Here is a 111,800-nt window from a genome sequence, read left to right as displayed (position 1 = left end):
CCGCGCGATGCCGCCGGCGACCCAGGCATAGCCGTCGCGCGCCCGGTCGATCTTGCGCGAGATCCAGCCCATGACGCCGCGCTTTGGTCCGTGGTGGGGCTTCAGCACGATGGCGCAAAGCGCGGGCGCAAGGGTGAGCGCATTGATTGCCGACAGCACCATGGAGACCGAGACGGTCACGGCGAACTGCTGGAACAACTGGCCGGAGATGCCGGGGATGAATGCGGTCGGGACGAAGACCGACAGAAGGACGAGGGTGATGGCGAGGATGGCGCCCGTGATCTCGCCCATGGCGGCGCTGGCCGCCTGGGCGGGGGTGAGCGAATGGTCGGCCTCCATCTTGGCTTCGACTGCCTCGACCACGACGATGGCGTCATCGACCACGATGCCGATGGCCAGCACCATAGCCAGAAGCGAGACGGTGTTGATGGTGAAGCCAAGCGCCATCATGACGGCGAAGGTGCCGACAAGGGCCACGGGCACGGCAATGACCGGGATCAGCGTGGCGCGGAGCGAGCCGAGGAAGATGAAGACGACCAGGACGACGAGGGCGAAGGCCTCGATCAGCGTCTTCTGCACCTCGTGGATGCTTTCCTTCACGAAGACCGAGTTGTCCGCGATGATGCGGTAGCCGATGCCGGGCGGCATTTCCGGCGCCATGCGGTCCATCACGGCCTTGATTCCGTCGGCCGCGGAAAGTGCGTTGCCGCCGGGGGCGAGGTAGACGCCGATCAGAGTACCGGGCGCGCCGTTGAACCAGCTTTGCACATCGGAGGATTTGGAGCCGAGTTGGACACTCGCCACATCCCCGACGGTTACGGTGGAGCCATCGGGGTTGGAGCGGATCTTGATCCGGGCGAATTCTTCGGGGTCGGACAGCCGGCCCTGGGTGACGATGGTGAGTTGAAGCGTCGGATCCTTGGTCATCGGCTGGCCACCGATGCGGCCGATGGCGGCCTGCAGGTTCTGCGTCTTGATCGCGTTCGCCACATCGGCGGGGACAAGGTCAAAGGCGGCCAGGCGATCGGTGTCGAGGATGACGCGCATCGCAAATTCGTTTGCCCCGAAAACGGAGGCGTCGCCCACGCCGTTCACACGCTTCAGTTGGTCCAGCAATGTGGTGCGGGCGAAGTTGGTCAGTGTCGGGCCGGTAATGGACGGGTCTTCCGACACCAGCGCCACGCCCAGAAGCAGGGCAGGGGACTTCTTGGCGACCGAGACGCCGGTCTGCTTGACCTCGGCCGGCAGCATCGGTTCGGCCAGGGAGACGCGGTTCTGCACGTTGACGGTGGCGATGTCGGGATCGGTCCCGACCTCGAACGAGACGTTCAGTGTGTAGGAACCGTCGGCATTGGAGGTGGACGACATGTAGATCATGTTGTCCACGCCGATGACCTTGTCCTCGATCACCTGGGCGACGGTGGCTTCCGTGACCTCGGCGCCAGCGCCGGGGTAGGTGGCGGTGACGGACACCACCGGGGGCGTGATGTTCGGATACTGCTCGATGGGCATCCGCGTCAGGGCGATCAAGCCCGCGAGGAACATCACGATCGAGATGACCGCGGCGAGCCGCGGGCGACGGATGAAGGTATCGGCGATCATGTCAGTTCGCCTCGGCCGGTGCAGCGTCAACCTTGGCGCCGGGGCGGGCCTTGTTGACGCCCTCGGTGATGACCATTTCACCTTCGGTCAGTCCTTCGGTGATGACCGCCAGGCCCTGCACGGTGCGCGATACGGTGACGGGCTTGCGTTCGACCGTGCCATCATCGCCGACGGTCAGGACATAGGCGCCGGTCACGTCACGCTGCACGGCCTGCTGCGGCACGGTCAGTTCGGCCCCGCCGATGTTGCCCTTGATGGTAACCGAGACCAACGAGCCGTCGCGCAGCACCCCATCGGGGTTGTCGAACACGGCGCGGGCAAGGATCGTGTCGGTGGATTCCGAAACCTCGACGTCGGCGAAGTTCAGGCGACCCTCGTTCGGGAAGACGCTGCCGTCCGAAAGGGTCAGCGAAATCGCGACCGGCCCTGCACCGGCGGCCTTCACTGCGGCTTCGGTTTCCAGAAGCACCCGTTCGGGGACTGGAAACTCCACATAGATCGGGTTCGACTGGACGATGGTGGCCAGCGGGCCGGTGTCAGGGCCGACCAGTGCGCCGACATCGGCATTGGCAAGACCTATCTGGCCGGCAAAGGGGGCCGTGATGATCGTGTAGGACAGGTTCAGTGCCGCCACGTCTCGTTGTGCCTTCAAGCGGTCGACCTCGGCCTTGGCCTTGTCGGCCTCGGCCTTGGTGCGGTCCACGTTCTGTTGCGTGCCGGTCTTGCGGTTCAGAAGTTCGTTCTGCCGCTCGAACTCCAGGTTGGCGAGCGTCAGCGACGCCTCAGCCGCCGCAACAGATGCATCGGCCTGGGCCAAGGCAGCTGCATATTCGCCATCATCGATCCAGAACAGCGTTTGTCCCTGTTCGACGGCTGCGCCCTCTTTGAAACCCTGCTCAACCAGGAAACCGCTAACGCGCGCGCGCAGGTCGACCTTTTGAACGGCCACGGCCCGACCGTTGAAGCGCGCCGATGCGCCAACCTCTTCCATCGTCGCGGGGGCAACGATCACGGCGGGCAACGGCGCGGAAGCCTGAGAGCCCGAAGTCTGTGCAGCCGCAGGTAGAACCAGACAGGCGACGAGGCAGACGGCAAGGGACTGACGGGCGAGGCGCAACGACGGCATGGAGAACTCCGGGCGGTTGAGCGTCCAGAGTACCGAAGTTTGGCGCAGTGTCACCCGCTCAGGTGAAGAGGAAGTCGGAAGCTGTCAAATCCGTTGCAGAATCCAGTCCTATGATCCTGATGGTGATGTTCGTGCTGCCGTTGCCATCGGTGTCGATGGTCACCGTATCTCCGACAAGGCGCGCTTCGGTGTTGCCGGTGTCGGTATAGCTGCCTGTGCCCAGCCAGGCGAAGGTCCCCGTCAGCAATCCCTGGAACTCGAGCAGGTCGCCTTCGCTGGCGCCGCCGTCGATCTGGTTGAAGTCCGAGATGCTATCGGTCCCGCCAGAACCGGCGTTGAACACGAAGCGGTCGGCACCCGTGCCACCGACAAGCGTGTCGTTTCCGCCTGCCCCGTAAAGCGTATCATCGCCCTCCAGGCCGGACAGCAGGTTGTTGCCACTGTTGCCGTTGATCCGGTTTGCAGTGCTGTTGCCCGTGCCCGACAGGCCCGAACTCCCTTGCAGGTCCAGCGTTTCGACGTTCGCGGTCAGGGTATAGTTGATGGAACTGAGCACGCGGTCGGAACCTGCGCTTGCCGCTTCGACCACGATGTCACCGACGCTTGCCACGATGTACTGGTCGTCTCCAAGCCCGCCGGACATGGAGTCGATGTCGTTCCCGCCGTCGAGGGTGTCGTTGCCGTCTCCGCCGAGAAGCGTGTCGTTCCCGCTCCCGCCCTCCAGAAGATTGGCAGCACTGTTGCCGGTGATCGTGTTGGCTGCGGAGTTTCCCTCGCCGTCTATGGCGACGGTTCCGGTGAGGACCAGGTTCTCGATGTAGTTGCCAAGGCTGTAGGTCACCGCGATTTCCACGGTATCCGTGCCACCGCCCGAGGCTTCGCTGACGCGGTCGGTGGTGGCGCCGAGGATGAAGCGGTCATCGCCAAGCCCGCCAACGAGCGAGTCGACACCTGCTCCGCCGTCCAGCGTGTCGTTGCCTTCGCCGCCGTAGATCGTGTCGTTGCCGTCCATGCCGCTGAGCCGGTTGGCGGCGGCATTCCCGGTGAGAACGTTGGCCAGGCTGGAGCCGGTGCCCGCAATTGCGCCCGCCCCGGTCAGCGTCAGGTTCTCCACTTCACCGCTCAGGGTATAGGCGATGGAGGACTCGACAAGGTCGGTGCCCTCGCCGGCCAGTTCGACAATCACGTCGCTTCCGTGATCCACGACGAACGTGTCACTGCCGAGGCCGCCAATCATCGAATCCGCCCCGGCCCCGCCATTCAGCGTGTCGTTGCCGGCCCCGCCGTCCAGCGTGTCTGCACCCTCAAGGCCGGACAACAGGTTGTTGCCGGTGTTGCCGTTGATCCTGTTTGCAGTGGCGTTCCCGGTGCCCGACAGGCCCGAGGAACCCTGAAGTTCCAGCGTCTCGACATTCACAGTCAGGGTGTAGCTGATGGAACTCAGCACGCGGTCAGACCCGGCGCTCGCCGCCTCGACCACGATGTCACCGACGTTTGCCACGATGTACTGGTCGTCTCCAAGTCCGCCGGACATGGAGTCGATGTCGTTCCCGCCGTCGAGGGTGTCGTTGCCGTCTCCGCCGACAAGCGTGTCGTTGCCGCTTCCGCCGTTCAGCAGGTTGGCGGCGCTGTTGCCGGTGATCGTGTTGGCTGCGGTGTTGCCCTCGCCGTTGATGGCGGCGGTTCCGGTGAGGATGAGGTTCTCGAAATAGGTTACAAGGCTGTAGCTGACCCCGATCTCGATGGTATCCGTGCCGCCGCCTGATGACTCGCTCACGCGGTCGGAGGCAGAGTCGAGGATGAAGCGGTCATCGCCAAGCCCGCCAACGAGCGAATCGGTTCCCGCTCCGCCGTCAAGGGTGTCATTGCCGTCGCCGCCATAGATTGTGTCGTCGCCGTTCATGCCGCTGAGCCGATTGGCGGCGGTGTTCCCGGTGATGATGTTGGCGATGGCAGAGCCGGTGCCGGTGATTGCACCCGCGCCGGTCAGCGTCAAGTTTTCCAGCTCTCCGCTGAGCGTGTAGGCAACGGAGGCTTGAACAAGGTCTGTGCCCTCGCCGGCCAGTTCGACAATCACGTCGCTTCCGTGATCCACGACGAACGTGTCATTGCCAAGGCCGCCGATCATCGAATCCGCCCCGGCCCCGCCATTCAGCGTGTCGTTGCCGGCCCCGCCATCCAGCGTGTCCGCACCCTCAAGGCCTGACAACAGGTTGTTGGCGCCGTTCCCGGTAAGTCGATTGGCCACGGTGTTCCCGGTTCCGCTGAGGCCGCTGGTGCCCATCAGGACAAGGCTTTCCAGGTTCGCGGCCAGCGCGAACGATACAAAGGCCTGAACCACGTCTGTGCCCTGCGCTGCGACTTCGACGATCACGTCAAGGTCCCGCACGATGTAGACGTCATCGCCCTTTCCGCCGACAAGAGAGTCCGTGTCGGTTCCCCCTTCCAGCGTGTCATTGCCATCGCCGCCGAACAGCGTGTCATTGCCCGAACCGCCCGTCAGGGAGTTCGCGCCCACGTTGCCGGTGATCGTGTTCGCAGTCCCATTGCCTATGCCGTTGAAATCGCCCGTTCCAGTGAGGGTCAGGTTTTCAATCGAGCCGGCCATGGCGACCGAAAGATCGTAGGAGAAGCCCGCGATCACGGCATCGGTGCCGTTCCCGCCCAATTCGGTAATGCTGTCGTCGATCTGGCTGACGTAGTAGGTGTCGTTGCCGGCGCCACCCACCATGTTGTCCTTGCCGGCCCCGCCGTCCAGGGTGTCATCGCCGAGACCGCCGTTCAGCGTGTCGTTGCCCGCAAGGCCATAAAGGGCATTGTTGCCGTCATTGCCCTGGATCGAATTGTTCGCCACGTTTCCGGTGCCGGAGAGCGAGTCTGTCCCGGTGAGATACAGGTGTTCGACAAAGGCTTCGAGTGTGCGTGAAACGGAAGAGTAGACCCGGTCCACGCCCTCGCCGGATTTCTCGATGACAACATCTCCAGCGTCATCCACATAGTAGGTGTCGCCGTCCTTGCCGCCGGACATCCTGTCTGCTCCGGTGCCTCCGTCGATGGTATCCGTGCCGCCGAGACCGTTGATCGTATCGTTCCCGCCAAAGCCGCGCAGCAGGTTCATCCCCTTGGCGACGAAGATGCCGGTGCCGGAATTGCCGTTGATGAGGTTGGCGAGGTCATTGCCATCACCTGTAATGTCCCCGTCGCCGATAAGGGTCAGGTTCTCGAAGTTGGCGCCAAGCACCCAATCGACCGAGGAGCGAACCAGGTCTGTGCCTTCGTTTGCGGCTTCGGTAACGACATCGGTGGACCCGTCGACCGTGAACGTGTCGTTGCCGGTCCCGCCGATCATTGTGTCCGCGCCAAGGCCGCCGGAGAGGGCGTCGGCCCCGGCCCCGCCGACAAGCAGGTTGGCGGCCAAGGCGCCGGTGATCGTGTCATCAAAGGCGGACCCGACGATGTATTCTATGCCTGCCAGGTTGTCTCCGGCAGCATCGCCGCCCGAAAACACCAGTGTTGCGAGATTGACGGCGACGCCGGCGGATGATCGCGAGTAGTCGGCGGTATCGTTCCCATCGCCACCGATGATGGAATCCGCCCCCGCGCCGCCAATGAACGTGTTGTTGTTGGCATCGCCAGTAAGGGTGTCGTCAAAGGCAGATCCGATGATCCCCTCGAACCCCGCGACGACGTCGCCTTCGGCATGTCCGCCGCTTTGCGTGGTGACCGTCAGGTCGATGACAACGGCGGCGGTCGAGGTGGAGTAGTCCAGCACGTCCACCCCGGCGCCGCCGGTCAGGCTGTCAGCGCCCGCGCCGCCCGCGACGACATTGTCGTTTGCATCGCCGGTGATCGTGTCGTTCGACGCAGATCCGATGACATTCTCGAACCCCGAGATCGTGTCGGTCCCGTCGCCGCCCGTGACCGCCCCGGTGGAAAGGTTGACCACCACGCCCGAACTGGATGAGGCATAGGTAATGACATCAAGGCCAACGCCCCCTTGAAGGTTGTCGTTGCCCGTGCCCCCCATGATGGTGTCGTCGCCATCGCCGCCGAAGATCGAGTCATTGCCCGCGCCGCCGAAGAAGGCATTGGCATTGGCATCGCCGGTCAGGTTGTCTGCGCCCGATCCACCGATCGCGCCTTCAATGCCGAGAAGCGTGTCGGTCCCATGGCCACCTGTGGCGCTGCCGGTCAGCAGGTTCACCACGACAGCAGTTGTTGAGGCAGAGTAGTTCGAAAGGTCGAACCCATCGCCTCCTTCGATCCGGTCGTTGCCGGCAAGACCTGCGAGAGTATCGTCACCGGCGAGGCCAAACAGGGTGTCGGCACTGGTCGAGCCGGTCAGGGATTCAGAGGCGGAGGTACCGGTGTAGGTGGGCACAGCGTCGATCCTTGGACTGGAAAGTGTCTATTTTGTCGGCGAATTAACCGGAAATCATGGTGGCAATTGGGCGGAGTCCGGAGCGATCCGTGGCGACGGCAGGTCGGGACGCAAAGGAAACTGGGCGTCAGGTCGGGTCATGCGGCCCATCGCGCCACGTACGTCCCCCATCCTTCAGGCTGAGCTTGTCGTTGACTCAAAGCGCTTTGAAAGAGTAGTTTTCGCCAAACGCCTCGGGACCCACTTATGGTCGAGTCGTTTTGTGGGAGGAGGCGCCTGGGAGCGGGCGCCAGGACATCAACGAGGAGGAAATCCATGTCCATGATCAAGGGCCGCGCCCTGCGCTCGGCCGCGTTTGGTGCTGTCATGGCGGCGCTCGGCGCTCCGGCTATGGCTGCCGAACTGTTCTATGTCTCGGGTGCCGTGGGCAATGCGGTAGAGAACTTCAAGACGCTGGTGAAGCCGTGGGAAGAGGCGACCGGCAACACCGTGACGCTGGTTCCGATGCCCGCTTCGACCAGCGACCAGTTCGGCCAGTATCGTCTTTGGCTTGCCGCCGGCACCTCGGACATCGACTTGTACCAGACCGACGTGATCTGGGCGCCGCAGCTTGCCGACCATTTCGTCGACCTGTCCGAAGTGGCAAAGGACCTGGCGCCGACCCACTTCCCGTCGATCATCGAGTCGCAGACGGTGGACGGCAAGCTCGTCGCCCTGCCGATCTTCACCGACGCGCCGGCGCTCTATTACCGCAAGGACCTGCTGGACAAGTACGGCAAGACCCCGCCGAAGACCTGGGAAGAACTGTCGGCCACCGCCAAGGAAATCCAGGACGCCGAGCGCGCGGCCGGCAACCCGGACATCTGGGGCTTCGTCTGGCAGGGCAACGCCTATGAAGGCCTGACCTGCAACGCGCTGGAGTGGATCAAGTCCTATGGCGGCGGCCAGATCGTCGAGCCCGATGGCACCATCTCGGTGAACAACGAGAATGCGGCCAAGGCGATCGAAATGGCGAAGTCCTGGGTTGGCACCATCTCGCCGGAGGGCGTGCTCTCCTACCAGGAAGAGGAAGCCCGTGGCGTGTGGCAGACCGGCAATGCCGTGTTCATGCGCAACTGGCCCTATGCCTATGGTCTGGGTAATGGCGACGACTCGGCGGTGAAGGGCAAGTTCGACGTGGTGACGCTGCCGACCGGCGGCGGCGACAACACCTCGGCGGCCACCCTGGGTGGCTGGAACGTGGCGGTCTCGAAGTACTCGAAGAACCAGGAAGCGGCGATCTCGCTCGCGATGTACCTGGCCGGCCCCGAAGCGCAGAAGCAGCGCGCCCTGGCGGAATCGAACCTGCCGACCATCGTCGCGCTCTATGACGATGCCGATATCGCCGCGCAGCAGCCGATCATCCCGCGCTGGAAGGACGTCTTCCTGCAGGCCGTGCCGCGTCCCTCGGCGCCGACCAAGGGCAAGTACAACGAAGTGTCGTCCAAGTTCTGGTCGGCCGTGCACAACACCTTGTCGGGTGACGGCACCGCTGCCGAGAACCTGGAAATGCTGGAAGTCGACCTGACCGACCTGAAGGGCTCGGGCTGGTAAGCCCTGCCCTCTGACCGACCTCACCCTGGGGCGGGCGGCCTGCCGCCGCCCGCCCGTCGTGTCCGCCTCGCCTCGCGGGGCCGTTCAGGGAGTCCTCGATGGCATCCTCCGATACGGGCCTGAGCCTGTTGCAGCAGCGTCAGCGCGCGGCTTTCTGGTTCATTGCGCCCATGCTTGTTGCGCTTCTTTGCGTGGCCGCCTGGCCACTTCTGCGCACGATCTGGTTTTCGCTGACCAACACTTCGCTGAACAACCTCTACGGTGGCGAGTTCATCGGCTTCGACAACTATCTGTCGATGCGTACGCTTTCGTCTGGCAAGGTCGTCTGGCGCGGAACTCTCGTTGACCCTGCATGGTGGAACGCGGTCTGGAACACAGTGCGTTTTTCGGTCGTCTCGGTCTTCTTCGAAACGGTGCTGGGCCTCATCGTGGCGCTGGTGCTGAACGCCGAGTTCAAGGGCAGGGGCCTTGTGCGGGCTGCCATCCTGATCCCTTGGGCCATTCCGACGATCGTTTCGGCAAAGATGTGGGCCTGGATGCTGAATGACCAGTTCGGCATCATCAACGACATGCTGCTGAGCCTGGGTTTGATTGACCAGAAGATCGCATGGACCGCCAACATCGACACCGCGATGTATGCCGTCCTGATGGTGGACATCTGGAAGACCACGCCCTTCATGGCGCTGCTGATCCTTGCCGGACTGCAAATGGTACCGCGCGATATCTACGAGGCGGCCAAGCTGGACGGCATCAACCCGGTTAAGGTCTTCTTCAAGGTGACGCTGCCGCTGATCCGACCCGCCGTGATGGTCGCCGTCATTTTCCGGATGCTGGACGCCCTGCGCATCTTCGATCTGGTCTATGTGCTGACGCCGAACTCGAAGGCGACAAAGACGATGTCGGTGATCAGCCGCGAGAACATGATCGATTTCGACAAGTTCGCCTACGGCGCCGCACAGTCCACGCTGCTCTTCGCGATCCTTGCCGTCTTCGTGAGCCTCTACATCTGGCTTGGCCGGGTGGACCTGTCCGGGGAGAGCGCGAAATGACCCAGAACAAGCTGCTTGCCCAGATCGGGCTTTACGCGATGGTCGTGATCATCGTCGTGTTCTCGGTCTTCCCGTTCTACTATGCCATCGTGACGTCCTTTGCGACCGGCACCCAGCTCTTCCAGGTCAACTACTGGCCGCAGAACTTCAACTGGGCAAACTACGAGACGGTCTTGGGCGGGCGCAACTTCGTGCGCTCGGTCCTGAACTCGCTGTTCATCGCATCTGTTACGGTGGCCTTCGCGTTGTTTCTTGCGGTCACCGCCTCCTACGCCCTGGCGCGGGTGCGGTTCCGCGGCCGGGCGACACTGCTTCTGATGATCCTGGCCGTGTCGATGTTCCCGCAGATTGCTGTGCTGGCTGGCCTGTTCGAATTGATCAAGTTCCTGGGCATCTTCAACACGCCTTGGGCAATGATCCTGTCGTACACGATCTTCACGCTGCCCTTCACCGTCTGGATCCTCACCACCTTCATGCGCGACCTGCCGGTCGAGATCGAGGAAGCCGCGATCGTGGACGGGGCCACCCCCTGGGTGATCATCACCCAGGTTTTCATGCCACTCCTGTGGCCGGCGCTGGTGACGACGGGTCTTCTGGCCTTCATCGGCGCCTGGAACGAGTTCCTCTTCGCGCTGACCTTCACCTCGTCCGAGACGCAGCGCACCGTTCCGGTGGCCATCGCGCTTCTGTCGGGCGCCTCGCAACAGGAAATCCCCTGGGGTCCGATCATGGCGGCCTCGGTCATCGTGACCGTCCCACTGGTCATCCTCGTTCTCATCTTCCAACGCAAGATCGTGGCGGGCCTGACCGCCGGCGGCGTGAAGGGCTGACATCATGGCAAAGATCGAACTGAAGAACGTCACCAAGTCCTATGGCGCCGTGAACGTCATCAAGGGCGTGGACCTGACCATCCAGAAGGGTGAGTTCATGGTCTTCGTCGGCCCCTCGGGCTGTGGCAAGTCCACGCTTCTGCGGCTGATCTCGGGCCTGGAAGAGATCTCGACTGGCGACATGCTGTTCGATGGCGAGAGGGTGAACAACCTCGTGCCATCGAAGCGCGGCATCGCCATGGTGTTCCAGAGCTACGCCCTTTACCCGCACATGAAGGTCTATGACAATATGGCCTTCGGCATGAAGCTCGCGAATGCCACCAAGGAAGAGATCGACAAGCGCGTACGGTCGGCGGCGAATCTGTTGCAGATCGAACACCTTCTGGACCGCCTGCCCAAGCAATTGTCGGGCGGTCAGCGTCAGCGCGTCGCCATTGGCCGGGCCATCACGCGCGATCCGCGGGTGTTTCTGTTCGACGAGCCGCTGTCGAACCTGGATGCGGCCCTTCGGGTGCAGACCCGTCTGGAAATCGCCAAGCTGCACCATTCGATGCAGAACGTGACGATGATCTACGTCACCCACGACCAGGTCGAGGCAATGACGCTGGCCGACCGCATCTGCGTGCTGCGCGACGGCAAGGTGGAGCAGGTGGGAACCCCGGCCGAGCTTTATGACCACCCGAACTCGATCTTCGTGGCGGGCTTCATCGGTAGCCCCAAGATGAACTTCCTTACCGGCAAGTTCGCCGAGGCCTATGGCGTTGAAACCATCGGCATCCGGTCCGAGCATGTGGAGATTTCGGAGAACGGTCCCTGGACGGGCGAAGTGGTCCATATCGAGGATCTTGGCTCCGACCACTTCATCTTCGTCGAAGTCGGGTCTGAAGAGCCGCTGATCGTGCGGCGGCCGGGCAAGACCTCGCATATCGGGCTGGGGTCCAAGGTGACGCTGGCGCCGATGATGGAACACCTGCACCGTTTCGGCAAGGACGGCCGCCCGGTGCGATGACGCCCAGTCCGGGCGCGGGAGACCGCGCCCGGTTTGTCTCCGGCGCGACCGGACCTTGCCGCGGGCCAGGATCATGATCCCTTACAGCAAAGACCCTGACTGGTGGAAATCGGCCACCGGTTATCAGATCTATCCGCGCAGCTTCTGCGATTCAAATGGTGACGGGATCGGCGACATTCCGGGCATCCTCACCAAGCTGGACTACCTGGCCGAACTCGGTGTGGGCTTCATCTGGCTGTCCCCGGTCTATCGCTCGCCGATGGCGGACAATGGCTACGACATCTCGGACTACCAGGACATCGCGCCCGAGTTCGGCACGCTGGCCGACATGGACCGGTTGATCGCCGAGGCTGGCAAGCGCGGCATCGGCATCGTCATGGACCTGGTGGTGAACCATTCCTCTGACGAGCACGCCTGGTTCCAAAGCGCCCTGAAGGGTCGGGATGCACCGTTTCGCGATTTCTATGTGTGGCGCGACCCGGCTCCGGGCGGCGGCGTGCCCAACGATCTGCAGAGCTACTTTGGCGGGCCGGCCTGGACCCTGGACGAGGCATCGGGCCAGTACTACCTGCACCTCTTCGACCGAAAGCAGCCGGACCTGAACTGGGACAATCCGGCCCTTCGGAAGGCCGTGCACGACATGATGAACTGGTGGCTGGACCGCGGGATAGCCGGGTTCCGCATGGACGTGATCGACCTGATCGGCAAGGAGCCCGACAGGGGAATCACTTCGGATGGACCAAGGCTGCACGACCACATCCGCGAGATGCACGAGGCCACTCTGAAGGGCCGAAATGTGGTGACAGTGGGCGAGGCCTGGAGCGCCACGACCGAAAATGCGCTCCTCTATTCCGGTTGCTATTCGGGCGAACTGTCGATGGTGTTCCAGTTCGAACACGTCAGCCAGCAATGGGACCCGGTCTACGGCAAGTGGAAACCCAGGCCCTTCGACCTGGTCGCGCTGAAACGGGTGTTCAACCGCTGGCAGACGGCACTGGAACATGACGGCTGGAACTCACTGTTCTGGGGCAACCACGACCTGCCCCGCGCGGTGTCGAAGTATGGCGATGACGGCGCCGGTCGCGTGTCATCAGCAAAGATGCTGGCCACCGTGCTGCACCTGATGAAGGGTACGCCTTACATCTATCAGGGCGAAGAGATCGGCATGACGAATGCGGCATTTACCCGGATAGATCAGTTCCGCGATCTGGAGACACTGAACTTCTATCGCATCCAGACCGCCGAGGGGGTGGACCCCGACGTCTTCATCCGCGGCGCCAACGAGAACGGTCGCGACAATGCCCGCACGCCCATGCAATGGTCTGCCGGGCCGCAAGCCGGCTTTACAACCGGAACGCCCTGGATCGAGGTGAATCGGAACCACGTCACCGTCAACGCGACCGCGGACCGGGCAGACTCGCAAGGTATCTTTGCGCATTACGCGGCACTTGCGCGACTGCGGCGCGAATATCCGATCATCGTCCATGGCGCCTACGAGCCCGCGCTTGAAGATCATCCCGCCGTGGTGGCTTATGTGCGCCACCACAACAGCCAGCGACTGGCCGTGCTGGCGAACTTCACGGGCGTTCCGGTCGAGGTGGATGTTCCACTTTCCATGCAGGGCAGGGGAATGCCACTGATCCGCACCGGTCCGCGCCGCGACGAGTTGGGCGGACGCATCGGCCTCGCAGCGTATGAGGCCCTTGCCGTCTTGATCTGAAGAAAGGACCGGCATTGCGCCGGTCGGAAACGAAGCGAACAGGAGCAAAGCCGATGACCATCCGTGTCACCGTCTGGGGCGAAAACGTCCATGAACAGAAGAACAAGGTCGTTGCGGGCATCTATCCGGACGGGATGCACAACACGATTGCCGCAGCGCTGAACAAGGCCGGCGGCATCTCGGCATCGTCGGTGGTGCTGCAGGACCCCGAACACGGCATGTCCACCGAAAGACTTGCGGAAACCGATGTGCTCGTCTGGTGGGGCCACGCCGCACATGGCGCGGTGGACGACAAGATTGTGGAACGGGTCTGCGATGCCGTCTGGGGCGGCATGGGCATGATCTTCCTGCATTCCGCGCATTTCTCGAAGCCGTTCAAGCGCCTGATGGGGGCCCCCTGCAACCTCACCTGGCGCGAAGCGGGCGAGCGTGAGCGGCTTTGGGTGACCAGCCGGCACCATCCGATCACCCGGGGCCTGCCGGACCATTTCGAGTTGGAAAACGAAGAGATGTACGGCGAGCCCTTCGGCGTGCCCGAGCCGCTGGAAACCGTCTTTGTCAGCTGGTTCCAGGGCGGCGAGGTGTTCCGGTCTGGTCTGACTTACCGTCGTGGTGCGGGCAACATCTTCTACTTCCGTCCGGGCCACGAAACCTATCCGACCTACCATGACGCGAATGTCCAGAAGGTCATCGCAAATGCGGTCAACTGGGCCTACAACCCGCTGCCGCGCATCGCCGACCCGAACAAGGCGCCAAATGTGCCGGTGGGCTCGACCCTTGAGCCGGTCGTGGAGCGCGGGCCGCGCCTGCATCACGATGGCGAAGAGGGGCTGCGGTGATGGCGAAACCGGTGCGCGTCCTGATCATCGGCACTGGCGGCATGGCGAAGAACCATGCCGAGCAGTTCAAGGCCATCCCTGGCGTGACCCTTGCGGGCGGCGTGGATACCCGGCCCGCTCAACTCGCCGCCTTCTGCGAGGCGCATGGCATCGAGCGCGGCTTCGCCTCGCTTGACGAGGCTTTGGCCTGGGGCGAGTTCGAAGCCGTAACCAACGTGACCCCGGATGCGGCACACTTCGCCACGACCATGCCAGTGATTGCCGCGGGCAAGCATGTGCTGTGCGAAAAGCCGCTTGCCACCAATGAGGCGGATGCCACGGCGATGGCCGATGCGGCAGCAAGGGCCGGCGTGGTGAACATGGTCAACCTCAGCTATCGCAACGTCGCAGCCTTGCAGAGGGCGGCGCAACTGGTGCGGGAGGGTGCCATCGGGACGGTGCGCCATTTCGAGGCGAGCTACCTTCAGAGCTGGCTGACCCAACCCGCGTGGGGCGAATGGTCGAAAGAGCCGCAATGGCTCTGGAGGCTGTCCTCGAAGCACGGTTCCAAGGGTGTTCTGGGGGATGTGGGCATCCACATCCTCGATTTCGCCACGTTCATCGCCGGGCAGGATGCGGTGCAGGTCTCCTGCCTTCTCAAGACATTTGACAAGGCTCCAGGCGGGCAGATCGGCGAGTATGTGCTGGACGCCAATGACAGCGCCACGATGCAGGTGCGGCTGACCAACGGCGCGCTTGGCACCGTGGCGGCCACACGCTTTGCCACCGGCCATCTGAACGACCTGCGCCTGCGCATCTATGGTGACAAGGGCGGTCTCACCGTGGGTTGGGAGAAGAACGTCTCGTCCCTCTCGATCTGCCGGGGCGACGATGTTTTGACCGGAACCTGGGAACCGGTGGATTGCCCCGAGGTGCCGAACGTCTACCAGCGCTTCATCGCGGCGATCCGCGGCGAAGGCGTGGCCGAGCCCGACTTCGCGCGCGGGGCCGTTCTGCAGCGGATGCTGGATCGGGCCGAACAGTCGGCGCGGCAGGAGGGCTTGGCGCTCGCCGTCTGAGTTACCGCTAACGAATTTCTCGCGCCCCTTCGACGATACACCTTGCTACGGTCAGAAGTCGGCTGAAAGGGGCGCGAGGTGATAATATCTTATTATCAATATTTTGCGGATCGATCCGCCGCAGTTTTCGGCAGCCGCCACGCGGATGCCCGAACTCCGGGCAGGGCCTGCGAAGGCTTTGACAAGTGGCGGATCATCCCGCTAAACCGTTCACGTGGCGAAAATCGCCAGCCGGCGCCAGAAGCCGGTTTCCGTGGGAGGAAGATTGATGAAGAAAGCCATTCTGCTGGCGACCGCTGTGGTCGCCTTGTCTGCAGGCATGTCCATGGCCGAGGGCAAGAAGATCGGCGTGTCCTGGGCCCAGTTCCAGGAAGAGCGCTGGAAGATCGACGAGGCCGCCATGAAGGCCGCGATCGAAGCCGCCGGCAACGAATACATTTCGGCTGACGCCCAGTCCTCGGCCGAAAAGCAGCTCAGCGACATCGACGCGCTGATCGCCCAGGGCGTGGACGCGCTGGTCATCAACGCCTGGGACAAGGACGCCATCGCCCCGGCCATCGAGAAGGCCGCGGCGGAGGGCATTCCGGTCGTCGGCTATGACCGCCTGATCGAAGACAACCGCACCTTCTACCTGACCTTCGACAACGTGGGCGTCGGTCGGATCATCGCGACGGAAGTCTTCAAGGTCGCGCCGAAGGGCAACTATGCCATCATCAAGGGCGACCCCGGTGACCCGAACGTCGGCTTCCTGCGTCAGGGCATGGAAGAAGTCATCGGCGCCGCTGTTGCCTCGGGCGACATCGTGATCGTCGGCGAAGCGAATTCGGACGGCTGGAAGCCCGAGAATGCGCAGAAGAACATGGAACAGATCCTGACCGCGAACAACAATGCGGTGGATGCGGTGCTGTCGCAGAACGACGGCATGGCCGGTGGCGCTGCCGCCGCGCTGGCCGCCCAGGGCCTGAACGTGCCGCTCGGCGGCCAGGACGGCGACCTTGCCGCCATCAACCGTGTGGCGCGCGGCACCCAGACCGTCTCGGTGTGGAAGAACGCGCGTGACCTGGGCAAGGCGGCTGGCGAAATCGCCTCGGCCCTGGCTGACGGCACTGCGCTCGATGCCATCCCTGGCGCGACCAAGTTCTCCGGCGGCGAGAAGGGCGTGGAAATGAATGCCATCCTCCTGAACCCGACGCCGATCACCAAGGAGACGCTGGCTGTCGCGATCGACGCGGGCCACATCACCAAGGAACAAGCCTGCGAAGGCGCGATGCCCGACGTGGCAGCCTGCCAGTAATCGAGGCTGATCTTGCGGCGCCGCCCCCTGGGGCGGCGCCGGTTTCATTCCATGGCGGGTGGAAGATCGCCGGATATGGCGATCCCGGGCGGCCTTGGCCGCGTCCCGGACGACCGGCCTACCCCTCCTGACGCTGGATGAGGACATGACCGTCACACCCCAACCTCCGACCTCCAATGCGCCCAACGACAGCGCCTTCATGCGCTTCCTGCGGACGACCGAGATCGACCCGCGCCTGGTGGGCATGGTCGGTGCACTGCTGTTGATCTGGCTGGCCTTCGAAGCCTACTCGGCCCTGGTTCTGGGGCGGCCGTCGATGCTGCTTGGTGCCAGCCAGTCCGACGCCAATGGCTTCCTTACCCCTCGCAACCTGTGGAACCTGTCGGTCCAGACGGCCTATATCGGCATCATGGCCACCGGCATGGTGCTTGTCATCATCACCCGGAACATCGACCTGTCTGTGGGTTCGATCATGGGCATGGTTGGCATGTACATGGGGCTGCTGCAGGTTCAGTATCTTACGCCAGCCTTGGGCCTGGGCCATCCGTCGATCTGGATCATTACCGTCATCTTCGGCATCGCCATGGGCGCGCTGATTGGCGCCTTTCAAGGGGTGCTGATCGCCTACCTCACCATCCCATCCTTCATCGTCACCCTTGGTGGCCTTCTGGTCTGGCGCGGCGCTGCCTTCCTGGTTGCGGGCGGCAAGACCATCGCTCCGCTGGACGATACCTTCGCGTTGATCGGGGGCGGCTCCTTCGGCGCCCTCGGCAAGACCGGAAGCTGGATTTTTGCGGTCATCGCCTGCGTCTTCGTGGTCTGGGCCTTCCTCAACGGTCGCAAGTCGCGTCAGAAGCACGGCTTTGCGATGCGGCCGGTCTGGGCCGAAACCTTCGTCATCGCGTTGGTTTGCGGCGTGATCCTCGGTGCGACCGCCATCGTCAACTCGTACATCTGGCCGATCGGCAACATCCAGAAATACTACGCCTCCATCGGGCAGGAGGTTCCGGCCTGCGCCCAGAAGGGCGGCGACATCTATACCGGTGTCTGCGCCACCTTCGGTCATGGTTTCGCCTATCCGGTGCTGATCATGATCTTCGTGGCCATTGTCATGACGATCCTGATGACCCGCACCCGCTTCGGTCGCTATGTCTTTGCCATCGGCGGCAACCCCGAGGCGGCGACGCTCTCGGGTATCAACACCCGTGCCATGACGGTGAAGATCTTCACGCTCATGGGCGGCCTGGCTGGCGTCGCCGCCGTGATTGGCGCCGCCCGTCAGAACAGCGCAACCAACGCCATGGGCAATCTGGACGAGCTTTACGTCATCGCTGCCGCCGTGGTCGGCGGCACCTCGCTGGCAGGCGGCGTCGGCACGATCTATGGCGCGATCATCGGCGCCCTGATCCTGACCTCGCTGCAGACCGGCATGGTTCTGATCGGATTCGGCGACGGTTCGTACCAGCGCATCGTGATTGGTGTGGCCCTGGTTCTGGCAGTCTGGCTGGACATCGTCTACCGCAAGCGGATCAAGTGAGGGGGATTTCCGAATGAGCACCCAAGGTCGCGGCACCCCCCTGGTCGAGATGCGGGACATCTCGATTTCCTTCGGCGGCATCAAGGCCGTCGATCACGTCACGGTGGACCTGTTCCCCGGCGAGGTTGTGGGCCTTCTGGGCCACAACGGCGCCGGCAAGTCGACACTCATCAAATGTCTCTCGGGCGCCTATCAGGCCGATGCGGGCGAAATCTTCATTGATGGCAAGAAGGTCGAGATCGCCAATCCCCGCGATGCGCGGGCGTTAAACATCGAGACAATCTACCAGACGCTGGCCCTGGCCGACAATCTGGACGCCGCCTCCAACCTGTTCCTCGGCCGCGAGATCGTGAACAGCCTTGGCTTCGTGGACGAGACGAAGATGGAGGCCGAGACGCGCAAGATCATGCACCGGCTGAACCCGAACTTCCGCAAGTTCAACGTGCCGGTGAACGCGCTGTCGGGCGGGCAGCGGCAGTCGGTGGCCATCGCGCGGGCGGTCTATTTCAACGCTCGCATCCTGATCATGGACGAGCCCACAGCGGCGCTTGGCCCGCACGAGACGCAGATGGTGGCCGAACTGATCGAGGAGCTGAAGAAGCAGGGCCTCGGCATCTTCCTGATCGAGCACGACATCCACAACGTGATGAAGCTCTGCGACCGGGCGGTGGTGATGAAGAACGGCCAGCGCGTCGGGACGGTGAACGTGAAGGACGTGACCGACGAGGACATCCTGGGGATGATCATCCTGGGCAAGAAGCCGCCGCAGGCGGTCTGATCGTCGAAGGCAGAGGGCAGGGCGCACCGGTCGGTGCGCCCTTCTTCATTGGCAGCGGGCCGCCGGACCCAACGAAGAAGCCCCGCCGGGGGCGGGGCTCTCTGCGTCGTTCTTCAGGAGTATTTTGGTGGAGCCAAGGGGAGTCGAACCCCTGACCTCTTGAATGCCATTCAAGCGCTCTCCCAACTGAGCTATGGCCCCACCGGAGGTCTCAAAGCGTTTCCGCTTCGATGCCGGGTGTCTAGTGGAGGGCGCGGGGGGGTGCAAGGGGGAAAATGCACGGCCCCGCGCGAAGGGTCAGACTTCCTCTTCGCCGCCCGGAACGTCGGCCAGATCGTCCAGCGAGACGTTGTCGGTGTCGTCGTCTTCCAGGAGGTCGTCGTCCAGCTCGGCATCGTCGGCGACGCCGGCTTCGATCAGGTCGTCATCGGCCTCGATGTCGTCGACCAGGACGTCGTCCTTCTCGGGCACGACGCGGCTGATGGTGGCGACCATCTTGCGGCGGGCGCTTTCGATGTCCACGACTTCGCCGGTATAGGGCGAGACGACCGGCACGCGGTTCAGGTCGTAGAAGCGCTTGCCGGTGGTCGGGCAGATGCGCTTGGTGCCCCATTCGGGTTTGGGCATTCGGGTTCCCCTGATGCTTGGTAAGGCTGCAAAGACGGGGCGTTGCCACAGGTCGGGGGAAGGGTCAAGGGGTTTCCGGGGGCGGACGAGGGCAAAGCGGGGCGTCCGAGCTCGGACGCTTGATCGAGTATAATGATTCCAATGAGTTGCGATTCGCAATTAACTTGGACTTCATACTTTGCGACACTGGGTGATGGTCAGGAGGACGGTTTGGGTCGGGGCGTGGGCCGAGAAAGGCGACGGGCCTCGTGCGGATTCTGATGCGGCCAGGGCGAAACTGGTGCATCCTGAGAGTCTGGACAACCGAAGCAACGGAATGGTGCCTTGATGTCAGTGAAGCCGGCTCTTGCAATGCTTGTGCTTTTCGGTGGGCTTGCTGCCTGTGTGCCGACGACGCCGGAGCCAAAGCCGGCTCGTCCGGACCTGAGCACCTGCACCTCCAACGCCACGCATGACCTGGTCGGTACGCCGGTCAGCCTGGTCAATACCAGCCAACTGGCCGCGACTGTGCGGATCCTGCCGCCCAACGGGGTTGCGACGATGGATTACAACCCGGCGCGTCTGAACATCGAGACCGATGCCAATGGCACCATCACCCGGGTGACCTGCGGCTGAACCGGCAGGATCTTGTGGGGCAGGGATGGCCGCCCGTGGGATAGGGAGCGGCCGTCCTGCGGGGCTGGGGAAACTGCCGGATGCGCGGCCGCAACGGCGGCTTTTCCTTGCCTGTTCCGCCCGCGGGGCTTATAGGACCGCATCCTGACGAAATACCCTTCGCCCCGGTCACCGGGCCGGAGCGGTTTTTCGCATCGGGGCCATGAAAGACCGGCGGAGCCAACCGCCAGGCCGGAAAACCATGAAAAGGAACTGATCGCATATGTGCGCCAAAGCTAGCATGGACGAATTCGAAGCCCTTCTGAAGGAAAGCTTCGAAATGGACACCCCCGAAGAAGGTTCGGTGGTGAAGGGCAAGGTCATCGCCATCGAGGCGGGCCAGGCCATCATCGACGTGGGCTACAAGATGGAAGGCCGCGTCGACCTGAAGGAATTTGCGAACCCCGGCGAAGCCCCCTCGATCAACGTGGGCGACACCGTCGAGGTCTATCTCGATCGCGTGGAAAATGCCCGCGGCGAGGCCGTGGTGAGCCGTGAGAAGGCCCGCCGCGAAGAAGCCTGGGACCGCCTGGAAAAGGCCTATGCCAGCGAAACCCGCGTCGAAGGCGCGATCTTCGGCCGCGTCAAGGGTGGCTTCACCGTGGACCTGGGCGGCGCCGTGGCGTTCCTGCCGGGTTCGCAGGTGGACGTGCGCCCCGTGCGCGATGCGGGCCCGCTGATGGGCATGAAGCAGCCCTTCCAGATCCTGAAGATGGATCGCCGCCGCGGCAACATCGTCGTGTCGCGCCGTGCCATCCTGGAAGAAAGCCGCGCCGAACAGCGCGCCGAAGTGATCTCGAACCTCTACGAGGGTCAGGTCGTGGACGGCGTGGTCAAGAACATCACCGAATACGGTGCCTTCGTTGACCTGGGCGGCGTGGACGGCCTGCTGCACGTGACCGACATGGCCTGGCGCCGCGTCAACCATCCGTCGGAAATCCTGTCGATCGGCGAGACCGTCAAGGTTCAGGTCATCAAGATCAACAAGGAAACCCACCGCATCAGCCTGGGCATGAAGCAGCTTCAGGCCGACCCGTGGGATGCGGTCGAGCGCGCCTATCCGATCGGTTCGGTCCACAAGGGCCGCGTCACGAACATCACCGATTACGGTGCGTTCGTGGAACTGGAAGCAGGCGTCGAAGGCCTGGTCCACGTCTCGGAAATGTCCTGGACCAAGAAGAACGTGCACCCCGGCAAGATCGTCTCCACCTCGCAAGAGGTCGACGTCATGGTCCTGGAAATCGACAGCGCCAAGCGCCGCGTGAGCCTGGGCCTGAAGCAGACGCAGCGCAACCCGTGGGAAGTGTTCGCGGAAACCCATCCGGTGGGCTCGGCGATCGAGGGTGAAGTCAAGAACATCACCGAATTCGGTCTGTTCGTGGGCCTCGACGGCGATATCGACGGCATGGTGCACCTGTCCGACCTGTCCTGGGACCAGCGCGGCGAAGACGCGATCCAGAACTACCGCAAGGGCGATGTGGTCAAGGCCGCGGTGTCCGAAGTGGATGTCGAGAAGGAGCGTATCTCGCTTTCGATCAAGGCACTTGGCGATGACACCTTCACCGATGCGGTGGATGGCGTGAAGCGCGGCGGCATCATCACCGTGGCTGTCACGGCGATCGAGGACGGCGGCATCGAGGTGGAATACAACGGTGCCAAGTCGTTCATCCGCCGTAGCGACCTGTCGCGCGACCGGGCCGAACAGCGCCCCGAGCGGTTCCAGAAGGGCGACAAGATCGACGTTCGCGTCACCAACATCGACCCGAAGACCCGTCGTCTGGGCCTGTCGATCAAGGCGCGCGAGATCGCGGAAGAGAAGGAAGCCGTGGAACAATACGGCTCGTCCGATTCGGGTGCGTCGCTGGGCGACATCCTGGGCGCGGCCCTGCGCGACCGCAACTGACCACTTCCGGTTCGTGATGGAAGGCCCCGCCGGCAGGCGGGGCCTTTCTCTTTGGGATGGTCTGTCCGATTTTCGTTTGTGTGCGGAGGTTTCCCTGTCCTATAGTCCGGCCAACAAGAACGTGGCTGTACTGACAGGTGCCGACCACAGGGGGGACTGCCGGATGATCCGTTCGGAACTGATCCAGAAGATCGCGGATGAGAATCCGCACCTGACGCAGCGCCACGTCGAGCGCATCGTCAACACCGTCTTCGAGGAAATCATCGAGGCGCTGGCGCGGGGCGACCGGGTGGAGCTGCGCGGGTTCGGCGCCTTCTCGGTGAAGGCGCGCGATGCCCGGGTGGGGCGCAATCCGCGCACCGGCGAGTCGGTGCAGGTGGACGACAAGAAGGTGCCCTTCTTCAAGACCGGCAAGCTTCTGCGCGATCGCCTGAACGGCAAGTGAGCCGCTTGCGCCCGCGCGCCGGCCGGCCGATAGTTGGGGCCGGACCAGGAGGGTTTGGGTGATGCTGCGCTATTTGAGATATCTGGTCATCGCCCTGTTCGGGCTGGCGCTTCTGCTGGTGGCGGTGGCCAACCGCGGGCCGGTCGTGGTGCGGGCGCTGCCGGAAAGCATGTCGACGCTGGCGGGCGGGGACTGGGCGTTGCAGATGCCGGTCTTCGTGCTGATCTTCCTGGGCATCGTGGTGGGGGTGCTGGTGGGGTTCCTGTGGGAGTGGCTGCGGGAATCGAAGCACCGGACCACGGCTTCGGTGAAGGCACGCGAGGTCTCCAAGCTGGAGCGCGAGTTGGCGGTCATGCGGGATTCGGCCTCGGTGCCTCCGCAGGACGAGGTGCTGGCGCTTCTGGACCGTCGCAAGGCCGGCTGAGATGGGCGAGATCCGTGTGAAGATCTGCGGGGTGAAGACCGCCGCGGATGTGGAGGCCGTGGCGCGCGCCGGGGCGGCCTATATGGGGCTGAACTTCGTGGGCCGGTCGTCGCGGTATGTTCCCATCGCGGTGGCGCGGGAGCTGGCGCTGGCGGCGCCGCCGGGGCTGGCCAAGGTGGCGCTGACGGTGGATGCCGGGGATGAGGAGCTGGACCGCATCGTCGAGGCGATGCCCTTGGACATGCTGCAGCTTCACGGGACCGAGGGGCCGGAGCGGGTGGCGGAGGTGCGGGCGCGCTATGGGCTGCCGGTGATGAAGGCGGTGGGGATTGCCGACGAGGGCGACCTGGGGCAGCTGCTGGAGATGAGCCTGGCGGCCGACCAGATCCTGATCGACGCGAAGCCGCCCAGGGGGGCGGCGCTGCCGGGGGGCAATGGCGTGCCCTTCGACTGGCGGCTGGTGGCGCAGCGGCGGTGGCTGAAGCCCTGGATGCTGTCGGGCGGGCTGACGGCGGCCAATGTGGCCGAGGCGGTGCGGCTGACCGGGGCGCGGCAGGTGGACACGGCCTCGGGCGTGGAATCGGCGCCGGGGGTGAAGGATGCTGGCCAGATCGCGGCCTTCGTGAGGGCGGCCGGGTGATATTCCGCGAGGCCGTGGCGGCGGATGTGCCGGCGATCATAGCGATGCTGGCCGACGACGATCTGGGGCGGGCGCGGGAGGGGGCGCCGATGGCGGCCTACATGGCTGCCTTTGCCGAGATCGCGGCCAACCCGCGGGAGAGCCTCATCGTGGGTGAGCTGGACGGGCGGGTGGTGGCCACCCTCCAGCTGACCATCCTGTCGGGCCTGAGCCGGGGCGGCGCTCGGCGGGCCCTGGTCGAGGCGGTGCGGGTTGCAGGCGACCTTCGGGGACAGGGGATCGGGGCGCGGCTGATGGCCGAGGCCGAACGGCGGGCGAGGGAGTCGGGGGCGGGGATCATCCAGCTGACCACGGACCAGAGCCGGGTCCGGGCCCATGACTTCTACAAGAGGCTGGGCTATGAGCCGAGCCATCTGGGCATGAAGAAGAAGCTGGGCTGAGCGTCCGAGCTCGGACGCTTTTCGAAGGCAATGGAATCAATGCGTTATGCGGGCGTATTAACTTGGACTTAAGAATTGTCCGAGGCGTCCCTTACCCCCCGCCCTGATCCTCTGGGCAGGGGGCAGGCCTGCGTGGGTTAGGGATTGCCTAATCCCTGCCGAGACGAATCGTGATTTCTCTGAATCAGCTTTGCCCCTAGACCGGAGGCTATCCGGCCAAGGCGGCCGGGGCGGACGGGGAATGCGCGATGGCGGTGGAGACGATCGACACGCTGGTGATCGGCGGCGGGCAGGCGGGGCTGGCGATGAGCGCGCATCTGCGCGAACGGGGCGTGCCGCATCTGGTGCTGGAGCGCAGCCGCATCGCCGAACGCTGGCGCACGAGCCGGTGGGATTCGCTGGTGGCGAACGGACCGGCCTGGCACGACCGCTTTCCGGCGATGGAGTTCGACGACATCGACGGCGCGAGCTTTGCCGGCAAGGACCGGATCGTGAAGTATTTCGAGACCTTCGCCGAGAAGATCTGCTCGCCGATCCGGTGCGGGGTGGAAGTGACCTCGCTGGCCCGCGCGCCGGGCGGGCAGGGGTTCGTCGCCGAGACGAAGGACGGTCGCATCGAAGCTGCGCGGGTGGTGGTGGCGACGGGGCCGTTCCAGAAGCCGATCATCCCGACCGTGGTGCCCGACAGTGCCGGGATCATGCAGCTTCATTCCGAGGGCTATCGCAACCCCGGCCAGCTGCCCGAGGGGGCGGTGCTGGTGGTGGGGGCGGGGTCTTCGGGATCGCAGATCGCGGATGAAATCCTGCGGTCGGGGCGCAAGGTCTTTCTGTCGGTCGGGCCGCATGACCGGCCGCCGCGGGCCTATCGCGGGCGCGATTTCGTGTGGTGGCTGGGTGCGCTTGGCAAATGGGATGCCAAGGCACAGGAGCCGGGCATGGAGCATGTGACCATCGCCGTCAGCGGAGCCAATGGCGGCGAGACGGTGGATTTCCGGCGGCTGGCCGAACGGGGCATGGTGCTTCTGGGCCGCGCCGGGGCCTATGCCAACGGGCGGATCAGCATCGCGCCGGATCTGGGCGACAACATCCGCCGGGGCGATGCGAACTACCTGTCCGTGCTGGCCGAGGCAGATGCCCATGCCGCCCGGATGGGGCTGGATCTGCCGGAAGAGCCGGAAGCAAAGGTGATCGGGCCGGACCCGGCCTGCGTGACCGATCCCATCCTGTCGCTGGACCTGAAGGCCGAGGGCATCACCTCGATCATCTGGGCCACGGGCTATGCGCTGGATTATGCCTGGGTGAAGATGGACATCTTCGAGCCGAACGGCCGCCCGCGGCATGACCGAGGCGTCACCGAAGTGCCGGGCCTGTATTTCCTGGGGCTTCCCTGGCTGACACGCCGCGCCTCGCCCTTCATCTGGGGGGTGTGGCACGATGCGGCCTGGCTGGCGGACCACATGACGGAAGCATCCGGGGCGCAGGCGGCGGAGTAGCCGGGTCAGGCGTCTTCCCACCGCCGCGCGCGGTCGGATCGGGCCGACTTGCGCCCGGCGTGATCGAGCGTGACGACCTTGTGTCCATCGACCACGACGCGCGTGCCGCGCAGGCGTTCCAGTTGCTGGATTTCGCGCCGGCGCTGTTCGATTTCGCGCGTGACGTCCTTGTCGCTGAGGAAGAAGGCGTCGTCGGCGATCCGCGTGGCGGCCTGCAACAGGAGGTCGATGTCGGTGCCGCGATAGCCGCGCTGACGCAGCCGGTTTTCGGCATTTCCGGTGAGGACAAGGTCACGCATCGGGCTGTTCCTTCGGCGAGTGGGACGACTTTGGCGCAGAGGGCGCGGGGCGGGCGGGCTGGGGCGAGGGCCGGTCGCGGCCCGTTCTTTCGCGGCGCGCGCGAAGTTCGGCGCGCTCGGCCTCGGGGAGGTGGGATGCGAGCCAGGCGTTGCGGTCGGCGAGCCGTTCGGGCGCCATCAGTTCGGCGGGAATATCGGTCATGCGCACATGGCCGCGCATGAGGGCATAGCTTGCCTCGGGGTCGCGCGCGGTGATCTGGGCCACGGCTTCCGCCCCGATGCGATAGCGGGGCATGCCCTTGCGCGTCTTCCAGCCGCCGCCGGGGGCGATTTCCACGGTCCGGGCACCGATCTGCTGGATGAAATGGGCGAGGAAATCCGAGAAGGGATTTCCCTTGTTGGGATCGTAACCCTGTTCGTAGGCTTCGTCGGGGGCATCGTCGCAGAAGAGGTCGCGGTTGGCGATGCGCGACAGTTCCCAGGCGGCGCAGTTCAGCGCCTGGTTCGAGGCCCGAGCGGCGGCAAGGTGGCCGGTGGCAAGGGACGAAACCTCGCGGGCGGCGGCCTGCATCCGTTCGGCGCGGTCACGGCGCCAGTCGAGGCTGGCTTCGGCGAGAAGGGCTGCGAAGAGCGGAGCCATCACGATCTGGGTCTGTGGCGGGATGCCATAGAGCTGTTCGACCATGCGGAAAGCATGGGTGGTTTCTTCGTCGATCATGGTGCGGAGCTGGCGCATTCCCGGCTTGGGCGCCGGCGGTTGCTGTCCGGCCGGGGCGGCGCCGGGAGTGGACAGGGCCTGAACGGTGACGCCAAGCGCGCGGGCCAGCCCTTCGGCGACGCGATCATTTGCCTCGTAGCTGCCGGTCTTTGTGCCTTCGATCCGCTTGATGGTTGCGAGGCCAACCTTGTGCTTGCCGCGCGTGGCTTCGGCCAGCTGTTCCTGGGTCCAGCGCTTGAGCGCGCGGATGGATTTGACGGTGTCAGGGTGGATCGGAGTGGGCATGTCAATCTCCTCGGCTCATGAAGGAAGGATGAGCCTAGATCGAGCTCCTGACAAGTATCATGTTTGGGTCGTGATCTGAGACGCCGTTGCCCGACCGGGCCGGTCCGGCAGGAGTTCTGGCAGGAAAGGGATCATTTTCTGCGCCGGGACGGCGGGAACCGGACCCTGCGTGATACTTTCGGGTATCAGAATGCGGTCTTGCACGGAGCCGGACCGCCGCGGCCGAGTCGCGGCGGATCAGTAGCTGGTGGAGTAGCCCGTGTCGTCGAAGGCGCCGTTGCGGTCGGCGACATATAGCGCGGTTCCGGCGACGATGAGGGCGAGCAGCACGGCGAAGGCGATCTTCCACACCGAGTAGGGGCGTTCGCCCTGCACCTCGCCGGTCTGGCCGTTCACCAGGAAGGCATAGGACTTGCCGCCATAGCGGTAGGCGGCGGTCCAGACCGGCAGGAGGATATGCTTGAAGGTTTCGTCCGACCAGCGCGTGTCGACGCTGTCGATGCGCTGTTCGTCGCCGCCGATGTCGCGGGCGACATCGGTGCGGATCACCTGGGCCATGCGGGATTTGGCCGCCTTGTTGGCATCGGCGAGGCCGATGGAATAGCCCTCGGCCCGGAAGCCGGCGAGGTAGTCCTGGCTGTAGGGCACGAGGGCGGAGAGATCCCAGGGGGTGAGTTCGGCGCCGAGCCGGGGCGGAAGGCTGGTGGAGGCCAGTTCCAGCACATCGTCGAAACGGCGGGCGACGCCGCCGGAAACCGGGGTCCAGCGCGTGTGGCGCACCTGTTCCTGCCGGGTTTCGCGCTTGCCGTTGACGGTGACGGTGACGTTGCGCGTCTCGTAGTAATAGATGCCGCGCGCACCGCGGTAACGGCTGGCGGTGTCGGCATCGAAGGTCCAGAAGGGGACGTAGATGCCGTTCAGCGCGCGTCCCTTGCGGGCGTATTCGACAAGGCCGTTGGGGGCGAACCACAGCCGGCCGAGCCAATCCACCATGCGCTTGCGCGCCTCGGACTCCGTAAGGGCGAAGGGGATGAGGGCCTGGGGCTTGATCTGGGCGTGACTGCCCTTTTCGGCGACCACGGGGGAGGCGCAGAAGGGGCAGGTCTGCGAGAAGGTCTCGCCCTGAAACTCCACCTGGGCGCCGCAGTTGCCGCAGCGGGTGGTGCGGATGTCTTCCATCGCGCCGCGGGGCAGGTCGTCGGCGAGGCCGCGGGCGAGATCGTGTTCGGTGAGGGCGGTGGAGCGGGCCTTCGCGCTGGCCCTGGGGATGGCCTGCTCATGCCCGCAGAAGGGGCACTTCAGGCTGTCCTGGCCGGGCGCGAAGGTGAGGTCGGCCCCGCAGCTTTCGCAGGGCCAGTGGCGCGGGGCTTCCGTCAAGATCAGGCTCCGGGCGGCGGCGGGGGCGGCGGCACATCGCGGAAGAGAGCGGCGAGGGCGGTTTCGGCGGCGGGTTTCCAGCCGTCCTGTCCGGCGGTCCAGACCATGGTGGAGCGGGTGATCTGTCCCGCGGTGGCCATGGCGGCAAGCTGCGACTGCGGGAAGGGGCCCTTGGTCGCGCCGTTTTCGGCGATGTGCCAGGCGGGATCAGCGGCGGGGGGCGGCGGCGGGGGCGGGGCGGCATGGGCGGGGGCGGCGCCCCAGGGGCCGGCCTGTTGTGCCATACCCATGCCGATGGCCGCGCCAAGGCCGGTGGCCATGGCAGAACCCGCGGCGCCGCCGGGCTGAGACAGCGCCTCGGCCGCGTTGAACTGGGTGTATTTCGACAGGTCCCCGGCGATGCCTGTGGAGGTGCGCTTGTCGAGCACCTTTTCCACCTCTTCGGGCAGCGAGATGTTCTCGATGTAGAATTCGGGCAAGGTCAGCCCGTAGTCGGCAATCTGGGGGGCGATGCGGTCGAGGATCAGCTTGCCGAGATCCTGGGTGTTGGCGGCCATGTCCAAGGCCGGGATGCCGGATGAGGCGAGGACGCGGCTGGCTTCCTGCAGGATCACGTTGCGGATCTGGTTCGAGATCTCGTCCGAGGTGAACTCGCCATCGGTGCCGACGATTTCCAGCATGAACTTGCCGGGGTCCGAGACGCGCATGGAATAGGTGCCGAAGGCGCGGAGCCGCAGGGGGCCGAATTCGGGGTCGCGCAGCATGATGGGGTTCTTGGTGCCCCATTTGAGGTCATTGAAGCGCGTGGTGTTGACGAAATAGACCTCGGACTTGAAGGGCGACTGGAAGCCGTGGTCCCAGTGCTGCAGCGTGGTCAGGATGGGAAGGTTGTTGGTTTCCAGCATGTAGAGGCCGGGGCCGAAAACATCGGCCAGCTGGCCCTCGTGGATGAAGACGGCGGACTGGCCTTCGCGCACGGTGAGCTTGGCGCCGTACTTGATGGCCTGGCCATGGCGGTCGAAGCGCCAGACCATCGTATCGCGCGTGTCGTCGAGCCAGGAGATGACGTCGATGAACTCGCCTTTGAGGAAATCGAAGACCATGGCTTACTCCTTTGGTCCGGACTCGGCTGCGGGCATTTGTGCTGGACTATAGGCGGTTCGCGGGAGGCCCGCCACGTTTCGTGCGCGCCATGTCACGGGCGTGCGCACTGCCGAAGGACGGAGGCCGGGAGCGATCAAGCCTTTCGAGCGGCGGTGGCGGTGTTGGCGTGGTTCAACTCGGCCCCGCCATCTGTGCGGCGAGGGAGTAGACGATGGGGCGGGCTTCGGTTTCGGACATGCCCGGGCGGAGCGCGGGGTTGTAGAGGATGCGCAGCATCATCTCGTCCATGCTGGTCAGCAGCGCGAATTCCTCATCGTCGTTGAAGATCGAGGGGCGGGCGCGGGGGCTGTCGTTGGCGAGGCCCAGACCTTGCGCGATTTCCTCGTGGATGCAGGAGAGCCGCATCAGATCGGGGTGTTCGGCCCGGATCACCGCAAAGGCCTGGCTGTAGACGCCGGGGCCGGTCTTGCTGCCCGAGAGCGCATAGACCAGGCAATAGGTCGAGAGCGGCATGTCCACGATGCCTGCGACCTCGGCCGGGGTCAGACCGGGCAGGGCGGCGCGGATCTGGGGGGCGAGCGCCTGACGCTCATCCTCGTTCACGATGTAGACCCAGAAATTCGGGTTGGCATCGTCAAGCCGGATCGGATGGCCGGTCAGGCGCGAGAGGCGGGAAAGATACGAGGAAATGCGCGCCGTGTCGGTGGAGCGATCCGCCGGCGTGACCGATTCGCCAAAGCGCAGGCCCACGCGCACTGGCTGATCCCATCGGCGCAGCAGGCTGGGCGTCTGGCGCTGGACCGGGCCGGTGGGGCCGCGCGCGTATTCGTCATAGAGCGCGATGGTCATGAAGTTTTCGGCCAGCATCCTGTCGGTGAAGGGCGTGTCCGGGCCGCCGCCATCGGTTCGCAGCAGGCCGCGCGACAGAAGGACGGCCTGGACACGGTCGTAATAGGCCTTGGCCGTTTGCGAGGCGGCAGAGGCCTGCGCCGTGGGGGTGGGTGTCACGGGCCGCGCGGGTTGCTGCACCTGCGGCTGCGGTGTGGTGGCGACGCAAGCGGCGAGGGACAGGACCAGTCCGAGCGCGGCCGTCAGCCTGTGGCGATTGGGTCGCGGCTGGCCCGCGACTGCCCCTGGTACTGGCCCCACCTGATTCCCCATGCCCGACTTGCCCAAGCCGGTTATTCCATGCGCGGCGCGCGGTGTGAATCCCTGCCGCACCGCAGCGGTGCCGGGCGGCAGGGCAGTGCCGGATCAACCGGCGGCGGCGGGGCGGGCCGAAGCCGCCGACAGCGTGTCGCGCAGCGTGGTTTCCAGCTTCACCAAGGTCTCCTCGGCCGCGGCGCGGCGGGCCTTGCCTTCATCGGCGATGCGCAGGGAATCCTCGACCGTGGCGATGAGCGTCTCGTTGGCCTTCTGCACCGCCTCGATGTCGAAGACGCCGCGTTCCATTTCCTCGCGCACCACCTTGTTGGCCTCGCGCAGGTTCTCGGCGTTCTTCGTGAGCAGGTCGTTGGTCAGGTCGTTGGCATCGCGCAGTGCCTCGGCGGCTTCCTTCGAGCGCTGGATCGTCACGGCCTGGGCAAGCTGGGTTTCCCAGAGCGGCACGGTGTTGACGAGGGTGGAGTTGATCTTGGTGATCAGGCTCTTGTCGTTTTCCTGCACCAGGCGGATCGAGGGCAGCGACTGCATGGTGACCTGGCGCGTCAGCTTCAGGTCGTGGACGCGGCGTTCCAGATCGTCGCGGGCGGCGCGCAGGTCGCGCAACTCCTGCGCCTTCAGCACCTGGTCGTTTTCCGGCGCGGCCTTCACCGCAGCCTCTTTCGCCGGGATGTCGGTTTCATCCGCCTGTTTCAGCCGGGCTTCGCCGGCCGCGATGTACAGCGCAAGCTCGTCGTAGAAGCTGAGCGTCTTGGCGTAGAGGATGTCGAGCGCCTTCACGTCCTTCAGAAGCTTGTGTTCGTGGCTGAGGAGGTTCTCCGTGATGCGGTCGATCTGGGTCTGAACCTCTTCGTAGCGCGCCATGAATTGCGCCATGGGGGCTGCGGCGCCGGTCAGGCGTTCCCACCAGCTGCGGCTGCGGTTCACGTCCAGCTCTTCGCCGGAAAAGCCGCGTATGGTGGAGACGATTTCGCGCAAGGAATCGCCCGCCGGGCCCACATCCTTGTTCTTCACGTCGGCCAGCATTTCCTGGCTGATGACCTGAAGCTCGGCCTGGGCTTTCGAGCCGAAGGCGATGATCGACTGGCTGTCGCCGAGGTCAAGCTCGGCCATGCGGCGTTCGATTTCGGCCTTGCGGTCGGGGGAGGCGGCTTCCAGGGCCACCACCTCGCCGCCCGGTTCGGGCAGCAGCACGGCGGTGACCTTCTCGACTTCGGCAAGGGCCTGGGCGGCCTGGTCGCGGATGGTATCGGTCATGGGAAACTCCCTGTCAGAAATCGCGTTTGAGCCGGTCGCGCAGCACCGAGATCTCGACATCGAGGTCGGTGCGGTCGTTGGACAGAAGCGCCTGGGTGCGGCCGGCGAAGGTGGTTTCAAGGTCGGTGAGCAAGGCTTCGTATTCGGCGCGGGCCTCTGGATCGCGGGCACGGGCGTAGTGGTCGGCAAACTTCACGGTCGCGTCGCGGGCACCCATCAGATAGACCGAGAGGTACTTGCGCGCGGCCGTCAGGTCGCCGGGATCGCTTTCGATGCTGCGGAAGAGCTGGCGGGCGGTGGCGGCGAACCGGTCTACCCGGGCTTCGAGCGCGGGGTCCTTGGCGCGCAGGATCGCGTCCTTCATGCCGGTTATGTACTTCTCGGCCTCGTCGACCGCGCGGGCGACGCGGTCGGTCTGGAAGCTGTCGACGCCCTCCATCCCCTTGTTGCGCAGGGGATCGGGGCCGAAGGCGCCGAGATGCAGCGCGGCGCCGGCAAGGCCGACGAGGGCGGGGAGGAGGAAGCCCGGCTGCCAGAGCGTGGTGCCGAGGGCGAGCGCGGCACCGGTGATGACGGCGCCGAAGATCTTGCGCGGGATGGCCGGGCGGCGGGCGACGGTGCGGGCGTCGTAGGCATCCTGCGCCACGATGCCTTCGCGGGTGAGCCAGGTGGCGAGCGTCAGGAGGGCTGCGGCGGAGAGGCCGGTGACGAGGTGGCGCGCATCGCCGGTGAAGGCGGCGATGAGGAAGGGCAGGGGCGCCAGGAACAGGATGTTGGTGCGCCCTCGCGACGAGGCCGGGCGGCGGTTGTCATAGACATTGGGTGGCTGTGGGGCAGGGGATTTGGGATCGGGCTGCGGCTGCACGCCGGGGCTGAATTTGCCGCCATAGCGCTGCGCCATCAGATCCCCCTGCCGCCGACGTAGAGGATGAGCGCGACGAGCAGGAAGAAGGACAGGGATTGCAGGGCCTTGGCCGTCATCATTCCTCCGGTTTCGCAGCTTGCGCGACCCGACTATAGCCGCCGGGCGGGCGGCCACCAACGGAAAACGGAAGGCTCAGGGCTTGCGCGGCGGCGGGCGTCGCGTGCCGGGGGCGGATGCCGGGCGCGCGGCGGGTTTCGCGCCGGGCCGGGCGGCTGCGGCGGGTTTCGCGGCAGGCTTTCCGCCCGGCTTGGGACCCGGTTTGACGCCGGGTCTTGGGGGGCGGGCCTTGGCGGTGCCGGTCTCGGAGCCGGGCGGGGCTTCGAGACCCAGTTGCTCGCGCAGGACGCGGGGGCGCACCTCCTCGACCTCGCCGGGCTTCATCTCGTTCAGGCGGAAGGGGCCGTAGCTGACGCGGATCAGCCGGTTCACGGTGAGGCCGATGGCCGACATGGCGCGGCGGATCTCGCGGTTCTTGCCCTCGCGCAGGCCGACCGTCAGCCAGGCATTGGCGCCCTGTACGCGGTCGAGCGTGACCTGCATGGGCTGGAACTTCTCGCCTTCGACGACGATGCCCTTGCGCAACGGCTCCAGGTCGGGGTCGGTGGGATTGCCGTTCACGCGGACGCGGTACTTCCTGAGCCAGCCGGTGGAGGGAAGCTCCAGCCGCCGCTTCAGCTCGCCGTCGTTGGTGAGAAGCAGGAGCCCCTCGGAGTTGAGGTCGAGCCGGCCCACGGACATGACGCGCGGCATGTCTTCGGGCAGCGAGTCGAAGACGGTGGCGCGGCCCTTCTCGTCGGCGGCCGAGGTTACCAGCCCCTCGGGCTTGTAGTAGAGCCAGAGCCGCGCGGGTTCTGGCGCGGCCAGGGGCTTGCCCTGCACGGTGATGCGGTCCTTTGCCGTCACGTTCAGCGCAGGCGAGGTGATCGTCTTGCCGTTCACCGTGACCTCGCCCAGTTCGATCAGCCGTTCGGCCTCGCGCCGCGAGGCGACGCCGGCGCGCGAGAGCACCTTGGCGATGCGTTCTCCGGGCGGGGCGCCTTCGGGGGTGGACTTTTCGGCCATGGGCGGGAACCTTGGGGGCAAATGACCCCGGCGTGGCGCGGGGTGGAAACCGCCGGGGGCCGTCTGCCCCCGGACCCCCGAGGATATTTGAGAACGGAAGAAGGGGGAAGATCGGGTGAGCGGATTCCGGTCCTTCATGTCGCTGGCGCTGGAAGAGGCGCGGTCGGCGGGCCTGCGGGGCGAGGTGCCGGTGGGGGCGGTGGTGGTTTCTCCGGGTGGCGCGGTCGTCGCTCGGGCCGGAAACCGGACGCGCGAGCTGTCGGATCCGACCGCCCATGCCGAGGTGCTGGCGATCCGCGCGGCCTGTGCGGCGGCGGGGTCGGAGCGGATCGGCGGGCATGATCTTTACGTGACGCTGGAACCCTGTCCGATGTGCGCCGCGGCGATTTCGGCGGCGCGGGTGGCGCGGGTCTACTACGGCGCGGCGGATCCGAAGTCCGGGGGCGTGGCGCATGGCGCGCGGGTGTTCAGCCATCCGCAGTGCCACCATGTGCCCGAGGTCTATGATGGGATCGCGGCGGGCGAGGCGGCTGCGCTGCTGCGCGACTTCTTTGCCGGCCGGCGGGGCTAGCGTGGCCGGGCGGCCACAGGCGGCCCCTGCGTCAACGGGCCGCTGAATTGCGGTTGCGCGAGTCAAGGGGCGCGGCTATCGAGGCCGAGCCGGAAACCTGCACCACAAAGGAGGCGTGACATGGCTGCATTCACCACCGCTCGCCTGCCTGAAATTGGGCTTCATGGCACTTGGGATCCGCGTTCGCAAGGCTGACGCGACAGATCCGAACCGGGAGCCGAGGCTCCCTTCCTTCCACCGCTGACAGACCCTGAACAACAAGGGCGGATTCCGTCCTGTAACCTTCGGGGTCGTTCCACCCAATCCCAACAGGAGCCGGCGGCCGTGAAGGCTGTCCGGTGAGGATCCAGATGACCTATGACCGCATCGCCGCATCCCCGCGGCGCCCCGAGACGATCCTGAAAAGCCTTGTCGCCGAATACGGTGCCCTGAAGGTGATGGCCGCGCTGATGGCGGCCATCCTGAAAAGCAACCGGGCGCCCCCGCGCGCCCGGATCAGCGACCTGCCCGAGCACCTGCGCCGTGACATCGGCGTCGGCCCGGACTTCCGCCGCGGGCCGCGGCATGAGCCGATGCCGGGGCCGCGCTGGTGAGGCTCAGAAGGTGATCGGGTCCAGCACTTCGGGCTCGATCACCGTTGTTCCGGGCGGCAGGCCCGCCCGGAGCTCTGCCGCGTCCTGCGCGAGAAGCGGGAAGGTGCGGTAGTGGCAGGGGATGACCCAGCTGAAGTTGAAATACTTGCGCGCGGCCCAGGCGGCGCGGGTCATGTCCATGGTGAAATGGCCGCCGGCCGAGAGGATGCCGATGTCGGGTTGGTGCAATTCGCCCATCCAGGCCATGTCGGCCATGATGTCGGTATCTCCCGAGACATAGATCGTGTGGCCTTCGCCCGCGATCATGAAGCCGGCTTCCGATCCCGCGGCGATGGGGCCGTTCGGCGTGGCGACCGAGGAGGAGTGGCTGGCGTTGACCATCGTCACCCTTGCGCCGCCGAGCGTGACGGTGCCGCCCTTGTTGAAGCCGATGATTTCGACCTGCTGGCGTTCCTTGTACCAGGTGACGAGGTCGTAGATGCCGACCAACGGCACGGACTTCTCCAGCGCGATGGCGGCGGCGTCGCCGGAATGGTCGCCGTGGCCGTGGGTCAGGAGCACATGGGTCACGCCCTCCAGCGCCTCGGCGCGGCGGTCTGCGGGGAACATCGGGTTGCCGGTGATCCAGGGGTCGATGAGCAGGGTGGCCTGTTCGATCTGGATGCGGAAGCCGGAATGGCCGAGCCAGGTGATCTGCATGGGCTTGTCTCCGTAACTGTCTTTCAGGATGGTCAGGATAGGGCATCAGGGAGTGAGGTCCATGACGGATTGGCTGGCGCCGGTGGACGAGTATTGCGAGCGGCTGGGGCCGGGGCTTTGGGCGGAGCCGTGGAACCTGGTGACCAATGCGGCCTTTGTGCTGGCCGGGGCGGTGATGTGGCACCGCTGCCGGGGGATGCCTGCGGGGCGGATGCTGGCGGCGATGCTGGCCACGATCGGGGTGGGGTCGGGGCTTTATCATGCCTTCGCCAATCCCCTGACCATGATGATGGATGTGGTGCCGATCCAGGTGTTCATCCTGGCCTATCTTTATGTGGCCTTCCGGGATTTCCTGGGGTTGCCGCGCTGGGGGGCGGGGCTGTTGACGGCGGCCTTCCTGCCCTATGCGGCGCTGACCGTGCCCCTTTGGGCGCGGCTGGACTGGCTGGGGTCTTCGGCCGGCTATGTGCCGGTGCTGGTGGTCATGGTGGTCTTTGCCGGGGTGATGGCGGGGCGGGCGCCGGCGGTGGCGCGGGGGCTGGCGGGGGCGGTGGCGATCTTCGGGGTCTCGCTGACCTTTCGGACCCTGGACGAGCCCCTGTGCGCGAGCCTGCCGGGGGGGACGCATTTCCTGTGGCACCTGGCCAATGCCGTGCTTCTGGCCTGGCTGATCGAGGTCTGGCGGCGGCAGAGGGCGTCCGAGCTCGGACGCTAGGTTGGTGTTATTGAAAACAATGGGTTGCGAGTGCGTGTTAACTTGGACTTAACGATTGTCCGAGGCGCGCGGGGTGTGTCGAGGCCCCGGCCTGCGCCGGGGCGAAAGGGTGTGGCGGGGGTTGGGTATGGTGCGTGACGGCTTGCCCGAGGGGCCGGTGGCGGTGATGGATGCGCAGTGCGCGCTGTGTTCCTTTGGCGCGCGGATGATCCATCGGCTGGACCGCAGCGGAAGTGTGAAGATCTGCCCGGTGCAGACCGGGCTTGGGCAGCGGCTGCTGGCAGAGCACGGGATTTCCGGGACCGATCCGGAAAGCTGGCTGTTCCTGGCCGATGGCCGAGCCTGGACGGATTTCGACGCCATGGCCGAGGTGGGCTGGCGGTCGGGCGGCTGGGGGCGGGGGCTGATCCTGCTGCGCGCCATTCCGAAGCCCTTGCGCGACTGGCTGTATCGCCGGGTGGCGCGCAACCGCTATGCAATCTTCGGCAAGGGTGACATGTGCGCGATCCCGGACCCCGCCTTCCGGGCGCGGCTGATCGGATGAGGGTGGTCGTCCTGGGCGGCTCGGGCGTGTTCGGGTCGCGGCTGGTGCGGTTGCTGGCCCGTGATGGGCATGAGGTCCTGGCCGCCGGGCGGGGCGAGGCGGCGCTGCGGCGGCTTTCTGCCGAGACGGGCTGCGGCGTGCTGGTTCTGGACCGGCGGGGCGATCTGGGCGCGCTGTGGGCTGCGGTGCCGGAGGTGGTGGTGGATGCGGCGGGGCCGTTCCATGCCTATGGCGGCGATCCCTGGCGGCTGGCGCGGGACTGCATCGCGCGGGGCGTGCATTACCTGGACCTGGCGGATGACGCGGCGTTCTGTGCCGGGATCGGGGCGCTGGATGCTGAGGCGCGCGCGGCGGGTGTCGTGGCGCTGTCCGGCGTATCGAGCGTGCCGTGCCTGTCGTCCCTGGCCGTGGCAGCGCTGGCGGAGGGGTGGGCGGAGGTGGACCTGATCTCCTCGGCCATCCTGCCGGGGAACCGCGCGCCGCGCGGGCGGTCGGTGGTGGAGAGCATCCTGCATCAGGCGGGGACGGCCTTTGCGCAGGTGCTGGACGGGCGGTCCGAGCCGGTGCGGAGCTGGTCGGACCCACGGGCGTTCGAGTTGGCGCCGGGGATGCGGCGGCGGGGCTATGTGATCGAGGTGCCGGATCAGCGGCTGTTTCCGGCGGCTTTCGGGGCGCGGACAGTGGAGTTTCGCGCCGGGATGGAGCTTGGCGTGATGAACAGGGGCCTTGCGGTGCTGTCGTGGCTGCGCGGGCGGCTTGGCTTCGGGATGCCGGGCTGGCTGGTGGCCGCAGTGCGGGGCGCGGCGGTGGTGCTGGCGCCCTTTGGCAGCGATGCGGGCGGCATGGTGGTGGAGGTGACAGGGCGCGGCGCCGGGGGCTGGGAGCGGCGGCGCTGGGTGCTGCTGGCCGAGCGCGGCGAGGGGCCGTTCGTGCCGGCGGTGGCGGCGCGGGCGGTGTTGCGCGATCTGGGCGCCTTGGCCCCGGGGGCGCGGCCGGCGGTGGCGGTGCTGCCGCTGGGCCGGGCCGAGGCGGCGATGGGCGATCTGGCGGTGACGCTTGGGCGCGAGGCGGAGCCGGTGGTGCCCTTGTTCGCGGCGGTGCTGGGGGCGGATTTCGCGCGCCTGCCGGAAGAGGTGCGGGCTACCCATGACCATGCAGGGCCGCGCCGCTGGGCGGGCCGGGCCGAGGTGGAGCGGGGCCGGGGCCTTTTGGCGCGGGCGATTGCGGCGCTGTTCCGCTTTCCGGCGGCGGGGCGCGACGTGCCGGTTGAGGTGGTGAAGCGGCCGGTCGCGGGGGGCGAGATCTGGGAGCGGCGGTTCGGGGCGCGGCGGTTCCGGTCGCGCCTGTCGGGCCGAAGCGGGCGGCTGGTGGAACGCTTCGGGCCTTTCGCCTTTGACCTGGGGCTGGAGCTGCGCGACGGGGCGCTGCACTGGCCGTTGCTCGCGGGGCGCTGTCTGGGCCTGCCCCTGCCGCGCTGGTGCCTGCCCTGCGTGGTGGCGCGGGAGGTGGCAGAGGCCGGGCGGTTCCGCTTTCACGTGGAAATGCACGCACCATTTGGCGGCGGGCTGATCGTGGCCTACCGCGGGTGGCTTGCGGCAGCGGGGGCGGACGGCTAAACGGGGCGCAATCGTGAAAAGGGGTGTCCCATGTCCATCGACATCGAGACCGCGCGGCGGGTGGCGAAGCTCGCGCGCATCCGGGTGGAGGAAGAGCGGCTGCCGGCGCTGGCGCAGGAGCTGTCCGGTATCCTGACCTTCATGGAACAGCTGAACGAGGTGGATGTGACCGGCATCGAGCCGATGGTCAGCGTCACGCCGATGCGGTTGAAGCGGCGGGCCGATGTGGTGACGGATGGCAACATCCAGGCGCAGGTTCTGGCCAATGCGCCTGATGCCCGCGAGGGGTTCTTTGCCGTGCCGAAGGTGGTGGAATGAGCGACAAGGCCATGACGGGCGCCAATGAAATGACGATTGCCGCGGCGCGGGATGCGCTGCGCAAGGGCGAGCTGAGTGCCGTGGACCTGACCATGGCCTGCCTGACCGCCATGGATGCGGGCGACGGGCTGAACGCCTTTGTCCACAAGACGCCGGATATCGCGCTGGCGCAGGCGCGGGCGGCGGATCAGCGCCTGAAGGCGGGCGAGGCGCCCGCGATGTGCGGGATTCCCCTGGGGATCAAGGATCTGTTCTGCACCAAGGGTGTGCCAAGCCAGGCGGCGTCTAACATCCTGTCCGGGTTCAAGCCGGAGTATGAATCGACCGTCACGACGCAGCTGTTCGAGGCGGGCGCGGTGATGCTGGGCAAGCTGAACATGGACGAGTTCGCCATGGGGTCGTCCAACGAGACCTCTTGCTATGGCAATGTGGTGAACCCCTGGCGGCGGGGGAACGATGAGACGGCGCTGACGCCGGGCGGGTCCTCGGGCGGCTCGGCAGCGGCGGTGGCGGCCGATCTGTGTCTGGCGGCGACCGGGACGGATACCGGCGGGTCGATCCGGCAGCCGGCGGCCTTTACCGGGATTGTCGGGATCAAGCCGACCTATGGCCGGGTGAGCCGCTGGGGCATCGTGGCCTTTGCGTCCTCGCTGGACCAGGCCGGGCCGATGACCAAGACGGTGCGGGATGCGGCGATCATGCTGGGGGCGATGGCGGGGCATGACCCGAAGGATTCGACCTCTGCCGAACTGGCGGTGCCGGATTTCGAGGCGGCGCTGACCGGGGATATCCGCGGCAAGAAGATCGGCATTCCGCGGGAATACCGCATGGATGGGATGCCGGCCGAGATCGAGGCTTTGTGGCAGTCGGGCATCGACATGATGCGCGATGCCGGGGCCGAGATCGTGGACATCAGCCTGCCCCACACGAAGTATGCGCTGCCGGCCTATTACGTGATCGCGCCGGCGGAGGCGTCTTCGAACCTCGCGCGCTATGACGGAGTGCGTTATGGCCACCGCGCGAAGCTGGCGCAGGGCGACGGCGTGACCGAGATGTACGAGAAGACCCGGGCGGAAGGCTTCGGGACCGAAGTGCAGCGGCGGATCATGATCGGGACCTATGTGCTGTCGGCCGGCTTCTATGACGCCTATTACAACCGGGCGCGCAAGGTGCGGGCGCTGATCAAGCGCGATTTCGAACTGGCCTTCGCGGCGGGGATCGATGCAATCCTGACGCCGGCCACGCCGTCGAGCGCCTTTGGCCTGGGCGAGATGGCCAGCGCCGACCCGGTGGAGATGTACCTGAACGACGTGTTCACCGTGACGGTGAACCTGGCGGGGCTCCCGGGCGTTGCGGTGCCGGTGGGGCTGGATGCCAAGGGGTTGCCCCTGGGGCTGCAGCTGATCGGGCGGCCCTGGGAAGAGGGCGATCTGCTCAATCACGCCTATGTGCTGGAGCGGGCGGCGGGCTTTGTGGCCAAAGCCGCGAAATGGTGGTAAGGGCGGCCGGATGCTGATCACCTCCAGACCCTCCAAGATGCGCCTTCCGCTGATTTCCCTGTGCCTTGTGGGCCTTGCTGCCTGTGCGCCGCAGGTGCCGGAATCCGGACCCGGATTCCAGGATTACAACAGCTACATGCGGGATCAGTCGGCGTCGAACATGGCGGCGGGGGCGGCCGGGGCGCCTGTTGCGCCGGCGGCGGGCTTTTCGCCAGAGGCGGCGGCGGCGGCGATCGACCGGGCCGAGGGCGTGGGCGCGCCGCAGACGGCCATGATCGCGGCGGCGGAAGCCGGGGCGGCGGAGACCGCCATCGGGGCGCCGCCGATGACGGCCGCGGCTTTGCCGGCGGACAGCACGAACCGGCCGCGCGGCAATGCCCCGGCGGGGATTGCCGAGACCACGGCGGAGATGGGCGCGGTGACGCATACCGGCATTTCCGACGAGAACGACTTCCAGGCCGTGGCGAGCCGCGAGACCATCGAGAGCGATGCGGCGCGGATTGCGGCGAACCGGGCGCAGTACGAGGTGATCCCGCCGACCGCGGTGCCGGAACGGCCGGCGGACACCGGGCCGAACCTGGCGCAGTACGCCATCTCGACCACCAATGCGGTGGGGCAGAAGGTCTATTCGCGCGGGTCGATCCAGGTGGGCAATGCCTGCGCCAAGTATTCCTCGGCCGATCTGGCGCAGGAGGCCTTCCTTGAGGCGGGCGGGCCGGAGAAGGATCGCAAAGGGCTGGACCCGGATGGCGACGGCTTTGCCTGTGGCTGGGATCCGACGCCCTATCGGCTGGCCGTTCAGCAGTAGGTGGCGGGTTCGCCCAATTTCGGCGAGCGGCGCGGGGGCGCGAGGCCCTCGCTGGTGGTCATCCATTTCACCGCGATGGAAAGCTGCGCCGCGGCGCGGGAGCGGCTGTGCGACCCGGCCTGGGAGGTTTCGGCGCATTGGCTGGTGGATGTGGACGGAAGCGCCGAGGCGCTGGTGCCAGAGGAGATGCGGGCCTGGCACGCGGGCGCGGGCGAATGGGGCGGTGCGGGGGATGTGAATTCGCGCTCCATCGGCATCGAGTTGCAGAACCGGGGGACCGAGCCCTTTGCCGCCGCGCAGATGGCGGGGCTGGAGCGGTTGTTGGCCGGGATCATGGAGCGGTGGGGGATCGCGCCTGAGGGCGTGATCGGCCATTCCGACATGGCGCCCCTGCGCAAGGCGGACCCGGGGCCGCGGTTTGACTGGCGGCGGCTGGCTTTGGCGGGTCTGTCGGTCTGGCCTGTGGCGGGTGGTGTAGCGCCGCCTTCGGCGTTCCTGCCGTCGGCCAGGGCTTTTGGATACCCCGACCTGGAGGAGGACGTGCTCCTGCGCGCCTTCCGGCTGCGGTTCCGGCCCTGGGCGCATGGGCCGCTGGATGCGGTGGATGCTGGCATGGCGGTGGATCTGGGCCGCCGCTTTGGCGTTGACGGGGGCGGCAGGGCGGCCTAAGTCAGCGGCGTGCGGATGGCCGGACGGCCGCGGGCCGAAAGGTTCGAGGAAAGTCCGGACTCCATGAGGCAAGGGTGCCGGGTAACGCCCGGCGGGGGCAACCCCAGGGAAAGCGCCACAGAGAACAGACTGCCCCGGTGCCGCGACCCTATCGCGGGGAAGCCGGGGTCAGGGTGAAACGGTGGGGTAAGAGCCCACCGCGGACCGGGCAACCGGGACGGCACGGCAAGCCCCACCCGGAGCAATGCCGAATAGGGGCCTCGCGCGGAAAGGTCCGGGCCAACAGCCGAAAGGCTGCCGGAGACCTCCGCAGGGACGTCTCAGCCCGGAGGCCCGGGTTGGCAGCTTGACCCCGCCGGTAACGGCGGTGGCAGAGGAATGGTCGTCGAAGGGGGGCAACCCCCGGAACAGAATCCGGCTTACAGGCCATCCGCGCATTTCATTTCCGTCTGGAGGGGCGCCCCCTCTCCCTGACCCTCTCCCACGAGGGGAGAGGGGAGGCGCGGGTGCCGGCTGTCGCGCGGGTCAGGCGCCGGCGGCGATGGCGCTGCGCATCGGCGCGGCAGGGAGAGCGCAGCAATAGGCGTGGCGCACCAGGTCGGCCAGGGCGGACACGGCGGAATTGCGCGCAGTTTCAGCGACATAGAGATTGATCTTCAAGCTGCCGAGGTCGGGCAGGGTGCCACCGTGGGCGATGCGTTCCACATGGGCAGGTTCGGAACCGGCCAGCATCGTGTGAACGGCAAGGTCGGCGGACACGATGGCCTCGGTCGCGCGGCTGGAGGAGCCGTCCATCGCCATGACCCAGGGGATGCCCGCGGCATCGAGCGCGGCTTGCGTGGGCTGGCGGAAGAAGCAGGATTGTTCGTGCGCCAGCCGCAGCGGGCGCTGGCGCCAGGCCTGGCCGCCGCGCGCGCCGATCCAGATGAGGGGCAATTCGGTCAGCGTCTCGCCGCCCGGCCCCACGGAATCTTCGGTGGTGAGGATCATGTCGCATTCGCCGCGGCCGAACTGGGCCAGCAGCGTGCGGGTGAAGGAGGACAGGAGCGTGACCTTCATCCGCGGATAGTCGCGCGCGAAGGCCTGAAGCACCTGCGGGATCTGCGGATAGACAATGTCATGCGGCACGCCGAGCACGACCTCGCCTTCGTGGTTGGCTTGGGTGAGGCGGGCGTAGACCTCGTCATTGAGCGCCAGCATCTTGCGGGCATAGCCGAGAAGCTGTTCGCCCGCGGGGGTGAGGCTGACGCCGCGGCCGGTGCGGTCGAGCAGCGCGAGGTCCAGCGATTCCTCGAGACGGCGGATCTGCATCGAGACGGCGGACTGCGTGAGGTTGAGGAAGCCCGCGGCGCGGGTGACCCCGCCTGCATCGGCGATGGCGACGAAAGAGCGCAGGGCGGTGAGGTCGAGGTTGCGGGGCATATCACAACTCCTGATGTTTCCCTTCATTAACATTCGTTTTCGGAATGGGCCAGCCCCCTGTATACCAATCACACAAGTTGATGAGACCCGAGTGATCCATACCGAAACACGATATGATAATGGAGCCTGCCATGTCGATGCCGCTTTCATCCGCCAGTTCCCTTTCGCCTTCGCGCCGCCCGTCGGGCGGGCTGCGGGGCCGGCTGTCCCGTCTGGTTGCCCTTTTTGCCGTGCAGCGGAGCCGCCGCCGGCTGCGCGACCTGGACGAGGCGATCCTGCGCGACATCGGCCTGACCCGGGACGAGGCGCTGCGCGAGGCAGAGCGCGGGTTCTGGGACTGGGAGCAGGTCCGCCGGGGGTGACGGGGAATACATGACCATTCCGGTCATGTTTTCTGAAGAGAGTTCTTGAAATGTGCCCTGACGCTTCCGATATTGCCGGCAGAGCCCGGCCCTTGAAAAGGCCGGGAATAAGCAATGGCGCAGACATCGGAGGCAACACATGGCTGAATTTGACACGATCCGTACGGCGGGCGTCGGTGCCCGGGCCGCACAGATCGACGAGGGCCTTCGTGCCCACATGAACAAGGTCTACGGGCTGATGTCCGTCGGCATGCTGATCACGGGCGCGGTTGCCTGGGCGGTCGGCACGTCGCCGGCGCTGATGTCGGCCCTGATGGACCCGGCGACGGGCAAGATGAACATCCTGGGCTGGGTGGTCATGTTCCTGCCCCTGGGCATGGTGATGTTCTTCGGCGCGGCGTTGAACCGCCTGTCGCTGGCCGGCGCGCAGCTGTACTTCTATGTGTATGCCGCGATCATGGGCCTGTCGCTGGCCTGGATCTTCCTGGCGTTCACCGGCGCCTCGATCGCCACGACCTTCCTGGTCACGGCCATCGCCTTCGCCTCGCTGTCGCTGTACGGCTATACGACGAAGCGTGACCTGTCGCCCTTCGGGACCTTCCTGATCATGGGCGTGGTGGGGCTGATCGTGGCCTCGCTGGTCAACATCTTCCTCGCCTCGGCGGCGATGTCCTTCGCCATCTCGGTGATCGGCGTGCTTCTGTTCGCGGGCCTGACCGCCTTCGACACGCAGCGCATCAAGAACGAGTACATCCAGCACGCGCAGGCGATGGATCAGGAATGGCTGGGCAAGGCCGCCATCATGGGCGCGCTGCAGCTGTACCTGGACTTCATCAACCTGTTCATGTTCCTGCTGCAGTTCCTGGGCGACCGTCGCTGACGGTTTACAGGCAAAGGTGCGGGGGCCGGTCCGGTGGACCGGCCCTTTTCATTTGGGCAGGCTGTCGAGGAAGCGCCGGACGTCCCTGAGCGAGGTCAGGCGCAGGACGGGGATGCCGGGCGGGGCGGCGGCGAGCATGCGGGCGATGCGGTTGCGGCCGGTGTGGCGGGTCGCCCAGATGTAGCGCCAGAAGGGCAGGGTTTCGGGGCCGAAGCGTTCGGGGCAGCCTTCGGGCAGGTCGGGGCGGGTGCGGCCGTGGTCCAGCAGGCTGCGGCGCAGGACCCGCCAGGCACGGAGCGGCAGGGGTATGTCGAGCCAGAGGATCAGGTCGGCGCGGGCGGCGCGGCTGGCATAGGTGGCGGAGTGGCCGCCTTCGAAGATCCAGGTCTCTTGCGCCTCGACCTCGCGGGCAAGGCGGGTCTTTTCGGCATGGGGCCGCTCGACCCAGCCGGGCATCCAGTGGATGTGGTCCATGTGGTGCACCGGCAGGCCGGTGCGCTGCCCGAGCTGGCGGGCGAGGGTGGATTTGCCGGAGCCGGGCTGGCCCACGATCATGATGCGCTGCATCTAGCCCTCGCGCGTCATGCGGATCGCCGGGAAGGCGATGCCGGGGGCGAGGGGGATGTCGGCCGGGCCGAGGGTGGTGAAGCCGAGGCTCTGGTAGAAGCGTTCAGCGGTGCGGGTGGACCAGCAGTCGAACCGCGTGACGCCGGTGGCGCGGGCCTGGTCCATGGCGCGGGTCAGCACGGCGCGGGCGAGGCCGCGGCGGGTGTTGCGGTCGTCGGTGACGACGTGGCGGATATGGGCGGTGCTCGCGCGGTGCGCGCCGTCGGTGGGCGCACCGCGCGACCAGCCGCCGGCGGCCAGCACGGCGCCGGCGCTGTTGCAGGCGAGCCAGTAGCGCCCGGAGGCCAGGAGTTCGGGCCGGGCACGGGCGATGAGCGGGATGGCCGTGACCAGCACCGAGGGCGGGTAGTCGGCGGCGAGCAGGCGCGGATAGGCACGGGCCAGAAGCGCATCGACCGCCGCCAGATCGGCAGGGGTGGCGAGGCGCAGGGTGATGGTGTCGGACATGCGGACCCCCGAAAAGCAAAAGGCCGCGTCGGGCGACGCGGCCTTACATCCCGAACGGGAAAGCGATCTTACTTGATCTTGCCTTCCTTGTATTCGACATGCTCCCGCTTGACGGGGTCATACTTCTTTACGACCATCTTTTCGGTCATGGTGCGGGCATTCTTCTTGGTCACATAGAAGTGCCCGGTGCCCGCCGTCGAGTTCAGACGGATCTTGATCGTCGTCGGCTTCGCCATTTCGTTTCTCCTTGGCCGGGGAAACTGGCGTTGCCCCGTGAATTCTTGAAGCCCGCCTTTTACGCAGGCGCGAAGCAGAGTCAACAGCGAAACCGCGGGTTTTTCGCGGTTCAGGCGGCGGGATCGACCATCAGCACGACCTTGCCGGTGGCCTTGCGGTCGCGGATGAGGGCCAGCGCCTCGGGCAGGGCGTCGAAGGGCAGGGCGTGGCTGACGAGCGGCTTCAGTGCGCCTTCGGCCACCCAGTCGAACAGGGTGGCGAGGCTGTCGCGAGCGAGCGCCGGGGCGAACCGCGTGTAACCGCCCCACCACAGGCCGATGACGGTGAGGTTCTTGACCAGAAGCAGGTTGGCCGGGATGGGCGGCACCTCGCCCGAGGCGAAGCCGATGGGGATGAGGCGGCCTTCGGGGCGGGCGGCGCGCAGTGCCGCGTCGAAGGCGGGGCCGCCCACCGGATCGTAGAACACGTCGATGCCGCCGAGGTCCTTCAGCGCCTCTTTCAGGCCCGGCGCCTCGCTGTCGATGAGGTGGTGGGCGCCCGCGGCGCGGGCGATGTCCAGCCGGTCGGCGCCGCGCGCCGAGGCAATGACGCGCGCGCCCATGCGGACACCGATTTCCACCGCGGTCAGGCCCACGCCGCCGGCGGCGCCGGTGACGAAAAGCGTCTCGCCGGGTTGGAGGCGGGCGCGATGGGCCAGCGCGAGGTGCGAGGTGCCGTAGGCGATGAGGAAGCCTGCGGCGGTGGCGAAATCCATCGTGTCGGGCAGGGGCACAAGGGTTTCGGCGGGGACCAGGGCATATTCGGCGAAAGCGCCGAGCGTGGCCGCGGCGACGCGGGTACCGGGGGGCGGTCCGGCGGTGCCTGGACCCAGAGCCTCGACCCGGCCGGCGAGTTCGAGGCCGGGGGTGAAGGGCAGGGCGGGGCGGTCCTGGTAGGCGCCCTTTGCCATCAGGAGGTCGGCAAAGTTGAGACCGGCCGCCGCCACACGCACCAGGGCCTGTCCGGGGCCAGGTTCGGGCCGGTCAAGGTTGGCCAGCACCGGTGAGTCGCCAAGTGATTCGATCCGCCAGGCGCGCAACGGCCTCTCCTTCAATTTATGCGGTTTCTTTCAGCTTTTCCGACTGTTGGCCGGTTGGCAAGGGGTCTGCACGGTGCAGTGGGGTCGCGCGGGAGGTGAGTTTCGCCTATCCACCTGTACAATTGGACTTGTCCATTTAGACAGGTTTACAGGCGAGCGGCTGGAGGCGATTTTCAACCCTGCGGTGACTGGGGTTCCGAAGACCGGTGCGCGAGGGCCGTGGTGACGAGTGACAAACCCATGATTGGAGTATTCGATGAAGCATCCCGTTGACGCCCATGTCGGCAAGCGTATCCGCCATCGGCGCTGGATGATTGGCATGACGCAACAGCAGCTTGCGGACAAGGTCGGTATCAAGTTCCAGCAGATCCAGAAGTACGAAACCGGCATGAACCGGGTCAGCGCGTCCCGCCTGTGGGACATTGCCGATGCCCTGGGCGTGACGATTTCCTTCTTCTTTGAAGGGCTGGAAGACGCCGCCGAGCCGGCTGGTGCCCCCGACATGATGGCCGACAAGGAAGCGCTGGAGCTGGTGCGGTCTTATTACGCCATTCCCGAAGCGCAACGCCGCCGCCTGTTTGATCTGGCGCGCGTGCTGAGCGAAGCCGCCTGAAGGGAACCTTGACCGCGCCATGGCGCCGGGCTAGCGACCGGGGATGCCCCGGTGCGGGGCCGGCGGAGGCACCATGGCGCGGATTGATGCGGCAACGGCCGAAGACCTGATCTCGACGGCCGCTGAACTGGCCGAGGCGGCGCGGAACGCGACGCTTCTGCACTTCCGGACCGACGCCCTTGCGGCGGATTCCAAGGAAACGCACCGGTTCGACCCGGTGACGGTGGCCGACCGGCTGAGCGAGGAGCGCATGCGCGCCATCCTTGCCCGGCGGCGTCCGCAGGACGGCATCCTGGGCGAGGAGTTCGGGGCGGTCCAGGGAACGTCCGGCCTGACCTGGGTGCTGGATCCCATTGACGGGACGCGCGGCTATCTTTCGGGCACGCCCACCTGGGGGGTGCTGATCTCGGTCCGCGATGCGGAGGGCGTGGTTTACGGGCTGATCGACCAACCCTATATCCGCGAACGGTTCGAGGGTGGGCTGGGCCGCGCGCTGGTGACGGGGCCTTCGGGAGAGCGGGTGCTGCGGTGCCGGGGGCCGCGCGCCCTGTCGGATGCCATCCTGTTTTCGACCTTTCCGGAAGTGGGAACGCCCGCCGAGGGTGCGGCGTTCCGCAACGTGGCGGCGCGGGCGCGGCTGGTGCGCTATGGAATGGATTGCTATGGCTATGCGCTGGTTGCGGCCGGGCAGATCGACCTGGTGATCGAGGCAGGCTTGCAGGCCTATGACGTGCAGGCACCGATTGCGGTGATCGAGGCGGCGGGCGGCATCGTCACCGACTGGCAGGGCGGGCCGTGCCTGGAGGGTGGGCGCGTGCTGGCGGCGGCAAATGCCGAAATTCACGCCGAAGCACTGCGCTGGCTGAACGGCTGACCGCGCGAGACTTGCGCCCGGCTTCTGCGGCGGGCAGATTTGCGGCGCAGGATCCGAGTCCTTTCCCCCTTCTGTCGGCCTGCCACACAGTCTCACCGAAGGGGTGAGGATGGTGAGATGACGGATATCCTGATCCGCAATGCCGATGTGGTTGTGACCATGAACGCCGCCCGCGAAGAGATCGCCGGCGGCGATGTGCTGATACGCGGCGGCGCGGTCGCGGCGGTAGGCAAGGGGGTGCAGGCGCCGGGGGCCGAGGTGGTGGAGGCCCGCGGCTGCGTGGTGACGCCGGGCCTGGTGAACACCCATCACCACCTGTACCAGACGCTGACCCGCGTGGTGCCGGGCGGGCAGGATGCGCTGCTGTTCGGATGGCTGAAGACGCTGTACCCGATCTGGGCGAAGTTCGGACCGGAGGAGATGTTCGTCTCGGCCCAGGTGGGGCTGGCGGAACTGGCGCTTTCGGGCTGCACGCTGACCTCGGATCACCTGTATCTTTACCCGAACGGATCGCGTCTGGATGACACGATCGCCGCGGCGCGAGAGGTGGGGCTGCGGTTCCATCCGACGCGGGGTGCCATGTCGATTGGCGAAAGCGCGGGCGGGTTGCCGCCGGACAGCCTTGTCGAGAACGAGCGCGCGATCCTTGAGGATTGCATCCGGGTGGTGGATGCCTTTCACGACGCGGCACCGGGGGCGATGGTGCGGGTGGGACTGGCACCCTGTTCGCCCTTTTCGGTGAGCCGCGAGCTGATGCGCGATGCGGCCCTGCTGGCGCGGGACAAGGGGGTGATGCTGCACACCCATCTGGCCGAGAACGACGAGGACATCGCCTATTCCCTGGCGCAGTTTGGCTGCCGGCCTGGGCAATATGCCGAGGATCTGGGATGGACCGGGCCGGATGTCTGGCACGCGCATTGCGTGAAGCTGGACGGCCAGGAAATCGGGCTTTTCGCACGGACCGGCACGGGCGTGGCGCATTGCCCTTGTTCCAACTGCCGGCTGGGATCGGGCATCGCGCCGGTGCGCGCGATGCGGGATGCGGGAGTGAAGGTGGGGCTGGGGGTGGACGGATCGGCCAGCAACGACGCCGGCAGCCTGATCGCCGAGGCGCGGCAGGCGCTTCTGTTGCAGCGCGTGGCGCGGGGGGCGGATGCCATGAGCGCGCGCGAGGTGCTGGAGATCGGCACTCTGGGCGGGGCGCGGGTCCTGGGGCGTGACGATTGCGGGGCACTGGCGCCGGGGATGCGGGCCGACCTGGCGATCTGGGATGTCTCTGGCATCGAGGCGGCGGGGGCCTGGGACCCCGTGGCGGCGCTGGTCCTGTGCGGGCCGACGCGGGTGCGCGACCTGTTTGTCGAGGGGCGGCAGGTGGTGCGGGGCGGGGCGATGGCAAGCATCGACCTGGGCCGCGCGGTGGACCGCCAGAACGCCCTGGCGCGGCGGCTGATGGCGGGTTGATCCTGATCAAATACTGAATATGATCAAACTTTGACCTGGATCATGGCGGGTTTGCCCAATCTCTGATCGGTTTGCGTAAGGCCGCAAATGGAGGGGATTATGGCGATTACGGGTCTTCCGACGACGACTGGCGACGATCTGGTGACGGTGACGCCGGGAACGTATCACTCGGTCGATGCTTTGGCCGGGACTGACAGGCTTGTCGTGAACTGGGCCACGCTGGGTACGGATGTCACGCTGCGTGACGTCGGCTACGGCTGGTGGCGGTTTGCTGACGATTTCAGTTCGGCGATCGACTTCATCAACTTCGAGAGCTTCGACATCACGACCGGGTCCGGCAATGACCGGATCGGCGGGCGGGATGGGAATGACCGGCTGGTGAGCGGGGCCGGCAATGACTCGATCTCCAGCGGACTTGGCGCCGATACGATTGATGGCGGGGCTGGACGGGATCTGTGGTCCGCGAACTATGGCGGGCTGAACGTGGGCGTCACGGTGACGCTGACGCCCGGCGTGTGGAACATCATCGGCGCGACGGGCGCGCGGCTGCGCGGCATCGAGCAGGTGAGCCTGGTGACCGGCAGCGGCGGAGATCTGGTTGATGCCAGCGCGGTGACGGGCGACCAGTATTTCGAATCCGGCGCCGGGAACGACACGTTCATCGTGAACAGCGGTCGATCCACCTTCAACGCCGGAGTGGATGAAGACCTGCTGGTGGCCGACTTCTCGGCGGCGACGACGCGCATCTCCTGGACCGACCGCGGATATGGCTGGTGGCGTCTGGGCGATCAGGCCGGCACGCGGTGGGTGGACACCTACAGTGTCGAGCGGGTGAATCTGACCGGCGGGTCTGGCCATGACATCCTGTCGGGCGGTGGCCTGGTGGACACCCTGACCGGCGGGGCCGGCAATGACTGGCTGAACGGCGTGTCGGGTGCCGACGTGATCGCCGGTGGCGATGGCACGGATGTCTGGGAAGCCAACATGTCGGGCTATACCACCTCGGTCCAGGTGAACCTGAACACGCAGACCGCGAATGTCGCCACGATCAGCGGGATCGAGCGGCTTTCCCTGACCACGGGCGCCGGCAGCGACCGGATCACGGCCCATGCCGGTATCTACAACGATGTCATCAACACCAATGATGGCAACGACGTCATCACCACGGGCCGTGGCTTCGACTCGGTCAATGGCGGCGGTCAGACCGATACGCTGATCGTGGACTGGAGCGGCATCACCGGCGCGGACAGCGGCATCTCGCACAGCGACCGCGGCTATGGCTGGTGGCGGTTCTCGTCGCGCAGCGGCGACATCGTCGATTACTACGGCATCGAGCAGCTGAACCTGACCGGCGGCGCCGGGCATGACACGCTGGTCGGCTGGGGCAACCGCGATACGCTGAACGGCAACGATGGCGACGACTGGCTGAACAGCGCGGCCGGAACGGCGGTGATCGACGGCGGCGCGGGCCATGACGCCTGGGCGGCCGATCTGACGGCGTTGAACGGCGCGATGCTGTTCGATGCGGTTGCCAGCCAGACCACGGCGCAGCTTACAGCGCGCAACCTGTCCATCCGCAACATCGAGCAGGTCAGCATCTCGCTTGGCGCCGGGAACGACAGTTTCTCGACCGCGGGCTATGCGCTGAACGACACGATGAACGGCGGGCTTGGCAATGACACGCTGAACCCCGGCCTGGGCATAGACCGCGTGAACGGTGAGGCGGGGACCGACCTTCTGGTGCTGAGCTTTGCCGGGTTCGATCAGGACATCGACAACCGCGACGTGGGCTATGGCTGGTGGCGGTATGGCACCGTGTCGGACAGCCAGTATGCGGACTACCTCAACATGGAGCGGTTCAACATCACCGGCGGCAACGGCAACGATGCACTGGATGGCGGCGCGCTGGCCGATACGCTGATCGGCGGGGCGGGCAACGACACCCTCTATTCCGGTGCAGGCGGTGCCGACTCGGTCAATGGCGGGGCCGGCCAGGACACCTGGGCGATGAACCTGAGCGCCGCGACAGCCGGCCTGACGCTGACGCTCACGGCGGCTGGAGCTGGCACGTTGGTCGGCAATGGCACAAAGCTGGCCGGGATCGAGAGCGTGCAGCTGAACACCGGGTCAGGCAATGACACGATCAACCTGTCTGCCGTGGTGGGCAATCATGTGCTGAACACCAATGACGGCAACGACGTGGTGAACGTCGGTACCGGCGGCGTCAACGAGGTGAACGGCGGGGCCGGCACCGACAAGCTGACCGCCGATGCCAGCACCGCGACCGCCAGCGTGCGCACCGTGGACAAGGGGTATGGCTGGTGGGCGATGGAGGCGGTGGATGGATCCTACAGCACCCGTTACATCAACGTCGATCAGTTCGACTTCACCGGCTCGGCCTACAATGACCGGCTGAGTGGCTTCGGCGGCAACGATGTGCTGCGCGGCGCAGCCGGGCGGGACATCCTGAACGGCGGCGGCGGCACCGACACGCTGTATGGCGGCGCGGATGCCGACCAGTTCCTGTTCACCTCGGTCTGGTCGAACGGCACGGATCTGGTGGCCGACGCTGCGGCCGGTGACATCCTGCGGTTCGAGGGTGTCCACATCAACAGCCTCGCCGCCGGCAACGGTGCGACGGTTGGCCAATGGGCGGCAGAGATCGAGACCGTGGGCGGTGTGACCTCGATCTACATCGGTCTGGATGCGACGGCGGGCTACGACTTCCGCGTCAACCTGACGGGCGCGTTCGGAGCGGGCAGCTTCAGTGTGGTCGACTGGAATGCCTGGAACGGCGCTGCGGATCTGATCGTCACCTAGAAACGGTCAATTGTGTCCCCTCACTGGGGCGGCTTCGGCCGCCCCTTTCTTTTGGCGGCGCGGGGCGCTGGTCGAGAGGGGCAGGAAATGCTAGGCGCAAGGCAGGTTTGGCGCAGCGGGGACGGCGATGGGGCACAATTACGAGGCGCAGCGGCGCGAGACCTTCGCCACCTTCAAGGGGGCGAAGGGCCTGCCCGCGATGTCGGCGGTAGATTTCCAGTTCTTTGTGGAGGAGCTGGACGCGGACTGGGCGGCCTTTGAAAAGGCGTTGCGCGCCAAGGGGTTTCATACGCGGCGCCTGGGGGACCGCGAGACGGTGATTGCCACTTCGGCGCCGATCCCGGTTACACCTGAGGCGGTGTGGGAGCGCGAGCGGATGGCGACCGAGATCGCGCTGGCGCATGACTTCTATCCTGACGGCTGGGAACTGGCCGATCCTGCCCCGCCGCCGCCGAAGCGGCCGCGCACGCCGAAACCCGAGGGGCGCGCGCCCGCGGCGCCGCGCGGCCCGAGGCCGGCCCCTAAGCGCGGGCAGAAGCCTTCCCCATGATCCGCACGTCGCGGATGGCGCGGTCGTCTCCCATCATGATGGTCGGGAAGAGTGCCTCCCAGATCGTTTCTGCCCGCCGCGTGGCCTGTTCGATGGCGGGGGTGGAGGCGAGGTCGATCACCACGATGTCGGCCTCCATGCTCGGTGCAAGGTTGCCAATGCTGTCCTGGGCATGGAGTGCCCGGGCGGAGCCTTGCGTTGCCAGCCACCAGAGCTGTGAGGGGTGTAGCGCCTGGCCGCGGAGTTGTGCGACCTCGTAAGCGGCGGCCATAGTGCGCAGCATGGAGAACGAGGACCCGCCGCCGGTATCGGTGGCGAGGCCGACGCGCAGTTTCGTGGCGAGTGCCATGTCGAAGAGGCCCGAGCCAATGAAGGTGTTGGAGGTCGGGCAGTGGATCAGGCTGGCGCCCGCCTCGATGAGGCGGGATTTCTCGCGGTCTGTCAGGTGGATGGCGTGGCCGTAGAGTGCGCCTTCGCGCAGGAGGCCCTGGGATTCGTAGGTATCCAGATAGTCGCGCGACTGTGGGAACAGGGACTTCACCCAGGCGATTTCGTCGGTCTGTTCGCTGAGGTGGGTCTGCATCAGGCAATCGGGGTATTCCCGCCAGAGCTGGCCAAGGGCGGCGAGCTGTTCGGGCGTGGACGTAGGTGAGAAGCGCGGCGTGATGACATAGTTCAGCCGGTCGATCCCGTGCCATTTCTCCAGAAGCCGGCGGCTGTCGTCGTAGGCCGATTGGGCGGTGTCGCGCAGGCCTTCGGGCGCGTTGCGGTCCATGCAGGTCTTGCCGGCGTAAAGGCGCATCCCGCGGGCTTGGGCCGCCGAGAAGATGGCGTCCACGCTGGCCGGATGGATCGTCGCGTAGGTGCAGACCGTGGTGGTGCCGTGGGCGGTGACGAGGTCTAGGTAGCGGTGCGCGATCGCTTCGGCATAGGCAGGATCGGCGAAGCGCATTTCCTCGGGGAAGGTGTAGCTGTTCAGCCAGTCGATCAGCCGCTTGCCCCAGGAGGCGATGATGGCGGTCTGGGGGTAGTGCACATGGGCATCGACGAAGCCCGCGGAGATGAGCGCCTTGCCATGGTCGGTGACCCTGGCCTGCGGATAACGGGCGCGCAGATCGGTGGCGGAACCCACGGCGAGGATGCGGCCCTGGTCGATGGCCACGCCGCCGGCGCTGTCATGCAGCGCGGCTTCGGGGCCCATCTCGAAGGGGTCGCCCTGGAAGCGGAGGGTCTGGCCTAGGATCAGTTCGGTCATCGGGGTCCCCGTGCATGTCGAGGGCACAGCCTAAGGCCTTGTGCTGTTGCAGAAAAGTGGGGGGCTTGTGGCAGGTGCCGGTCTGGCTTGCGCCTTTTGGGCCGCCTGCGCCGTATTTGGGTAAAGGTGAATGCAAAGGGAAGTCAAGGGCTTGGCCTTTTGGCCGCGTCGCGGCTGCGGCGAAAAAGGTCGGACCTGCCCCTGTTTCTTTGAAAGAGCTTTCGCTAAGGTCGCGGCAATCCGAACGGGGGTCTCATGGGCGAGGACAGTGCCATCATCGAAGGGACCGAGGTGGCCCTGGACGAAGCCCGGCTGGAGGCTGTGCTGGAGGCTGTGGAGGCCCGCGACGGCGCGCGCCTGACCGCTCTGCTTGAGCCGCTGCACCCGGCCGACATCGCCGACATCCTTGAACAGATCGGCCCTTCCGAACGTCTTGACCTGCTGCAGCTTTACGGCCGCGAGTTCGATGGCGAGATCCTTTCGGAAATCGACGAAGGCATCCGTGAGGAGGTCGTCGAGGCGCTGCCGCCCGAGATTCTGGCCGAAGCGGTGCGCGAGCTTGAATCCGACGATGTCGTGGACCTTCTGGAGGACATCGAGGAGCCGCAGCAGCGCGGCCTGATCCTTGGTGCACTGGACCAGTCGGAGCGGGCCGCGGTCGAACAGGCGATGTCCTACCCGGAGCATTCCGCCGGCCGCCTTATGCAGCGCGAGGTGGTGGTGGCGCCTTTGGATTGGACCGTGGGCCAGACCATCGACTTCCTGCGGGGCGCAGATCACCTGCCGGACCAGTTCTACCATGTCATCCTGGTCGATCCGCGCATGAAGCCGCAGGGGTATGTCACGCTTGGGCGGGTGCTGTCCTCGGCGCGGGATGCGAAACTGAAGGACATCACGGAAGAGAGTTTTCGCACCATACAGGCCACCGATGAAGAGGCTGACGTGGCCTATATGTTCAACCAGTATCACCTGATCTCTTGCCCGGTGGTGGACAAGGGCGGGCGGCTGGTGGGCGTGATCACCATCGACGATGCGATGAACGTGCTGGACGAGGAGCACGAGGAAGACATGCTGCGCCTGGCTGGCGTGGGCGACGAATCCAGCCTGTCGGACGGGCCGCTGGAAACCGCCAAGTCGCGGCTGCCCTGGCTGGTGGTGAACCTTGCGACGGCCTCGCTGTCGGCCTTGGTGATTTCGGCATTCGAGGGCACCATCGCCTCGCTGGTGGCGCTGGCGGCACTGATGCCCATCGTCGCCTCGACCGGGGGGATCGCCGGCACGCAGTCGCTGGCCGTTTCGGTGCGGGCGCTGGCGACGCGCGACCTGACGCGGGCAAATGCCAAGCGGGTGATCCTGCGCGAGCTGGTGGCGGGCGTGCTGAACGGGCTGGGGCTGGCGCTGATTCTGGGCGTGGCCGGGTCGCTGATCTTTGGCGATATCAAGATCGGACTGGTTCTGGCGGCGGCCATGGTGGTCAACCAGATCGTGGCGGCGCTTGGGGGGGTTCTGGTGCCCCTGACGCTGGACCGGCTGGGGCTGGACCCGGCGCTGGCCTCGGGCACCTTCGTGACCACGCTGACCGATGTGATGGGGTTCTTCGCCTTCCTTGGGCTCGCCACCCTGGTGCTGATATGACCGACAAGGCCGCAGCGCGGAAGTCGGCCTTTGCCGCCCGCAAGGCGGCCTTTGCGGCAGGGCAGGGGCAGGCGGCGGAATTGCTGGCCGATGTCCTGGCGGCCCATGCGGGCAAGCGGTTGGCGGGCTACATGGCGATGCGGACCGAGATCGACCCGACGGCGGCCATGGCGGCCCATGCCGGGCCGGTGGGTGTGCCGGTGATCCTGGGGCCGGGGCAGGCGCTGAAGTTCCGCGAATGGTCGCCGGGCTGCACCATGGTGCCGGGCGAGTTTGGCGCGGCCATCCCGGCGGAAGGCGCCTGGATCGAGCCCGAGGTGCTGATCGTGCCGCTGCTGTCGTTTGACGCGCGGGGGTATCGCCTTGGCTATGGCGGTGGCTTCTATGACCGCACGCTGGAAGGCCTGCGCGCGCGCGGGCCGGTGCTGGCGCTTGGCTTTGCCTTCGACGCGCAGGAGGTTGACGAGGTTCCGACCGAGCCGACCGACCAGCGGCTGGATGCCATCGTCACCGAAAGCGGGATCCGGCGGTTCTGATCGCCTGCCCCGGTCGCGCGCCGGTCAAGGCACGCTTGCGGAGGCGGGGTCGATCAGCCGCGGGGCCCCGGCCTGCGCCGGGGCACAGGGTCAGCGTGCGATGGCCTCGTCGCGGACGAACATGTTGGCCCAGGCACGATCGACCAGTTCCGGGCTCATCTGATAGGGGATGCCCTCGAACTCGCAGATGGCAATCATCTGGTCGATCAGGAAGGTGGGCTGGTAGTTCGCGAAATTGTTGCTGATGGTCGGGTACTTGACCTTCAGGAGGTGCAGCAGGGTCTTTTCGTCCAGCGGCATCTTCTTCTTGCGCGCGACCATGGCGAAGATCTTCAGGAACATCTCCTGGTTCGGGCCGTCGACCTTGATCTTGAAGAAGATGCGGCGCAGCGCGGCACCGTCGAAGATCTCGTTCGGGTGGAAGTTGGTCGAGAAGATTACCAGCGTGTCGAAGGGCACGGTGAACTTTTCGCCCGATTGCAGGGCGAGGATGTCCTTCGCCTCTTCCAGCGGCACGATCCAGCGGTTCACCAGCTTTTGCGGCGGCTCGGACTGGCGGCCAAGGTCGTCGACGATGAAGATGCCGCCCGAGGCCTTCAGTTGTAGCGGCGCAGTATAGGTGCGCGCCACCGGGTTGTACTTCAGGTCCAGCATGTCCAGCGTGAGTTCGCCCCCGGTGATGACCGTAGGCCGTTCGCAGAACACATAGCGGTTGTCGAAGCGGTTCGAGGTGCGGCGCAGGCTGTTGGGGTCGTCCACCGCCATTTCGGCCTGGCTGTGTACGATGGGGTCATAGACCGTGATGACCTGGCCCGCATATTCGATGGCGCGCGGCACATAGATGCGATCGCCAAGCGCGGCGCGGATGCCGTTCGAGATGGAGGATTTGCCGTTGCCGGGCGGGCCGTACATCAGGATCGACCGGCCAGAGGTGACGGCGGGACCGAGGTGGTCCAGCAGGTCGGGCGGCAGGATCAGGTGGCCCATGGCGCCGATCAACTGGTCGCGGGTCAGGCGGATGTCGCGCACCGACTGGCGCTTCATCTGCACCGCGTAATCCGTCAGCGGGATGGGCATGGCGCCGTAGTATTCGGACTGACTGAGCGCATCCAGCGCGCGGGCCTTGCCGGCATCGGTAAGCTGATAGCCCATCTCGTTGCCGGATGTCGCGTGCAGGGTGCCGGTGGCTTCCAGAAGGCGCTGGGTGCGGGCGAGGTCCACAAGCTCCTGGGTTAGCGGCACCGGCAGGCAGATGGCGCGGCTGATCTCGGACACGAGCTCGAGGTTCATCCGGAACAGTGTCTTCAAGAGGATGTCCCGCATCATCACCTGGCCAAGGCCGGTCTCGGCCAGGGTCCGCGGCGCGGGTGGGGCAAGGACATTGGGGGGCGCGATGGCGTTCATGGGACAATCCTGACGGGAGTGTGCGGCAGGTCGATGGCAAAGCTGCGGCAGCGGGGCGGCGTCATGCGCCGATCCCCGCGGCGCGTCCGATGAGGCTGAGCGCCAGCGCCCCGGCAAGGGCGAGGCCCATGGGGAACTTGGCATCTGTCCAGCTGGCCCAGTCGGGCGTGGCACTGCGGAACGCGCCCATGGCCCGCATCGTGCGATGGGCCGCGAAGGCGCCCAGCAGGCAAGAGGCGAACAGGATGTAGACGACGTTCCAGGGGGTACCGAGGAAGAAGGGCGCCATGGCCGCCGCGAACTTGGCATCGCCCGCGCCGACCAGACGGGTCAGGTTGGCCAGGAAACCGACGACCAGCACGGCAAGACCCAGGGCAATGCCCCAGGCCCAGTCTGCCAGCGGCACGAGGAAGAGCCCGAGCACCAGCCAGACCAGCGCCAGCGCGTAGTTGGCCAGGTTCGGGATACGCATGAACTTCATGTCCGACCAAGCCACCCAAAGGCAGATCGGCAGTACGAAGGGCAGGAAGATCAGGGCGGCCGTGGCCGACATCGCCTCAGCCGTCCAACGCGGCGAGGCTGCGCTCGGCCGCCTCGAAATACTGCGGGTTGGTGTCGATGGCCTGTTGCAGAAGCTGCTTGCCCACGTTCACGTCGCCGCGCTTGATGGCCGTCAGCGCCAGCGTGTACAGCAGTTCGCTGTTCTCCTTCTGGCTCATCTGGATCACCGGCATGTCGTATTTGCCTTGGGCGCCGCGCGCCAGGATCAGGTTGTTCTTCGCAGTGAACAGGCCTGGATCATAAGTCAGCGACTCAAGGAACAGACGTTCGGCGCCGCTGTAATCCTGGCGCGTCAGTTTCGAGAAGCCCCAGTTGTTGTAGATGCCGGCAGGCTGGGTCGTCAGACCGGCGGCGATTTCATAGAAGCTGTCGGCCTTCTTCCACTGCTTCTGGCTGTCGGCCACCATCGCCTCGTAGCGATAGCGTTCGTAGGTCTCGAAGGTGGGCGGAACCTGGTTCAGCATGGCGGCTGCCTGATCCCAGTTGTTCACCCGGATGTAGGTTCCTGCCAGTTCGACCCGGTCGGCATTGGTGCCGTCGGGCGAGTTCACCACTTCGGTCCAGACGACGACCGCCTCGGTCGGCTTGCCTGCGCGGTTCAGCGACTTGGCCAGCATCCGCTTGGTGTCGATGCTTTGCGGATTTGCGGCGACCGCGCCCTTGAAGTAGGTCACGGCCTCGTTCGGGTCGCCGACCGTGAGCATGATTTCGTTGAGGTTCGCCTGATCGACTTCGGTCACGCTGTCGATGGCGCGCTTGACCTCGGCCTCGTTGTTGCGCTGGCAGGCCGCCAGTGCCGTGCTTGCGATGCACAGCGCAAGTAGAACGGGGTGGCGCATTTCGCGTCCTTTTGAACTGCTCGACCCAGAGCCGTCAGAGATCGGACAGGGTGACGAGATTGGTGGACCCGTCCTGTTCGCGCACAACGGCAGAGGGAGATTTGCCTTCTACGGGAGCAGAATACACGGTTCCCTCGGACTGCGCGATAGCTAGGCGAAGATTTTCGCGAATGGAGTCCGTGGCGCCACTGTCCAGCGCATAGGCGCGCTGGAAGAAGACCCGCGCCTCGCCGGGCTTGTCCTCGTTCATCAGCACGACGCCGAGGTTGTTCAGGGCAGGGATGTTCTCGGGGTCTTCGTCGACGGCACGGCGCAGGGCCAGTTCAGCCTGGTTGAGCCTGCCGAGGGCAAGGTTGGCCGAACCGATGGAGGCCAGGACATCCGAGGTCATGCCTTCGTCGGCGGCGGCGCGGAGATAGGCTTTCAGCGCAAGTTCATATTCGCCCGAGGCCATGAGCCGGTCGCCCACCACCATGCCGCTTTCGCCCCGCCGGCTGCCATCGGCGGCGGGCGGGCCGCCGCCCGTGCCGGAAAGGCCAAGGCCGCCCGGTGAACAGGCGGCCAGAAGCAGAAGGATCGCGACGGCAGGCCGCATCCCTGGCAGGCGGGGCAGGGCTATCTCAGCACCCTCCGCCTGCTGCGGTCGTTTGCCGATGGGGCGTGCGGGTCAAGTTCATTGGCCTCCGAGCGTCTGCGTGATGCCGTAGACCGAAGGTCCGATCAGGATGATCATCAGGGGCGGCACCGTGAACATCATTGTGCCCAGAGTAAGTTTGGTCGGCAAGACGTTCGCCTTCTCTTCGGCACGCATCACGCGCTTGTCACGCATTTCGGCCGAATAGACGCGAAGGGCTTCGGCGATCGAGGTGCCGAAGGTGGCGGACTGGACCAGCGTGGTCACGAAGGAGGACACGTCCGCGATGCCGACGCGTTCGGACATGTCCTTCAGAACCTGCACCCGTTCCTTGCCAGCCTTGACTTCGTTCGCGACGATCTCGAACTCGTCGGCCAGTGCCGGGTAGCCTGCACGGGTTTCCTTTGCGACGCGAATGATCGACTGGTCCAGCGACTGGCCGGCTTCGACACAGACCAGCATCAGGTCGAGCGCATCGGGAAAGCCCGAGATGATTTCCTGCGTCCGGGTCTGAGCGCGGCGCTGCACCCAGTACTGCGGCAGGTAATAGCCCATGACGCCGGGAAACAGGGTCGAGAGGATCAGACCTTGCGTGTTCACTTCCTGGCTGGAGGAAAGGAACATGCTGTAGATCACGCCGATGGCGAGGGCCCCGATGCCCAGGGTGAACTGGGCAAAGTGGAACAGGCGGACCGCGTTCTTGTCGCGGTAGCCGGCGCGCAGCATCTTGAGCCGCGAGGCCGACATCTGTTCGGCATCCTGCGGTTCCAGGAAGGAGGCGAAGCGTTCCAGCTTTTCGGCGCGGTCGCGCTGGCGCAAGGGTGCGGCTTCGGTGCTGGAGATGTTCTGCACCTGGCGTTGCGCCTTGAGCTTGTCAAAAGGCTCGGGCGTCTTCTTCAGCATGACCGCCAGGGCCACGGCCACCAGCGCAAGCCCGGCCGCCAGCAGCCCGATCATCGGCCCCAGCGGACCGAACTTCTCGGTCAAGGTCTGGCTGATGTTTGCTACGAAGGACATGGCAGCCTCAAACCTTGATGTTGACCATCATCTTCATGAAGATGACATTGACGATCAGGAACACGGCCACGATGAGCGCCGCGGGGATGAAGGCGGGAGTGTCCTTCACGTCGTCATAGTAGTCGGGGCGGATCACGCTGATCATGATCAACGCGGCGATCGGGAAGCCCGACAGGAACATGCCCGACCATTTCGCCTCGGCCGTGATGGCCTTCACACGGCGGAACAGCTTGAAGCGCGCGCGGATCACCTTGGCCAGACCTTCGAGGATCTCGGCAAGGTTGCCGCCCGATTGCTGCTGGATCGTCACGGCAACGGCAAGGAAGCGCAGGTCCTGGCTGTCCATCCGTTCTGCGAAGGCCTTCAGGCTGTCGGCCACGTCCCGGCCGTAGGCGGCTTCGTCGGCGATCATGCCGAATTCGGTGCCCAAGGGGTCAGGAACTTCCTTCGCCACGATGGCGATGGCCGACGAGAAGGGGTGGCCGACGCGCAGGCTGCGCACCATGAGTTCCACCGCGTCGGGAAGCTGTTCTTCCAGAAGCGCCATGCGTTTCTTGGCCTTGCGGTCCACCCAGGTGTAGACGCCACCCACTCCCATGATGAGGGCCACGACCATGCGCACCGGGGTCGACGCCTCTGTCCCAAGCGTCAGGCCGAAGTAGGACACCACGGACAGCACGCCCATGATCATCACCAGCTGTTTCGGCGAGAAGGCGATGTTCGCCCGTTGCGCCTTTGTGGCGAGGATCGAGTAGAGCGGAATCCCCATCGAGTTCATGTGCTGGGACATTTCCTTGCGGAGCTGTTCCAGAACCTGCTCGCGGTTTCCGTTCTTTTCCAGAAGAGACAGGCGCCGCGAGACGCGGCTGTTCAGGCTGATCGACTTGCCGAAGACGGTCAGGTACAGGCCTTCGACCAGCAGGATCACCGCGACGAAGATGAGGACATAGATCAGGGGGGCCGCAGAGATCTGCATGGGAGTGCCTTACGCGATGGGTTCGTAGATCGACGCCGGCAGGTCGTAGCCCCACTGGCGGAAGCGTTCCGAGTAGGCCGACCGAATGCCGGTGGCATTGAAGCGACCGATGATCTTGCCCGAAGGTTCGATGCCCAGGCGTTCATAGCGGAACACCTCCTGCATCGAGATGACCTCGCCCTCCATCCCTGTAATCTCGGTGATCGAGATCATGCGGCGCGAGCCGTCCTGCAGACGGCTGGCCTGCACGATCAGGTTCACGGCGCTGGCGATCTGGGCGCGCACCGCCTTCAGCGGCATTTCGATGCCGGCCATGGCGATCATGTTTTCCAGGCGGCTCACTGCGTCGCGGGCCGAGTTGGCGTGGATCGTGGTCATCGAGCCGTCGTGGCCGGTGTTCATGGCCTGCAGCATGTCGATCACTTCCTCGCCGCGGGTTTCGCCCACGATGATGCGGTCGGGGCGCATCCGCAGCGCGTTTCGCAGACAGTCTCGCTGCGTCACCGCGCCCTTGCCTTCAACGTTCGGCGGGCGGCTTTCCATCCGACCGACATGGACCTGCTGGAGCTGCAGTTCCGCCGTGTCCTCGATGGTCAGAACGCGTTCGCGGTTGTCGATGAAGCTTGACAGCGCGTTCAGCGTGGTCGTCTTGCCCGAACCCGTACCGCCCGAAACGATCACGTTCAGCCGGCAGGCGACGGCAGCCTGCAGATAGGCGGCCATCTCCTCGGTGAAGGCGCCGAAGCGCACGAGGTCGTCGACCTTCAGCTTTTCCTTCTTGAACTTACGGATCGAGACAAGGCTGCCGTCTACGGCAACCGGGGGCACCATGCAGTTGAAACGGCTGCCGTCGGCAAGGCGGGCGTCGCAATAGGGGTTCGATTCGTCGACACGGCGGCCGACAGCAGACACGATCTTGTCGATGATCCGCAGGAGGTGCCGTTCGTCCTTGAACGTGATGTCGGTCAGTTCCAGCCGTCCGGACCGTTCGACGAACACCCGCTGCGGTCCGTTCACCAGAATGTCGTTGACGGTTTCGTCCTTGAGCAGGCTTTCCAGCGGCCCGAGGCCCATGACCTCGTCATACAGCTCCTGCGTCAGGGTGGAGCGGTCGGCCGAGTTGAGCGAGACGGACATCTCGTCCAGCGCCTCGGCCGAGATCGCGGCGATCTCCTGCTTGAGGCTCGCTTCCGAGGCGTGTTCGATCGCGGCGAGGTTCAGGTTGTCGAGCAGCCGCTTGTGCAGCTCGACCTTCAGCTCCATCAGCCGTTCCTTGCGCTTCTTTTCCTTTTCCGCTGCGATGACCTCGGCCGAGGGCTTCGGCACGGCAGTAGGGACCGGCCGAACTTGTCCGGTAGAGGCCTGGGGCGCGGCGCCGGCAAGCTTTGCGGCGGGGGCGGGCGAGGTGACCGCGGCCGTCGTAGCAGTGCGCGCGGCGTCTGACTCCGGTTTCTTGAAGCGCGAGAACATGGTTTTCCCCCGATCCGTCTCAGCCCTTGCCGGCTTCGACGGCCTTGTTCAGTTCGAAAAGCGACTTGGCCAGCTTCTGAAGCTCGCGGCGCAACGGGTTCTTGGCGGCGGATTCCGCCAGGGGCAGGCCGTGATCGTTGGCCTGGGTGACCTGGGCGCCGCCATCGGGCAGTTGCAGTTCTATTTCGATGTCCAGGCTTTCGGCCATGCGCTTGACCCGGCTCTTGGCCGAAAGATCGGTGAACTTTGGCGCATAGTTCAGGACATAGCGCAGCTTTTCATGCGGCAGGCCCTCGGCCTTCAGCGCACGGATCAGGCGCAGCACGTTCTGGGCCGAGCGCAGATCCAACTGCATGGTCGCAAAGTAGACATGGGCGCGCGCCAGGACGGTCTCTGTCCAGTTCACGATGGTCGAAGGCATGTCCACCACGACAAAGTCGAAATTCGCCTGCGCCATGTCCAGAAGCTTGCCGATCTCTTCAGGCCCCACGATGTCGAGGGGAAGCATGTCCGACGGGGCCGTCAGCACATGCAGCTTGTCGTTGAAGGTCAGCATCGCCGAAAGGAGGCTGTCGCTGTCGGCGGCGCCCATGTCGGTCAGCATCTCGAACACCACTTCCTTGCGTGGCAGGTCGAGATAGGTCGCAACTGAGCCGTACTGGAAATCAAGGTCGATCAGGCAGACCCGCGGGGCATCGGTCTTGATGACCGCGGCGAGTTCCCAGGCCAGGTTCACGGCGAAGGTCGTGGCGCCTGTTCCACCGGCGAGGCCATGGACCGGCAGCAGAACGCCGTCACGGTCGCCCTTTGCCTTGAAGCTTGGGTGCGAGAATTCCTCGTCAACCAGGCCGTCGCGGGTGGCCACAACAACGGGCGCTGCCGCCGCCTGGGTCTTGCGCATCCGTTCGATTGCGTCATGCAGGGCGCCGTCCGGCAGGGGGTAGGGCACGAAGTCCTCGGCCCCCAGGCGCAGAAGCTGGTGCAGTGCCACCGGGCTCACCTGATCGGCGATCAGGATGACCTTGATGCCCTTCACCTTCGCCTGCTTGATGATCTCGGCAATGCGGCCGAGATCCTTTTCATCTTCGGCATTCACCGCGACGGCGACGAACTCCAGCGATGCGGCATCGGGCTGGCCGAAGAAGGTTATCGCATCGTCGAAGGACAGATCACCCCAGCTTTCTCCGAGCTCGAGTTCCATGTCGTCGATCAGAAGATCGAAGTTCTGCACATCGCGCGAGATCGTACAGGCCACGATCGGCGCCGGGTCCGGCTGTAGATTTGCCACGCTCGTCATCGCCTCTGTTCGTCCTTTCAAAGACGGCCCCCGGAACGGGACCACCCTTGCGTGAGAGCCCCCGGAACCGGCGAACCGTGCGCGGCTGCTCATCCCGCGCGACTGTTGCCATGGTGCCGAAACTCACCGGGAATGGTGGCGACAATTGGGCTGAAAGATCGTGAATCTTTGATTTTCGTCCAAGACGGAAACAGCCGCGGCCCCTGCGGGCACGCGGCTGTCGGCTTTCACTTCCCCTATGATCAGTTGCCGCCTGGATCGACCTGGGTTTCTATCTCGACGACTTGCGGATGCGGCCGGGTGGCGCTTTCCACGTATTCGCGGAAGACGATTTCCGCGTACTTGCCGTTCAGTGGGATCGGCTGGGCCTTCACGAAGCCCGAGACCTCGGTGACAGCGCGGCGGTTGCGGATTTCCGGGCCAGGCACCGGGATCAGCGGGCGCGTCTTGCCGTAGGACACGATCGCTTCGAGCCGCGAGCGAGAGATGCCAAGTTGCGAGAAGTAGGCAACCACCGCATTCGCCCGGCGCAGGCCAAGCTGATAGTTGTATTCCTTCGTGCCCACGTTGTCGGTGAAGCCATAGACCCGGAACCTCAGTTCGGGGAACTGGCGGATCCAGTTGGCCTGCTGCCGCAGGATCGCCTGGGCCTGAGGCGTCAGAACCGACGAGTCGAACGCGAAGTTCACGGTCGGGTTGACTTCGCTGGCGAAGCGCAGCCCCAGGGCACGTTCGGCAGAGATGTCGCCCTGCATCAGCTGCGAATTGTTCATGGTCGCGCCGCCGAACTGTCCCTGGTCGATCTGGGACCCGGCAGGGATGTCGCAAGCCGCGAGGGTTGTCATGGAGAGTGCAGCGAAGACAGGCAGGAAGCGCATCCGCATCACTCCATCACATAGCCGTAGGAGCCGCTGTAGTCCTGTCGGGCCACTTCGCCCGCCGCTCCGGTGTTGGACCCGGCAGTCTTGCCGAACAGGAAGAGCTCGCGTTCGGTCGGGATGCGGACCCGGTCCGTCGGCAGGGCCAAGGCCTCGCCGCGCGTCGGGTTCACCAGATGCGGAGTCACGATGATGACCAGTTCGCTTTGCGCGCGCTGATAGTCGGCCGAGCGGAACAGCGTGCCCAGGACCGGAATGTCACCCAGCCAGGGAACCTGTCCGTTCAGGTCGCGGAAGTCATCCTGCAACAGGCCGGCGATGGCGAAACTCTCGCCGTCGCGCATCTCGACCGTGGTGGCCGTTTCGCGCACCTTGAAGGCGTTGACCGAGAAGCCCTCGGACTGGATGGTGATGGAGGAGTCGATCGCCGAAACGGCGGCGTTGATCGTCAGGTTGATGATGTTGCCATCGACCACCACAGGAGTGAAGCCAAGCTGCACGCCAAACGGCTTGTACTCAATGCCGATCGTGCCATCACCGCCCGCCACCGGGATCGGGTATTCGCCGCCGGCAAGGAAGCTTGCTTCCTGGCCAGAAAGGGCGGTCAGGTTCGGCTCCGCCAGCGTGCGCACCATGCCCTTGGATTCCAGCGCCTCCAGCAGAACCGCGAACTCCAGGTTTCCGGCCGTGAAGCCAAGGCCAAGAGCGCCCTCGACATTGTCGCGCGGCGTGATGGTGGAGTTGCTGATGTCGTTGTCACCCTGCAGCCAGGTTCCGCTTTCGCCGATTACGCCGACGTCGCCGCCGGTCGAGCGCAGCGCGATGGAGGATGACAGGTTCTTGGCGACCGAACGTTGCATTTCGGCAAAGCGCACCTTCAGCATCACCTGCTGCGTGCCGCCCACCGTCATCAGGTTGGACACCCGCTCCGGCGCATAGCGGTTGGCCAGGTCAAGCGCGCGATCCAGCTTGGCGGTCGAGGACACGGTGCCTGACAGCACGATCCCGTCGTTGGCCGTTCGGACCTCGATGTTTTCGCCCGGAAGGATCTGCCGCAGACGTTCCTTGAACTCTGCGATGTCGGGGGCGACGTGGACCTCCACGTTGGAGATAAGCTTGCCGTCCGGACCAAGCAGGGTCAGCGTCGTGCGCCCGGGCGTCTTGCCCAGCACGTAGATCGTCTTGTCCGACAGCGTCGAGATGTCGGCGATGCCGGGGTTGGCGATGGACAGTTCGGCGAAGGGGATGTCGCTTTCCACCACAACGGCGCGGTTCATTGGCACGCTGAGAGGGGCTGTCTCGGACCCCTGCATGACCCGCAGGTTCTGCGCCATGGCCGGCGACATGGGCGAAAGTCCCAGCGCCAGGCCAAACAGACCCGCCGCCCAATGCAAACGCATGCTCATGTGACCTGCCCTTTCGATCACGCCTCGGTGCGGGTTCTTCTTGCCCGCTCTTTTGTGCATCCTGCGCTAAGCGCCGTTTTTTTGCAACTATCAGTCGGTTGTCCGCTGCTCTTTATGTGGATAACCTGCAACAGGCGCGAATAGTTGCGAAAAGGAAAGCCGGGACCTCCATAGATGGGGTCCCGGCACGATCTTGTCGCTGCGTCAGTTGGTGCAGGGAATCTCGGTGATCTGTACTTCGCCGCCCTTGCGGGTCTTCAACGTGCAGACCTTTGCTTCGGCGATCACGGGTGCCGGTTCGGGCTCCTGTGCATCGACGATACCAAGAAGGCTCTTGCCGTTCACTTCGACCGACGTTGCAGTATCGGCACTGGACCCGACAAGCGACAGGGCCATCCGACCCGTTGCCTGGGCTTGAGCCAGGCGCGCCACCTGCTGCGGCGAGGCCGCAACGGTCACTGTCCGGGCGATGACGGCACCGCCGCCCGAATTGTCGGTGCTGGCTTGCTGGTCGATCGCCACGATCCGCAGGGAGCCTTCGATGAGCTGCGTCACGTCGGTTTGCTGGCCCGGGGCGGGGCCGGTCCAGTAGACATCGACAAAGTCAGAGGGCTGCAGGAAGCCCGACACGCCACTCGCCACATCGACACGGATCGCAAACGCCCGCTCGCCGTCCTTCAACTGGCCGTTCAGGCCGGCCGGTTCGCCGGGATCAGTCACTTTCGACATGAGGACCGGCTCGAACTTTGCCATCGAACGGGCGACGAAGCGCGGCTCGGAATTGCCTTCGGGGAACAGAAGAGCCTCGTCCCGGGCAATGTCCTTGGGCAGGGCGTTCTCGGGCCAGTAGATCTTCTGTACGTCGTCCTTAGTCAGCGGGTCGCCATAGTTGCGGTCCTTGTTGACCACGAAGACTTCGACCAGCGGGCCCGCCTTCGCGCGTGCCGCGCGTTCCTGCGCCAGAGCGTTCTGGGTCTGGCTGATGTAGCCCTGTGCCATGTACACGGCCGCGCCGGCAAGCGCGACGCCCACCATCAGGACCAGTGCGAATACCATGCGCATCGTCAGTTTCCTTTTGCCTGTATGCCTGGAACCGGTTCAGCAGCGCCTCTTCTGCGGTCGATCCTCAGTCGTTGCCGTAACCCACCTTGAGGTTGGATATGTAGTTGGCGATCCCGGAGGCCGAACTGTCGGCCGAGAACGCAACGGGCAGCAACACCACCATGCCCAACCCGATGACCGCGGCACTTAGGACCACCCAGTCGACGGTGATCGCGCCCGACTCGTCCAGCGAGAAACTGGCCTGGACGTTCCTTTGCGGGTCAGTGGTCATGCTCGTCGTCCTTCGTGTCCGTGCCGCATGCAGTTTCTGCGGGCACCCTCGCCCCAGAAGCCGGGGTACACCGGCAATGTGGCGAGAATACGGAGCGGGTCGGGCCATTGCAGGCCCCGGAGACGGGCTTTTCGCGGCCTGGCCCTCAGGGGTGTGCGCCGCTGCCGGAAATGGCGAAGGCCGCGCCCTTTCGGGACGCGGCCTTGCCTGTGACCTGCGTTGTGCGGATCAGTTCGAGGTCTGGTTCTCGTAGCCCGAAGCGCGCTCGCCCAGGTCGTCCACGATGGAGTTGCCCAGGCCCTGGATGCCGCCGCCGACGGCGACCATCACGACCATGCCGAGGCCGACGATGGCGGCGGTCAGCACGACCCAGTCCACGGTCACGGCGCCCGACTCTTCGGACTTGAACGACTTGAAGATGTTCAGCAGTTTCATGGTGTTGTCCCTCAGGATCAGTGTTGCTCGGTTCGATGATCGTCTCCGGGGGGTCTTCGATCCGGCCTCTGTTCCGGTCGTCCCGTTCGATCTGGGCTCAGATAGCCGTCCGAAAGTGGCTCGATTGCGGCGCGTCCGGGGAAAGTTGAGGGTCTTTGCGCGGAAAGGGTGGGGCGCCGGACGGTGCGGATCAGCGGCCGGAAACGGCGAAGGCCGCGCCCTTTCGGGACGCGGCCTTGCCTTTGACCTGCGATATGCGGATCAGTTCGAGGTCTGGTTCTCGTAGCCCGAAGCGCGCTCGCCCAGGTCGTCCACGATGGAGTTGCCCAGGCCCTGGATGCCGCCGCCGACAGCGACCATCACGACCATGCCGAGGCCGACGATGGCGGCGGTCAGCACGACCCAGTCCACGGTCACGGCGCCCGACTCTTCGGACTTGAACGACTTGAAGATGTTCAGCAGTTTCATGGTGTTGTCCCTCAGGATCAGTGTTGCTCGGTTCGATGATCGTCTCCGGGGGGTCTTCGATCCGGCCTCTGTTCCGGTCGTCCCGTTCGATCTGGGCTCAGATAGCCGTCCGAAAGTGGCTCGATTGCGGCGCGTCCGGGGAAAGTTGAGGGTCTTTGCGCGGAAAGGGTGGGGCGCCGGACGGTGCGGATCAGCGGCCGGAAACGGCGAAGGCCGCGCCCTTTCGGGACGCGGCCTTGCCTTTGACCTGCGATATGCGGATCAGTTCGAGGTCTGGTTCTCGTAGCCCGAAGCGCGCTCGCCCAGGTCGTCCACGATGGAGTTGCCCAGGCCCTGGATGCCGCCGCCGACAGCGACCATCACGACCATGCCGAGGCCGACGATGGCGGCGGTCAGCACGACCCAGTCCACGGTCACGGCGCCCGACTCTTCGGACTTGAACGACTTGAAGATGTTCAGCAGTTTCATGGTGTTGTCCCTCAGGATCAGTGTTGCTCGGTTCGATGATCGTCTCCGGGGGGTCTTCGATCCGGCCTCTGTTCCGGTCGTCCCGTTCGATCTGGGCTCAGATAGCCGTCCGAAAGTGGCTCGATTGCGGCGCGTCCGGGGAAAGTTGAGGGTCTTTGCGCGGAAAGGGTGGGGCGCCGGACGGTGCGGATCAGCGGCCGGAAACGGCGAAGGCCGCGCCCTTTCGGGACGCGGCCTTGCCTTTGACCTGCGATATGCGGATCAGTTCGAGGTCTGGTTCTCGTAGCCCGAAGCGCGCTCGCCCAGGTCGTCCACGATGGAGTTGCCCAGGCCCTGGATGCCGCCGCCGACAGCGACCATCACGACCATGCCGAGGCCGACGATGGCGGCGGTCAGCACGACCCAGTCCACGGTCACGGCGCCCGACTCTTCGGACTTGAACGACTTGAAGATGTTCAGCAGTTTCATGGTGTTGTCCCTTCCTACAGGAGTTGGTCCGTTTCAACCGGTCCGGCCATCCGCGCTGGCTGTCATCTTGCCGCTGCCGTTCGGTATGGGCTCATATGGCAATGCAATCGTGGCGAGACTTGGGAGCCACTCGGGCATTTTCGGTCAACCTGAGGTTTAAGTGCCGAAATCGTCCAACCATCTGAAATCAAGAAAAAGAAAGTTGGCGGAACTCCGCAGCGCGCCGCGGCAGAGGCCAGTTTGGCGTGGCATTTGGGTCGTTTTCGGCAGGAATTGGGAGAACGCCGCAGCTTTGTCTCGCCAGGAAAGCGGTTCTTCGGCCATACTGACATGAAGAAGAACGAAAAAGACAACGAGCAGTACAGCGATGCGGCGCCTGGCAGGCATGACAGCCCTGGCGTTTCTGATGGTCCTCCCCGGGCATGTTTCGGGCGAGGCCTTGTCTCCTGCGAACAGCTTTACCTTCAAGCGCCTCAAGCCGCCCGATGCCACGACGGCGAAGCGGATCACCGTCCAGATCGACCCGGAAGAGCAGGCCCGGCTGATGGCGCTGCCCGAGAAGAAGCCGGAGGAACCGGAGCCGGAGGCGAAGCCCGAAGATACCGCTGCGCCCAGTGTGGGCCCTGCCGACAGTCCTCCGGCGGTCTCGTCCGACTATGCCTGGTTCTGGGAGACCGTCCCCACGGCCCTTGGCGCCGTCTCGGGCCGGTTCCCGCTGGCGCTGGCGACCCTGTCGCAGGGACCTGGCGGCGCTGCGGTGCATTCACCCCGGATGCAGACGATGCAGCAAATGGCCGACAACTGGGGAACCGAAATCCTGAAGGCCACTATCGGCACCGAGGTCTCTCCGGCACTGGTGCTGGCAGTCATGGCTGTCGAAAGCGGGGGGCGGGCGGATGCCGTATCCAGCGCCGGGGCCACGGGGCTGATGCAGTTGATCCCCGCCACTGCCTCGCGCTTCGGCGTGTCTGACTCGAAGGACCCGGTCCAGAACATCAAGGGCGGGGTCGCCTATCTGGACTGGCTGATGAAGACCTTCGACCGTGATCCGCTGATGGTTCTGGCGGCCTACAACTCGGGCGAGGGCGCGGTTCAGGCCAACCAGGGCGTTCCGCCCTATGCCGAGACACGCGACTATGTGCCGAAAGTCCTGGCGGCCTGGCAGATCGCCTCTGGCCTGTGCATCACGCCGCCCGAGGTCGTGACTGACCCTTGCGTCTTCAAGATCATCTCGGCCAGCAACTAGACCGAGAAGACATCCGCCCATTCCGGGTGACGTTTGCGCATCGCGTTCACGAAGGGGCAAAGCGGCATCACCTTGAAACCGTTTTCCCGCGCATCCTGAACTAGGTGCGTCACGAGGGCGAGACCCGCCCCCGTGCCGCGAAAGCTGTCCGGCACCCCGGTATGGTCTGCAATGATCAATGTCGGGGTGGTGATCGAGAAGGTCAGCTCGGCCTCTTCGCCATCCGTGCGGATGACATAGCGGCCCTTCGAGCCGCTGATTTCCTTCTCGATCACGAAATCAGCCAACGATTGTCGCCTCCGTTGCCGCGCGCAGCTCTGCCTCGGTCACGCCATCGGCGCATTCCACGATCTTCAAACCGCCCGGCACCACGTCCAGCACGCCGAGGTTGGTGATGATGCGGTTGACCACGCCCTTGCCGGTCAAGGGAAGGGTGCACTTGTGCAGCACCTTCGATTCGCCATGCTTCGAGGTGTGGTCCATCACCACCACCACACGGCCGACGCCCGCCACCAGGTCCATCGCCCCGCCCATGCCCTTCACGAGCTTGCCGGGGATCATCCAGTTCGCCAGGTCGCCCTCTTCCGAAACCTCCATGCCGCCCAGGATCGCCATGGCGATCTTGCCGCCGCGGATCATCGCGAAGCTTTGTGCCGAGTCGAAATAGGCGGTTTGCGGCAGTTCCGTGATGGTTTGCTTGCCCGCGTTGATCAGGTCCGGGTCTTCTTCGCCCTCAAAGGGGAAGGGGCCCATGCCCAGCATCCCGTTTTCCGACTGCAGCGTGACCGAGACGCCTTCGGGGATGTAGTTCGCCACCAGCGTCGGGATGCCGATGCCAAGGTTCACATACCAGCCGTCCCGCAGCTCCTGCGCGGCCCGCGCCGCCATCTGGTTCCGATCCCAAGGCATCACACGGCCTCCTTCTTGCGGACGGTGCGCTGTTCGATGCGCTTCTCGTGAGGGCCCTGGATGATGCGGTGCACATAGATGCCCGGCAGGTGGATCGTGTCGGGGTCCAGGCTGCCAAGCGGCACGATTTCCTCGACCTCGACCACGCAGACCTTGCCGCAGGTCGCCGCCGGCACATTGAAGTTGCGCGCGGTCTTGCGGAACACCAGGTTGCCCGACGGGTCGGCCTTCCAGGCCTTGACGATGGACAGGTCGGCCACGATGCCGCGTTCCAGGATATAGGTCCGGCCGTCGAAAACGTGGTGCTCCTTGCCCTCGGCAATCACCGTGCCCACGCCTGTGGCGGTGTAGAAGCCGGGAATGCCGGCGCCGCCGGCCCGCATCCGCTCGGCCAGCGTACCTTGCGGGTTGAACTCCAGCTCCAGTTCGCCCGACAGGTACTGACGCATGAATTCGGCATTCTCGCCCACATAGGACGAGATCATCTTCTTCACCTGCCGCGTCGCCAGCAGAACGCCCAGACCGAAGTCGTCCACACCCGCGTTGTTGGACGCGATTGTCAGATCCTTCGTGCCGGCGTCCTTGATGGCCGCAATCAGCAGCTCCGGAATCCCGCACAGGCCAAAACCGCCCGCGGCAATGAACATGCCGTCGAACAGCAGACCATCCAGCGCCTCGGCGGCGCTGCCGTAAACCTTCTTCATCAGGGAAACCCCCATGCAAACTCCCGGCGCCATAAGAGACCGGGCCGCGGCCGCCGTCAATCGCCGCAGCGCGGCAATGGGTCAGGGTGCGGGCACCGCCGTCACCACAGCTCGGTCCTGCGCCATCAGCACCAGCGCACCCGAGTCCTGGTCGAAGTCGAAGCTGGTCACGGCTTTCAGCGCATCCATGAAGCCGCGTTCCACTGCCATCAGCGGGTCGGGGCAGGCCATCATTGTCATCGCGCCGGGCTGAATGGTCAAGCTTTCGCCCGTGAGGGTGACGCCGGCGTTATACCGGTTGCAGGCCGACTTGCCCGACAGGCTGCCTGCGGCAAAGCTCATCGTGACCTCTGCATCCGGGGGCAGCGGGCCGCCGTCGATCGCCCGCACCACCCAATTGCCCTTCAGGAGTTCGGCCGGATCACCACCGCATCCGGCCAGCTCGCTTTCGCCGGCTGTGACCGAAACGGTCAGTGGATAGACCATTCCGGCCATCGTATCGCGGCATAGCTTCGGGCTGACCGTCACGGTCATTTGCTCGGTGGCAAAGACGCTGCCATCCTCGGTCTGGTTCGCGGGCGGCAGGGCGGTGCGGACCTCGGTGCCATCCTGCGTGGACAGGACCATCCCCTCGGCCGAGACGTTCAGCACCCAGCCGGGCTCGTTGCCGCGGGCAATGAAGGGCAGGGCCGCCGGCGCCGCTGTGGCCACGCAGTCGGGCAGTTCCTTGCCCTCGATCGTCACCATTGCTGTGTCGCCCTTCGTCCAGATCATCGTCTCGGGCGTCTTGCCGTCACTGTAACGCGCGCCCGAGCCCGAGATGGCCTGCGGCAGTTCATAGACCACGCCGCCCACGCGCAGCCGCGCTTCGTCGCCAACAAAGCCCACGTCCACCACGGTGTCGCCGCAGCGCATCTGGCTGGAGAATCCCATCGGAATGAAGGCGTTCAACTGGATCAGACCCAGGTTCACATCTGCGTCGCCGGCATCCACCGGCACCATGTCCGAAACCCATTCGGGCGAGCCGCCCACCAGGATCGCCGCCCGCAGGAACAGGGGACCAGCGTCGTCGGTCGAGATCGAGAAGGGGAGGGGCACCTGCTTGCCGTCCGTCGCCGCGCGGTATTCGCCGACCATCCCGCCCGGGCCGGTCAATTCGACAACGACCGTCGCGCCCGGGTCCAGCGCGATGCGCTGCAGATAGCCGACTTCGCCCGAGACGTCGCGGGCCAGCGCGGGAAGGGCAGCAGACAACAGCAGGCCGGCAAGGGCGATGCGGGACATGGGAACACCTCGTTCGGATCTCTGCCCGACCTTGCCCCAGCGGGGGCCGCGCCGCAACCGGCGATGGTGCCGCGCCGCCCCCTTCCGCTCGCCGCCCATGCCGCTATGCTGGCGACGCCGGCCCGGAGACGGGCCATGCGGACGTGGCGGAACTGGTAGACGCAGCAGACTTCAATTGGAGTGCCCGGGGAGAAATCCCCGGTGCAGAACCGCTCAAAGTCGGGGAACGCTTCGGGGGGATACCCCCCATGCCAATCCCGAGCCAAGCCCCGGTTGCCGAACGGCGCCGGGGAAGGTGTAGAGACTGGACGGGCGGCGCCTAAAGCCGAAGGGCCATGGCGAAGGGACAGTCCAGACCACGAACGCCCCGCAAGGGCGCGGCGGCGAAAGCCGAAGTGGCAGGAAAATCTGCATCCCGAAAGGGAGTACGGGTTCGATTCCCGTCGTCCGCACCACAGGCCAAGGCAAAGGGCCGGGGAGAAACTCCCCGGCCCTCGCCATGCGTTCGGTCTTAGTTGTCCGAGGCCTTCTTCATCGCTTCTTCCAGCTTGGCCTTGTCCGCGTCGCTCAGCACCGGCCGGTCGATCTTCAGCTTCAGGCTGTCGATCGTGCCGGTAAAGGCGAAGGGCACCTTGTAGACCTTGTCATTCACCGGGGTGCCGGTGTCCTGGCCGATGTCCATGTTCTCGTCCCAGGCCAGGATCAGCGGGATGGTATGGGGCATCTTCTCGGTCGCCACGACCTTGCCGTCCACGCTCAGCGTGCCGGTTCCGGGCCGTCCGATGCCTTCGACGCTGTTGAAGGCCAAAGTACCGATGCCCAGGCCGTCGTACTTGAAGTCGAAGACGATCTCGTGCTTGCCGGCCGACAGGACTTCTGGCGACTGCCAGGTGACCTGCTTCAATCCGACAAGGTTCCAGTCGAAGGTCGGCTTGCCCTTGTCGATGTAGAAGCCATAGCCGGCAAAGCGACCGCCCTGGGTGACCAGCATGCCGTCGCCGCCGCCTTCTGGTACCGTCACCTCGGCAGTGTAGGTGTAGGAGGCGTTCAGGATAGACGGCGCCACACCGTTCGAGATGCCGGTCATGCGGGTGGTCAGGTCGAACTCATCCCGACCAGCAGTCACGCTGGGCCGGGGCTCGACAAGGCGCGTGGCGACCGAGGAGTCGAGCGGCAGCACCTGATACTTCTTTGCCTCGGTCCAGAAGACGTCCTGCAGTTCCTTCAGCTTCTCGGGGTTTTCGGCCGCTAGGTCGCGATCCTGCGTCCAGTCCTTGCTGATGTCATAGAGCTCCCAGGTCTGCTTGCCGGCCGGGTCGGGGTTCGTCGCGCCCTGCGTGTCCCAGGACGGGCGCTGCACCTTGGTCACCGCCATCCAGTCCTCGTGATAGATGGCGTACTCTCCCATCATCTCGAAGTACTGTGTGCGGTGGTGCGAAGGTTCGTCCTTGTTTGCCACATCGAATGCATAGGCAAAGCTCGTGCCCTCGATCGGACTTTGCGGGATGCCGTCCACCACGGCGGGCTGCTGGACGCCGGCAACCTCCAGGATCGTCGGCAGCACGTCGATCACATGGGCGAACTGCGTGCGGACGCCGCCCTTGTCGGTGATGTGGCCGGGCCAGGCCACCGCCATGCCCTGCTTTGTGCCGCCGAAATAGCCCGCGATCTGCTTGGTCCACTTGAACGGCGTGTCGAAGGCCCAGGACCAGGCCACCGTCATGTGGTTGTAGGTGTATTCGGTCCCCCAGATGTCATAGAAATCCTTAAGCTGGTCTTCCACCGGCACGTTGACGCCGTTGAAGCTTGCCACCTCGTTCGGCGTGCCGATCAGCGTGCCTTCCGCCGACGCGCCGTTGTCGCCCGAGATGTAGATGATCAGCGTGTTGTCCAGATCGCCGTTGGCCTCGACCGTGTCCAGGACCCGGCCAATCTCATGGTCGGTATAGGCCAGATAGGCCGCATAGACGTTGGCCTGCCGGATGAACATCTTCTTCTCGTCCGCCGTCAGCTTGTCCCAGTCCTTCAGCAGGTCCGAGGGCCAGGGCGTCAGCGTGGCATCGGCCGGGATGACGCCCAGCTTCTTCTGGTTGGCGAAGATCTGGTCACGCAGCTTGTTCCAGCCTTCGTCGAACAGATGCATCTCGGTGATCTTGTCCACCCATTCCTTCGTCGGGTGGTGTGGCGCATGGGTGCCGCCGGGCGCGTAATAGACGAACCAGGGCTGGCTCGGCGACAGGGTGTTCAGCTGATCGAGATAGCTGATAGCTTCATCCGCCATCGCGGTGATCAGGTTGAAGCCCGTCTCGGACTCGTAGGGATAGATCTGCGTCGTGTTGCGAAACAGGTTGCCCGGCGTCCACTGGCTGGTGTCGCCGCCCATGAAGCCGTAGAAATAGTCAAAGCCCATGCCGGTCGGCCACTGGTCGAAGGGGCCCATCATGCTGATCTGGAAGCCCGGCGTATTGTGGTTCTTGCCGTACCAGCTGGTGTTGTAGCCGTTGTCCTTCAGGATGCGGCCGATGGTGGCCTTGTCCTTGGTGATGACGGAATCATAGCCCGGATAGCCCGTCGCCTGTTCCGCGATCACGCCGAAGCCGGCGGAGTGATGGTTGCGCCCCGTCAGCAGTGCCGCCCGCGTGGGCGAGCAGAGTGAAGTCGAATGCATGTTGGTGAAGCGCAAGCCCATCTCGGCCACGCGGTCCAGAGTGGGCGTGGGAATCACGCCGCCAAAGGTCGATGGCGCGCCGAAGCCGACATCGTCGGTCAGGATCAGCAGCACGTTCGGCGCGCCTTCCGGCGGGGCAATGCGCGGCTGCCAGAACGGCGTTGATTGAAGTGCATTCGGCTCGATCTTTCCAGCGAAGGGGATCCCCGGTGCTGGCAGTTGCAGTCCGTCGATTGCCCGTGTCGCTGCGGGCGAGCCAAGCGGGGCATCCGATTGCTGCGCTTGAGCCGGCTGAACAAGGATAAGCACCAGGCCGGCCGCCACGATGGCAGTCGAAAGCCGACCGAGCCCTCTCCGTCTTGCGTCCAGTTTCATGTCTCTCCAACTCCCACTGTGGCCCGGCAAAAGCACCGGTGTCACCACGCTCTTGTCTCGTCTCCTGTTCGGGGCCGTACCCTCGGCGATACCGGCTTCCGACACCGACGCATCGGGCGGACCTCCTCCATCCTCGCCTCTGAGGATGCGCGCGCGTCCACGGGCGCCATCGTCCGCATGGGGTAACAGTCGCGTTACTGTCGGTCATGCGCTTTTCTTTTCGTGCCAGAAGACAGCCCGCCTCACGTCGTCGGGCAGGCATGGCAGCAACCGTTTCGCACGCACTTGACACGGCCACGTGCAGTCTCCGTGATCGCCTCGTCGCTTCCATTGAACGCCCCAAGCGTGTAGGGAAACGATAAATGCGTGACCCACGGCCCTCCGGGGCGGTTCGAGGTTTTATTGGCCAGATCCATCCCCCTTATCCGCGCGGCAGCGATTCATCCGTTCGTGAAGTGGGCGGCCGAAAACCGGCGCCCCATTGAACCCATGCTGAACGATGTCGGCCTGCCTCACGTGTGGATGGAAGAGCCCAATCTGCTTATCCCGCATTACGCCATGGTGGACCTGCTTGACCGCCTTCAGCGCGAAGAGGGACCGGATATCGGCTGCCGTGTCGTCAAGGAAACCAGCCTTCTTGAAATCGGCCTCATCGGACGGGCGGCCATGACGGGCCGGTCGCTGCGCGATGCCATCAATCGGGTCGCGGCGGCGCAGCCCCATAATACCAGCAACGCCTTCTACTCCGTCTTGCCGACGCCCGGCGGTCTGGTTCTCCAGCACGGCTTCAATATCCCGATGCCGGCCCAGGTCATTCATGTCGCAGAAAGCTTTACGGCCGCAATGATCGGTTCGCTGCGCGGATTTCTGAAGCTGCGCGGGCGCATGTTCGACCGGATCGATATCCTGCCCCATCCCGATCATGGAATCGCCCATCTCGCCAAGTGGTTCGATTGCGAGATCTGCGCCGCGACAAAGCCGCCTCTTTCCGTACAATTCACGGACGCTGCGCTTGACAGCCCACTTGTCCGCGTAAATGCGCCCCCGCCTTCCAGCCCCGCCCAGGACGGCCCGCGCCTGCACGACATCGGCATGGTCGAAAGCACGCGCATCCTGGTGCGCTCGATGCTGCGCTCCGGTGCGCCCACGGTCGAACGCATGGCGCATTTCGCCGGCATGTCCGTGCGCAGCTACCAGCGCCGCCTGTCCGATGAGGGCCAGACCTATTCGGCCCTGGTCGAGGAAGAGCGCCAGCGCCTCCTGCAGCGCTCGCTTGGCAACAACGACATTCTCTTTGGCGAGGTGGCCGCCCATCTTGGCTACGCCCGCCAGTCCAGCCTGACGCGGGCCGTGCGGCGCTGGACCGGAAAGGCCCCGAAGAAGCTGCGCGACCAGGGACGGACCGACCGTCCCGCGTGATCTGCGATCGCACGACTTGGCACTATCGGTCAAACTCGCGCAGTGAGATGATCTAATGAAGGCTCAGACTCGAAAGGAGTGCATCTCATGACCCGCGGTCTCGCCGCAGCCGCCATCGCGCTTACCGCCGGAGTTTCCGCGTCCAGCGCCCAGGCTCAGGATTGGGCGTACAAGGCCACGATCTACGCCTGGCTTCCCAGCCTTGACGCAACTGTCGGCACCGAGTTCGGCGATATCAATGCAAGCCAAGGCTCTGGCGATGTGATCTCCAGCCTCGACATGGCCTTCATGGGGACCTTCGCCGCGCAGAACGACCGGCTTGGTTTCGTGCTCGACTATATCTATGCCGACCTCACCGCATCCGAGAAAACGCCCTTCGGCAAGCTCTTCACGGAGGCGAAGGTGAATCCAACGGTGGGCGCATTGTCCGGCTACATGCTGTATCGGCTGACCACAGATTCTCCTGTAAAGTTCGATGCCGGCGTCGGGTTCCGCAACTTCAACATCGACGTGACATCGACGCTCACCCCCGGTGCGCTGGCTGGCCGCAGCATCTCGACCTCCAGCAATTTCACCGATGCCCTGCTGGCCGCCCGGGTCGAGGCGCCGATCAGCGACCGCTGGTTCTTCAACGGTTTTGCCGACATCGGCGCCGGCACGGACAACAGTTCGACCTGGCAGTTCTATGCCGGGCTCGGCTACCAGATCGACGAGAACTGGTCCGCCCAGTTCGGCTGGCGCTACATGAACGTGTCCGGCGACACGGCGGGCTCGACAGATCTCGACCTTGATCTCAGCGGCGCCCTCGTGGGCATCTCGTACACATTCTGACCCCTCCGTGAAGGAAAAGAGCATGGTCTCCACCACTTCCCTGCGCACCACCTGCGCGGCCCTGGCTTTCGGCCTGGCCTGCGCCGGCCTGCCGGCCCTCGCCGGCGAGACCGAGGCCAAGGACATCATCACCGCGATGTCGGAATACCTCGGCTCGCAAACGACCCTGTCCTTCGACTATGAATCCACGGTCGAGGTCATCACCACCGACGCACAGAAGCTTTCGGTCACCTCGTCGGGCAGCCTCGCGATGGAGCGTCCCGACAAGCTGCACGTCAGCCGCTCCGGCGGCTTCGCCCAGGTGGCCGGCGTCTTTGACGGCAAGGCCTTCACGGTGGAAAACCTGACCACCAAGAACTACGCCGTGTTCGACGCCCCCGGCTCGGTCGAGCAGCTTGTCGAGAAGCTGCGCACCGATCTCGGCCTGGTCCTGCCGGCAGCCGATCTGCTGGATGCCGACGTCGCCAGCCAGATCTTCGCGCAGGCGAAAGACATCAAGGACCTGGGCAGCGGCGTGATCGCCGGCACCGAATGCGATCACATCGCCTTCCGCGCCGACGACCTCGATTGGCAGCTCTGGGTTGCGCAGGGTGTCGATCCCTATCCCTGCCGCTACCAGGTCACCAGCCGCAAGGTGGACGGGATGCCCGATTACACGCTCACCGTGTCGAATTGGGGCAAGGGCTCGGCCAAGGCCGATTTTGCCTTCAAGCCCTCCGAAGGCGCCACCAAGGTGGAGATCAAGGAACTCGCCGGGGTCGATGAAATCGCCGGCATCTATGTCGTGAAGGGGAACTGAGATGATGCGCCGCCTCTCCATCTTGACCGTCGCGCTCTTCGCCACCAGCCTCGTGCTGGAAATGGGCGAAGGCATCTGGCTGACCGGCGCGCCCCGCCTCGCCACCCCGGCCGAGGCCATCGTCGGTCGGCCGCTGACCCCGGTGTCGGTCGCAGGTGTCGCGCGCCGCACCACGCGCCGCTGCGCCGTGGGCGTGTACTACTGCTGATCTGCCGATCGTGCCGCGTGAAGGGCGGGCCAGCGGCCCGCCCTTCGTCACATCGGCACGCACCTGTCATGCCGCTGTCATACTGTCGTGGTCAGTGGCGCTGACCCCCGGAGGCAGACCATGACACAAGACGATCTTGCTGGCCGCGACTGGCTGGAAGCCGAACTTCTCGATTCCTTTGATGAAGAGGTCGAACTCGAACTCGAGGATGCAGCCCTCTCCCAGCAGATCGCCCGCATCTACAAGGACAAGCACCCCGACCAGATCGACCGCCGCGTCTATTTCCAGTCGTTGCTGCGGCTCCAGTCCGAACTCATCAAGCTTCAGGACTGGGTGCAGTATCACAAGCAGAAGGTCGTGGTCATCTTCGAAGGCCGCGACAGCGCCGGCAAGGGCGGCGTGATCAAGCGTATCACCCAACGCCTGAACCCCCGCGTCGTACGCACCGTGGCGCTTCCCGCGCCGTCTGACCGTGAAAAGACCCAATGGTACTTCCAGCGCTACGTTCCCCATCTGCCGGCGGGCGGCGAAATCGTGCTGTTCGACCGCAGCTGGTACAACCGCGCCGGGGTCGAACGGGTGATGGGCTTCGCTTCCGAAGACCAGGTCGAGGAGTTTTTCCGCGACGTGCCAGAGTTTGAACGGATGCTGGTGCGCTCGGGCATCCGCGTGGTGAAATACTGGTTCTCCATCACCGACGAGGAACAGCAGTTCCGCTTCCTCATGCGCATCCACGACCCGATGAAGCAGTGGAAGCTCTCGCCCATGGACCTGCAATCCCGCGTGCGGTGGGAACAGTACACCAAGGCCAAGGAAGAGATGTTCGCCCGCACGAACATCCCCGAGGCGCCCTGGTACATCGTGGAAGGCACCGACAAGAAGCGCGCGCGCCTGAACTGCATCGACCATCTGCTCGGCCTGATCCCTTACGAGGCCGTCCCTCATGAGGACATCACGCTGCCCGACCGGGTGTTCAACCCCGACTACGAACGTGCAGTCCTGCCGCCCGAGCTTTATGTTCCGAAGAAGTACTGACAAAGCGTCGCGGCGCATGATGCGTTGCGACATGTCATGATGGGGCAGGGGAGAGCAGCATGTTCGTGAAATCGGTTCGGGATGTGGTGGCCGCGCGGGAAATACCCGCCGTTCAGGCTGACGTTGGCGTGCGCGATGCCTGCGAGCTTATGGACGCCTTCGACATCGGCGCGCTCCTGGTGCTCGAGGGGCCGTCCCTGGTTGGCATCCTGTCCGAGCGTGATGTGGTGCGTCGCTGCGTGCTGGCCGGCTATGATCCGGTGGAGACTCCGGTCAGCGCCATCATGACCGGCGATCCGGCCACAGTGCAGGCCGACCAGGGCCTGGCCGATGCCATCGCCGCGCTGGAACAGGGCGGATTCCGCCATCTGCCGGTGATGGACGGCGAAACCCCGATCGGCCTTCTGTCCATCCGCGACGTCCCTGTCGAATATCTGATGCTCTGGGAACGCTTCCACCAGATGAAGGGCAGCTAATTCATCGGCGCGCCGCCCTCGGCCTTGCGCCGCGAGACATAGGCCGATAGCGCTTCGTCCACAGCCGGATCCAAAGCCGGGTCCTCCGCTTCGGCCAGCAGGTTGCGCCAGATCTCTTCGGCCCGCGCCTCGGCGGCCACGCCGCCCTTTTCCAGCCAGTTCGGATAATTGTCCCAGTTCGCCACCATCGGCCGGTGGAAGGCGGTCTCATAGCGCCCCATCGTCTGCGTGGCGCCAAAGAAATGCCCGCCGGGGCCGACCTCGGCAATCGCCTCCACCGCCAGCGCCTCGGGCGTCACCTCCATCGGCTCGGCCCATGCATCCATCATCTGCAGCATCTCGGCATCCAGGATCAGCTTCTCGAAACTGGCCGTCAGCCCGCCATGCATCCATCCCGCTGCGTGCTCGATCAGATGCGCGCCGCCCGTCACGGCGCCCCACAGCGCCATCTGGCTTTCCCAGGCAGCCTGAGCGTCCACCGCATTCGCTGCCGTCACGTTTGAACTGCGGAACGGCACGCCGATGTGCCGCGCCAACTGCCCGGTGGCCTGCGCCGCCTTGGCATATTCCGGCGTGCCAAAGGCGGGCGAGCCCGAACGCATGTCCACGTTGGAGGTGAAGCCCCCATACATCACCGGCACGCCCGGCCGCACGATCTGCGTCAGCACGATCCCGGCCATCGCCTCGGCATGCTGCAAGACCAGCGCGCCGGCCAGCGTCACCGGCGCCATGGCCCCCGCCAGGGTAAAGGGCGTGATCACGTTTACCTGGCCATGTTCGGCCATGCAGATCAGCCCCTCGGCCATCGGCACGTCCAACTGCAGGGGCGAATTGGTGTTGATGATGCCCAGAAGCACCGGCCGGTCTTGCAGCCTTTCAGGCGAGGTCCCCAGCATGATCGCCGCCATCTCGATCCCGTCCATCGTGCGGGCCAGCCCCAGGGTCTGGGTCTGCCAGGACTTGTCCAGACAGCGGATCTGCGCGTGATAGATGTCCAGGTGCCGGGTGTTGGCGGGCAGGTCCAAGGGCTCGAAGGGGCAGCCGCCTTCCTGGTGGATCACGTTCAGCGCCTGCACCAGCCGCAGGAAATCCACCATCTCGGAAAAAGTCCCGTCCCGCCGCCCCTTGGCCCGGTCCATCACATAGGCCGGCCCACCGACCGAGGCATAGATGCAATGCCCCCCGCCGACCTTCAGCGACTTCGCCGGATTCCGCGCCTCCAGCGTGAACCGCTTCGGCACCGTCGCCAGCCGTTCGGCCACCAGCCCCGGATCCAGGCGCACGATCAGCTCGTCCACCTCGGCGCCCGCCGCCCGGAACAGCGCGCGCGCCGGGTCGTGCAGCACCCGCATCCCCTGTTCCGCCAGCACCTTCAGCGCCGCGCCATGGATCGCCGCCACCTGATCGTCCGAGATCACGCACAGAGGCGCATAGACCCGCTCCACCTGGCCGAATGGACGCTGCGCCAGCCCGGTGCCCCGCGCGGCCCTCGGACGCCGGCTCACGCCAGGGCCTCCACATCGGCGGGCAGGAACGCCGCATCCCGACGCGGCCGGTCCGGCCCGGCCCCCACCAGCCGCGCCGTCTTGTGCCCCTGATAGACCGCATGGACGATGGCCCCCGGCGCCAGCGCATCCCCTGTCAGGTGGACCGATCCGTTGCCGCCGCGCGCGGCCACCAGCTCCTCATACAGCGCCGATCCCCCGGCCCGTGTCCCCACCACCACCAGCGACCGTGCGGCAATCTCGGAGGGCGCGCCGGACATGATCTGCGCCAGCGTGACGACCTCGCCATCGAAGCCGGCCACGATCTGCAGCGGATGCTGCGCGATGCCCTTCTTCGCAAAGCTCTGGTGCACCAGCGGCTGCTCGTTGGTCATGAACCCCCAGGCCGAGGCCGCGCCCGCCGTGGTGACATAGCTCACCGCCAGCCCCCGGTCGGCCAGCGCTTCGGCGATGGCCGTGCCCAGGTAATAGTTGTCAAAGTCGAACACGGCCACCGGCCCCTCGGGCACCACACCCGCCGCCAGGTCATCGGGCGAATAGACCCGCGGCCCCCCCGCCCAGCCATGCGGCAACTCGTTCGGTCCGCACAGATCGGTCAGCCAGCGCGCCCCCGTCGCCACCACCACATGATCCGCGCCGAACTCCTTCACCTCGGCCGCCGTCAAAGGGCTTTCGGCGAACAGCGAGACATTGGGCATCTTGCGCAGTTGCCCCAGCCGGTAATCCGCCACCCGGTACCACTGCCGCAGCCCCGGCAGCGCCGTCTCCCACAGAAGCCGCCCGCCGAACTCGCGCTTCGCCTCGGCGACCGAGACGCGGAATCCCCGCCGCGCCAGGGTCAGCGCCGCCTCCAGCCCCGCCGGCCCGCCGCCGACCACCAGCGCCTCGCCCTCGGCGTCGCGCTTGACGATCTCCGGATGCCAGCCGCGCCGCCATTCTTCGCCCGCCGTGGGGTTCTGCGTGCAGCGCACGAAGACCCCGTCATGCCACGAAGAAATGCACATGTTGCAGCCGATGCACTCACGGATGTCCTCTTCCCGCCCCTCGGAAATCTTGGTGGGCAGGAACGGGTCGGCAATCGACGGCCGCGCGCCCCCGATGAAATCCAGCACACCCTTGCGGATCATCGACACCATCGTGTCGGGCGAGGTGAAGCGGCCCACGCCCACCACAGGCTTGTCCGTCACAGATTTCATGAAATCCACGAAGGGCGCATGGCTGCCTTCCGCCGTGTACCGGCTCGCCGCGCAATCGGTCGCCGAATAGTCCATCTTCACGTCAAAGAGGTCGGGCGCATCCTTCAGATACCCCACCACCTCGTGCCCCTCGCTTTCGGCCACCTCCGACGGCCGCCCGCGCAGTTCCTGCATCGACATGCGCAGCGCCACCGCACAACGGCCATGAGTCGCCTCGCGCACCGCGTCGATCAGCTCTTCGACCAGCCGCACCCGGTTGCGCACCGATCCGCCATAGGCATCGGTGCGGTGGTTATAGTCCGACATCAGGAACTGATAGGGCAGATAGCCCATGCCGGCATAGACATACAGGATGTCGAACCCCGCCTGCTCGGCCCGCACCGCCGCCTCTGCGTGCCAGCGGATGAGGTCGCGGATATCCCCCGCATCCATGACCTTCGGCCGGGCCGAGGACATGAACCCCACATGCGTTGCCATCCACGGCACGCCCGATGGCGACAGGGGCGCGGCCCGCGTCGTCCGGTTCACCGCCGCTGCACCGCCATGCCACAGCTCCACCGCCGCCAGCGCGCCATGGTCATGGACCGCATCGCACATCAGCGCATGGGCGCGAATATCTGCCTCGTCCCACAGCGTCGCATTCGGAAAGGGGCTGTCGTCCGAGGACGGGTCCACCGAACAAGCGCCGGTGGACACCACGCCCCAGCCGCCTTCCGCCTTCATCCCCCGGAAGGCCGCCCGCACCCGCGGATTGGCATTCGTCATCCCGCTCGCATGAGGCACCTGGAAGAACCGGTTCTTCGCCAGCTTCGGCCCGATGCGGACCGGCTCGAACAGCACGTCATAACGGGGGTTGCGGGCCATGGCGCGTCCTTTGTTGAATATGTGTACAATAAGACTGTGCAAAACAAAGGCAAGCCCCTCCCGCAAGCCTGCGGGCTTCCTCTTTGGTCACCTACTCTTGGGGGGAGCCGCGTCCCCGCCGGGGCCGGGGGCAAACAGCCCCCCGCCTGGCCTCGACGGCTCAGCGCGTGAAATCGCCCGCGATCAGGCCCAGTTGCCGCGCCGCGGCCAGTGACAGCTTGGCGCTGTCCAGCCCGCGCTCGGCCTGGAACTTCTGTACCGCCGCGCTGGTGGCGCCATCCATCACGCCCGTCACGGGCGCCAGGTACAGCCCCCGTGCCTTCAGCGCCCGCTGCAACGAGGCGATGAAGGCCACGGTGAATTCCTCAGGGCAGGGGGCCTGGAACCAGATCTCGGTGCGCTCTTGCACGATCTTCTGTCGGGTGTCGCTGCGAAAGGCCGCCGGCCGGATCACGGCGCCATCCGGGCCGCGCTCCTCCGGTGCGACCTGGACCTGCTCTGTCACGGTCTCGATCACAAGGGGCGCCACATCCTGCGCCCAGCAGGCACCCTCGGGCTTTTTCGGTGCCGCGGCGCCGGGATGGATCTCGACGGAAAGGTCGCCTGTTTCCGGCGCCTTGGGCACGGGCGGCCCGCCACAGGCCATAAGCCACGCAAGGACCATCAGCGCCCAACCGCCGCGCCCGATCCCTGTCCGCATCCTGCCCGCTGCCCGTCTCTGGTTTTTGCCTGCCGTATCCTAGCGGCATTTGCCGCAGGGTGAAAGCCACTCGCCGCTCAGGGCTGGTCGCCCGCCCGCACGCCATCGGGACGGAAACCGGGTTGCAGCAGCCGGTCCAGCATGGGCGACAGATCCTCGATCAGTTCGGCCACCACATGCACCACCCCCGCCTCGCGCTGCAGCTTGCCCGTCACCCGCAACAGCCGCCCCGCGATCACCGCGCGGCGGAACCGTTCAAAGACCTTGGCCCAGACAACGACATTGGCCACGCCCGTCTCATCCTCCAGCGTCACGAAGATCACGCCCTTGGCGGTGCCCGGCCGCTGGCGCACCAGCACCAGCCCCGCCACCGTGACCCGCGCGCCCGAAGGCGGCTCGTCAAGCCGCCCCGCCGGCAGCGCCGCGGGCGGCCGCGGCCAGGTCATCGGCGCAGGGCGCGGTTCGTACCAGTTGGACACAGGTGTCGTGGCGGGACGGATCATGGAACAAACATAGAACAGCTCCGCGCCGCCGTCCAGTCGCCCCCTCTGGCAAATCCCGGCGCTTTGTCCTATGTCCGCAGCACGTTCGGCGCAGAAAAGGTCAAGGCATGGCGAAGATCACCTATGTGGAATACGGCGGCAAAGAGCATGTGGTGAACGTGCCGAACGGCCTGACCGTGATGGAAGGCGCCCGCGACAACGGAATCCCGGGAATCGAGGCCGATTGCGGCGGCGCCTGCGCCTGCTCGACCTGTCACGTCTATGTCGATCCGGCCTGGGTCGAAAAGCTGCCCAAGAAGGAAGCGATGGAAGAGGACATGCTGGACTTCGCCTGGAAGCCCGATCCCGTCCGCTCGCGCCTGACCTGCCAGCTCAAGGTCTCCGACGCGCTGGACGGCCTCGTCGTCCAGATGCCGGAAAAGCAGATCTGATGCCGAGCAGGGCGCTCGCCGCCCTCGCGCTGTTCCTCATGGCCCCGCCTGCCGCACAGGCGGAGGGGCCGGGCGTAACCGCCGCCCGCCTGGCGCAGCCCACCACCCGCTACGATCACGCCGTGCTGGGCGATGCCGTCGAATGGGGCGCGCTGGACCTGACGGTCCGCGACTGCCCAACCTGCCCGGCGCGCCGACTGACCGTCCGCCTGCCCGAAACCCGCGTGTTCGAGGATGTCGAGGTCCGCATCGTCGATGCCGATGGCGATGGCCGCACCGAGGCGATGGTGGTCGAATCCGACCTCGCCCTCGGCGCCTCGCTCGCGCTCTACAATGACGAAGGCCAGCGTCACGCCACCGCCTTCCTCGGCCAGCCGCACCGCTGGCTCGCCCCCCTGGGCGTGGCCGATCTCAATGGCGATGGCGGGCCAGAGATCGCCTATGTCGAAAAACCCCACCTCGACCGCGTGCTGGTGATCCTGCGCTTTCGCGACGGGCGCTTCACCGAAATCGCCCGCATCCCCGGCCTCACCAACCACCGCATCGGCGACAGCCACATCTCCGGCGGCATCCGTGACTGCGGCCGGGGCGCCCAGGCAGTGCTTGCCACTGCCGACTGGTCCGGCCTCGTCGCCGTCAGCCTGCGCGACGGGCAACCCCGCGTGACTCCCATCGCCACCAGCGCCACGCCGCGCGCCTTCGCCCGCGCGCTCGACTGCCGCTAGACCCGACTGCCGCCAGGTCAGTTGGCCTTGCGCTTCGGGAGAAAGGGCAGGGGGGCGACAGGCACCCCGTCCTCGATCAGCTTCTTCGCCTCGTCCGGGCGCGCCTCGCCATAGATCGCCCGTTCGGGAGCGGAGCCGTCGTGGATCGCCCGCGCCTCGGCGGCAAAGTTCATCCCGACATATTCCGAATTGGCCTCGACCTGCCGCCGCAACTCTGCCAGCGCCGCCTCGATCCCCTCGCGCGGCTCGCCCAGGGGCCGCGCCTCGCGCGCCGTGCCATGCGCCACCGCTGGCGCCATGATCGCCCGCCGCACCTCCACCGATCCGCAACGCGGGCATGTCACCTGGCCAGCCGCCGCCAGCCGGTCGAACCCCTCGGCCGACTGGAACCAGCTGTCAAAGCCATGCTCATTGGCGCAGATCAGGTCGTAATGGATCATCCAGGCTCACCCGCAGACCGGTGCGCCACCGCCGGGCGCAGCCTCCGTCACTTAGCCAGCAATCCGGCGCCGTCAAGCCTGTGCGCGAGGCTCCAGCAGTGCCGGCGTCTCGGCCAGCCGCTCCAGCAAATCGCGCAGCTCGGGCTCCGCCACCTTGCGCGCGGCCTTGGCCGCCGAAAACCACTTGCGGCTGCGCTGCTTGCGCTCGGGAAACCGCCGCGCCAGCCGCTCCACCCGCAAGGGGTGCACGGACACGATGCAGGGCAGATACTCATCGGGGCTCAGAGCCTTGTCATAGCCGAAGAACCCCACCGGCTCCTCGCGCACCGAACCCACGACGCCCGCCTCTTCCCAAGCCTCCACCCCGGCCGAGCCTGCCGGGCTCAGACCGTCGATGGGCCAGCCCTTGGGCAACAACCAGCGCCCCGTGTCACGGCTGGTGACCAGCAGAACCTCGACGCGGCCACGGTGCATGCGCCAGCAGAGAGCAGCACTCTGGCTTCCGGGTCCAACGCCCCCGTTCATGAATTGAACCAACTTGTCGCGTTTCATCTGACTTTCCTCGCCGGTCTCAATCCGCGCCGGCGGGTTCGATACTGCTCGAATCGATAATGGCATGGATCCCTTGCAATGACACCCCTGCCACGCGATTTTGTTCAGGAAACGCGGCTTTCTGCCCACTCCTGCCCCTGGGATGACCATGCTCCCGTCCACTTCGGCCCGCCCGTGACAGCCCCCGCCGGCCGCCCCCTTCCGCAGGCGCCCGTCGCGCCTCTCGGCCCCCTGATGATCGCCGCCTCCATCTACGCCCGCGCGCCCTATGCCGGGCAGCATCCCCTGCGCATCCCCCGCGTTTCCACCGTTCTGGACCTCACCCGCGCGCTTGGCTGGTTGCCGGCCGACCGCTATCGCACCAGCCCCCGTGCCAAAGCCCCGGCGCTCACCGCCTTCCACGACCCGGCCTACATTGCCGCCCTCCAGCGCGCCCAGGCCGAAGGCACCGTCGGCCCGGAAATCCGCGCCCGACACCAACTTGGCACCCTGTCCAACCCGGTCTTTCCCCAAATGTTCGACCGCCCCGCCACCGGCGTCGGCGGGGTCCTGCTTGGGGCCGAGCTTCTGGCCGCGGCCCCCTCCGGCGCCATCCACGTCCCCGGCGGCGGCACCCATCACGGCCTGCCCGACCGTGCAAACGGCTTCTGCTACCTGAACGATCCCGTCCTCGGCATCCTCGCGCTGAAGCGCGCGGGCCTCTCGCGCATCGTCTATCTCGACATCGACGCGCATCATTGCGACGGGGTGGAGCCCGCCTTTGCAGGCGATCCCGCCGTCCGCATGATCTCGGTACACGAAGAAAACCGCTGGCCCTTCACCGGTGCCCTCACCGAAACCGCACTGGGCTCGGCCTTCAACCTGCCGGTGCCGAAGGGCCTGAACGATACCGAAATGGCCCTGATCCGCGACCGGCTCATCCTGCCGCGAATTCAGGAATTTCAACCTGAAATCATCGTTCTGCAAGCCGGAGCCGATGCACTGCTCGAAGACCCGCTCGCCCGGCTGTCCCTGTCGAACCGCGCCTACCGCGACACGCTCGCAGCCCTCCGCCCCCTCGCGCCCCGCCTCCTTCTCCTCGGCGGCGGCGGCTACAACCCCTGGTCCGTCGGCCGCTGCTGGACGCTCCTCTGGGCCACACTCTCGGGCCAGCCCGTTCCAGACCGCCTGCCGGCAGAGGCGCAGGCCATCCTGCGCGGCCTGTCGTGGAACGGTGGCGGCCGCCCCCCACCCGACGAGGCATTGCTCACCACGCTGGAAGACCCGCCGCGCCCCGGCCCGATCCGCCCCGAGATCCGGGACCGCCTCGCCCTTCTGGCCCGCCGATGACCCTGCGCCTGTTCCTCGCCATCGACCTGCCTGACGACTTGCGCAGCCAGTTGGCGGTCCAGCAGTTCCTGATGCCATTGCCCCGGCGCGAGCCGGTCGAGAACCTTCACCTCACGCTGGTCTTCCTGGGCGAGGTGCCGGAACCTCAGGCACAGGACCTGCACGACGTGCTCTCCACCTTCCATGCCCCGCCCATGACCCTCGCGGTCGAAGGCTTCGGCCTCTTCGGTGCCGACCGCGCGCGCCTTGCCTATGCCGCCCTGCGCCCCGACCCTGCGCTGATGACCCTGCAAACCCGCCTCATGGCACTCACCCGCCGCGCGGGCATCCAGCCCTAGGCGCGCCGCTACATCCCGCACATCACGCTTGGCCGCTTTCCGCCACAGCGCGGGGCAGATGCCCTGCGCCTTGAATCCGCCGTCGCCCTCACCGCCTTCCGCGCGGAATTCCAGGCGCGCGACATCACGCTGTTCCGATCGGACCGCAGTCCCCGCGGCTCGGTCTATACCGCGCTCGCGGCCTATCCCCTGGCGTGACGCATCGGCGCCAGAAGCCGCGCCGCCAGCCCGTCCAGTTCCACCCCGCCCGCCAGCGCCGCGCGCCCCGCCGCCGCCATCCGGGTCTGTGCCGAACCATCCAGCCCGGCCAGCGCCGCCCCCAGATCGCCCGTCACCGCCAGCGCGCCCCCCGCCGCATCCAGCGCGGCAAAGGCATCGCGGTGGTTGGCAAGCGAAGGCCCATGCACCACCGCCGATCCCGCCGCCACCGGCTCGAACGGCGTATGTCCGCCCCGGTCGGCAAAGGTGCCGCCCACCACGGTCGCCCCGGCCATGCCGTACCACAGCGCCATCTCGCCCAGGGTATCGGCCAGGAAGACCGGCCCCGCCACGTCGTCCCCCGCCGAGCGCCGCCGCAGCGCAAAACCGCGCGCCGCGATCTCGCGCGCCACGGCATCGAACCGCGCCGGATGCCGCGGCGCCAGGATCAACAGGTCGAACTGCCCGCGTGCTTCGGCAAAGCCGTCCAGCACCAGCGCCTCTTCGCCCTCGTGGGTCGAGGCCGCCAGCAGACAGCGGTCCCGCGCCACCGGCCCGGTCACCGGCGCCAACGCCTCCACCCCCGCCTTTAGGTTCAGCACCGGCGCCAGCCGGTCGCGCGGTAGGCCAAGCGCCACCAGCCGTGCCGCGCTGCCCTCATCCTGCGGCGATACCAGCGCCAGCCCCTCCAGCAGGCCCCGCATCCCCGGCACCTTGCCCCACCGCCGCGCGCTGCGTTCCGACATGCGCGCGCCCACCATCGCCACCGGCACGCCGGCTGCCCGCGCGGCCGCCATCCGGCCCGGCCAAAGCTCGTTCTCCACCACGATCATCAGGTCCGGCCGCCAGCCCCGGATCACCCGCGCCGCCGCTCCGGCCGTATCGAAGGGCGCCAGCCGCGCCTCGACCCCCGCCTGCTGCCAGCCCGCCACCATCTCCCGCGCCGTCGCCGTGTTCGAGGTCACAAGAACCTCCAGCCCCGGCACCTCGTCCCGCAGCCGGCGGATCAGCGCCTTCACCGAGGTCAGTTCCCCCAGCGACGCCCCATGCACCCAGATCGCCGGGGCGCCGCCCTGCCGCTTTGGCCCCAGCCCCAGCCGCTCGCGCAGCGCCGATCCCGGCAGCCGCCCGCGCGCCATGCCCCACAAGGTCGCCAGAACGGCGAAGGGCAGGGCGATCCCCATCAACAGGCGGTAGGCGAACAGCATCATGTCCAGCCTCTTGGCCCGCGCCGGGCCCAAGGGCAAGCGTTACAGTACCGGCGGGCGCTTGCCCGGCCAGTCCGTCGCCTCATGCCAGGCCTGACCGATGCGCAGAACCAGCGCATCCGCCCCAACCCGGCCCGCGATCTGCATCCCCATCGGCAAGCCCTGCGCCCCGAACCCCACCGGCACCGACAGGGCCGACAGGCCGATCAGGCTCACCGGGATCACCACCTCCATCCAGCGGTGATAGGTGTCCATTGTCCGCCCGGCGATCTCCTTCGGCCAGTCCCATTCCGCCGGGAAGGGCCAGACCTGCGCCGAGGGCAGCACCAAAGCGTCAAAGGTCTCGAACAGCTTCGCCGCCCGTGCGTGCCAGCGCGACCGGATCACGCTCGCCTCGTAAACCGCTTCCGCACTCAACCCCATGCCCTGCTCGATCTCCCAGATTGTCTCGGGCTTGGTCTTCGCGCGCTTCGCCGGGTCCAGCGCAAACGCCCGCTTGGCCCCCGCATTCAGCATGGCGCGCAGCGCCACCCAGGCCAGCCACAGCTTTTCCGCCGGGAAGGGAGGCACCACCTCCTCGACCACCGCCCCCATCTCCTCCAGCTGTCCCAAAGCCGAACGGCAGATCTCCAGGATGCCGGGCTCCATCGCATAGGCGCCGCCCCAGTCTCCCAGCCAGCCGATGCGCAGCCCCTTCACCCCGCCGCCCAGCCGGTCGGCATAGGGTTCTGCCGTCCGGCAGAACGGCACCTCCGGGTTTTCCCCCGCCAGCACTTCCAGGAACCGCGCCACATCCTCGACGGTGCGCCCCATCGGCCCCTCGGTCGCCAGCGTGTTCAGGTAGGTGTCCCCCACTGCATCCGCCGGCACCAGCCCCCAGCTTGGCCGGAAGCCGTAGACGTTGCAGAAGGCCGCGGGGTTCCTCAGCGACCCCATCATGTCCGACCCGTCCGCCACCGGCACCATCCGCGCCGCCAGCGCCGCCGCCGCGCCGCCCGAAGACCCTCCCGCAGAGCGCGACAGGTCATACGGGTTGCGCGTCACGCCAAAGACCGGGTTGTAGGAATGGCTGCCCTGGCCCCATTCCGGCACGTTCGACTTGCCCACGAACACCGCCCCCGCCGCCCGCATCCGCGCCGCCACCAGATCATCTGCCTCGGGCAGGAAATCGGCAAACAGCGGCGAGCCATAGGTCGTCCGCAGGCCCCTGGTCGCCACCAGGTCCTTCACGGCCACCGGCAGCCCGTGCAGCCAGCCCCGGCGCGGCGCATCGTCCAGCGCCCGCGCCTCAGCCATCACTTCGTCAGGGTCGCGCAAGCTGACCAGCGCATTCACCGCACCGTTCACCGCGGCAATGCGCTCCAGATGCGCCGCCATGATCTCGGACGGCGCCAGTTTCCGCGCCGCCACCAGCCGCGACAGGTCAGAGGCGGACAGATCGGTCAGCGACATGACCGCTCCTTCATCTTGGTCAAGACACCCTGTGGGGGGGCAGGGGCGAAACGCCCCCTTCCGCGCAGCACGGCGCCCACGTATCGCGTGATCCGGGGGCCGGGCCCCCGGATCGCCGCCAGATCACTTCTGCAGTTCGGTCCAGATCGCGGTGATGTAGTCCTGGCCCTTGCCCGTGCAGGTCGACAGGAAATGCCCGGCCGAAACCAGTTCCGCCGGAATCACGATCTCGGGCGCGGTCTTCATGTCCTCGGGCATGAAGGGCTCCGATCCGGCGATGCCGTTGGCATAGCGGGCATAGGCCGAAATCATCGCCGCATTCTCGGGCAGCGCGATGAAGTCCAGGAACTTGTAGGCCTCCTCGACGTTCTTCGCATCCGACAGCAGCATCACCTGGTCCATCCACAAGGGATAGCCTTCCTTCGGATAGCCATACTTCACATCCGGGTTGGCAAGGCGCGCGCGGAAGATCGCGCCGTTCCAGTAGACCGAGGCCATGACGTCGTTGTTCGACATCTTCTCGGTCATGCCATAGTCCATCGACAGCCACTTCGGCTTTGCCTCGATCAGCTTGTCGCGGACCTTCTTCATCAGCTCCGCATCGTCCGAGCAGAACTCGCCCCCCATGTACATGGTGGCCATGGCCAGCACGTCGTTCATCTCGGGCGTCACGTTCACCTTGCCCACCAGCTCGGGCGGCGGGTCAAGCCAGATCGCGCTGGTGTTGATGTCGCCCGAATACAGCTTCTGGTTCACCGCCACGCCGGTCGTGCCCCATTGCCACGGGATCGAATACTTCCGGCCCGGATCGTAGTCCACGTTCAGCCATTCCGGGGCGATGTTCTTGTGGTTGGGGATCTTCGACAGGTCCAGTTCCTGGACCAGCCCCTTTTCCACATAGATCGGCACATAGTTGGCCGAAGGGACCACAAGGTCGAACCCCGCGCCGCCGGCCTCGATCTTGGCCAGCGCGGTGTCGTTGCTGTCATAATCGGTGACGGTGACCTTGATCCCCGTCTCCTTCTCGAACTTCGCCAGCAGTTCGGGGCTCGTATAGTCGCCCCAGTTGAAGAGCTGCAGCTCTCCTTCCGCCTGCGCCATCATGGCCGAGGCCAGAAGCATGGCGGTCGCGCTCAGTAGTCGTTTCATCGTGGGCTCCCTGGTTGGTTGTTATGGGTCAGTCGCGCTTGCGGGTCAGGGCGAAGAAGGCGGTCAAGAGCACCACCGTCAGCGCCAGCAACATGGTCGAAATCGCATAGACCTCGGTCGAAACCTGCCGCCGGATCTGCCCCAGCATATAGGTAGGCAGCGTGTCCTGTCCGGCGGATTTCACGAACAGCGTGATCACAACATCGTCCAGTGAGGTCACGAAGGCCAGCATCATCCCGGCGATGATGCCGGGCAGCAAAAGCGGAAAGGTGACGCGGCGAAAGGTCAGCCAGGGCGTGGCGTAAAGGTCCGCCGCCGCCGTCTCCAGCGTCAGGTCCATGCTTTCCAGCCGCGCCCGGATCGGCAGATAGGCAAAGGGAATACAGAACCCGGCATGGGCCGCCACCAGGTATCCCATGCCCTGATAGCCAAGGTTCACCTTGAACCAGGCGAAGAAGATCAACAGCGCCACCGCCGTCACGATCTCGGGCACCATCAGCGGCTGGTTGATCATCACATAGATGAAGGTCTGCCCGTTGAACGGCTTGCGCCGCGTCGTGCCCAGGGCCGCCGCCGTGGCCACCGCCGTGGCGATGGCCGCCGCCACCAGCGCCAGCCACAGCGACCGGATCGTCGCATCCTTCACCTGGTCGTTTTCCCAGGCCTTGGCGAACCATCGGAACGAAAACCCGCCCCATTGCGACAAGCTGTCGCCACCGTTGAACGAGAATACCACCAGCACCAGTATCGGCAGGTACAGCGCGGCAAAGACCAAGAGCGCCACGGTCGTGAAGCCCGGCAGGCGCGAGACGACGAATCCCCGGTCAGCCATGTCCGCGCTCCCGGTTGGCAAAGCGCACATAGATCAGAAGCGCCGCGGTCACGATGATCAGAAGCGTCACGCTCAGCGCGGCGCCCAGCGGCCAGTTGCGGCCCTGGCCGAACTGCAGTTCGATGAAGTTGCCGATCATCATCTGCTTGCCGCCACCCAGAATGCGCGGCGTCACATAGGCGCCCAGCGCCGGCACGAAGACAAGGATCGAGCCTGCCACGATGCCCGGCTTCACCACCGGCACGATGATCCGCCGCAGCACCTGCCAACGGCTCGCATACAGGTCATAGCCCGCCTCAAGCAGCCGCATGTCGAACCGGTCGATCGAGGCGAACAGCGGCAGCACCATCAGCGGCAGATAGACGTAGGTCATCCCCAGGAAGACCGCGAAGTCCGTATAGATGATCTCCAGCGGCTTCTGGATCAGTCCTGCCCACAGCAGCACCGTGTTCAGCAGGCCCTCGGCGCGGATGATCTCGTTGATGGCAAAGGTGCGGATCAGAAGGTTGGTCCAGAACGGAATGGTGATCAGGAACAGCCACAGCGCCCGCGCCTTTGGTGGCCGCGTCGCAATGAACCACGCGGTCGGAAAGCCCACCAGAAAGGCAAAGACCGTGGTCAGCAGGCTCAGCTTCACCGACCGCCACAGGATCGTCAGATGCGCATCCTCCAGCCGCAGCGTGTCGTCGAACACGTCGCGCGTGAACAGGATGCCGGTCCATGCATCCGTGCTGAAGCCCCATTCCACATTCCCGTATTCGCCGGGAATCAGGAAGGAATAGACCAGCATGATGAACAGCGGCCCGATGGCCGCCACCGCCAGGATCAGCAGGGCCGGCGAGGACAGAAGCCACCCCGCCCGGTCCGATGCCTTGTCCCTTTCCAGTTCCGCCTGGCTTGCCACGCTCAGTCCTCCAGCACCTGCACCGCACCGGGTGCAAAGCGGAAGGAAACGGCCTGGCCCTGTTCCAGGCCCGAAAGCCCGTCCGCCGGGCTTTGCAGCCGCGCCACCATCTCGGTGCCGTCCTTCAGCACCATGTGGCAATGGGTGTCGGTGCCGAAATAGACCAGTGATGTCACCGTGGCCGGCAGCGCCTCCGGCTCGGCCGCATCGCACAGCCGCACCTGCTCGGGCCGCACCGTCAGCGTCAGGGCGCGCCCCTCGGGCGGCGACATGCCGGCGGGCAGGGGGATCACATGCCCCTCGCCCAGACGCAGGCCATTGCCCTCTCGCCGGGCGGGAATGAAATTCGTCTCGCCGATGAAGCTGGCCACAAAGCGGTTGACCGGGCGGGTGTAGATGTCGCGCGGGCTGCCTACCTGTTGCAGCTTGCCCGCCGACATCACGCCGATCCGGTCGGACATGGTCAGCGCCTCTTCCTGGTCATGCGTCACGAAGACGAAGGTGATCCCCGTCTCGGTCTGCAGCCGCTTCAACTCGATCTGCATCTCCTTGCGCAGCTTGAGATCCAGCGCGGAAAGCGGCTCGTCCAGCAGCAGGACCTTTGGCTGCGGCGCCAGCGCCCGTGCCAGCGCCACGCGCTGCTGCTGGCCGCCGGAAAGCTGGCTCGTCTTGCGCCCGGCCAGCGCCTCCAGCTTCACCAGCGCCAGCATGCGGTCGGTCGTGGCCTTCACCTCGGCCTTTGGCTTGCCCAGCATTTCCAGCCCGAAAGCCACGTTCTGCGCGACCGTCAGGTGGGGGAAGAGTGCATAGGACTGGAACACCGTGTTCACCGGCCGCTTGTTCGGCGGCAGGTAGGTGATGTCCTGCCCGTCCAGCAGGATCAGCCCGTCCGTCGGCATCTCGAACCCGGCAATCAGCCGCAAGAGCGTGGTCTTGCCACAGCCCGAAGGCCCAAGCAGCGTGAAGAACTCACCCTGCCGGATGCCCACCGACACATCGTCCAGCGCGCGCACAGCGGTTTCGCCGGCACCGAACGCCTTCACGACGTTCCGGGCCTCGATGGCCAGTTTCTCGGTCAAAGGCCGGCACTCCCCGTAGTCTGTTTTTTGATCATCTTTTCGATGGCGCCCGGCATTTGCAACAGGATTCGGTCAGGAGCCCCGCGCCAGTGGCGCGCGTTTCATCGCCCAGGGCGCCGCCCGCTCGATTTCCGCGCACAGCGCGATCAGCTCTTCATCCGCCCCGAAGGGCGCCGCCAGATGCACGCCGATGGGCAGACCCGAGGCCGACCAGCCCAGCGGAACCGAGGCTGCGGGCTGTCCGCTGGCATTGAACACCGCGCAGAACGGCGAATATTCGAAGATGCCGCCAGGCCCGATGCGGTAGCCCACATAATCCTCGGTCGCATGGGCAAACCGCCCCACCTTCGCCGGCGGCTCCGCCAGCGTGGCCGACAACAAGATATCCGGCCCGCCCTCGAAAAACCCCGCCATCTGCCGGCCAAAGGCATGGATCTGCCCTACCGCCTCCAGATACCGCGTCGGGTGCAGCGTGTTCGCATAGGCCCAGGCCCCCCGCGCCACGCCCTCCACCAGATCGGGCGAGGGCGGCGCATCGCCCAGCTTCGACCGGATCGACAGGGCCGAACCCACGCCGACAATATCCGTCCAGGCCCGCATCATCATGGGCACATCCGCCTTGGGCCGCCCCGGCTCCACATGATGCCCCAGGCTCTCCAGAAGCCACCCCGCCGCCCGCACCGCCTCGGCCACTTCCGGGTCCACCGCTTCGCCGGTGAAGGTCGTGTCGCAGATCGCCACCCGCAACCGCCGCGGCGGCCGGCTGATCGCATCGGCATGGCTGCGCTTCAGCGCCGGCGCCACGTAAGGAGCGCCCAGATCCGGCCCCATGCAGGCATCCAGCATGGCCGCCGTGTCCCGCACCGACCGCGTCAGCCAGCCGTCGATCGCCATGCCCGCCCAGCCCTCGCCGGCATAGGGCCCGTCCGGCAGCCGCGCCCGCGTCGGCTTGAACCCGAACAGCCCGCAGGAAGACGCCGGTATCCGCACCGACCCGCCGCCGTCCGACCCATGCGCGATGGCCACGATCCCCGCCGCCACCGCCGCCCCGGCCCCGCCCGAAGACCCGCCCGAGGTATGGTCCAGCCCCCAGGGGTTGCGCGTCGGCCCGCCATAGACCGCGCTTTCCGTCGCCGCCCCCACGCCGCCCTCCGGGCTGGTCGTCCGCCCGAAACAGACCACCCCGGTCGCCCGCATCCGTTCCCAGATCGCGGAATCGCGACCGTATCGCGTGCCCGCAAACAGGCGAGACCCGTTGTGGCTGGGAAAATCCACCGCCTCCGCGCCCAGATCCTTCAACAGGAACGGCACGCCGCGGAACGGCCCGACCGGCAGGCCCTCGGCAATCGCCTTGCGCGCCACGCCCTCCTGCACCAGCACCACCGCATTGATCGCCGGATTGCGCGCCTCCACCGCCGCCAGCGCCGCATCCAGCAGCTCCGAGGGCGTCACCTCGCCCTTCGCCACCAGCCCCGCTAGTTCCGTCGCATCCGCCACGCCCAGATCGCCGATCATGCCTGTCTCCCTGTTTGCCCCATCCTCGACCGTGCCCCCGCGCCGATCAACACCCCCCGCGCCCCCGCATCGACCGGAAACGACACCCTGCGCTCCGTTCCCCACCCCCGAGCCACCCCCTCCCCTCGTGGGAGGGGGCAGGGGGGAGGGGGCACTCACCCCCTGATGCACCCTCACGCCCTCGTCACCAGCCCGAACCTCGACTTTCCCCACAGCCGGGGGTAAATCCCGCCCATGGCGCGCCCGGTCCGCATCCTCCTGATCCTCGTGCTCACCCTGGCGCTCCTGCCCTGGGGTGCCTGGATCAGGGCGGCCAACGCCACGCCGCCCGCGCATCATCCGGCCATCGAGGTCACAGCCCCTGCGGCCCCGCAGGCCGCCGCCCCGGCCCACCGCTGCCGCACCGCCACCCTGCCGGGCACGGCCTGCCCGGCCGACCCGGCCCTCCTGCCTGCGGCGCAGCCCACGCCGGATGCGGCCACCACCCGCGCGCTCCGCGCCGCAGATGTCACGGCCCGCAGCCTGCACGCCCCACCCGGCCCGGAACGCCCGCCCCGCCTCGCCTGACGAACCCCGCCGCGCCCGCGCGGCCCCCCATTCGTCAGCCAAGGACCAAAGACCATGCTTACCCGTCGCGCCTTCCTCGCGGCAGGCTCCGCAGCCACGCTGTCGGCCTGCGCGCCCGCGCCCCTGCCAGACCAGACCCCCATCACCCCGGTCGCGCCGCCCGCGCTGCCCGACTTCTACGGCGCCGTCACGACCGAGCCCTTCCCGGTCCCCGCTGTGCCCGAAGGCGTGGTCGAGCCGCGCCTCTGGCGCCAGTTCGTGCCCAATCCCTTCCCCCAGGATGCCCCCGGCACCCTGGTGGTCGATCCCGGCGCGGGCTACCTGTTCCTCATCGGCGATGACGGCCAGGCCCTGCGCTACGGCGCCGGCACCGGCGCCGCCGCCTTCGCCTGGTCGGGTACGGCGCGCGTGCAATTCACCCGCGCCTGGCCAGTCTGGAAGGCGCCCGACAGCATGATCGAACGCCGCCCCGAATTCGCCCCCTATTCCGTGGCCAACGGCGGAATGCCCGGCGGCCCCGGCAACCCGCTCGGCGCCCGCGCGCTCTATCTGTTCCAGGACGGCCAGGACACGCTCTACCGCATCCACGGCGCCTGCGAGCCGAAGTACCTCGGCCGCGCCGTCTCGTCCGGCTGCATCCGGCTCTTGGACCAGGACGCCATCGACATCGCCGCCCGCGTGCCCCACGGCGCCACCGTCCGCGTCCTGCCCGCCACCGCGCCCGCCGGCATCGGGCTTTACTGAAGGCAAAGGCTGCGGCCTGGCGCCCGCGCCTTGTCAATGCCTGGCTGGCGCGTGCGCAACCCCTTGCTTTCGTTCATGTCGCGCGGGGCGTCCAGGCGTCGACGCCCCGCGCCCTGGCATCCGGGCTTGACCTCGCCGCCCGCCTGCCCGACCCATGGGGCGGAACCGAAGGGGGCGACATGGCCAAGGCTTGGGAATTCTGGATCGACCGGGGCGGCACCTTCACCGACGTGGTGGCCCGCCGGCCCGACGGCGGCATCACGACCCTCAAGCTCCTCTCCGAGGCCCCCGAACGCTACCCTGACGCCGCCGTGCAGGGCATCCGCGACTGTCTGGGGCTGGCCCCCGGCCAACCCATCCCCGACGGGGCCGTGGCGGCGGTCAAGATGGGCACCACGGTCGCCACCAACGCCCTTCTGGAACGCAAAGGCGAGCGGGTCCTCCTCCTCATCACCGAAGGCTTCGCCGACCTCCTGCGCATCGGCACCCAGGCCCGCCCCGATCTCTTCGCCCTCCACGTCCGCCGCCCCGACCTCCTCCACGAACAAGTGGCCGAGGCAAGGGGCCGGCTGGACGCGACGGGCGCCGAGATCACCCCGCTGGACGAGCCCCGCCTGCGGGCCGCCCTCCGCGCTGCCCATGCGACCGGCATCCGCGCCGTGGCCGTGGCCTTCCTCCACGCCTGGCTGAACCCGGTGCACGAGGCGCGGGCGGGCGAGATCGCGGCCGAAGAGGGCTTCACCCAGATCAGCCTCAGCCACCGCATCTCCGGCCTCGCCAAGCTGGTGGCGCGCGGCGACACCACGGTGGTCGACGCCTATCTCTCCCCCATCCTGCGCCGCTATGTGGCCCAGGTCGAGGGCGCGCTCGACCTTGGCCGCGCCACCGGCCGGCTTCTCTTCATGCAGTCGAACGGCGGCCTGACCGAGGCACACCGCTTCCAGGGCAAGGACGCCATCCTCTCCGGCCCCGCCGGCGGCATCGTTGGCATGGTCCGCACCGCCGAGGCGGCGGGCTTCTCCCGGCTCATCGGCTTCGACATGGGCGGCACCTCCACCGATGTCAGCCACTATGCCGGCACCCTGGAGCGCAGCTTCGAGACCGAGGTGGCCGGCGTCCGGATGCGGGCACCCATGCTGGACATCCACACCGTCGCCGCCGGCGGCGGCTCGATCTGCGCCTTCCGCGATGGCCGCTATCAGGTCGGCCCGGAAAGCGCCGGCGCCAATCCCGGTCCCGCCAGCTATCGCCGCGGCGGTCCGCTGACCGTGACCGACTGCAACGTCATGCTGGGCCGCCTGCAACCCGACCATTTCCCCGCCATCTTCGGCCCCAAGGGCGATCTGCCGCTGGATGCCGCCGTGGTCCGCGACCGCTTCGCCGACCTTGCCCGCCAGATCGCGGCCGCCACCGGCGCGGCCCCGCAAGACCCCGAGACCGTGGCCGAAGGCTTCCTGCGCATCGCCGTGGACAACATGGCCAATGCCATCCGCAAGATCAGCGTGCAGCGCGGCCACGACGTGACCGGCTACACCCTGCAATGCTTCGGTGGCGCGGGAGGCCAGCACGCCTGCGCCGTGGCCGATGCCCTGGGCATGAGCCGGGTCTTTCTTCATCCCCTCGCCGGGGTGCTGTCGGCCTTCGGCATGGGTCTGGCCGACCTGCGCGCCCTGCACGAGACGCAGCTTGACCTGCCGCTGGAGGCTGATCTTGCGCCAGCCGCCGACCGGCTGGCCGAAGCCGCCCGCGCCGATCTGTCCGCGCAGGGCGTCGGCAGCGCAGAAGTCGAGGTGAGGGCGCATCTGCGCTATCAGGGCTCGCATCAGGCGCTGGAGGTGCCCTTCGGCCCGGCCCCTGCCATGCGGGCGGATTTCGAGACGGCGCACCAGGCCCGGTTCGGCTTCACCTCGCCCGAGCGCGGCATCGTGGTCGAGATGCTGGCGGCCGAGGCCATCGGCGGCGGCGACCGCAGCGCCGTGCCGCCGCCACCCGGCACGGACTCTCCCCGCATGATCGACCGCGTCCACGCGCGCTTTGGCGGGGTCTGGTGCGATGTGCCCCTCTACGACCGCGCCAGCCTGCCCGCGGGCACCCGGCTGGACGGCCCCGCCATCATCCGCGAGGCGACGGGGACCGTGGTGCTGGAGGATGGCTGGGCGGCACGGGTGGACGGGCAGGGCAACCTGATCCTCGAACGCACCCACGCCGCTGCCCGCCCGACCGTTGCCGGCACGAAAGCCGACCCGGTGCTTCTGGAAGTGATGGGCAACCTCTTCATGTCGGTGGCCGAACAGATGGGCGCGACCCTCGCCAACACGGCCTGGAGCGTGAACATCAAGGAACGGCTGGATTTCTCCTGCGCGATCTTCGATTCCTCGGGCGATCTGGTCGCCAACGCGCCGCATGTGCCGGTGCACCTGGGCTCGATGTCGGACGCGGTGAAGGCCGTGATACGCGAAACCGAGGGCAGGGTGGGCGAGGGCGACGCCTTCATGCTGAACAGCCCCTACCAGGGCGGCACCCACCTTCCGGACGTCACGGTGGTCTCGCCGGTCTTTGTCGAGGGGCGGCCGGCCTTCTGGCTGGGCTCGCGCGGGCACCATGCCGATATCGGCGGCCGCACGCCGGGCTCATCTCCCCCGGACTCCACCTCCATCACCGAGGAAGGCATCCTCATCGACCTCTTCCCGCTGGTCCGCTCCGGCCGGCTGCGCGAGGCCGAGACGCGGGCGCTGCTCACATCGGGCCCCTGGCCCTGCCGGGCGGTGGACCAGAACATCGCCGACCTCAAGGCGCAGGTGGCCGCCAACGAAACCGGGCGCCGGGCGCTTCTGAAAGTGGTGCAAGACTACGGCGCCGATGTCGTGGCGGCCTACATGGGCCATGTCCAGGACAATGCCGAGGAAAGCGTGCGCCAGGTGATCGGGCGCCTCCAGGACGGCGCTTTCCGCTATCCGATGGACATCGGCGCCGAGATCGTGGTGCGCGTCATGGTGGACCACGCCGCGCGCGAGGCGGTGATCGACTTCTCCGGCACCTCCGCACAGCAGCCCGGCAACTACAACGCACCCAGGGCCATCGCCCGGGCCGTGGTGCTCTACGTCTTCCGCACGCTGGTGGGCCATGCCATCCCGCTCAACGAAGGCTGCCTGAAGCCCCTGCACATCATCCTGCCCGAGGGCTCGATGCTGAACCCCCATGCCGGCGCGGCGGTTATCGCCGGCAATACCGAGGTCAGCCAGGCCGCCTGCAACGCGCTCTACGGCGCGCTTGGCGTGCTCGCCGCCTCGCAAGGCACGATGAACAACTTCGTCTGGGGCAATGCCCGGTTCCAGAACTACGAAACGATCTGCGGCGGCACCGGCGCCGGCCCCGGTTTTCCCGGCTGCGCCGCCGTGCAAAGCCACATGACCAACACCCGCATGACCGATCCGGAGATCCTGGAACGCCGCTTCCCGGTGCGGCTGGAAAGCCTCGCCATCCGCCATGGCTCGGGCGGGGCAGGGCGCTGGCCTGGCGGCGACGGCACGGTGCGGCGCCTGCGGTTCCTGGAACCCGTGACGGTCACGACCCTCTGCTCCAGCCGCCTCGTCCCGCCCTTCGGCATGGCCGGCGGCAGCCCCGGCGCCCTGGGCGTGAACCGGGTGATCTGGCCCGACGGGCGCGAGGAGCCGCTGAAGGGCAACGATCAGCGCGACTTGCCCGAAGGCGCGGTTTTCGAGATGCTGACACCCGGCGGCGGTGGCTGGGGCTGACCGTCCCGCGCCCCCAGCTCGCGCCACCGTGCCGCCTTGCCGGCCGGGCGGCGCGTCCCCAGATGAGCAAGGCGCGCGACCTGCATAGGAGGATGTGATGGCCGACATGAAATCCCTGCTCGATTCGCTTCTGAAAGGCTCGGGCGACCTGCGCCAGGCCGGGTCCGATCTGGGCCAGCGCGCCAAATCCACCTGGGACCAGCAATCCACCGGCACGCAAGGCGCCGTGGTCGGCGGGCTTCTGGGCGTGCTCATGGGCGGGCGCGGCGGTCTGGCGGGGCTGATGCGCGTCGGCGGGGCCGCGGTGGCGGGCCATGTCGCCGCCAAGGCCTATGCCGACTGGAAGGCCGGCAAGGACCCGGTGGCCGGCGTCACCGATGCCCTGGAAGACCTGCGCGACATGGTGATGCCGCCGGGCGTGGCCGCCTCGGATGACGGGGCCGAGCGGATGCTGAAGGTCGTCGTCGCCGCCGCCAAGGCCGATGGCCATGTGACCGAGGCCGAACGCGCCGCCATCGCCGAACGGATGCGGGCGGCCGAACTGGACCCCGCCGCGCAGGCGGTGATCCAGGCAGAACTCGCAGCGCCCCTGGACCTCGATGCCGTGGCCGCCCTGGCCCGCAGCGAGGAAGAGGCGGTGGAGATCTACACCACCTCCGCCCTTCTGGTGGACCCGAACCTTCCGGCCGACCGCGCCTATCTGGAAGGGCTGGCTGCCCGCCTGAGCCTCGACGCCGGCCTCGTGCGCCATCTGGATGCCCAGGCCCGCAAGGCGCGCGCTGCCTGACGCGAAGGCGCGGAGGCTGGCAAATCGCCTGTGCTTCGGCCATGCTCGGGCAGCAAACCGGACGAACGCCAGTGACCTCGCCAGATACCCTCGACTTCGGCTTTGACGTTCCTGCCCGACCTGGCATGACCGAGGCCGAGGTTCTGACACCCGCCTTGGTGCTGGACCTCGCCGCCTTCGAACGCAACTTGGGCAAGATGCAGGACCGCGCCGATGCGGCGGGAATGAAGCTTCGCCCGCATGGCAAGATGCACAAGTCGCCATGGGTGGCCGAACGGCAACTGGCCTTTGGCGCCACCGGCATCTGTTGCCAGAAGGTGAGTGAAGCCGAGGCTTTCGTTCGCGCCGGCGTCTTGGATGTCCTGGTGTCCAACGAGGTCCGCCAGCCCGCGATGCTGGACCGCCTGGCCCGGCTCGCGCGCGGCGCCAAGGTCGCCCTTTGCGTGGACGATCCCGGAGGCGTGGAGGCCGCGGCCACGGCCGCCTTCCGCCAGGACGCGACGCTCCGCCTTCTGGTCGAGGTGGATGTCGGTGCCGGGCGCTGCGGGGTGCAGACCCCGGACGAGGCCGTGGCCCTGGCCGACATGATCCGCCAGAGCGAGGGCCTGCGCTTCGCCGGCATCCAGGCCTATCACGGCGCGGCCCAGCACCTGCCCGACGCCGCCACCCGGAAAGAGGCCATCGCTTCGGCCGCAGCCCGGCTGAAACCCGTGCTGGCGGCGCTGAAGGCGGCGGGCATCCCCTGTCCGGTCGTCACCGGAGCGGGCACCGGCACCTTCGCGCACGAGGCGGCCAGCGGCCTGTGGACCGAACTGCAATGCGGCTCCTATGCCTTCATGGACGCCGATTACACCCGCGCCATCGGCCCCGAATTCGAACAGGCCCTCTTTGTCCTGACCGGGGTGATGAGCGCGCCGGTTCCGGGCCGGGCCGTCTGCGATGCGGGGCTCAAGTCGCTGGCGGTGGATTCCGGTCTGCCCCTGGTCAGCGGCGTCGAGTGCGTCGTCTACGAGGGGGCCTCCGATGAGCATGGCACGCTCAGCGACCCCGCCCGGCAGCTGAAACCCGGCGACAAGCTGCGGCTGATCCCCGGCCATTGCGACCCCACGGTGAACCTGCACGACTGGATCGTCGGCCTGCGGCGCGGCAAGGTCGAACGGCTGATCCGCGTCGCCGCCCGCGGCAAGAGCTGGTAGGCGCGGGACTTGCCCTTGGCATTGCCGCGTGATCTGTCTCCCGCCGGGAGGACCAGACATGCGCGTGTTCATCAACGGGTTCGGCCGGATCGGCCGGTCGGTTCTGCGGGCCTGGGCGCTGTCGCCGGGGCGCTGGCCGGGGCTCGAGGTCGTGGGGATCAACGACATCGCCGCGCCCGAGATGTGTGCCTATCTCTTTGAATACGACTCGGTCTTCGGCCCCTGGCGCGGCACCGTCACGCTCGATCCCGGCGCGCTCGTGGTGGATGGCCGCGCGATCCCGCTGCACCGCGCACCGGACCTCTCGACGCTGGATCTGTCCGGCGTGGACCTGGTGATGGAATGCACCGGCCGGGCAGATACGCCAGAGGTCGCGGGGCGCGGGCTGGCGGCGGGTGCCGCGCGCGTACTGGTCTCGGGGCCAAGCCGGGCGGCAGATCTGACCGTGGTGCTGGGGGCGAATGACGCGGCGCTGGCGGGCCAGAAGATCGTCTCCAATGCATCCTGCACCACCAATGCCCTTGCCCCCCTGGTCAAGCTGATCGAGGCGGAGTGGGGGGTGGTCTCGGGCTGGATGACCACGATCCACTGCTACACCGGAAGCCAGCCCACGGTGGATGCCCCGGCGGCGGATGCGGCGCGCAGCCGGGCGGCTGCGCTGTCGATGGTGCCCACCACCACCTCGGCGCAGCGGCTCCTGGACCAGGTGCTGCCGGCTGTGGCCGGGCGCATCCAGGCGGCGGCGGTGCGGGTGCCGACGGCCAGCGTGTCGGCGGTGGACCTCTGCGTCATGACGTCCCGGCCGGCAGAGGTGGCGGCGGTCAACGCGGCTTTCCGGGCGGCGGGCGGGGTGATCGGGGCGACCGACAAGCCCCTGGTCTCGTCCGACCTGCGCGCCCGGCCCGAAAGCATCGTGATGGCCTGCCCCGAGACAAGGGCGGTGGGCGGGGGCATGCTGCGGGTCTTCGGCTGGTATGACAATGAATGGGGCTTTTCCAACCGGATGCTGGATGTCGGGCTGAGGATGGGCTGAGGTGGCGCGCGGGGAACTGGCCCATCTGGCCGTTCCGGGGGCCGAACTCGCGGTGCGGGTCGCGCCGGGGGCCAGCCGCAATGCGGTTAGCCTGGCCGAAAGCGGTCTGCGGGTTCAGGTGACCCAGGTGGCCGAAGGCGGCAAGGCCACCGAGGCGGTGCGCAAGCTTCTGGCCCAGGCCCTGGGCATCGCTCCCTCGCGGCTGGTGCTGGTCCGGGGGGCGACCAGCCGGGACAAGCTGTTCCGGATCGACCCCTGAGCGCGCTCGCACCACGCCCCCGGCCCTGCCTCCCGCACCGTGAAGTGTTAAGTCCAGGCATGGTGCACGACGCCCGCGGTCTTCCGCGATGGCCACCTTTGCGCAGCCTGAACCGATCCGCGAGTTTTGACGCGAGATCCTCAGGGCGGCCGTCTGCGACGATGAAGCCCTCACCGGCTGGATGAAGAAGGCCCGGAAGGTGGACAGCCTGCGCTTCCTGACCATGGACGGCGCGCGCAAGGTCATCACCGCCTTCAAGGCGTGGAAGTCCCGGCCCGCGAAGCCCAAGGCCGCGTGACGCGCGCCGGCACTGAACGCAAGGGCGGGGCCGCGAGGTTCCGCCCTTTGTCATTCCGGCGCCTGGAACCCGCCCGCTCGGCAGACGCTACAGGAGGGCCGCTGGCAGGCTTTTCCGTCGGGGGGCGGTCAATATGGTGGCACATTGCCAACCTCGTTTGAACTCGCCGCGTTTCTGTTTGATTTTCGAAGTGCGGCGCGGGGGTGTCGCCAGGCGGTTTCCGGTCGGGCTTTTGCGCGCTGGAATGTGTCGGTGCGTCCCCGAATCTTGCCAACGCCACGGCAAGGCACCCCAGTACTCGACGGCCTGACCCGTGCTGCTTATGACGCAGTGTTTCTGTGGTGCCCTTCAACAGTAGGACTTGAGGAGGCCGTCTGCAATTGCCATGCAGCCCCAGCCCCAGCCCCAGCCCCAGCCCCAGCTCAGAGCTCCAGCGCCATTGCTTCGCAAGCTGAGCCAAGTTATCGGTCATCCCTGCGGCGACAGCGGAAAGTCGGGGTCCGCGGGGTCCACCGAAAGGTGCTGCCGATGAGGGAACGCCCGTCCCTCCGCCGCCTGAGCACAGCGCCTGATCCTTTTCCCCGCAAACCCTTGCGTCTGTCGCACCCGCGCCCTTGCGCGGATTGTGCCGTTGGAGCCGTCGCAACGGGACTGCATCCCCGGCATGACCGGTGCTCACTTGACGATGCTTTCGGCAGCAATCCGGGGACCAGCCCATGCGGGCAAGATCGACCGACTCCGTCAACGCCATCCGGACCTCTTCGGAAGCCGCCAACCTGATCGCCGCCCGGCACCGTGTCACCGGCATCTATCTGCCCAAGCTGCGCGCAACGCTGAACCAACCCGCCGCCTTCACCACACCTCGCGTGTCGAAAAGTATGAAGTCCAAGTTAATTCGGCTTCGCAAGCCACTGAAAAGACTGAATGTGGCCGGGCGTCCGAGCTCGGACGCCCCTGTCGCCGCTTGACGCCGGCAAGGCCACCGGGGAAACCTTCCCAAGGTTCAGGGAGGGACACATGCTCAAGGGAATCGACCCCCGGCTCACCGCCGAGGTTCTGGGAACGCTGCGCGCCATGGGGCACGGCGACATGCTGATCCTGGCCGACACCAATTTCCCGGCAGATACCATCGCCCGCTCCACCGTGCTGGGCCGCCCCCTGCGGATGGACAACCTGACCGCCGCCCAGGCCGCGCAGGCGGTCCTCTCGGTCTATCCGCTGGATACCTTTGTCCCCGACTTCGCCGCCCGGATGGAAGTGGTCGGCGCCCCCGCCGAACGGCCCCCGGTCCAGATCGAGGTGCAGGCCGAGATCGACGCCGCCGAAGGCCGCTCGCGCCCCATGACCAGCGTCGAGCGCTTCGCCTTCTACGACCTCGCACGGCAGGCCTACGCCGTGATCCAGACCGGTGAGCGCCGGTTCTACGGCTGCTTCATGCTGCGCATGGGCGTGATCCCTCCGGAGGCCTGAGATGAAGCCCATCGTGATCCTCGGCGTCTTTGTCGCCGACACCGCTTACCGCGCCGACCGCCAGCCGAAGATGGGCGAGACCATCCTGGGCCACAGCTTCGTTCTGGGCCCGGGGGGCAAGGGCTCGAACCAGTCCGTCGCCGCCGCCATGGCAGGGGGCGACGTCCACTTCATCACCCGCCTCGGCGCCGACCCTTTCGCCGACATGGCCCGCGCCACATGGGCGAAGGGCGGCGTCACGCCCCAGGTCAAGGTAGATGCCGCAAGCTACACCGGCGCGGCCTACATCTTCATCGAGGCCGCCACCGGCAACAACGCCATCATCATCTCGCCCGGCGCCGCCAGCCGCATCTCAGCGGAAGATGTCGAGGAAAAGGCCGATCTGATCCGTGGCGCCGGGGTGTTCATCACCCAGTTGGAACAGCCGATCCCCGCCGCCCGCCGCGCGCTGGAACTGGCGCGGGCAGGGGGCGCAAAGACCATCCTCAACCCCGCCCCCGCCGCGCCGCTCGACGACGACCTGCTGGGGCTCTGCGATTTCGTGACGCCCAACGAATCCGAAGCCGAAGCCCTCACCGGCCTGCCCGTCACCTCTGTAGCCGAGGCCGAGGTCGCTGCCGATGCGCTGCTGGCGCGCGGGGTGGGCGCCGTGGTCATGACCCTGGGCGACAAGGGCGCGCTGTACCGCGACCGGACGCAAAGCTTCCATGTCCCGGTCATCAGCGCCGGTCCCGTGGTGGAAACCACCGGCGCGGGCGATGCCTTCAACGGTGGCTTTGCCGTCGCCCTGGCCGAGGGCAGGGGGATGCTGGACGCCGTGCGCATGGGCTGCGCCACGGCCGGCATCTCTGTCACCCGCCCTGGCACGGCACCCTCGATGCCCGCAAGGGCCGAGATCGACGAACTGCTCAAGCGGTCCTTCGGCTGATCGCGGCCCGCTACTTCAGCCCGCTGAAGCCATAGGGCGGAAGGTCGTCCTCATCGCTGTCCAACTCGTTCTGCAGCCAGAAGCTGCGGAACCCGCTGGATCTGAGCCACCGCTCCAGCCGGTCGAGGCTGCCCCATTCGCGCACCAGCCCGCGGCTCGACTCGACCCGCGCCCAGGCCCCATCCACCTGCAGAAGCACGGTCCAGGTATGGGGATGGCGCTCCTGGTCACCGAAACCGCCGCCCCGTTGTGCCCGGTACGACCGCACCACCACGGGATAGGCGGTGATCCGCATGGCCGCCACCAGTCCCGGAATCTCGGCCTGGGTCACGGTCAGGGCTGGCACGATCCGCGGCTGCATTCTGTCCCTTTGGCGCAGTGTCCTGACAGAGACACCGGGACCGGGGCGGAAATCAACCCGCCCCCGCGTGTCGCCGGTTGGCGCGACTCGGTCCGCCGTGACAGTCGCCGCCTCTTTTCCGCGCCGCAGCGAAAATGACTGCCCAAGAATGCATCATTTTCCTGCCGCAACTTTGCGCAGCCTGACCGTCGGACGCGCGGCGCTTGCGACGATGCTCACCCTGTCGTGACTTCATGCTTGCCTGGATGACTCCGGGAGACTGGGTGTGCGGTGGCGGGACGATATGGAAGTCCACCCACCACCGCACGGGTGCAACAACGTTGCCGCCTCAATCTAGGCGGCCTTTCCAGCCGTGGAAAGGCCCCGTGGCGGCCCTGAAACAGGGGATGGTGATGACCAACTGGAAGACCTGGCTGGCAGGCGGGGCGATCAGCCTTGGCCTTGCGGGCGGAGCCTGGGCGCAAGAGGACACGATCAAGGTCGGTGTCCTGCACTCGCTTTCGGGGACGATGGCAATTTCGGAAACGACGCTGAAGGACACCGTCCTGATGATGATCGAAGAGCAGAACGCCCAGGGTGGTCTGCTTGGCAAGAAACTGGAGGCTGTGGTGGTCGACCCGGCTTCCGACTGGCCGCTGTTTGCCGAAAAGGCGCGTGAACTGATCACGGTGGACAACGTGGCCGTGATCTTCGGCTGCTGGACCTCGGTGAGCCGCAAGTCCGTGCTTCCGGTGATCGAGGAACTGAACGGCCTGCTGTTCTACCCCGTGCAGTACGAAGGCGAGGAAAGCTCGAAGAACGTGTTCTACACCGGCGCCGCGCCGAACCAGCAGGCGATCCCGGCGGTGGACTACTTCATCGAGGAGTTGGGCGTGCAGAAGTTTGCGCTTCTGGGCACCGACTATGTCTATCCGCGCACCACGAACAACATCCTGGAAGCCTACCTGATCTCGAAGGGCATCCCGAAGGAAGACATCTTCGTGAACTACACCCCCTTCGGCCATTCCGACTGGTCGAAGATCGTGGCTGACGTGAAGGCGCTTGGCGCCGACGGCAAGAAGGTGGGCGTCATCTCCACCATCAACGGCGATGCCAACGTGGGCTTCTACAAGGAACTCGCCGCCGCCGGCATCTCGGCCGAGGACATCCCTGTCGTCGCCTTCTCGGTGGGTGAAGAAGAGCTTTCGGGTCTCGACACCTCGAACCTCGTCGGTCACCTCGCCGCCTGGAACTACTTCCAGTCGGCCGATACGCCGGAAAACAAGGCCTTCATCGAAAGCTGGCACAAGTTCATCGGCAACGACAAGCGCACCACCAACGACCCGATGGAAGCCACCTACATCGGCTTCAAGATGTGGGTGCAGGCGGTCGAGAAGGCCGGCACCACCGACACCGACGCGGTCGTCGCCGCCATG

Annotated in this window: 113 protein-coding genes, 1 tRNA gene and 1 other RNA gene (2 of these 115 only partly in view); 60 read left to right on the top strand and 55 right to left on the bottom strand. The window is 66.4% G+C overall.

Translation table 11 applies throughout. The features are described from left to right. The 3 genes in view from JO391_RS09715 to JO391_RS09705 are tightly spaced (at most 58 nt apart) and all read right to left on the bottom strand, a layout consistent with a single transcriptional unit that may run on beyond the window. Positions 1-1,602, bottom strand: the 5' portion of a protein-coding gene (locus tag JO391_RS09715) for an efflux RND transporter permease subunit (protein WP_220664329.1). It extends 1,536 nt beyond the left edge of the window; the window shows 1,602 of its 3,138 coding nt (coding positions 1-1,602); it begins with the start codon at positions 1,600-1,602; the stop codon falls past the left edge of the window. A gap of 1 nt (position 1,603) precedes the next feature. Continuing rightward, positions 1,604-2,728 (bottom strand): efflux RND transporter periplasmic adaptor subunit, encoded by a 1,125-nt coding sequence (locus tag JO391_RS09710; RefSeq protein ID WP_220664328.1) that lies wholly within the window; start codon positions 2,726-2,728, stop codon positions 1,604-1,606. 58 nt (positions 2,729-2,786) lie between these two features. Further along, a complete protein-coding gene (locus JO391_RS09705; protein WP_220664327.1) occupies positions 2,787-7,109 on the bottom strand; it encodes a beta strand repeat-containing protein in 4,323 nt (1,440 codons plus the stop codon). A 315-nt stretch (positions 7,110-7,424) separates the two neighbouring features. Between JO391_RS09705 and JO391_RS09700 the strand changes: the two genes are divergently transcribed. The 10 genes from JO391_RS09700 (at position 7,425) to JO391_RS09655 (ending at position 18,816) form a co-directional block, all read left to right on the top strand. Then, positions 7,425-8,702, top strand: coding sequence for an ABC transporter substrate-binding protein (locus JO391_RS09700; protein WP_220664326.1), 1,278 nt, complete (start codon positions 7,425-7,427; stop codon positions 8,700-8,702). Between the two features lie 98 nt (positions 8,703-8,800). Beyond that, entirely contained in the window at positions 8,801-9,751 is a 951-nt protein-coding gene (locus JO391_RS09695; protein ID WP_220664325.1) for a carbohydrate ABC transporter permease, read from the top strand. Then, entirely contained in the window at positions 9,748-10,581 is an 834-nt protein-coding gene (locus JO391_RS09690; RefSeq protein ID WP_220664324.1) for a carbohydrate ABC transporter permease, read from the top strand. The genes JO391_RS09695 and JO391_RS09690 overlap by 4 nt, the downstream gene beginning before the upstream one ends. A gap of 4 nt (positions 10,582-10,585) precedes the next feature. Beyond that, entirely contained in the window at positions 10,586-11,590 is a 1,005-nt protein-coding gene (locus JO391_RS09685; protein WP_220664323.1) for an ABC transporter ATP-binding protein, read from the top strand. 73 nt (positions 11,591-11,663) lie between these two features. Continuing rightward, positions 11,664-13,310, top strand: a complete 1,647-nt coding sequence (locus JO391_RS09680) for a glycoside hydrolase family 13 protein (RefSeq protein WP_220664322.1) — start codon at positions 11,664-11,666, stop codon at positions 13,308-13,310. 53 nt (positions 13,311-13,363) lie between these two features. Next, the gene (locus tag JO391_RS09675) at positions 13,364-14,149 is read left to right on the top strand and encodes a ThuA domain-containing protein (RefSeq protein WP_220664321.1); all 786 of its coding nucleotides are present in this window, start codon (positions 13,364-13,366) and stop codon (positions 14,147-14,149) included. Continuing rightward, positions 14,149-15,207, top strand: coding sequence for a Gfo/Idh/MocA family protein (locus tag JO391_RS09670; protein WP_220664320.1), 1,059 nt, complete (start codon positions 14,149-14,151; stop codon positions 15,205-15,207). The genes JO391_RS09675 and JO391_RS09670 overlap by 1 nt, the downstream gene beginning before the upstream one ends. Positions 15,208-15,475: 268 nt before the next feature. Then, on the top strand, positions 15,476-16,501 hold the full coding sequence (locus tag JO391_RS09665) for a substrate-binding domain-containing protein (protein WP_220664319.1): 1,026 nt from the start codon (positions 15,476-15,478) through the stop codon (positions 16,499-16,501). Between the two features lie 145 nt (positions 16,502-16,646). Then, entirely contained in the window at positions 16,647-18,038 is a 1,392-nt protein-coding gene (locus JO391_RS09660; protein WP_220664318.1) for a sugar ABC transporter permease, read from the top strand. A 13-nt stretch (positions 18,039-18,051) separates the two neighbouring features. Next, positions 18,052-18,816: an ATP-binding cassette domain-containing protein gene (locus tag JO391_RS09655; RefSeq protein ID WP_220664317.1), complete on the top strand. Its 765-nt coding sequence runs from the start codon at positions 18,052-18,054 to the stop codon at positions 18,814-18,816. 125 nt (positions 18,817-18,941) lie between these two features. On the opposite strand, the gene JO391_RS09650 is transcribed toward JO391_RS09655, so the two are convergent. Next, positions 18,942-19,017 (bottom strand) — tRNA-Ala (locus tag JO391_RS09650). A gap of 96 nt (positions 19,018-19,113) precedes the next feature. Then, positions 19,114-19,443, bottom strand: a complete 330-nt coding sequence (locus JO391_RS09645; protein WP_220664316.1) for a TIGR02300 family protein — start codon at positions 19,441-19,443, stop codon at positions 19,114-19,116. Between the two features lie 351 nt (positions 19,444-19,794). On the opposite strand from JO391_RS09645, the gene JO391_RS09640 reads away from it, so the two are divergent. From JO391_RS09640 to JO391_RS09610, 7 genes are all read left to right on the top strand, one after another. After that, on the top strand, positions 19,795-20,058 hold the full coding sequence (locus JO391_RS09640; RefSeq protein ID WP_220664315.1) for an I78 family peptidase inhibitor: 264 nt from the start codon (positions 19,795-19,797) through the stop codon (positions 20,056-20,058). Positions 20,059-20,320: 262 nt separating this feature from the next. Then, positions 20,321-22,000 (top strand): 30S ribosomal protein S1, encoded by a 1,680-nt coding sequence (rpsA, locus tag JO391_RS09635; protein WP_220664314.1) that lies wholly within the window; start codon positions 20,321-20,323, stop codon positions 21,998-22,000. 163 nt (positions 22,001-22,163) lie between these two features. Further along, complete coding sequence (gene ihfB / locus JO391_RS09630) at positions 22,164-22,445, top strand: integration host factor subunit beta (protein WP_220664313.1); 282 nt, start codon at positions 22,164-22,166, stop codon at positions 22,443-22,445. A 61-nt stretch (positions 22,446-22,506) separates the two neighbouring features. Beyond that, positions 22,507-22,869, top strand: a complete 363-nt coding sequence (locus JO391_RS09625) for a LapA family protein (protein WP_220664312.1) — start codon at positions 22,507-22,509, stop codon at positions 22,867-22,869. A gap of 1 nt (position 22,870) precedes the next feature. Further along, positions 22,871-23,509 (top strand): phosphoribosylanthranilate isomerase, encoded by a 639-nt coding sequence (locus JO391_RS09620; protein ID WP_220664311.1) that lies wholly within the window; start codon positions 22,871-22,873, stop codon positions 23,507-23,509. A gap of 44 nt (positions 23,510-23,553) precedes the next feature. Next, positions 23,554-23,949, top strand: a complete 396-nt coding sequence (locus JO391_RS09615; protein ID WP_220664516.1) for a GNAT family N-acetyltransferase — start codon at positions 23,554-23,556, stop codon at positions 23,947-23,949. A 248-nt stretch (positions 23,950-24,197) separates the two neighbouring features. Next, the gene (locus tag JO391_RS09610; RefSeq protein ID WP_220664310.1) at positions 24,198-25,442 is read left to right on the top strand and encodes a flavin-containing monooxygenase; all 1,245 of its coding nucleotides are present in this window, start codon (positions 24,198-24,200) and stop codon (positions 25,440-25,442) included. A 5-nt stretch (positions 25,443-25,447) separates the two neighbouring features. Here JO391_RS09610 and JO391_RS09605 read toward each other — a convergent pair whose 3' ends face one another. From JO391_RS09605 to JO391_RS09570, 8 genes are all read right to left on the bottom strand, one after another. Next, positions 25,448-25,741 carry a hypothetical protein gene (locus JO391_RS09605; protein WP_220664309.1) on the bottom strand — a complete coding sequence of 98 codons (294 nt, stop codon included), beginning with the start codon at positions 25,739-25,741 and terminating at the stop codon, positions 25,448-25,450. Beyond that, a complete protein-coding gene (locus JO391_RS09600) occupies positions 25,734-26,744 on the bottom strand; it encodes a helix-turn-helix transcriptional regulator (RefSeq protein ID WP_220664308.1) in 1,011 nt (336 codons plus the stop codon). The genes JO391_RS09605 and JO391_RS09600 overlap by 8 nt, the downstream gene beginning before the upstream one ends. 237 nt (positions 26,745-26,981) lie before the next feature. Next, the gene (locus tag JO391_RS09595; RefSeq protein ID WP_220664307.1) at positions 26,982-28,121 is read right to left on the bottom strand and encodes a TFIIB-type zinc ribbon-containing protein; all 1,140 of its coding nucleotides are present in this window, start codon (positions 28,119-28,121) and stop codon (positions 26,982-26,984) included. 2 nt (positions 28,122-28,123) lie between these two features. Further along, positions 28,124-29,224 carry an SPFH domain-containing protein gene (locus JO391_RS09590; protein ID WP_220664306.1) on the bottom strand — a complete coding sequence of 367 codons (1,101 nt, stop codon included), beginning with the start codon at positions 29,222-29,224 and terminating at the stop codon, positions 28,124-28,126. 172 nt (positions 29,225-29,396) lie between these two features. Then, the gene (locus tag JO391_RS09585) at positions 29,397-30,374 is read right to left on the bottom strand and encodes a DUF2927 domain-containing protein (protein WP_259444872.1); all 978 of its coding nucleotides are present in this window, start codon (positions 30,372-30,374) and stop codon (positions 29,397-29,399) included. A 105-nt stretch (positions 30,375-30,479) separates the two neighbouring features. Further along, the gene (locus JO391_RS09580; protein ID WP_220664304.1) at positions 30,480-31,643 is read right to left on the bottom strand and encodes a toxic anion resistance protein; all 1,164 of its coding nucleotides are present in this window, start codon (positions 31,641-31,643) and stop codon (positions 30,480-30,482) included. A 13-nt stretch (positions 31,644-31,656) separates the two neighbouring features. Continuing rightward, the gene (locus JO391_RS09575) at positions 31,657-32,544 is read right to left on the bottom strand and encodes a 5-bromo-4-chloroindolyl phosphate hydrolysis family protein (RefSeq protein WP_220664303.1); all 888 of its coding nucleotides are present in this window, start codon (positions 32,542-32,544) and stop codon (positions 31,657-31,659) included. Positions 32,545-32,700: 156 nt separating this feature from the next. After that, positions 32,701-33,630 carry a pseudouridine synthase gene (locus JO391_RS09570; protein WP_220664302.1) on the bottom strand — a complete coding sequence of 310 codons (930 nt, stop codon included), beginning with the start codon at positions 33,628-33,630 and terminating at the stop codon, positions 32,701-32,703. 136 nt (positions 33,631-33,766) lie between these two features. Between JO391_RS09570 and JO391_RS09565 the strand changes: the two genes are divergently transcribed. Both JO391_RS09565 and JO391_RS09560 read left to right on the top strand, forming a co-directional pair. Continuing rightward, positions 33,767-34,201, top strand: coding sequence for a nucleoside deaminase (locus tag JO391_RS09565; RefSeq protein WP_220664515.1), 435 nt, complete (start codon positions 33,767-33,769; stop codon positions 34,199-34,201). 350 nt (positions 34,202-34,551) lie between these two features. Next, positions 34,552-34,794, top strand: a complete 243-nt coding sequence (locus tag JO391_RS09560) for a hypothetical protein (protein WP_220664301.1) — start codon at positions 34,552-34,554, stop codon at positions 34,792-34,794. Positions 34,795-34,797: 3 nt separating this feature from the next. Here JO391_RS09560 and JO391_RS09555 read toward each other — a convergent pair whose 3' ends face one another. After that, positions 34,798-35,493: a metal-dependent hydrolase gene (locus tag JO391_RS09555; protein ID WP_220664300.1), complete on the bottom strand. Its 696-nt coding sequence runs from the start codon at positions 35,491-35,493 to the stop codon at positions 34,798-34,800. Positions 35,494-35,554: 61 nt separating this feature from the next. Here JO391_RS09555 and JO391_RS09550 point away from each other — a divergent pair, with 61 nt between their 5' ends. The 8 genes from JO391_RS09550 (at position 35,555) to rnpB (ending at position 42,100) form a co-directional block, all read left to right on the top strand. Further along, positions 35,555-36,208, top strand: coding sequence for a ceramidase (locus JO391_RS09550; protein ID WP_220664299.1), 654 nt, complete (start codon positions 35,555-35,557; stop codon positions 36,206-36,208). A gap of 127 nt (positions 36,209-36,335) precedes the next feature. Continuing rightward, positions 36,336-36,752: a thiol-disulfide oxidoreductase DCC family protein gene (locus tag JO391_RS09545; RefSeq protein WP_220664298.1), complete on the top strand. Its 417-nt coding sequence runs from the start codon at positions 36,336-36,338 to the stop codon at positions 36,750-36,752. Beyond that, positions 36,749-38,368: an SDR family oxidoreductase gene (locus JO391_RS09540; RefSeq protein WP_220664297.1), complete on the top strand. Its 1,620-nt coding sequence runs from the start codon at positions 36,749-36,751 to the stop codon at positions 38,366-38,368. The genes JO391_RS09545 and JO391_RS09540 overlap by 4 nt, the downstream gene beginning before the upstream one ends. A gap of 30 nt (positions 38,369-38,398) precedes the next feature. Then, positions 38,399-38,686 carry an Asp-tRNA(Asn)/Glu-tRNA(Gln) amidotransferase subunit GatC gene (gene gatC, locus JO391_RS09535; RefSeq protein ID WP_220664296.1) on the top strand — a complete coding sequence of 96 codons (288 nt, stop codon included), beginning with the start codon at positions 38,399-38,401 and terminating at the stop codon, positions 38,684-38,686. Between the two features lie 11 nt (positions 38,687-38,697). Next, entirely contained in the window at positions 38,698-40,185 is a 1,488-nt protein-coding gene (gene gatA / locus JO391_RS09530; protein WP_220664514.1) for an Asp-tRNA(Asn)/Glu-tRNA(Gln) amidotransferase subunit GatA, read from the top strand. A 10-nt stretch (positions 40,186-40,195) separates the two neighbouring features. Continuing rightward, entirely contained in the window at positions 40,196-40,993 is a 798-nt protein-coding gene (locus JO391_RS09525; RefSeq protein WP_259444871.1) for a hypothetical protein, read from the top strand. After that, positions 40,994-41,662: an N-acetylmuramoyl-L-alanine amidase gene (locus JO391_RS09520; protein WP_220664295.1), complete on the top strand. Its 669-nt coding sequence runs from the start codon at positions 40,994-40,996 to the stop codon at positions 41,660-41,662. Positions 41,663-41,673: 11 nt separating this feature from the next. Next, an RNA gene (gene rnpB, locus JO391_RS09515) (RNase P RNA component class A) lies at positions 41,674-42,100 on the top strand. 87 nt (positions 42,101-42,187) lie between these two features. On the opposite strand, the gene JO391_RS09510 is transcribed toward rnpB, so the two are convergent. Continuing rightward, positions 42,188-43,084: a LysR family transcriptional regulator gene (locus JO391_RS09510; protein WP_220664294.1), complete on the bottom strand. Its 897-nt coding sequence runs from the start codon at positions 43,082-43,084 to the stop codon at positions 42,188-42,190. 131 nt (positions 43,085-43,215) lie between these two features. On the opposite strand from JO391_RS09510, the gene JO391_RS09505 reads away from it, so the two are divergent. Together JO391_RS09505 and JO391_RS09500 are read left to right on the top strand one after the other, a co-directional pair. Then, entirely contained in the window at positions 43,216-43,446 is a 231-nt protein-coding gene (locus JO391_RS09505; protein WP_310795066.1) for a YjiS-like domain-containing protein, read from the top strand. 139 nt (positions 43,447-43,585) lie between these two features. Next, a complete protein-coding gene (locus JO391_RS09500; protein WP_220664293.1) occupies positions 43,586-44,326 on the top strand; it encodes a Bax inhibitor-1/YccA family protein in 741 nt (246 codons plus the stop codon). Positions 44,327-44,374: 48 nt separating this feature from the next. On the opposite strand, the gene JO391_RS09495 is transcribed toward JO391_RS09500, so the two are convergent. From JO391_RS09495 to JO391_RS09480, 4 genes are all read right to left on the bottom strand, one after another. Continuing rightward, on the bottom strand, positions 44,375-44,893 hold the full coding sequence (locus JO391_RS09495) for a P-loop NTPase family protein (RefSeq protein ID WP_220664292.1): 519 nt from the start codon (positions 44,891-44,893) through the stop codon (positions 44,375-44,377). Then, entirely contained in the window at positions 44,894-45,400 is a 507-nt protein-coding gene (locus JO391_RS09490) for a GNAT family N-acetyltransferase (protein WP_220664291.1), read from the bottom strand. A 68-nt stretch (positions 45,401-45,468) separates the two neighbouring features. Further along, positions 45,469-45,636, bottom strand: a complete 168-nt coding sequence (rpmG, locus tag JO391_RS09485) for a 50S ribosomal protein L33 (protein ID WP_023666545.1) — start codon at positions 45,634-45,636, stop codon at positions 45,469-45,471. A gap of 110 nt (positions 45,637-45,746) precedes the next feature. Then, positions 45,747-46,715 carry an NADPH:quinone oxidoreductase family protein gene (locus tag JO391_RS09480; protein ID WP_220664290.1) on the bottom strand — a complete coding sequence of 323 codons (969 nt, stop codon included), beginning with the start codon at positions 46,713-46,715 and terminating at the stop codon, positions 45,747-45,749. Positions 46,716-46,971: 256 nt separating this feature from the next. Here JO391_RS09480 and JO391_RS09475 point away from each other — a divergent pair, with 256 nt between their 5' ends. The 5 genes from JO391_RS09475 to JO391_RS09455 all read left to right on the top strand — a co-directional run bounded on the left by JO391_RS09475 (position 46,972) and on the right by JO391_RS09455 (position 53,033). Beyond that, a complete protein-coding gene (locus JO391_RS09475) occupies positions 46,972-47,328 on the top strand; it encodes a helix-turn-helix domain-containing protein (protein WP_220664511.1) in 357 nt (118 codons plus the stop codon). A 73-nt stretch (positions 47,329-47,401) separates the two neighbouring features. Beyond that, positions 47,402-48,202, top strand: coding sequence for an inositol monophosphatase family protein (locus tag JO391_RS09470; protein ID WP_220664289.1), 801 nt, complete (start codon positions 47,402-47,404; stop codon positions 48,200-48,202). 117 nt (positions 48,203-48,319) lie between these two features. Further along, the gene (locus JO391_RS09465) at positions 48,320-49,663 is read left to right on the top strand and encodes an 8-oxoguanine deaminase (protein ID WP_220664288.1); all 1,344 of its coding nucleotides are present in this window, start codon (positions 48,320-48,322) and stop codon (positions 49,661-49,663) included. 99 nt (positions 49,664-49,762) lie between these two features. After that, a complete protein-coding gene (locus JO391_RS09460) occupies positions 49,763-52,483 on the top strand; it encodes a beta strand repeat-containing protein (RefSeq protein ID WP_220664287.1) in 2,721 nt (906 codons plus the stop codon). A gap of 127 nt (positions 52,484-52,610) precedes the next feature. Then, positions 52,611-53,033: a hypothetical protein gene (locus JO391_RS09455; protein WP_220664286.1), complete on the top strand. Its 423-nt coding sequence runs from the start codon at positions 52,611-52,613 to the stop codon at positions 53,031-53,033. Here the strand turns inward: JO391_RS09455 and guaD are convergent. After that, on the bottom strand, positions 53,005-54,288 hold the full coding sequence (gene guaD / locus JO391_RS09450) for a guanine deaminase (protein WP_220664285.1): 1,284 nt from the start codon (positions 54,286-54,288) through the stop codon (positions 53,005-53,007). The genes JO391_RS09455 and guaD overlap by 29 nt on opposite strands. A gap of 255 nt (positions 54,289-54,543) precedes the next feature. Here guaD and mgtE point away from each other — a divergent pair, with 255 nt between their 5' ends. Then, a complete protein-coding gene (mgtE, locus tag JO391_RS09445; RefSeq protein ID WP_220664284.1) occupies positions 54,544-55,923 on the top strand; it encodes a magnesium transporter in 1,380 nt (459 codons plus the stop codon). Next, a complete protein-coding gene (locus tag JO391_RS09440; RefSeq protein WP_220664283.1) occupies positions 55,920-56,459 on the top strand; it encodes a 5-formyltetrahydrofolate cyclo-ligase in 540 nt (179 codons plus the stop codon). Before mgtE ends, JO391_RS09440 begins: the two co-directional genes overlap by 4 nt. Before the next feature lie 90 nt (positions 56,460-56,549). On the opposite strand, the gene JO391_RS09435 is transcribed toward JO391_RS09440, so the two are convergent. From JO391_RS09435 to JO391_RS09360, 16 genes are all read right to left on the bottom strand, one after another. Beyond that, positions 56,550-57,863 carry a DUF8689 domain-containing protein gene (locus JO391_RS09435; protein WP_220664282.1) on the bottom strand — a complete coding sequence of 438 codons (1,314 nt, stop codon included), beginning with the start codon at positions 57,861-57,863 and terminating at the stop codon, positions 56,550-56,552. Between the two features lie 61 nt (positions 57,864-57,924). Next, on the bottom strand, positions 57,925-58,416 hold the full coding sequence (locus tag JO391_RS09430) for a prepilin peptidase (RefSeq protein ID WP_220664281.1): 492 nt from the start codon (positions 58,414-58,416) through the stop codon (positions 57,925-57,927). Positions 58,417-58,420: 4 nt separating this feature from the next. Further along, the gene (locus JO391_RS09425) at positions 58,421-59,263 is read right to left on the bottom strand and encodes a tetratricopeptide repeat protein (RefSeq protein ID WP_220664280.1); all 843 of its coding nucleotides are present in this window, start codon (positions 59,261-59,263) and stop codon (positions 58,421-58,423) included. A gap of 34 nt (positions 59,264-59,297) precedes the next feature. Further along, entirely contained in the window at positions 59,298-59,858 is a 561-nt protein-coding gene (locus tag JO391_RS09420; RefSeq protein ID WP_220664279.1) for a tetratricopeptide repeat protein, read from the bottom strand. 78 nt (positions 59,859-59,936) lie between these two features. Next, a complete protein-coding gene (locus JO391_RS09415) occupies positions 59,937-60,914 on the bottom strand; it encodes a type II secretion system F family protein (RefSeq protein ID WP_220664278.1) in 978 nt (325 codons plus the stop codon). 7 nt (positions 60,915-60,921) lie between these two features. Further along, complete coding sequence (locus JO391_RS09410) at positions 60,922-61,890, bottom strand: type II secretion system F family protein (RefSeq protein ID WP_220664277.1); 969 nt, start codon at positions 61,888-61,890, stop codon at positions 60,922-60,924. A 9-nt stretch (positions 61,891-61,899) separates the two neighbouring features. Continuing rightward, the gene (locus JO391_RS09405; RefSeq protein WP_220664276.1) at positions 61,900-63,360 is read right to left on the bottom strand and encodes a TadA family conjugal transfer-associated ATPase; all 1,461 of its coding nucleotides are present in this window, start codon (positions 63,358-63,360) and stop codon (positions 61,900-61,902) included. A gap of 19 nt (positions 63,361-63,379) precedes the next feature. After that, the gene (locus JO391_RS09400) at positions 63,380-64,657 is read right to left on the bottom strand and encodes a CpaE/TadZ family protein (RefSeq protein WP_220664275.1); all 1,278 of its coding nucleotides are present in this window, start codon (positions 64,655-64,657) and stop codon (positions 63,380-63,382) included. Positions 64,658-64,899: 242 nt separating this feature from the next. Then, positions 64,900-65,541 (bottom strand): OmpA family protein, encoded by a 642-nt coding sequence (locus tag JO391_RS09395; RefSeq protein ID WP_220664274.1) that lies wholly within the window; start codon positions 65,539-65,541, stop codon positions 64,900-64,902. Then, positions 65,541-66,941, bottom strand: coding sequence for a type II and III secretion system protein family protein (locus JO391_RS09390; protein WP_220664273.1), 1,401 nt, complete (start codon positions 66,939-66,941; stop codon positions 65,541-65,543). The genes JO391_RS09395 and JO391_RS09390 overlap by 1 nt, the downstream gene beginning before the upstream one ends. A 204-nt stretch (positions 66,942-67,145) precedes the next feature. Beyond that, positions 67,146-68,003, bottom strand: a complete 858-nt coding sequence (gene cpaB, locus JO391_RS09385; protein WP_220664272.1) for a Flp pilus assembly protein CpaB — start codon at positions 68,001-68,003, stop codon at positions 67,146-67,148. Between the two features lie 64 nt (positions 68,004-68,067). Further along, positions 68,068-68,274 (bottom strand): hypothetical protein, encoded by a 207-nt coding sequence (locus JO391_RS09380; protein WP_220664271.1) that lies wholly within the window; start codon positions 68,272-68,274, stop codon positions 68,068-68,070. Between the two features lie 228 nt (positions 68,275-68,502). Beyond that, the gene (locus tag JO391_RS09375; RefSeq protein WP_220664270.1) at positions 68,503-68,709 is read right to left on the bottom strand and encodes a pilus assembly protein; all 207 of its coding nucleotides are present in this window, start codon (positions 68,707-68,709) and stop codon (positions 68,503-68,505) included. Between the two features lie 261 nt (positions 68,710-68,970). Then, on the bottom strand, positions 68,971-69,177 hold the full coding sequence (locus tag JO391_RS09370) for a pilus assembly protein (RefSeq protein WP_220664270.1): 207 nt from the start codon (positions 69,175-69,177) through the stop codon (positions 68,971-68,973). A 261-nt stretch (positions 69,178-69,438) separates the two neighbouring features. Next, positions 69,439-69,645, bottom strand: coding sequence for a pilus assembly protein (locus JO391_RS09365; protein WP_220664270.1), 207 nt, complete (start codon positions 69,643-69,645; stop codon positions 69,439-69,441). Positions 69,646-69,906: 261 nt separating this feature from the next. Beyond that, positions 69,907-70,113, bottom strand: coding sequence for a pilus assembly protein (locus JO391_RS09360; protein WP_220664270.1), 207 nt, complete (start codon positions 70,111-70,113; stop codon positions 69,907-69,909). 367 nt (positions 70,114-70,480) lie between these two features. Here JO391_RS09360 and JO391_RS09355 point away from each other — a divergent pair, with 367 nt between their 5' ends. Beyond that, positions 70,481-71,359, top strand: a complete 879-nt coding sequence (locus JO391_RS09355; protein WP_220664269.1) for a lytic transglycosylase domain-containing protein — start codon at positions 70,481-70,483, stop codon at positions 71,357-71,359. Here the strand turns inward: JO391_RS09355 and JO391_RS09350 are convergent. The 5 genes from JO391_RS09350 to JO391_RS09330 form a co-directional block, all read right to left on the bottom strand. Continuing rightward, a complete protein-coding gene (locus tag JO391_RS09350; protein ID WP_220664268.1) occupies positions 71,356-71,646 on the bottom strand; it encodes a GNAT family N-acetyltransferase in 291 nt (96 codons plus the stop codon). The two genes, JO391_RS09355 and JO391_RS09350, sit on opposite strands and share 4 nt — an antisense overlap. Then, positions 71,639-72,268, bottom strand: a complete 630-nt coding sequence (locus JO391_RS09345; protein ID WP_220664267.1) for a CoA transferase subunit B — start codon at positions 72,266-72,268, stop codon at positions 71,639-71,641. Before JO391_RS09345 ends, JO391_RS09350 begins: the two co-directional genes overlap by 8 nt. After that, entirely contained in the window at positions 72,268-72,972 is a 705-nt protein-coding gene (locus tag JO391_RS09340) for a CoA transferase subunit A (RefSeq protein ID WP_220664510.1), read from the bottom strand. The genes JO391_RS09345 and JO391_RS09340 overlap by 1 nt, the downstream gene beginning before the upstream one ends. Before the next feature lie 81 nt (positions 72,973-73,053). Continuing rightward, a complete protein-coding gene (locus JO391_RS09335; protein ID WP_220664266.1) occupies positions 73,054-74,256 on the bottom strand; it encodes an META domain-containing protein in 1,203 nt (400 codons plus the stop codon). A 511-nt stretch (positions 74,257-74,767) separates the two neighbouring features. Continuing rightward, positions 74,768-77,299, bottom strand: a complete 2,532-nt coding sequence (locus JO391_RS09330) for an arylsulfatase (protein WP_220664265.1) — start codon at positions 77,297-77,299, stop codon at positions 74,768-74,770. Positions 77,300-77,701: 402 nt separating this feature from the next. Between JO391_RS09330 and JO391_RS09325 the strand changes: the two genes are divergently transcribed. The 6 genes from JO391_RS09325 (at position 77,702) to JO391_RS09300 (ending at position 82,067) form a co-directional block, all read left to right on the top strand. Further along, on the top strand, positions 77,702-78,718 hold the full coding sequence (locus tag JO391_RS09325; protein WP_220664264.1) for a helix-turn-helix transcriptional regulator: 1,017 nt from the start codon (positions 77,702-77,704) through the stop codon (positions 78,716-78,718). An 87-nt stretch (positions 78,719-78,805) separates the two neighbouring features. After that, the gene (locus tag JO391_RS09320) at positions 78,806-79,549 is read left to right on the top strand and encodes a porin family protein (protein ID WP_220664263.1); all 744 of its coding nucleotides are present in this window, start codon (positions 78,806-78,808) and stop codon (positions 79,547-79,549) included. 22 nt (positions 79,550-79,571) lie between these two features. Further along, positions 79,572-80,348, top strand: a complete 777-nt coding sequence (locus JO391_RS09315) for a DUF2092 domain-containing protein (RefSeq protein WP_220664262.1) — start codon at positions 79,572-79,574, stop codon at positions 80,346-80,348. Position 80,349: 1 nt separating this feature from the next. Beyond that, a complete protein-coding gene (locus tag JO391_RS09310) occupies positions 80,350-80,556 on the top strand; it encodes a hypothetical protein (protein ID WP_220664261.1) in 207 nt (68 codons plus the stop codon). A 120-nt stretch (positions 80,557-80,676) separates the two neighbouring features. Further along, positions 80,677-81,591, top strand: coding sequence for a polyphosphate kinase 2 (gene ppk2 / locus JO391_RS09305; RefSeq protein WP_220664260.1), 915 nt, complete (start codon positions 80,677-80,679; stop codon positions 81,589-81,591). Between the two features lie 59 nt (positions 81,592-81,650). After that, entirely contained in the window at positions 81,651-82,067 is a 417-nt protein-coding gene (locus JO391_RS09300; protein ID WP_220664259.1) for a CBS domain-containing protein, read from the top strand. Here the strand turns inward: JO391_RS09300 and JO391_RS09295 are convergent. From JO391_RS09295 to JO391_RS09280, 4 genes are all read right to left on the bottom strand, one after another. After that, positions 82,064-83,572 (bottom strand): trimethylamine methyltransferase family protein, encoded by a 1,509-nt coding sequence (locus tag JO391_RS09295; protein WP_220664258.1) that lies wholly within the window; start codon positions 83,570-83,572, stop codon positions 82,064-82,066. The two genes, JO391_RS09300 and JO391_RS09295, sit on opposite strands and share 4 nt — an antisense overlap. Next, the gene (locus tag JO391_RS09290; RefSeq protein ID WP_220664257.1) at positions 83,569-85,632 is read right to left on the bottom strand and encodes an oxidoreductase; all 2,064 of its coding nucleotides are present in this window, start codon (positions 85,630-85,632) and stop codon (positions 83,569-83,571) included. Before JO391_RS09290 ends, JO391_RS09295 begins: the two co-directional genes overlap by 4 nt. 160 nt (positions 85,633-85,792) lie before the next feature. Next, positions 85,793-86,332 carry a peptidoglycan-binding domain-containing protein gene (locus JO391_RS09285; RefSeq protein ID WP_259444870.1) on the bottom strand — a complete coding sequence of 180 codons (540 nt, stop codon included), beginning with the start codon at positions 86,330-86,332 and terminating at the stop codon, positions 85,793-85,795. Positions 86,333-86,409: 77 nt separating this feature from the next. Next, positions 86,410-86,835 carry an OB-fold nucleic acid binding domain-containing protein gene (locus JO391_RS09280; RefSeq protein ID WP_375155694.1) on the bottom strand — a complete coding sequence of 142 codons (426 nt, stop codon included), beginning with the start codon at positions 86,833-86,835 and terminating at the stop codon, positions 86,410-86,412. Between the two features lie 107 nt (positions 86,836-86,942). Here JO391_RS09280 and JO391_RS09275 point away from each other — a divergent pair, with 107 nt between their 5' ends. Both JO391_RS09275 and JO391_RS09270 read left to right on the top strand, forming a co-directional pair. Then, positions 86,943-87,266: a 2Fe-2S iron-sulfur cluster-binding protein gene (locus JO391_RS09275; RefSeq protein ID WP_220664256.1), complete on the top strand. Its 324-nt coding sequence runs from the start codon at positions 86,943-86,945 to the stop codon at positions 87,264-87,266. Then, entirely contained in the window at positions 87,266-87,991 is a 726-nt protein-coding gene (locus JO391_RS09270; RefSeq protein WP_220664255.1) for an FG-GAP repeat domain-containing protein, read from the top strand. The genes JO391_RS09275 and JO391_RS09270 overlap by 1 nt, the downstream gene beginning before the upstream one ends. Positions 87,992-88,008: 17 nt before the next feature. Here JO391_RS09270 and JO391_RS09265 read toward each other — a convergent pair whose 3' ends face one another. Then, positions 88,009-88,431, bottom strand: a complete 423-nt coding sequence (locus tag JO391_RS09265) for a DUF1178 family protein (RefSeq protein WP_220664254.1) — start codon at positions 88,429-88,431, stop codon at positions 88,009-88,011. Between the two features lie 72 nt (positions 88,432-88,503). Beyond that, the gene (locus tag JO391_RS09260) at positions 88,504-88,983 is read right to left on the bottom strand and encodes an NUDIX hydrolase (RefSeq protein WP_259444869.1); all 480 of its coding nucleotides are present in this window, start codon (positions 88,981-88,983) and stop codon (positions 88,504-88,506) included. 234 nt (positions 88,984-89,217) lie between these two features. Between JO391_RS09260 and JO391_RS09255 the strand changes: the two genes are divergently transcribed. From JO391_RS09255 to JO391_RS21460, 3 genes are read left to right on the top strand one after another with little or no spacing between them, the layout of a single operon-like run. Continuing rightward, positions 89,218-90,312 (top strand): arginase family protein, encoded by a 1,095-nt coding sequence (locus JO391_RS09255; protein ID WP_220664253.1) that lies wholly within the window; start codon positions 89,218-89,220, stop codon positions 90,310-90,312. Next, positions 90,309-90,650, top strand: coding sequence for an RNA 2',3'-cyclic phosphodiesterase (thpR, locus tag JO391_RS21465; RefSeq protein ID WP_259444868.1), 342 nt, complete (start codon positions 90,309-90,311; stop codon positions 90,648-90,650). The genes JO391_RS09255 and thpR overlap by 4 nt, the downstream gene beginning before the upstream one ends. A gap of 12 nt (positions 90,651-90,662) precedes the next feature. Next, a complete protein-coding gene (locus JO391_RS21460; protein ID WP_259444890.1) occupies positions 90,663-90,848 on the top strand; it encodes a 2'-5' RNA ligase family protein in 186 nt (61 codons plus the stop codon). Here JO391_RS21460 and JO391_RS09245 read toward each other — a convergent pair. From JO391_RS09245 to JO391_RS09215, 7 genes are all read right to left on the bottom strand, one after another. Further along, positions 90,833-92,059 (bottom strand): 3-deoxy-D-manno-octulosonic acid transferase, encoded by a 1,227-nt coding sequence (locus tag JO391_RS09245; RefSeq protein WP_220664252.1) that lies wholly within the window; start codon positions 92,057-92,059, stop codon positions 90,833-90,835. The two genes, JO391_RS21460 and JO391_RS09245, sit on opposite strands and share 16 nt — an antisense overlap. Positions 92,060-92,098: 39 nt before the next feature. Then, on the bottom strand, positions 92,099-93,508 hold the full coding sequence (locus tag JO391_RS09240; protein ID WP_220664251.1) for an amidase: 1,410 nt from the start codon (positions 93,506-93,508) through the stop codon (positions 92,099-92,101). A 123-nt stretch (positions 93,509-93,631) separates the two neighbouring features. Then, positions 93,632-94,657 (bottom strand): extracellular solute-binding protein, encoded by a 1,026-nt coding sequence (locus tag JO391_RS09235; protein ID WP_220664250.1) that lies wholly within the window; start codon positions 94,655-94,657, stop codon positions 93,632-93,634. A gap of 28 nt (positions 94,658-94,685) precedes the next feature. Then, entirely contained in the window at positions 94,686-95,489 is an 804-nt protein-coding gene (locus tag JO391_RS09230; RefSeq protein WP_220664249.1) for an ABC transporter permease, read from the bottom strand. Beyond that, positions 95,482-96,393, bottom strand: coding sequence for an ABC transporter permease (locus tag JO391_RS09225; RefSeq protein WP_259444867.1), 912 nt, complete (start codon positions 96,391-96,393; stop codon positions 95,482-95,484). Before JO391_RS09225 ends, JO391_RS09230 begins: the two co-directional genes overlap by 8 nt. Positions 96,394-96,395: 2 nt before the next feature. Next, a complete protein-coding gene (locus tag JO391_RS09220; protein ID WP_220664248.1) occupies positions 96,396-97,472 on the bottom strand; it encodes an ABC transporter ATP-binding protein in 1,077 nt (358 codons plus the stop codon). 72 nt (positions 97,473-97,544) lie between these two features. Beyond that, on the bottom strand, positions 97,545-98,987 hold the full coding sequence (locus tag JO391_RS09215; RefSeq protein WP_220664247.1) for an amidase: 1,443 nt from the start codon (positions 98,985-98,987) through the stop codon (positions 97,545-97,547). A 234-nt stretch (positions 98,988-99,221) separates the two neighbouring features. Here JO391_RS09215 and JO391_RS09210 point away from each other — a divergent pair, with 234 nt between their 5' ends. From JO391_RS09210 to JO391_RS09160, 11 genes are all read left to right on the top strand, one after another. Next, positions 99,222-99,554 carry a hypothetical protein gene (locus JO391_RS09210; protein ID WP_220664246.1) on the top strand — a complete coding sequence of 111 codons (333 nt, stop codon included), beginning with the start codon at positions 99,222-99,224 and terminating at the stop codon, positions 99,552-99,554. Positions 99,555-99,608: 54 nt separating this feature from the next. Beyond that, positions 99,609-100,298: a L,D-transpeptidase gene (locus tag JO391_RS09205; protein ID WP_220664245.1), complete on the top strand. Its 690-nt coding sequence runs from the start codon at positions 99,609-99,611 to the stop codon at positions 100,296-100,298. Between the two features lie 179 nt (positions 100,299-100,477). Beyond that, complete coding sequence (locus tag JO391_RS09200; protein WP_220664244.1) at positions 100,478-104,053, top strand: hydantoinase B/oxoprolinase family protein; 3,576 nt, start codon at positions 100,478-100,480, stop codon at positions 104,051-104,053. A 97-nt stretch (positions 104,054-104,150) separates the two neighbouring features. Continuing rightward, positions 104,151-104,840: a tellurite resistance TerB family protein gene (locus tag JO391_RS09195; protein ID WP_220664243.1), complete on the top strand. Its 690-nt coding sequence runs from the start codon at positions 104,151-104,153 to the stop codon at positions 104,838-104,840. Positions 104,841-104,881: 41 nt separating this feature from the next. Continuing rightward, positions 104,882-106,036, top strand: a complete 1,155-nt coding sequence (locus JO391_RS09190) for a DSD1 family PLP-dependent enzyme (RefSeq protein WP_220664242.1) — start codon at positions 104,882-104,884, stop codon at positions 106,034-106,036. Between the two features lie 58 nt (positions 106,037-106,094). After that, positions 106,095-107,069, top strand: a complete 975-nt coding sequence (locus JO391_RS09185; RefSeq protein WP_220664241.1) for a type I glyceraldehyde-3-phosphate dehydrogenase — start codon at positions 106,095-106,097, stop codon at positions 107,067-107,069. Between the two features lies 1 nt (position 107,070). After that, positions 107,071-107,328 carry a DUF167 domain-containing protein gene (locus JO391_RS09180; protein ID WP_220664240.1) on the top strand — a complete coding sequence of 86 codons (258 nt, stop codon included), beginning with the start codon at positions 107,071-107,073 and terminating at the stop codon, positions 107,326-107,328. Positions 107,329-107,509: 181 nt separating this feature from the next. After that, positions 107,510-107,626 (top strand): hypothetical protein, encoded by a 117-nt coding sequence (locus JO391_RS09175; RefSeq protein WP_220664239.1) that lies wholly within the window; start codon positions 107,510-107,512, stop codon positions 107,624-107,626. A 716-nt stretch (positions 107,627-108,342) separates the two neighbouring features. After that, on the top strand, positions 108,343-108,594 hold the full coding sequence (locus tag JO391_RS09170; RefSeq protein ID WP_220664238.1) for a hypothetical protein: 252 nt from the start codon (positions 108,343-108,345) through the stop codon (positions 108,592-108,594). A gap of 49 nt (positions 108,595-108,643) precedes the next feature. After that, positions 108,644-109,096, top strand: a complete 453-nt coding sequence (locus tag JO391_RS09165; RefSeq protein WP_220664237.1) for an RbsD/FucU family protein — start codon at positions 108,644-108,646, stop codon at positions 109,094-109,096. Position 109,097: 1 nt separating this feature from the next. Next, positions 109,098-110,024 (top strand): ribokinase, encoded by a 927-nt coding sequence (locus tag JO391_RS09160; RefSeq protein WP_220664236.1) that lies wholly within the window; start codon positions 109,098-109,100, stop codon positions 110,022-110,024. Between the two features lie 10 nt (positions 110,025-110,034). Here JO391_RS09160 and JO391_RS09155 read toward each other — a convergent pair whose 3' ends face one another. Next, the gene (locus JO391_RS09155; protein ID WP_220664235.1) at positions 110,035-110,385 is read right to left on the bottom strand and encodes a hypothetical protein; all 351 of its coding nucleotides are present in this window, start codon (positions 110,383-110,385) and stop codon (positions 110,035-110,037) included. A 392-nt stretch (positions 110,386-110,777) separates the two neighbouring features. Between JO391_RS09155 and urtA the strand changes: the two genes are divergently transcribed. Then, positions 110,778-111,800, top strand: partial view of an urea ABC transporter substrate-binding protein gene (gene urtA / locus JO391_RS09150; RefSeq protein ID WP_220664234.1) — the 5' portion only. The gene runs 261 nt beyond the window's last position; the window shows 1,023 of its 1,284 coding nt (coding positions 1-1,023); its start codon is at positions 110,778-110,780; the stop codon falls past the right edge of the window.

Origin of the sequence: Neotabrizicola shimadae (assembly GCF_019623905.1) — a bacterium.
GTDB classification, from domain to species: Bacteria; Pseudomonadota; Alphaproteobacteria; order Rhodobacterales; family Rhodobacteraceae; genus Neotabrizicola; species Neotabrizicola shimadae.
Note: the sequence above shows the minus strand (reverse complement) of the source record. Positions and strands in the feature narration are given on the sequence as shown.

Excerpts from the sequence above, each read along its gene's own strand:
- JO391_RS09710 (WP_220664328.1), bottom strand. The coding sequence starts at position 2,728 with ATGCCGTCGTTGCGCCTCGCCCGTCAGTCCCTTGCCGTCTGCCTCGTC.
- JO391_RS09700 (WP_220664326.1), top strand. The coding sequence starts at position 7,425 with ATGTCCATGATCAAGGGCCGCGCCCTGCGCTCGGCCGCGTTTGGTGCT.
- JO391_RS09695 (WP_220664325.1), top strand. The coding sequence starts at position 8,801 with ATGGCATCCTCCGATACGGGCCTGAGCCTGTTGCAGCAGCGTCAGCGC.
- JO391_RS09690 (WP_220664324.1), top strand. The coding sequence starts at position 9,748 with ATGACCCAGAACAAGCTGCTTGCCCAGATCGGGCTTTACGCGATGGTC.
- JO391_RS09685 (WP_220664323.1), top strand. The coding sequence starts at position 10,586 with ATGGCAAAGATCGAACTGAAGAACGTCACCAAGTCCTATGGCGCCGTG.
- JO391_RS09680 (WP_220664322.1), top strand. The coding sequence starts at position 11,664 with ATGATCCCTTACAGCAAAGACCCTGACTGGTGGAAATCGGCCACCGGT.
- JO391_RS09675 (WP_220664321.1), top strand. The coding sequence starts at position 13,364 with ATGACCATCCGTGTCACCGTCTGGGGCGAAAACGTCCATGAACAGAAG.
- JO391_RS09670 (WP_220664320.1), top strand. The coding sequence starts at position 14,149 with ATGGCGAAACCGGTGCGCGTCCTGATCATCGGCACTGGCGGCATGGCG.
- JO391_RS09665 (WP_220664319.1), top strand. The coding sequence starts at position 15,476 with ATGAAGAAAGCCATTCTGCTGGCGACCGCTGTGGTCGCCTTGTCTGCA.
- JO391_RS09660 (WP_220664318.1), top strand. The coding sequence starts at position 16,647 with ATGACCGTCACACCCCAACCTCCGACCTCCAATGCGCCCAACGACAGC.
- JO391_RS09655 (WP_220664317.1), top strand. The coding sequence starts at position 18,052 with ATGAGCACCCAAGGTCGCGGCACCCCCCTGGTCGAGATGCGGGACATC.
- JO391_RS09645 (WP_220664316.1), bottom strand. The coding sequence starts at position 19,443 with ATGCCCAAACCCGAATGGGGCACCAAGCGCATCTGCCCGACCACCGGC.
- JO391_RS09640 (WP_220664315.1), top strand. The coding sequence starts at position 19,795 with ATGCTTGTGCTTTTCGGTGGGCTTGCTGCCTGTGTGCCGACGACGCCG.
- rpsA (WP_220664314.1), top strand. The coding sequence starts at position 20,321 with ATGTGCGCCAAAGCTAGCATGGACGAATTCGAAGCCCTTCTGAAGGAA.
- ihfB (WP_220664313.1), top strand. The coding sequence starts at position 22,164 with ATGATCCGTTCGGAACTGATCCAGAAGATCGCGGATGAGAATCCGCAC.
- JO391_RS09625 (WP_220664312.1), top strand. The coding sequence starts at position 22,507 with ATGCTGCGCTATTTGAGATATCTGGTCATCGCCCTGTTCGGGCTGGCG.
- JO391_RS09620 (WP_220664311.1), top strand. The coding sequence starts at position 22,871 with ATGGGCGAGATCCGTGTGAAGATCTGCGGGGTGAAGACCGCCGCGGAT.
- JO391_RS09615 (WP_220664516.1), top strand. The coding sequence starts at position 23,554 with ATGCTGGCCGACGACGATCTGGGGCGGGCGCGGGAGGGGGCGCCGATG.
- JO391_RS09610 (WP_220664310.1), top strand. The coding sequence starts at position 24,198 with ATGGCGGTGGAGACGATCGACACGCTGGTGATCGGCGGCGGGCAGGCG.
- JO391_RS09605 (WP_220664309.1), bottom strand. The coding sequence starts at position 25,741 with ATGCGTGACCTTGTCCTCACCGGAAATGCCGAAAACCGGCTGCGTCAG.
- JO391_RS09600 (WP_220664308.1), bottom strand. The coding sequence starts at position 26,744 with ATGCCCACTCCGATCCACCCTGACACCGTCAAATCCATCCGCGCGCTC.
- JO391_RS09590 (WP_220664306.1), bottom strand. The coding sequence starts at position 29,224 with ATGGTCTTCGATTTCCTCAAAGGCGAGTTCATCGACGTCATCTCCTGG.
- JO391_RS09580 (WP_220664304.1), bottom strand. The coding sequence starts at position 31,643 with ATGACCGATACCATCCGCGACCAGGCCGCCCAGGCCCTTGCCGAAGTC.
- JO391_RS09575 (WP_220664303.1), bottom strand. The coding sequence starts at position 32,544 with ATGGCGCAGCGCTATGGCGGCAAATTCAGCCCCGGCGTGCAGCCGCAG.
- JO391_RS09570 (WP_220664302.1), bottom strand. The coding sequence starts at position 33,630 with ATGGCCGAAAAGTCCACCCCCGAAGGCGCCCCGCCCGGAGAACGCATC.
- JO391_RS09565 (WP_220664515.1), top strand. The coding sequence starts at position 33,767 with ATGTCGCTGGCGCTGGAAGAGGCGCGGTCGGCGGGCCTGCGGGGCGAG.
- JO391_RS09560 (WP_220664301.1), top strand. The coding sequence starts at position 34,552 with ATGACCTATGACCGCATCGCCGCATCCCCGCGGCGCCCCGAGACGATC.
- JO391_RS09555 (WP_220664300.1), bottom strand. The coding sequence starts at position 35,493 with ATGCAGATCACCTGGCTCGGCCATTCCGGCTTCCGCATCCAGATCGAA.
- JO391_RS09550 (WP_220664299.1), top strand. The coding sequence starts at position 35,555 with ATGACGGATTGGCTGGCGCCGGTGGACGAGTATTGCGAGCGGCTGGGG.
- JO391_RS09545 (WP_220664298.1), top strand. The coding sequence starts at position 36,336 with ATGGTGCGTGACGGCTTGCCCGAGGGGCCGGTGGCGGTGATGGATGCG.
- JO391_RS09540 (WP_220664297.1), top strand. The coding sequence starts at position 36,749 with ATGAGGGTGGTCGTCCTGGGCGGCTCGGGCGTGTTCGGGTCGCGGCTG.
- gatC (WP_220664296.1), top strand. The coding sequence starts at position 38,399 with ATGTCCATCGACATCGAGACCGCGCGGCGGGTGGCGAAGCTCGCGCGC.
- gatA (WP_220664514.1), top strand. The coding sequence starts at position 38,698 with ATGACGGGCGCCAATGAAATGACGATTGCCGCGGCGCGGGATGCGCTG.
- JO391_RS09525 (WP_259444871.1), top strand. The coding sequence starts at position 40,196 with ATGCTGATCACCTCCAGACCCTCCAAGATGCGCCTTCCGCTGATTTCC.
- JO391_RS09510 (WP_220664294.1), bottom strand. The coding sequence starts at position 43,084 with ATGCCCCGCAACCTCGACCTCACCGCCCTGCGCTCTTTCGTCGCCATC.
- JO391_RS09505 (WP_310795066.1), top strand. The coding sequence starts at position 43,216 with ATGTCGATGCCGCTTTCATCCGCCAGTTCCCTTTCGCCTTCGCGCCGC.
- JO391_RS09500 (WP_220664293.1), top strand. The coding sequence starts at position 43,586 with ATGGCTGAATTTGACACGATCCGTACGGCGGGCGTCGGTGCCCGGGCC.
- JO391_RS09495 (WP_220664292.1), bottom strand. The coding sequence starts at position 44,893 with ATGCAGCGCATCATGATCGTGGGCCAGCCCGGCTCCGGCAAATCCACC.
- JO391_RS09490 (WP_220664291.1), bottom strand. The coding sequence starts at position 45,400 with ATGTCCGACACCATCACCCTGCGCCTCGCCACCCCTGCCGATCTGGCG.
- rpmG (WP_023666545.1), bottom strand. The coding sequence starts at position 45,636 with ATGGCGAAGCCGACGACGATCAAGATCCGTCTGAACTCGACGGCGGGC.
- JO391_RS09475 (WP_220664511.1), top strand. The coding sequence starts at position 46,972 with ATGAAGCATCCCGTTGACGCCCATGTCGGCAAGCGTATCCGCCATCGG.
- JO391_RS09470 (WP_220664289.1), top strand. The coding sequence starts at position 47,402 with ATGGCGCGGATTGATGCGGCAACGGCCGAAGACCTGATCTCGACGGCC.
- JO391_RS09465 (WP_220664288.1), top strand. The coding sequence starts at position 48,320 with ATGACGGATATCCTGATCCGCAATGCCGATGTGGTTGTGACCATGAAC.
- JO391_RS09460 (WP_220664287.1), top strand. The coding sequence starts at position 49,763 with ATGGCGATTACGGGTCTTCCGACGACGACTGGCGACGATCTGGTGACG.
- JO391_RS09455 (WP_220664286.1), top strand. The coding sequence starts at position 52,611 with ATGGGGCACAATTACGAGGCGCAGCGGCGCGAGACCTTCGCCACCTTC.
- guaD (WP_220664285.1), bottom strand. The coding sequence starts at position 54,288 with ATGACCGAACTGATCCTAGGCCAGACCCTCCGCTTCCAGGGCGACCCC.
- mgtE (WP_220664284.1), top strand. The coding sequence starts at position 54,544 with ATGGGCGAGGACAGTGCCATCATCGAAGGGACCGAGGTGGCCCTGGAC.
- JO391_RS09440 (WP_220664283.1), top strand. The coding sequence starts at position 55,920 with ATGACCGACAAGGCCGCAGCGCGGAAGTCGGCCTTTGCCGCCCGCAAG.
- JO391_RS09435 (WP_220664282.1), bottom strand. The coding sequence starts at position 57,863 with ATGAACGCCATCGCGCCCCCCAATGTCCTTGCCCCACCCGCGCCGCGG.
- JO391_RS09430 (WP_220664281.1), bottom strand. The coding sequence starts at position 58,416 with ATGTCGGCCACGGCCGCCCTGATCTTCCTGCCCTTCGTACTGCCGATC.
- JO391_RS09425 (WP_220664280.1), bottom strand. The coding sequence starts at position 59,263 with ATGCGCCACCCCGTTCTACTTGCGCTGTGCATCGCAAGCACGGCACTG.
- JO391_RS09420 (WP_220664279.1), bottom strand. The coding sequence starts at position 59,858 with ATGCGGCCTGCCGTCGCGATCCTTCTGCTTCTGGCCGCCTGTTCACCG.
- JO391_RS09415 (WP_220664278.1), bottom strand. The coding sequence starts at position 60,914 with ATGTCCTTCGTAGCAAACATCAGCCAGACCTTGACCGAGAAGTTCGGT.
- JO391_RS09410 (WP_220664277.1), bottom strand. The coding sequence starts at position 61,890 with ATGCAGATCTCTGCGGCCCCCCTGATCTATGTCCTCATCTTCGTCGCG.
- JO391_RS09405 (WP_220664276.1), bottom strand. The coding sequence starts at position 63,360 with ATGTTCTCGCGCTTCAAGAAACCGGAGTCAGACGCCGCGCGCACTGCT.
- JO391_RS09400 (WP_220664275.1), bottom strand. The coding sequence starts at position 64,657 with ATGACGAGCGTGGCAAATCTACAGCCGGACCCGGCGCCGATCGTGGCC.
- JO391_RS09395 (WP_220664274.1), bottom strand. The coding sequence starts at position 65,541 with ATGCGGATGCGCTTCCTGCCTGTCTTCGCTGCACTCTCCATGACAACC.
- JO391_RS09390 (WP_220664273.1), bottom strand. The coding sequence starts at position 66,941 with ATGAGCATGCGTTTGCATTGGGCGGCGGGTCTGTTTGGCCTGGCGCTG.
- cpaB (WP_220664272.1), bottom strand. The coding sequence starts at position 68,003 with ATGCGCATGGTATTCGCACTGGTCCTGATGGTGGGCGTCGCGCTTGCC.
- JO391_RS09380 (WP_220664271.1), bottom strand. The coding sequence starts at position 68,274 with ATGACCACTGACCCGCAAAGGAACGTCCAGGCCAGTTTCTCGCTGGAC.
- JO391_RS09375 (WP_220664270.1), bottom strand. The coding sequence starts at position 68,709 with ATGAAACTGCTGAACATCTTCAAGTCGTTCAAGTCCGAAGAGTCGGGC.
- JO391_RS09370 (WP_220664270.1), bottom strand. The coding sequence starts at position 69,177 with ATGAAACTGCTGAACATCTTCAAGTCGTTCAAGTCCGAAGAGTCGGGC.
- JO391_RS09365 (WP_220664270.1), bottom strand. The coding sequence starts at position 69,645 with ATGAAACTGCTGAACATCTTCAAGTCGTTCAAGTCCGAAGAGTCGGGC.
- JO391_RS09360 (WP_220664270.1), bottom strand. The coding sequence starts at position 70,113 with ATGAAACTGCTGAACATCTTCAAGTCGTTCAAGTCCGAAGAGTCGGGC.
- JO391_RS09355 (WP_220664269.1), top strand. The coding sequence starts at position 70,481 with ATGCGGCGCCTGGCAGGCATGACAGCCCTGGCGTTTCTGATGGTCCTC.
- JO391_RS09345 (WP_220664267.1), bottom strand. The coding sequence starts at position 72,268 with ATGCCTTGGGATCGGAACCAGATGGCGGCGCGGGCCGCGCAGGAGCTG.
- JO391_RS09340 (WP_220664510.1), bottom strand. The coding sequence starts at position 72,972 with ATGAAGAAGGTTTACGGCAGCGCCGCCGAGGCGCTGGATGGTCTGCTG.
- JO391_RS09335 (WP_220664266.1), bottom strand. The coding sequence starts at position 74,256 with ATGTCCCGCATCGCCCTTGCCGGCCTGCTGTTGTCTGCTGCCCTTCCC.
- JO391_RS09330 (WP_220664265.1), bottom strand. The coding sequence starts at position 77,299 with ATGAAACTGGACGCAAGACGGAGAGGGCTCGGTCGGCTTTCGACTGCC.
- JO391_RS09320 (WP_220664263.1), top strand. The coding sequence starts at position 78,806 with ATGACCCGCGGTCTCGCCGCAGCCGCCATCGCGCTTACCGCCGGAGTT.
- JO391_RS09315 (WP_220664262.1), top strand. The coding sequence starts at position 79,572 with ATGGTCTCCACCACTTCCCTGCGCACCACCTGCGCGGCCCTGGCTTTC.
- JO391_RS09310 (WP_220664261.1), top strand. The coding sequence starts at position 80,350 with ATGATGCGCCGCCTCTCCATCTTGACCGTCGCGCTCTTCGCCACCAGC.
- ppk2 (WP_220664260.1), top strand. The coding sequence starts at position 80,677 with ATGACACAAGACGATCTTGCTGGCCGCGACTGGCTGGAAGCCGAACTT.
- JO391_RS09300 (WP_220664259.1), top strand. The coding sequence starts at position 81,651 with ATGTTCGTGAAATCGGTTCGGGATGTGGTGGCCGCGCGGGAAATACCC.
- JO391_RS09290 (WP_220664257.1), bottom strand. The coding sequence starts at position 85,632 with ATGGCCCGCAACCCCCGTTATGACGTGCTGTTCGAGCCGGTCCGCATC.
- JO391_RS09285 (WP_259444870.1), bottom strand. The coding sequence starts at position 86,332 with ATGCGGACAGGGATCGGGCGCGGCGGTTGGGCGCTGATGGTCCTTGCG.
- JO391_RS09280 (WP_375155694.1), bottom strand. The coding sequence starts at position 86,835 with ATGATCCGTCCCGCCACGACACCTGTGTCCAACTGGTACGAACCGCGC.
- JO391_RS09275 (WP_220664256.1), top strand. The coding sequence starts at position 86,943 with ATGGCGAAGATCACCTATGTGGAATACGGCGGCAAAGAGCATGTGGTG.
- JO391_RS09270 (WP_220664255.1), top strand. The coding sequence starts at position 87,266 with ATGCCGAGCAGGGCGCTCGCCGCCCTCGCGCTGTTCCTCATGGCCCCG.
- JO391_RS09265 (WP_220664254.1), bottom strand. The coding sequence starts at position 88,431 with ATGATCCATTACGACCTGATCTGCGCCAATGAGCATGGCTTTGACAGC.
- JO391_RS09260 (WP_259444869.1), bottom strand. The coding sequence starts at position 88,983 with ATGAAACGCGACAAGTTGGTTCAATTCATGAACGGGGGCGTTGGACCC.
- JO391_RS09255 (WP_220664253.1), top strand. The coding sequence starts at position 89,218 with ATGATCGCCGCCTCCATCTACGCCCGCGCGCCCTATGCCGGGCAGCAT.
- thpR (WP_259444868.1), top strand. The coding sequence starts at position 90,309 with ATGACCCTGCGCCTGTTCCTCGCCATCGACCTGCCTGACGACTTGCGC.
- JO391_RS09245 (WP_220664252.1), bottom strand. The coding sequence starts at position 92,059 with ATGATGCTGTTCGCCTACCGCCTGTTGATGGGGATCGCCCTGCCCTTC.
- JO391_RS09240 (WP_220664251.1), bottom strand. The coding sequence starts at position 93,508 with ATGTCGCTGACCGATCTGTCCGCCTCTGACCTGTCGCGGCTGGTGGCG.
- JO391_RS09235 (WP_220664250.1), bottom strand. The coding sequence starts at position 94,657 with ATGAAACGACTACTGAGCGCGACCGCCATGCTTCTGGCCTCGGCCATG.
- JO391_RS09230 (WP_220664249.1), bottom strand. The coding sequence starts at position 95,489 with ATGGCTGACCGGGGATTCGTCGTCTCGCGCCTGCCGGGCTTCACGACC.
- JO391_RS09215 (WP_220664247.1), bottom strand. The coding sequence starts at position 98,987 with ATGATCGGCGATCTGGGCGTGGCGGATGCGACGGAACTAGCGGGGCTG.
- JO391_RS09210 (WP_220664246.1), top strand. The coding sequence starts at position 99,222 with ATGGCGCGCCCGGTCCGCATCCTCCTGATCCTCGTGCTCACCCTGGCG.
- JO391_RS09205 (WP_220664245.1), top strand. The coding sequence starts at position 99,609 with ATGCTTACCCGTCGCGCCTTCCTCGCGGCAGGCTCCGCAGCCACGCTG.
- JO391_RS09200 (WP_220664244.1), top strand. The coding sequence starts at position 100,478 with ATGGCCAAGGCTTGGGAATTCTGGATCGACCGGGGCGGCACCTTCACC.
- JO391_RS09195 (WP_220664243.1), top strand. The coding sequence starts at position 104,151 with ATGGCCGACATGAAATCCCTGCTCGATTCGCTTCTGAAAGGCTCGGGC.
- JO391_RS09190 (WP_220664242.1), top strand. The coding sequence starts at position 104,882 with ATGCTCGGGCAGCAAACCGGACGAACGCCAGTGACCTCGCCAGATACC.
- JO391_RS09185 (WP_220664241.1), top strand. The coding sequence starts at position 106,095 with ATGCGCGTGTTCATCAACGGGTTCGGCCGGATCGGCCGGTCGGTTCTG.
- JO391_RS09175 (WP_220664239.1), top strand. The coding sequence starts at position 107,510 with ATGAAGAAGGCCCGGAAGGTGGACAGCCTGCGCTTCCTGACCATGGAC.
- JO391_RS09170 (WP_220664238.1), top strand. The coding sequence starts at position 108,343 with ATGCGGGCAAGATCGACCGACTCCGTCAACGCCATCCGGACCTCTTCG.
- JO391_RS09165 (WP_220664237.1), top strand. The coding sequence starts at position 108,644 with ATGCTCAAGGGAATCGACCCCCGGCTCACCGCCGAGGTTCTGGGAACG.
- JO391_RS09160 (WP_220664236.1), top strand. The coding sequence starts at position 109,098 with ATGAAGCCCATCGTGATCCTCGGCGTCTTTGTCGCCGACACCGCTTAC.
- JO391_RS09155 (WP_220664235.1), bottom strand. The coding sequence starts at position 110,385 with ATGCAGCCGCGGATCGTGCCAGCCCTGACCGTGACCCAGGCCGAGATT.